Origin of the sequence: Pseudonocardia halophobica (assembly GCF_027922425.1) — a bacterium.
GTDB lineage: Bacteria > Actinomycetota > Actinomycetes > Mycobacteriales > Pseudonocardiaceae > Pseudonocardia > Pseudonocardia halophobica.
In genome coordinates this window covers 55,994-169,304 of record NZ_BSFQ01000006.1, presented here as the reverse complement: position 1 = coordinate 169,304, position 113,311 = coordinate 55,994, and the positions used below count along the sequence as shown (strand labels likewise).

Annotated in this window: 104 protein-coding genes and 3 tRNA genes (2 of these 107 cut by a window edge); 53 read left to right on the top strand and 54 right to left on the bottom strand. The window is 73.7% G+C overall.

The window, feature by feature from the left end; all coding sequences use genetic code 11:
- Both PKE99_RS10360 and PKE99_RS10355 read left to right on the top strand, forming a co-directional pair.
- Positions 1-751: the 3' portion of a TIR domain-containing protein gene (locus PKE99_RS10360; protein WP_037044932.1), read on the top strand. Its footprint begins 2,285 nt before the window's first position; the window shows 751 of its 3,036 coding nt (coding positions 2,286-3,036); its start codon lies beyond the left edge, outside the window; its stop codon occupies positions 749-751.
- Positions 752-916: 165 nt separating this feature from the next.
- A complete protein-coding gene (locus PKE99_RS10355; RefSeq protein WP_231498180.1) occupies positions 917-1,474 on the top strand; it encodes a class I SAM-dependent methyltransferase in 558 nt (185 codons plus the stop codon).
- Between the two features lie 4 nt (positions 1,475-1,478).
- Here the strand turns inward: PKE99_RS10355 and PKE99_RS10350 are convergent, their stop codons facing one another.
- Positions 1,479-2,828: an NAD-dependent epimerase/dehydratase family protein gene (locus tag PKE99_RS10350; protein ID WP_037044928.1), complete on the bottom strand. Its 1,350-nt coding sequence runs from the start codon at positions 2,826-2,828 to the stop codon at positions 1,479-1,481.
- A gap of 430 nt (positions 2,829-3,258) precedes the next feature.
- Here PKE99_RS10350 and PKE99_RS10345 point away from each other — a divergent pair, with 430 nt between their 5' ends.
- The 5 genes from PKE99_RS10345 (at position 3,259) to PKE99_RS10325 (ending at position 9,932) form a co-directional block, all read left to right on the top strand.
- The gene (locus tag PKE99_RS10345) at positions 3,259-4,308 is read left to right on the top strand and encodes a UDP-glucuronic acid decarboxylase family protein (RefSeq protein ID WP_081924064.1); all 1,050 of its coding nucleotides are present in this window, start codon (positions 3,259-3,261) and stop codon (positions 4,306-4,308) included.
- A 184-nt stretch (positions 4,309-4,492) separates the two neighbouring features.
- A complete protein-coding gene (locus PKE99_RS10340; RefSeq protein ID WP_197040588.1) occupies positions 4,493-6,328 on the top strand; it encodes a glycosyltransferase family 2 protein in 1,836 nt (611 codons plus the stop codon).
- 21 nt (positions 6,329-6,349) lie between these two features.
- Entirely contained in the window at positions 6,350-7,372 is a 1,023-nt protein-coding gene (galE, locus tag PKE99_RS10335; RefSeq protein WP_037044925.1) for a UDP-glucose 4-epimerase GalE, read from the top strand.
- A 16-nt stretch (positions 7,373-7,388) separates the two neighbouring features.
- A complete protein-coding gene (locus PKE99_RS10330; RefSeq protein WP_037044922.1) occupies positions 7,389-8,705 on the top strand; it encodes a UDP-glucose dehydrogenase family protein in 1,317 nt (438 codons plus the stop codon).
- A gap of 90 nt (positions 8,706-8,795) precedes the next feature.
- Entirely contained in the window at positions 8,796-9,932 is a 1,137-nt protein-coding gene (locus tag PKE99_RS10325) for a glycoside hydrolase family 53 protein (protein WP_037044920.1), read from the top strand.
- Positions 9,933-10,113: 181 nt separating this feature from the next.
- On the opposite strand, the gene PKE99_RS10320 is transcribed toward PKE99_RS10325, so the two are convergent.
- Positions 10,114-10,611: an HNH endonuclease gene (locus PKE99_RS10320; RefSeq protein WP_037044917.1), complete on the bottom strand. Its 498-nt coding sequence runs from the start codon at positions 10,609-10,611 to the stop codon at positions 10,114-10,116.
- A gap of 257 nt (positions 10,612-10,868) precedes the next feature.
- On the opposite strand from PKE99_RS10320, the gene PKE99_RS10315 reads away from it, so the two are divergent.
- The 4 genes from PKE99_RS10315 to PKE99_RS10300 all read left to right on the top strand — a co-directional run bounded on the left by PKE99_RS10315 (position 10,869) and on the right by PKE99_RS10300 (position 12,312).
- Entirely contained in the window at positions 10,869-11,126 is a 258-nt protein-coding gene (locus PKE99_RS10315; RefSeq protein WP_051737308.1) for a hypothetical protein, read from the top strand.
- Positions 11,127-11,203: 77 nt separating this feature from the next.
- Positions 11,204-11,434, top strand: coding sequence for a hypothetical protein (locus PKE99_RS10310; RefSeq protein ID WP_037044913.1), 231 nt, complete (start codon positions 11,204-11,206; stop codon positions 11,432-11,434).
- A 34-nt stretch (positions 11,435-11,468) separates the two neighbouring features.
- Positions 11,469-11,798: a DMT family transporter gene (locus PKE99_RS10305; RefSeq protein WP_037044911.1), complete on the top strand. Its 330-nt coding sequence runs from the start codon at positions 11,469-11,471 to the stop codon at positions 11,796-11,798.
- Positions 11,788-12,312 (top strand): TetR/AcrR family transcriptional regulator, encoded by a 525-nt coding sequence (locus PKE99_RS10300; protein WP_037044910.1) that lies wholly within the window; start codon positions 11,788-11,790, stop codon positions 12,310-12,312. Before PKE99_RS10305 ends, PKE99_RS10300 begins: the two co-directional genes overlap by 11 nt.
- 173 nt (positions 12,313-12,485) lie before the next feature.
- Here the strand turns inward: PKE99_RS10300 and PKE99_RS10295 are convergent, their stop codons facing one another.
- From PKE99_RS10295 to PKE99_RS10280, 4 genes are all read right to left on the bottom strand, one after another.
- On the bottom strand, positions 12,486-13,043 hold the full coding sequence (locus PKE99_RS10295; RefSeq protein WP_037044908.1) for a YdeI/OmpD-associated family protein: 558 nt from the start codon (positions 13,041-13,043) through the stop codon (positions 12,486-12,488).
- Between the two features lie 3 nt (positions 13,044-13,046).
- Positions 13,047-14,153 (bottom strand): cystathionine gamma-lyase, encoded by a 1,107-nt coding sequence (locus PKE99_RS10290; RefSeq protein ID WP_037044906.1) that lies wholly within the window; start codon positions 14,151-14,153, stop codon positions 13,047-13,049.
- Between the two features lie 68 nt (positions 14,154-14,221).
- Complete coding sequence (locus PKE99_RS10285; RefSeq protein ID WP_037044903.1) at positions 14,222-15,229, bottom strand: NAD(P)H-dependent glycerol-3-phosphate dehydrogenase; 1,008 nt, start codon at positions 15,227-15,229, stop codon at positions 14,222-14,224.
- Positions 15,226-15,984: a lysophospholipid acyltransferase family protein gene (locus PKE99_RS10280; protein ID WP_051737307.1), complete on the bottom strand. Its 759-nt coding sequence runs from the start codon at positions 15,982-15,984 to the stop codon at positions 15,226-15,228. The genes PKE99_RS10285 and PKE99_RS10280 overlap by 4 nt, the downstream gene beginning before the upstream one ends.
- A 94-nt stretch (positions 15,985-16,078) precedes the next feature.
- Between PKE99_RS10280 and cofC the strand changes: the two genes are divergently transcribed.
- From cofC to PKE99_RS10265, 3 genes are all read left to right on the top strand, one after another.
- A complete protein-coding gene (gene cofC / locus PKE99_RS10275) occupies positions 16,079-16,708 on the top strand; it encodes a 2-phospho-L-lactate guanylyltransferase (RefSeq protein ID WP_197040585.1) in 630 nt (209 codons plus the stop codon).
- 56 nt (positions 16,709-16,764) lie between these two features.
- Positions 16,765-17,802: a slipin family protein gene (locus tag PKE99_RS10270; RefSeq protein ID WP_231498178.1), complete on the top strand. Its 1,038-nt coding sequence runs from the start codon at positions 16,765-16,767 to the stop codon at positions 17,800-17,802.
- A 160-nt stretch (positions 17,803-17,962) separates the two neighbouring features.
- Entirely contained in the window at positions 17,963-19,219 is a 1,257-nt protein-coding gene (locus PKE99_RS10265) for a GNAT family N-acetyltransferase (RefSeq protein WP_081924060.1), read from the top strand.
- On the opposite strand, the gene PKE99_RS10260 is transcribed toward PKE99_RS10265, so the two are convergent.
- Positions 19,161-20,375 (bottom strand): FAD-dependent monooxygenase, encoded by a 1,215-nt coding sequence (locus PKE99_RS10260; protein ID WP_081924059.1) that lies wholly within the window; start codon positions 20,373-20,375, stop codon positions 19,161-19,163. The two genes, PKE99_RS10265 and PKE99_RS10260, sit on opposite strands and share 59 nt — an antisense overlap.
- Before the next feature lie 163 nt (positions 20,376-20,538).
- Here PKE99_RS10260 and PKE99_RS10255 point away from each other — a divergent pair, with 163 nt between their 5' ends.
- A complete protein-coding gene (locus PKE99_RS10255) occupies positions 20,539-22,938 on the top strand; it encodes an RNA degradosome polyphosphate kinase (RefSeq protein WP_425566535.1) in 2,400 nt (799 codons plus the stop codon).
- A gap of 15 nt (positions 22,939-22,953) precedes the next feature.
- Positions 22,954-23,874, top strand: a complete 921-nt coding sequence (locus PKE99_RS10250; RefSeq protein ID WP_037044896.1) for an NUDIX hydrolase — start codon at positions 22,954-22,956, stop codon at positions 23,872-23,874.
- 118 nt (positions 23,875-23,992) lie between these two features.
- Here the strand turns inward: PKE99_RS10250 and PKE99_RS10245 are convergent, their stop codons facing one another.
- From PKE99_RS10245 to leuC, 3 genes are all read right to left on the bottom strand, one after another.
- The gene (locus PKE99_RS10245) at positions 23,993-24,568 is read right to left on the bottom strand and encodes an HU family DNA-binding protein (RefSeq protein WP_037044894.1); all 576 of its coding nucleotides are present in this window, start codon (positions 24,566-24,568) and stop codon (positions 23,993-23,995) included.
- A gap of 149 nt (positions 24,569-24,717) precedes the next feature.
- Positions 24,718-25,308, bottom strand: coding sequence for a 3-isopropylmalate dehydratase small subunit (gene leuD, locus PKE99_RS10240; RefSeq protein ID WP_037044892.1), 591 nt, complete (start codon positions 25,306-25,308; stop codon positions 24,718-24,720).
- Positions 25,308-26,732 (bottom strand): 3-isopropylmalate dehydratase large subunit, encoded by a 1,425-nt coding sequence (leuC, locus tag PKE99_RS10235; RefSeq protein WP_037044888.1) that lies wholly within the window; start codon positions 26,730-26,732, stop codon positions 25,308-25,310. Before leuC ends, leuD begins: the two co-directional genes overlap by 1 nt.
- 77 nt (positions 26,733-26,809) lie before the next feature.
- Here leuC and PKE99_RS10230 point away from each other — a divergent pair, with 77 nt between their 5' ends.
- The gene (locus PKE99_RS10230) at positions 26,810-27,511 is read left to right on the top strand and encodes an IclR family transcriptional regulator (protein ID WP_197040584.1); all 702 of its coding nucleotides are present in this window, start codon (positions 26,810-26,812) and stop codon (positions 27,509-27,511) included.
- A gap of 156 nt (positions 27,512-27,667) precedes the next feature.
- Entirely contained in the window at positions 27,668-29,563 is a 1,896-nt protein-coding gene (locus PKE99_RS10225; protein ID WP_063739741.1) for an Hsp70 family protein, read from the top strand.
- Positions 29,564-29,993: 430 nt separating this feature from the next.
- On the opposite strand, the gene PKE99_RS10220 is transcribed toward PKE99_RS10225, so the two are convergent.
- The 4 genes from PKE99_RS10220 to gltX all read right to left on the bottom strand — a co-directional run bounded on the left by PKE99_RS10220 (position 29,994) and on the right by gltX (position 31,852).
- Positions 29,994-30,066 (bottom strand) — tRNA-Glu (locus PKE99_RS10220).
- Between the two features lie 65 nt (positions 30,067-30,131).
- Positions 30,132-30,204: transfer RNA gene (locus tag PKE99_RS10215), tRNA-Glu, on the bottom strand.
- Positions 30,205-30,241: 37 nt separating this feature from the next.
- Positions 30,242-30,313: transfer RNA gene (locus PKE99_RS10210), tRNA-Gln, on the bottom strand.
- Positions 30,314-30,379: 66 nt separating this feature from the next.
- Positions 30,380-31,852 carry a glutamate--tRNA ligase gene (gltX, locus tag PKE99_RS10205; protein ID WP_051737304.1) on the bottom strand — a complete coding sequence of 491 codons (1,473 nt, stop codon included), beginning with the start codon at positions 31,850-31,852 and terminating at the stop codon, positions 30,380-30,382.
- A gap of 55 nt (positions 31,853-31,907) precedes the next feature.
- Here gltX and PKE99_RS10200 point away from each other — a divergent pair, with 55 nt between their 5' ends.
- On the top strand, positions 31,908-33,185 hold the full coding sequence (locus tag PKE99_RS10200) for an FAD-dependent oxidoreductase (protein WP_037044884.1): 1,278 nt from the start codon (positions 31,908-31,910) through the stop codon (positions 33,183-33,185).
- 20 nt (positions 33,186-33,205) lie between these two features.
- Here the strand turns inward: PKE99_RS10200 and cimA are convergent, their stop codons facing one another.
- On the bottom strand, positions 33,206-34,831 hold the full coding sequence (gene cimA, locus PKE99_RS10195) for a citramalate synthase (RefSeq protein ID WP_037044883.1): 1,626 nt from the start codon (positions 34,829-34,831) through the stop codon (positions 33,206-33,208).
- 284 nt (positions 34,832-35,115) lie between these two features.
- Here cimA and PKE99_RS10190 point away from each other — a divergent pair, with 284 nt between their 5' ends.
- Positions 35,116-35,430, top strand: coding sequence for an EthD family reductase (locus PKE99_RS10190; RefSeq protein ID WP_037044880.1), 315 nt, complete (start codon positions 35,116-35,118; stop codon positions 35,428-35,430).
- A 63-nt stretch (positions 35,431-35,493) separates the two neighbouring features.
- On the opposite strand, the gene PKE99_RS10185 is transcribed toward PKE99_RS10190, so the two are convergent.
- From PKE99_RS10185 to PKE99_RS10155, 7 genes are all read right to left on the bottom strand, one after another.
- The gene (locus tag PKE99_RS10185; protein ID WP_037044877.1) at positions 35,494-36,546 is read right to left on the bottom strand and encodes a 3-isopropylmalate dehydrogenase; all 1,053 of its coding nucleotides are present in this window, start codon (positions 36,544-36,546) and stop codon (positions 35,494-35,496) included.
- A 236-nt stretch (positions 36,547-36,782) separates the two neighbouring features.
- Positions 36,783-39,938, bottom strand: coding sequence for a S8 family peptidase (locus PKE99_RS10180; protein ID WP_051737303.1), 3,156 nt, complete (start codon positions 39,936-39,938; stop codon positions 36,783-36,785).
- A 290-nt stretch (positions 39,939-40,228) separates the two neighbouring features.
- Positions 40,229-41,836: a phosphoglycerate dehydrogenase gene (gene serA, locus PKE99_RS10175; RefSeq protein WP_037045120.1), complete on the bottom strand. Its 1,608-nt coding sequence runs from the start codon at positions 41,834-41,836 to the stop codon at positions 40,229-40,231.
- A gap of 151 nt (positions 41,837-41,987) precedes the next feature.
- Complete coding sequence (locus tag PKE99_RS10170; protein ID WP_037045119.1) at positions 41,988-42,974, bottom strand: LLM class flavin-dependent oxidoreductase; 987 nt, start codon at positions 42,972-42,974, stop codon at positions 41,988-41,990.
- A 194-nt stretch (positions 42,975-43,168) separates the two neighbouring features.
- On the bottom strand, positions 43,169-44,173 hold the full coding sequence (gene ilvC, locus PKE99_RS10165; RefSeq protein ID WP_037044875.1) for a ketol-acid reductoisomerase: 1,005 nt from the start codon (positions 44,171-44,173) through the stop codon (positions 43,169-43,171).
- Positions 44,174-44,249: 76 nt separating this feature from the next.
- Positions 44,250-44,759, bottom strand: a complete 510-nt coding sequence (ilvN, locus tag PKE99_RS10160) for an acetolactate synthase small subunit (RefSeq protein ID WP_037044872.1) — start codon at positions 44,757-44,759, stop codon at positions 44,250-44,252.
- Positions 44,752-46,701 carry an acetolactate synthase large subunit gene (locus PKE99_RS10155; protein WP_051737301.1) on the bottom strand — a complete coding sequence of 650 codons (1,950 nt, stop codon included), beginning with the start codon at positions 46,699-46,701 and terminating at the stop codon, positions 44,752-44,754. The genes ilvN and PKE99_RS10155 overlap by 8 nt, the downstream gene beginning before the upstream one ends.
- Positions 46,702-47,029: 328 nt before the next feature.
- Here PKE99_RS10155 and PKE99_RS10150 point away from each other — a divergent pair, with 328 nt between their 5' ends.
- From PKE99_RS10150 to PKE99_RS10140, 3 genes are all read left to right on the top strand, one after another.
- Positions 47,030-47,524 (top strand): PH domain-containing protein, encoded by a 495-nt coding sequence (locus PKE99_RS10150; protein WP_197040583.1) that lies wholly within the window; start codon positions 47,030-47,032, stop codon positions 47,522-47,524.
- A 5-nt stretch (positions 47,525-47,529) separates the two neighbouring features.
- Positions 47,530-49,371 carry a dihydroxy-acid dehydratase gene (gene ilvD / locus PKE99_RS10145; RefSeq protein ID WP_037044871.1) on the top strand — a complete coding sequence of 614 codons (1,842 nt, stop codon included), beginning with the start codon at positions 47,530-47,532 and terminating at the stop codon, positions 49,369-49,371.
- A gap of 133 nt (positions 49,372-49,504) precedes the next feature.
- Complete coding sequence (locus PKE99_RS10140; protein ID WP_037044870.1) at positions 49,505-50,482, top strand: aldo/keto reductase; 978 nt, start codon at positions 49,505-49,507, stop codon at positions 50,480-50,482.
- Between the two features lie 79 nt (positions 50,483-50,561).
- Here the strand turns inward: PKE99_RS10140 and PKE99_RS10135 are convergent, their stop codons facing one another.
- Together PKE99_RS10135 and PKE99_RS10130 are read right to left on the bottom strand one after the other, a co-directional pair.
- Positions 50,562-51,434 carry an aminoglycoside phosphotransferase family protein gene (locus PKE99_RS10135; RefSeq protein ID WP_037044868.1) on the bottom strand — a complete coding sequence of 291 codons (873 nt, stop codon included), beginning with the start codon at positions 51,432-51,434 and terminating at the stop codon, positions 50,562-50,564.
- The gene (locus PKE99_RS10130) at positions 51,431-52,012 is read right to left on the bottom strand and encodes a DoxX family protein (RefSeq protein WP_037045111.1); all 582 of its coding nucleotides are present in this window, start codon (positions 52,010-52,012) and stop codon (positions 51,431-51,433) included. Before PKE99_RS10130 ends, PKE99_RS10135 begins: the two co-directional genes overlap by 4 nt.
- A 95-nt stretch (positions 52,013-52,107) precedes the next feature.
- On the opposite strand from PKE99_RS10130, the gene PKE99_RS10125 reads away from it, so the two are divergent.
- Positions 52,108-52,548, top strand: a complete 441-nt coding sequence (locus PKE99_RS10125; protein ID WP_037044865.1) for a PPOX class F420-dependent oxidoreductase — start codon at positions 52,108-52,110, stop codon at positions 52,546-52,548.
- Here the strand turns inward: PKE99_RS10125 and PKE99_RS10120 are convergent, their stop codons facing one another.
- Positions 52,549-53,460, bottom strand: coding sequence for a 2-hydroxyacid dehydrogenase (locus PKE99_RS10120; protein ID WP_037044863.1), 912 nt, complete (start codon positions 53,458-53,460; stop codon positions 52,549-52,551).
- A 52-nt stretch (positions 53,461-53,512) separates the two neighbouring features.
- Between PKE99_RS10120 and PKE99_RS10115 the strand changes: the two genes are divergently transcribed.
- From PKE99_RS10115 to hepT, 3 genes are read left to right on the top strand one after another with little or no spacing between them, the layout of a single operon-like run.
- Positions 53,513-54,676 carry a PQQ-dependent sugar dehydrogenase gene (locus PKE99_RS10115; protein WP_063739734.1) on the top strand — a complete coding sequence of 388 codons (1,164 nt, stop codon included), beginning with the start codon at positions 53,513-53,515 and terminating at the stop codon, positions 54,674-54,676.
- Positions 54,677-54,722: 46 nt separating this feature from the next.
- A complete protein-coding gene (gene mntA, locus PKE99_RS10110) occupies positions 54,723-55,127 on the top strand; it encodes a type VII toxin-antitoxin system MntA family adenylyltransferase antitoxin (RefSeq protein ID WP_051737299.1) in 405 nt (134 codons plus the stop codon).
- Entirely contained in the window at positions 55,124-55,534 is a 411-nt protein-coding gene (hepT, locus tag PKE99_RS10105) for a type VII toxin-antitoxin system HepT family RNase toxin (RefSeq protein ID WP_051737298.1), read from the top strand. The genes mntA and hepT overlap by 4 nt, the downstream gene beginning before the upstream one ends.
- Before the next feature lie 74 nt (positions 55,535-55,608).
- On the opposite strand, the gene gatB is transcribed toward hepT, so the two are convergent.
- Genes gatB through gatC form a run of 3 tightly spaced genes read right to left on the bottom strand, consistent with a single transcriptional unit; the run spans position 55,609 to position 58,924 of the window.
- Positions 55,609-57,114, bottom strand: a complete 1,506-nt coding sequence (gene gatB / locus PKE99_RS10100) for an Asp-tRNA(Asn)/Glu-tRNA(Gln) amidotransferase subunit GatB (RefSeq protein ID WP_081924057.1) — start codon at positions 57,112-57,114, stop codon at positions 55,609-55,611.
- Positions 57,111-58,616 carry an Asp-tRNA(Asn)/Glu-tRNA(Gln) amidotransferase subunit GatA gene (gene gatA, locus PKE99_RS10095; RefSeq protein WP_037044862.1) on the bottom strand — a complete coding sequence of 502 codons (1,506 nt, stop codon included), beginning with the start codon at positions 58,614-58,616 and terminating at the stop codon, positions 57,111-57,113. Before gatA ends, gatB begins: the two co-directional genes overlap by 4 nt.
- Positions 58,613-58,924, bottom strand: a complete 312-nt coding sequence (gene gatC / locus PKE99_RS10090) for an Asp-tRNA(Asn)/Glu-tRNA(Gln) amidotransferase subunit GatC (RefSeq protein ID WP_037044859.1) — start codon at positions 58,922-58,924, stop codon at positions 58,613-58,615. The genes gatA and gatC overlap by 4 nt, the downstream gene beginning before the upstream one ends.
- A 255-nt stretch (positions 58,925-59,179) precedes the next feature.
- Between gatC and PKE99_RS10085 the strand changes: the two genes are divergently transcribed.
- On the top strand, positions 59,180-59,839 hold the full coding sequence (locus tag PKE99_RS10085; protein ID WP_037044857.1) for an ACT domain-containing protein: 660 nt from the start codon (positions 59,180-59,182) through the stop codon (positions 59,837-59,839).
- A gap of 5 nt (positions 59,840-59,844) precedes the next feature.
- Positions 59,845-61,002, top strand: coding sequence for a PucR family transcriptional regulator (locus PKE99_RS10080; protein WP_051737297.1), 1,158 nt, complete (start codon positions 59,845-59,847; stop codon positions 61,000-61,002).
- A 107-nt stretch (positions 61,003-61,109) separates the two neighbouring features.
- Here the strand turns inward: PKE99_RS10080 and PKE99_RS10075 are convergent, their stop codons facing one another.
- From PKE99_RS10075 to PKE99_RS10045, 7 genes are all read right to left on the bottom strand, one after another.
- Positions 61,110-62,303, bottom strand: a complete 1,194-nt coding sequence (locus PKE99_RS10075; protein WP_051737331.1) for a fatty acid desaturase family protein — start codon at positions 62,301-62,303, stop codon at positions 61,110-61,112.
- A 64-nt stretch (positions 62,304-62,367) separates the two neighbouring features.
- Positions 62,368-63,456 (bottom strand): ferredoxin reductase, encoded by a 1,089-nt coding sequence (locus PKE99_RS10070; protein WP_051737296.1) that lies wholly within the window; start codon positions 63,454-63,456, stop codon positions 62,368-62,370.
- Between the two features lie 165 nt (positions 63,457-63,621).
- A complete protein-coding gene (locus PKE99_RS10065) occupies positions 63,622-64,344 on the bottom strand; it encodes a 3-keto-5-aminohexanoate cleavage protein (protein WP_037044851.1) in 723 nt (240 codons plus the stop codon).
- 166 nt (positions 64,345-64,510) lie between these two features.
- Positions 64,511-66,841: an NAD-dependent DNA ligase LigA gene (gene ligA, locus PKE99_RS10060; RefSeq protein ID WP_051737295.1), complete on the bottom strand. Its 2,331-nt coding sequence runs from the start codon at positions 66,839-66,841 to the stop codon at positions 64,511-64,513.
- Between the two features lie 51 nt (positions 66,842-66,892).
- Complete coding sequence (locus tag PKE99_RS10055; RefSeq protein WP_081924056.1) at positions 66,893-68,578, bottom strand: AMP-binding protein; 1,686 nt, start codon at positions 68,576-68,578, stop codon at positions 66,893-66,895.
- Positions 68,575-69,396, bottom strand: coding sequence for an alpha/beta fold hydrolase (locus PKE99_RS10050; protein WP_037044848.1), 822 nt, complete (start codon positions 69,394-69,396; stop codon positions 68,575-68,577). Before PKE99_RS10050 ends, PKE99_RS10055 begins: the two co-directional genes overlap by 4 nt.
- A complete protein-coding gene (locus PKE99_RS10045) occupies positions 69,393-70,223 on the bottom strand; it encodes a MaoC/PaaZ C-terminal domain-containing protein (RefSeq protein WP_051737294.1) in 831 nt (276 codons plus the stop codon). Before PKE99_RS10045 ends, PKE99_RS10050 begins: the two co-directional genes overlap by 4 nt.
- A 109-nt stretch (positions 70,224-70,332) precedes the next feature.
- Between PKE99_RS10045 and PKE99_RS10040 the strand changes: the two genes are divergently transcribed.
- Together PKE99_RS10040 and PKE99_RS10035 are read left to right on the top strand one after the other, a co-directional pair.
- The gene (locus PKE99_RS10040; protein ID WP_051737293.1) at positions 70,333-70,956 is read left to right on the top strand and encodes a TetR/AcrR family transcriptional regulator; all 624 of its coding nucleotides are present in this window, start codon (positions 70,333-70,335) and stop codon (positions 70,954-70,956) included.
- A gap of 110 nt (positions 70,957-71,066) precedes the next feature.
- On the top strand, positions 71,067-72,431 hold the full coding sequence (locus PKE99_RS10035; RefSeq protein ID WP_037044846.1) for an MFS transporter: 1,365 nt from the start codon (positions 71,067-71,069) through the stop codon (positions 72,429-72,431).
- 64 nt (positions 72,432-72,495) lie between these two features.
- Here PKE99_RS10035 and PKE99_RS10030 read toward each other — a convergent pair whose 3' ends face one another.
- Positions 72,496-73,743, bottom strand: a complete 1,248-nt coding sequence (locus PKE99_RS10030) for a uroporphyrinogen decarboxylase/cobalamine-independent methonine synthase family protein (protein ID WP_425566536.1) — start codon at positions 73,741-73,743, stop codon at positions 72,496-72,498.
- A 164-nt stretch (positions 73,744-73,907) separates the two neighbouring features.
- Here PKE99_RS10030 and PKE99_RS10025 point away from each other — a divergent pair, with 164 nt between their 5' ends.
- The gene (locus PKE99_RS10025; RefSeq protein ID WP_037044844.1) at positions 73,908-74,702 is read left to right on the top strand and encodes a cupredoxin domain-containing protein; all 795 of its coding nucleotides are present in this window, start codon (positions 73,908-73,910) and stop codon (positions 74,700-74,702) included.
- Between the two features lie 3 nt (positions 74,703-74,705).
- On the opposite strand, the gene mnmA is transcribed toward PKE99_RS10025, so the two are convergent.
- From mnmA to PKE99_RS09995, 6 genes are all read right to left on the bottom strand, one after another.
- Positions 74,706-75,782 carry a tRNA 2-thiouridine(34) synthase MnmA gene (gene mnmA, locus PKE99_RS10020; RefSeq protein ID WP_037044843.1) on the bottom strand — a complete coding sequence of 359 codons (1,077 nt, stop codon included), beginning with the start codon at positions 75,780-75,782 and terminating at the stop codon, positions 74,706-74,708.
- Between the two features lie 10 nt (positions 75,783-75,792).
- Entirely contained in the window at positions 75,793-77,004 is a 1,212-nt protein-coding gene (locus PKE99_RS10015) for a cysteine desulfurase family protein (RefSeq protein ID WP_425566538.1), read from the bottom strand.
- Between the two features lie 119 nt (positions 77,005-77,123).
- The gene (locus tag PKE99_RS10010; RefSeq protein ID WP_231498177.1) at positions 77,124-78,062 is read right to left on the bottom strand and encodes a lysophospholipid acyltransferase family protein; all 939 of its coding nucleotides are present in this window, start codon (positions 78,060-78,062) and stop codon (positions 77,124-77,126) included.
- Positions 78,059-78,820 (bottom strand): GNAT family N-acetyltransferase, encoded by a 762-nt coding sequence (locus PKE99_RS10005; protein ID WP_037044839.1) that lies wholly within the window; start codon positions 78,818-78,820, stop codon positions 78,059-78,061. The genes PKE99_RS10010 and PKE99_RS10005 overlap by 4 nt, the downstream gene beginning before the upstream one ends.
- 613 nt (positions 78,821-79,433) lie before the next feature.
- Positions 79,434-80,381 (bottom strand): electron transfer flavoprotein subunit alpha/FixB family protein, encoded by a 948-nt coding sequence (locus PKE99_RS10000; RefSeq protein ID WP_037044836.1) that lies wholly within the window; start codon positions 80,379-80,381, stop codon positions 79,434-79,436.
- A gap of 40 nt (positions 80,382-80,421) precedes the next feature.
- A complete protein-coding gene (locus tag PKE99_RS09995) occupies positions 80,422-81,207 on the bottom strand; it encodes an electron transfer flavoprotein subunit beta/FixA family protein (protein WP_037044833.1) in 786 nt (261 codons plus the stop codon).
- A 472-nt stretch (positions 81,208-81,679) separates the two neighbouring features.
- Between PKE99_RS09995 and PKE99_RS09990 the strand changes: the two genes are divergently transcribed.
- From PKE99_RS09990 to PKE99_RS09980, 3 genes are all read left to right on the top strand, one after another.
- Positions 81,680-81,994, top strand: coding sequence for a hypothetical protein (locus PKE99_RS09990; protein WP_037044830.1), 315 nt, complete (start codon positions 81,680-81,682; stop codon positions 81,992-81,994).
- 85 nt (positions 81,995-82,079) lie between these two features.
- The gene (locus PKE99_RS09985; RefSeq protein ID WP_037044829.1) at positions 82,080-82,826 is read left to right on the top strand and encodes a class I SAM-dependent methyltransferase; all 747 of its coding nucleotides are present in this window, start codon (positions 82,080-82,082) and stop codon (positions 82,824-82,826) included.
- On the top strand, positions 82,823-84,295 hold the full coding sequence (locus tag PKE99_RS09980; RefSeq protein ID WP_037044827.1) for a 1,4-alpha-glucan branching protein domain-containing protein: 1,473 nt from the start codon (positions 82,823-82,825) through the stop codon (positions 84,293-84,295). Before PKE99_RS09985 ends, PKE99_RS09980 begins: the two co-directional genes overlap by 4 nt.
- Before the next feature lie 37 nt (positions 84,296-84,332).
- On the opposite strand, the gene PKE99_RS09975 is transcribed toward PKE99_RS09980, so the two are convergent.
- The gene (locus PKE99_RS09975) at positions 84,333-85,097 is read right to left on the bottom strand and encodes a trypsin-like serine peptidase (RefSeq protein ID WP_063739733.1); all 765 of its coding nucleotides are present in this window, start codon (positions 85,095-85,097) and stop codon (positions 84,333-84,335) included.
- A gap of 124 nt (positions 85,098-85,221) precedes the next feature.
- On the opposite strand from PKE99_RS09975, the gene PKE99_RS09970 reads away from it, so the two are divergent.
- Positions 85,222-86,478, top strand: a complete 1,257-nt coding sequence (locus PKE99_RS09970) for a glycosyltransferase family 4 protein (RefSeq protein WP_037044824.1) — start codon at positions 85,222-85,224, stop codon at positions 86,476-86,478.
- Here the strand turns inward: PKE99_RS09970 and PKE99_RS09965 are convergent.
- Positions 86,465-87,211: an acyltransferase gene (locus tag PKE99_RS09965; protein ID WP_037044821.1), complete on the bottom strand. Its 747-nt coding sequence runs from the start codon at positions 87,209-87,211 to the stop codon at positions 86,465-86,467. The two genes, PKE99_RS09970 and PKE99_RS09965, sit on opposite strands and share 14 nt — an antisense overlap.
- 96 nt (positions 87,212-87,307) lie before the next feature.
- Here PKE99_RS09965 and PKE99_RS09960 point away from each other — a divergent pair, with 96 nt between their 5' ends.
- The 3 genes from PKE99_RS09960 (at position 87,308) to PKE99_RS09950 (ending at position 89,131) form a co-directional block, all read left to right on the top strand.
- Positions 87,308-87,511, top strand: a complete 204-nt coding sequence (locus tag PKE99_RS09960) for a hypothetical protein (protein ID WP_037044818.1) — start codon at positions 87,308-87,310, stop codon at positions 87,509-87,511.
- Positions 87,512-87,524: 13 nt separating this feature from the next.
- The gene (locus PKE99_RS09955) at positions 87,525-88,454 is read left to right on the top strand and encodes a nucleoside hydrolase (protein ID WP_037044815.1); all 930 of its coding nucleotides are present in this window, start codon (positions 87,525-87,527) and stop codon (positions 88,452-88,454) included.
- A 71-nt stretch (positions 88,455-88,525) separates the two neighbouring features.
- Complete coding sequence (locus PKE99_RS09950; protein WP_081924079.1) at positions 88,526-89,131, top strand: helix-turn-helix transcriptional regulator; 606 nt, start codon at positions 88,526-88,528, stop codon at positions 89,129-89,131.
- Here PKE99_RS09950 and PKE99_RS09945 read toward each other — a convergent pair.
- The 4 genes from PKE99_RS09945 to PKE99_RS09930 all read right to left on the bottom strand — a co-directional run bounded on the left by PKE99_RS09945 (position 89,128) and on the right by PKE99_RS09930 (position 92,963).
- On the bottom strand, positions 89,128-89,760 hold the full coding sequence (locus tag PKE99_RS09945) for a response regulator (RefSeq protein ID WP_197040597.1): 633 nt from the start codon (positions 89,758-89,760) through the stop codon (positions 89,128-89,130). The genes PKE99_RS09950 and PKE99_RS09945 overlap by 4 nt on opposite strands.
- An 11-nt stretch (positions 89,761-89,771) precedes the next feature.
- The gene (macS, locus tag PKE99_RS09940; RefSeq protein WP_051737328.1) at positions 89,772-90,908 is read right to left on the bottom strand and encodes a MacS family sensor histidine kinase; all 1,137 of its coding nucleotides are present in this window, start codon (positions 90,906-90,908) and stop codon (positions 89,772-89,774) included.
- 83 nt (positions 90,909-90,991) lie between these two features.
- Positions 90,992-91,945: a class I SAM-dependent methyltransferase gene (locus PKE99_RS09935; protein WP_037044813.1), complete on the bottom strand. Its 954-nt coding sequence runs from the start codon at positions 91,943-91,945 to the stop codon at positions 90,992-90,994.
- Between the two features lie 55 nt (positions 91,946-92,000).
- Positions 92,001-92,963: an alpha/beta hydrolase gene (locus PKE99_RS09930; protein ID WP_037044809.1), complete on the bottom strand. Its 963-nt coding sequence runs from the start codon at positions 92,961-92,963 to the stop codon at positions 92,001-92,003.
- Positions 92,964-93,087: 124 nt separating this feature from the next.
- On the opposite strand from PKE99_RS09930, the gene PKE99_RS09925 reads away from it, so the two are divergent.
- A complete protein-coding gene (locus tag PKE99_RS09925) occupies positions 93,088-93,528 on the top strand; it encodes a MarR family winged helix-turn-helix transcriptional regulator (RefSeq protein WP_037044806.1) in 441 nt (146 codons plus the stop codon).
- Here the strand turns inward: PKE99_RS09925 and PKE99_RS09920 are convergent.
- The 3 genes from PKE99_RS09920 to PKE99_RS09910 form a co-directional block, all read right to left on the bottom strand.
- Positions 93,525-94,445, bottom strand: a complete 921-nt coding sequence (locus tag PKE99_RS09920; RefSeq protein ID WP_037044803.1) for a ribonuclease Z — start codon at positions 94,443-94,445, stop codon at positions 93,525-93,527. The genes PKE99_RS09925 and PKE99_RS09920 overlap by 4 nt on opposite strands.
- 62 nt (positions 94,446-94,507) lie before the next feature.
- Positions 94,508-95,287: an enoyl-CoA hydratase/isomerase family protein gene (locus PKE99_RS09915; protein ID WP_037044800.1), complete on the bottom strand. Its 780-nt coding sequence runs from the start codon at positions 95,285-95,287 to the stop codon at positions 94,508-94,510.
- 76 nt (positions 95,288-95,363) lie between these two features.
- Positions 95,364-96,128 (bottom strand): ABC transporter ATP-binding protein, encoded by a 765-nt coding sequence (locus tag PKE99_RS09910; RefSeq protein ID WP_051737327.1) that lies wholly within the window; start codon positions 96,126-96,128, stop codon positions 95,364-95,366.
- 100 nt (positions 96,129-96,228) lie between these two features.
- Between PKE99_RS09910 and glgX the strand changes: the two genes are divergently transcribed.
- The 6 genes from glgX to PKE99_RS09880 all read left to right on the top strand — a co-directional run bounded on the left by glgX (position 96,229) and on the right by PKE99_RS09880 (position 102,239).
- Positions 96,229-98,256, top strand: a complete 2,028-nt coding sequence (glgX, locus tag PKE99_RS09905; RefSeq protein WP_051737290.1) for a glycogen debranching protein GlgX — start codon at positions 96,229-96,231, stop codon at positions 98,254-98,256.
- Positions 98,257-98,413: 157 nt separating this feature from the next.
- Entirely contained in the window at positions 98,414-98,611 is a 198-nt protein-coding gene (locus PKE99_RS09900) for a hypothetical protein (protein WP_156067480.1), read from the top strand.
- Positions 98,604-100,004 carry an ATPase gene (locus PKE99_RS09895; RefSeq protein WP_156067478.1) on the top strand — a complete coding sequence of 467 codons (1,401 nt, stop codon included), beginning with the start codon at positions 98,604-98,606 and terminating at the stop codon, positions 100,002-100,004. Before PKE99_RS09900 ends, PKE99_RS09895 begins: the two co-directional genes overlap by 8 nt.
- A 180-nt stretch (positions 100,005-100,184) precedes the next feature.
- Positions 100,185-101,135, top strand: coding sequence for a ParA family protein (locus PKE99_RS09890; RefSeq protein WP_037044795.1), 951 nt, complete (start codon positions 100,185-100,187; stop codon positions 101,133-101,135).
- Positions 101,132-101,905, top strand: coding sequence for a PadR family transcriptional regulator (locus PKE99_RS09885; RefSeq protein ID WP_037044794.1), 774 nt, complete (start codon positions 101,132-101,134; stop codon positions 101,903-101,905). Before PKE99_RS09890 ends, PKE99_RS09885 begins: the two co-directional genes overlap by 4 nt.
- Positions 101,906-102,014: 109 nt before the next feature.
- Positions 102,015-102,239: a zinc ribbon domain-containing protein gene (locus tag PKE99_RS09880; RefSeq protein WP_037044793.1), complete on the top strand. Its 225-nt coding sequence runs from the start codon at positions 102,015-102,017 to the stop codon at positions 102,237-102,239.
- A gap of 40 nt (positions 102,240-102,279) precedes the next feature.
- Here PKE99_RS09880 and PKE99_RS09875 read toward each other — a convergent pair whose 3' ends face one another.
- From PKE99_RS09875 to fepB, 3 genes are all read right to left on the bottom strand, one after another.
- Positions 102,280-102,717, bottom strand: coding sequence for an SgcJ/EcaC family oxidoreductase (locus PKE99_RS09875; RefSeq protein WP_037044791.1), 438 nt, complete (start codon positions 102,715-102,717; stop codon positions 102,280-102,282).
- A 101-nt stretch (positions 102,718-102,818) separates the two neighbouring features.
- Positions 102,819-105,329 carry an alpha-glucan family phosphorylase gene (gene glgP, locus PKE99_RS09870; RefSeq protein ID WP_037044789.1) on the bottom strand — a complete coding sequence of 837 codons (2,511 nt, stop codon included), beginning with the start codon at positions 105,327-105,329 and terminating at the stop codon, positions 102,819-102,821.
- A gap of 49 nt (positions 105,330-105,378) precedes the next feature.
- Positions 105,379-106,365 (bottom strand): Fe2+-enterobactin ABC transporter substrate-binding protein, encoded by a 987-nt coding sequence (fepB, locus tag PKE99_RS09865; protein ID WP_063739732.1) that lies wholly within the window; start codon positions 106,363-106,365, stop codon positions 105,379-105,381.
- Between the two features lie 29 nt (positions 106,366-106,394).
- On the opposite strand from fepB, the gene PKE99_RS09860 reads away from it, so the two are divergent.
- The 7 genes from PKE99_RS09860 to treS form a co-directional block, all read left to right on the top strand.
- Positions 106,395-107,684 (top strand): alpha/beta hydrolase-fold protein, encoded by a 1,290-nt coding sequence (locus PKE99_RS09860; protein ID WP_051737288.1) that lies wholly within the window; start codon positions 106,395-106,397, stop codon positions 107,682-107,684.
- On the top strand, positions 107,681-108,211 hold the full coding sequence (locus PKE99_RS09855) for a MarR family winged helix-turn-helix transcriptional regulator (protein ID WP_051737287.1): 531 nt from the start codon (positions 107,681-107,683) through the stop codon (positions 108,209-108,211). Before PKE99_RS09860 ends, PKE99_RS09855 begins: the two co-directional genes overlap by 4 nt.
- Positions 108,212-108,333: 122 nt before the next feature.
- On the top strand, positions 108,334-110,307 hold the full coding sequence (locus PKE99_RS09850; RefSeq protein ID WP_037045069.1) for an alpha-1,4-glucan--maltose-1-phosphate maltosyltransferase: 1,974 nt from the start codon (positions 108,334-108,336) through the stop codon (positions 110,305-110,307).
- A 149-nt stretch (positions 110,308-110,456) separates the two neighbouring features.
- Positions 110,457-111,389, top strand: a complete 933-nt coding sequence (locus PKE99_RS09845; RefSeq protein WP_156067474.1) for an SPFH domain-containing protein — start codon at positions 110,457-110,459, stop codon at positions 111,387-111,389.
- Between the two features lie 4 nt (positions 111,390-111,393).
- The gene (locus PKE99_RS09840) at positions 111,394-111,627 is read left to right on the top strand and encodes a type II toxin-antitoxin system antitoxin (protein ID WP_037044785.1); all 234 of its coding nucleotides are present in this window, start codon (positions 111,394-111,396) and stop codon (positions 111,625-111,627) included.
- 26 nt (positions 111,628-111,653) lie between these two features.
- Entirely contained in the window at positions 111,654-112,313 is a 660-nt protein-coding gene (locus PKE99_RS09835; protein WP_037044782.1) for a GOLPH3/VPS74 family protein, read from the top strand.
- 60 nt (positions 112,314-112,373) lie between these two features.
- Positions 112,374-113,311 carry the 5' portion of a maltose alpha-D-glucosyltransferase gene (gene treS / locus PKE99_RS09830; RefSeq protein ID WP_037044780.1) on the top strand. Its footprint extends 802 nt past the window's final position, so only the first 938 of its 1,740 coding nucleotides appear in the window; its start codon is at positions 112,374-112,376; the stop codon falls past the right edge of the window.

The window sequence follows — 113,311 nt, the reverse complement described above, 5'->3', positions numbered from 1 at the left end:
CGCTGGCGGAGTGACCATCCCGGTCACGGGCGGCGAGGTCCGCGCCCTCTCGGTCTCCCTGGACGGGTCACAGGTGTTCGCGAGCCTCGGCGGCGCCGTACCGGCCGTCGTCGTGCTCGATCCCGTGGCACGGTCAGAGGTCGGCCGCTTTCAGCTCCCCGCTGCCGCTGCCTCCGTCCGGCCGGTCCCGGGACGACCGGAACTGGTCGCCGCCCTTCCCGGGCGCCGGGCGGTCGCGCTCGTCGACACGAGCACGGGCACCGTCACGACTCCGCCATCGCCCCTCGCGGCGGACTGGCTACGGGTCGGGCTCGACGGCCGGGCCTGGTTCCTCGCGAACGCCGACACGGCGGCCCTCGGAGTGACACTCGCGGACAGCGCCGTGGGGACCACCATTCCCCTGCCCGGTCCTCCCGCGGTCATCGCGATCAGGGAGACCGGCGTCCGGCAGCAGCTGGCCGTGGCGACCGGGGCGACCGTCGCCGTGCTCGAGTGGCCGGGCGGCGCCGCCACCGCGTCGGTGCAGGTCCCGACCGGGCCACGAGCACTCGCCTGGGCACCGGAGGGCGCCATCCTCTACGTCGCGGACGCTGCGGGCTCGCTCCTGGTCGTCGACACGGCACGGGCGATCGTCACCAGGACGATCCCCGTGGGAGCGGTGGCGGCGGAGCTCGTCGTGAGTCCCGACGGGCGCTACGGCTACCAGTACAACGCGGACGGGTCCGTGACGAAGGTGGATCTTGCCGGCTGACACGCGGCAGGTCGTTCCCGGGGCTGCCCTCCCCGGAGGCACCTGCGCGTGTCGCGCACGAAAGGATCCGGCGCGGACGAGGGAGGTGGGCGGATGGTCACGGACAGGCAGAGGGCGCGATGGGCGCGGTGCTGGGACGGGAGCGTCGACGCGACGGACCGGTCGATGCGCCGACTGGACAAGGTGCTCTTCCGCGACTGCCGAGCCTGGGTCTGCGCGCAGGCGGCGGGCACGGTCCTCGAGGTCGGTGTGGGAACCGGGTTGAACCTGCCCCACTACTCGTCCGACGTCCGGCTGACCGGCATCGACCTGAGCCCGGCGATGATCCAGGCGACGCAGGAACGTGCCGCGGGGCTGGGCCTCGACGCCGACCTCCGGGTGGGCGACGCCGAGCACCTCGACCTCCCCGACGCGTCCGTCGACACCGTCGTGTGCACCTTCGTGCTCTGCAGCATCCCCGATGATCGGCGAGCGGTCGACGAGATGGTGCGCGTGCTGCGCCCGGGCGGCCGGCTCCTCCTCGCCGACCACGTCGCGTCGTCCGTGGCGGTCGTCCGGCTCGTGCAGCGCATGACGGAATGGATCTCGATCCCCGTCGGCGGTGAGCACTTCCGGCGACGTCCGCTGGACCACGTCCTCGCGGCCGGACTGCAGGTCGAGCGACGCGAGCGGTTCGCCCTCGGCGTGGTCGAGCGGCTGGTCGCACGCAAACCAGGAACCTGAGCCTTCAGACTCCCGCGGCCAGACCGCTCGGCCGGACCGCCTCGGCGATGACGTCGTCGACCAGGAGGTGGTCGGGATGGGCTGCCCGACCCGGGTGGGCCGACGCGGCGAAGCGCCCGAGACGCTGCAGATCGTCGGCCGGAGCCGAGTGGAGGCAGGCCCGAAGGGCGGACCACGTCGCCTCCGCCAGCACCACACGAAGCCGGGCGTCGGACGCGCCGTCGCCACACGCCGACACGAGTTCCGCAATGCGCACCTTCACCGCCTCGGACTGCCGTCCCCGCAGGCCGATCCGGTTCGCCTGATCAGAAAGAATCGAGTCGCACGAGTACGACTCGAGCGCATTGATCAGAGGGCCGGCGTCGCCCGCCGTCCCCGGGTCATAGGACGCAGGGTGTACGCCGGCCTCGTAGCCCGCCTCGTACCCGCAGAAGTAGATCGGGGCACTGCTGCTCGCCTCACGGCGAACGCCCAGGGCGAGGTCGAGCAACGAGAAGGGCCACTGCAGGTTCCGCAGCGTCACCAAGCCGGACCGCTCGGCCGCCGCCGCCATCAGCTGCGCGGACTCGAGGGCCGACTGGCCGTAGAAGGCGATGTCGGGTGAGTGCAGCCGGATCGTGCCGCCCTCGCACCATTGGCGCAGCTTGCCCAGGATGAGGCTGTTGTCCACGACGTGTGTGAACCGCACGGCCGAGGTCACCGGGAGAGTCACCCCCGACAGCAGAGCCTCGCCGATCTTCTTCGTGGCGGCGTAGACGTCGCGGGTGAAGTAGCGCACCGCCTTGCCGGTCGAGGCGAACACGAGCCGGCCCGCTCGCACCTCCTCGGCCGCCCGGAACACGTTCCGGCTGCCCAGGACATTCGTCTCCACGGTCCGGCGCACCTCGCGCTCCGCCGCACCCGGGTCGCGGACGGCCGCCAGGTGGAAGACGGCGTCGGGCCGGATCCGGCGGAACGCGGCACCGACGTCGTCGGCCGACCGGACGTCGACCTGCTGGTACTCGACTCCGGGCACGAGGTGTCGAGGACGAGTCATACCGCGGTTGAGGCTGACGATCCGGCGGTGTGGTGTCGCGGCGAGCTGCTCGAGGAGCGCGGTACCGATGCACCCCGTTCCGCCGGTGACGAGAACCGTCTCCCCGGCGAGATCGAGGGGCCGCAGACCGGCTACGCCCCGTCGGACGACTGCTCGGAACCGGTCGTGCTCGGCGGTCCCTCCGGAGATCCGTTCGAGCTCGTCGGTCGAGCTGGAGAGCAGGCCGGCGGACTTCTCGTCCAGGACGGACAGTCCTGGAGGGACCGAGTCGAGCATCCGGCGGACGATCTCGGCGCGGGTGCCCGTGGGCGGGGCCATGCGGGTCTCCTCCGGGGCGGACGAGGGGAACGGATGTTTCCTCGACGTTTCCCACTGCCTGAGAACCGTGCATCACGGGGTGCTCGCAATGGGAGACGTCCGCGGACGACTGACCCGCGAATACGCTCATATTCGCCGGTCCGGCGGAGATCGTTACCGATCCCCACCCTTCCATCCACTGTTCTGATGATCTCGACGGTCGCGCACGGTCGGCCCCGACAGGACTGCGACGACATTAACACGCAGCGTCAACGCCTCTGTAACAATCCAGGCGCCGTGCGCTGCGAAGACACGGGTTGAGTGTGATCGACACCACCCGACGTAACGACTGAGCGTGGCGCACCGAGCCATGCCGCAACGCGACGACGCCGTCCGCGTCCGCTCCCCGAATCAGCACGCTCACGCCCATTCCCCCTGCCCTGGAGAAGTCATGCGAATTGTGGTGACCGGCGGCGCCGGATTCCTCGGATCGCACCTCTGTGACGCCCTGATTGCACGCGGTGACACCGTCGTCTGCGTCGACGACCTGTCGACCGGCCGTGCCGGGAACGTCCAGCATCTGACAGTGAATTCCCGTTTTTCGCTCGTCGTCGCAGACGTGTCGGCGGAGCTCACCGTCCCCGGTCCGGTCGACGCCGTGGCCCACCTCGCGAGCCCGGCCTCGCCGCCGGACTACCACCGCCGTCCATTGGAGACGATGGCGGTCGGCAGCCGCGGGACCGAGAACGCGCTGCGCCTGGCCGAGGCCAACGGCGCCCGCTTCGTGCTCGCGTCGACCAGCGAGATCTACGGCGACCCCCTCGTGCACCCGCAGCCGGAGTCGTACTGGGGCAACGCCAACCCCATCGGCCCGCGCAGCATCTACGACGAGGCCAAGCGCTTCGCCGAGGCGCTGACCTCGGCGTACCGGCGGACGCTCGGGGTCGACACCGGGATCGTCCGCATCTTCAACACCTACGGTCCCCGCATGCGGCCGCACGACGGACGCGTGGTGACCAGCTTCATCGCCCAGGCGCTCAACGGGGACCCGCTGACCATCTACGGCGACGGCACCCAGACCCGCAGCTTCTGCTACGTCGACGACCTCGTGGCCGGTCTCGTCGCGATGATCGAATCCACCGACGCGGGTCCGGTCAACCTGGGCAACCCGGTAGAGCGGACCGTCGGCGAGCTCGCGGAGCTCGTCCTGGGGATCACCGGTTCGGACTCGCCCATCGAGTACCACCCCCTGCCGATCGACGACCCGACCCGCCGCAGGCCCGTCATCACCCGGGCGCAGGAGGTCCTCGACTGGAACCCGGAGATCCCGGCCGAGGTGGGCCTACAGCTCACCGTCGACTACTTCCGTCAGAACCTGGACGAGGTCGTGGCCGCCCGGCCGGCCATCGCCGGTGGCCAGATGGACGGCGCCCCCACCGTCGAGGTTCCCGCGCAGGTCGGTCCGGCTGCCGTCGGGACGACACGGGCGGCAGTGGCCTGACCCGGCCGCACCGCCCGTCATCGGCACCATGACCAGCGCATTCCCCGACCCCGGCCGCGGTCGTCCCGCAGTCCCGTCCTTCCCGACCCGAGAGGGCCATCCGATGCACGGAGCCGCGCGCCGACAGTCGGCCGCACAGGCTCGAGACGACCTGTCCACCGCGGTCACGACCCGCCTCCGGATCGTGCCGCCCGTCACGACCGCTCCGGCGCCGCCGACCGATCCCTACGAGGCCGTGACCGAGCTGTCGCAGGGACAGATCACGCGGATCGATCGGGACGGCCCGGCCTTCGACCGCCGCCGCAACCGGCGCCGCAGAGTGGACCCGAGGTCGTTCGTGCCGGTCCTGTCGACGCGTGACCGCGTGGTCGTCGCCCTGCTGTCGGCGGGCTGGGTCGCCTGCCTGGTCTACTTCTGGGTCTGGTGGTTCCAGCCGAGCCACCGCGTGACCTGGGTGGGTCTCGCGATCAACAGCTGCCTGCTCGTCTACCTGTCCTGCCTGCCGATCTACTTCATGGTGGGGGTCAACAGGCTCAAGCGGATCTCGCCCCGGATCGGGGTGCCGCCGTTGCGGGTGGCCTTCGTCGTCACGCGGGCGCCGTCGGAACCGTTCGAGGTCGCGAAGGCCACCCTGCAGGCGATGCTCACGCAGGACTACCCCCATCCCTACGACGTCTGGCTCTGTGACGAGGCGCCGACCGACGAGATCTGGCGGTGGTGCGCCGAGCACGGCGTGCGGATCTCGACCCGCCAGGGCGTCACGTCGTACCACCGTGACTCCTGGCCGCGTCGGACGAAGGTCAAGGAGGGCAACCTCGCCTACTTCTACGACCACTACGGGTACGAGCACTACGACGTGGTGTCCCAGCTCGACTGCGACCACAAGCCGGAACCCGGCTACCTCGCGGAGATGGTGCGCCCGTTCGCCGACGACGCCATCGGCTACGTATCCGCCCCCAGCGTCTGTGACACCAATGTGGACCGGTCGTGGTCCGCGATGGGTCGGTTGCACCGCGAGGCGACCTTCCACGGGCCGGCACAGCTCGGGCACAGCGCGGGGCTCGCGCCGGTGTGCATCGGCTCGCACTACGCGGTGCGTACGCAGGCTCTACGGCAGATCGGCGGCCTCGGCCCGGAACTGGCCGAGGACTTCTCCACCACCTTCCTGCTCAACTCGGCGGGTTGGCAGGGCGCGTTCGCCATCGACGCCCACGCGCACGGCGACGGGCCGCTGACCTTCTCCGCGATGTTGGTCCAGGAGTTCCAGTGGTCCCGGAGCCTGACCGTCGTGATGCTGGGCCTGGTCCCCCGCCACCTGCCCCGGCTGCCCTGGCGGCTGCGGATCCGGTTCGTCTACGCGCTCATCTTCTACTCGCTGCTGGCCCTCACGACCGTCGGCGGACTCACGTTGGCTCCGATCGCCGCCGTCCTCGGAGTGCCGTGGATCAACGTCGACTACGTGGGCTTCCTGCTGCACTGGTGGTCGATCTCGATCTGGGTCCTGGTGCTGGCGATGCTCCTCAAGCGACGAGGCCTCCTCCGGCCGGCCGATGCGCCGCTGATCAGCTGGCAGAACTACCTGTACTGCCTGACCCGGTGGCCGTACATCGCGCGGGGCGTCGCCGTCGGGATCCTGTACAAGATCCGGCCCCGGCCGACGACCTTCAAGGTCACGCCCAAGGGTGCAGGCGGGCTCGAACCGCTGCCGCTCCGGCTGATCTTGCCGTACGTGCTGGTCACGCTCGTCATGTCGGGCGCCTCGCTCTACGCCGAGAGTTTCACCCAGGCTGCGGGCTACGTCTTCCTCTGTCTGCTCGCCGGGGTGACCTACGCCGGCGTCGGCATCGCCGTCCCGCTGCTCCATGCGCAGGAGGCGGCCCGCATCGCGGGGCGACGGTTCGCCTCCGCCGTTCGCCAGACCGCGGCGGTGCCGCTGATCGTGGCCTGCCTCGCCGTCGCCCCGGTCGCCGTCGCCGTCGCCCGGTACCCCGCCTACTTCGTGTCCGTCTTCGGCTGGTAGCCGGGACCGGAAGGAACCACTATGCCCGAGACCGTTCTGGTAACCGGCGGCGCCGGTTTCATCGGCAGCCACACCTGCGTCGAACTGCTCGACCACGGCCACGAGGTCGTCGTGGTCGACGACTTCTCGAACAGCTCGCCCGGCGCGGTCGACGCGGTGATGAAGCTCGCCGGCCGCCCGCTGACCCTGCACCACGCGGACCTGCGCGATCGCGCGGCGCTCGACGCCGTCTTCGTCGACCACGACATCAATGCCGTGATCCACTTCGCCGCCAAGAAGGCCGTCGGCGAGTCGGTGCGGATCCCGCTGGACTACTTCGACATCAACATCGGCGGCACCACGGCCCTGCTACGCACGATGAACGACCACGGCGTGCACCGGCTCGTGTTCTCGTCGTCGTGCTCGATCTACGGCGACACCAGCAAGGTCCCGCTCGACGAGGACGACCCGGCCGGGCCCACAAACCCCTACGCCCGCACCAAGTACATCTGCGAGCAGCTGCTGGGCGACGCATGCGTGCGGTACCCCGAGATGTCGGTGATCGCGCTGCGGTACTTCAACCCGATCGGCGCGCACCCCAGCGGCATGCTCGGGGAGGATCCGACCGGCGTCCCGAACAACGTCCTGCCCTACATGGCCCAGGTCGCCGTCGGACGGCTCGACGAGCTGCCCGTCTTCGGTAACGACTACCCGACCCCGGACGGGACCTGCATCCGGGACTACATCCACGTCGTCGACGTCGCCGACGGACACCGGGTCGCGCTCGACCACCTCGACGACGAGCCGGGTCTGCGCGTGTTCAACCTCGGCGCCGGGCGGGGCGCCTCCGTCCTGGAGCTGATCGCCGAGTTCGGCCGCGCCGTCGGGCGACCGATCCCCTACCGCATGGAGGGCCGCCGCTCCGGCGACGTCCCGATGCTCATCGCCGATCCCGGCCGCGTCGAGCGGGCGTGGGGCTGGCGGACCACCCGCGACCTCACCGCGATGTGCGAGGACGCGTGGCGCTTCCAGCGACTCAACCCCTCGGGCTACCCCGCCACCTGACCACCAGGGACACACCATGCGCATCACCGTCATCGGCACCGGCTACCTCGGCGCCGTCCACGCCGCCTGCATGGCCGACTCCGGCCACGAGGTGCTCGGCGTGGACGTCGACCCCCGCAAGCTCGCCGCCCTGTCCGAGGGCCGGCCGCCGTTCTTCGAGCCGGGCCTGCCCGAACTCCTGCGCCGGACCGTCGACGCGGGGTCCCTCCGCTTCACGGACTCGCTGCAGGAGGCCGGGGAGTTCGGCGAGGTCCACTTCGTCTGTGTCGGCACCCCGCAGCAGCCGGGTTCCTACGCGGCCGACATGAAGTACGTCGACGCGGTCGTCGACGGGCTGGCGCCGCACCTGCGCGACGGCAGCCTCGTCGTCGGCAAGTCGACGGTCCCGGTCGGCACGGCGGCCCGGCTCGCCGGGCGCATCGCCGAGCTGAACCCGGCGGTCGACGCCGAGCTCGCCTGGAACCCCGAGTTCCTGAGGGAGGGCTTCGCGGTCCAGGACACCCTCCGCCCGGACCGGCTCGTGGTCGGCGTGACCTCCGAACGGGCCGACGCGATGCTGCGCGAGGTCTACGCGCCGATGCTGACGGCCGGCTGCCCGTACATCAGCACCGACCTCGCGACGGCCGAGCTGGTCAAGGTCGCGGCGAACTCGTTCCTCGCCACGAAGATCTCGTTCGTCAATGCGATGGCCGAGGTCTGCGACGCCGCGGGTGGCGACGTCGTCACCCTGGCCGACGCGATCGGGCACGACACCCGCATCGGGCGGCGGTTCCTCTCGGCCGGCGTCGGGTTCGGCGGCGGCTGCCTGCCGAAGGACATCCGCGCGTTCATGGCCCGCGCCGGCGAGCTCGGCGTCGGCGAGGCGCTCTCCTTCCTCAAGGCGGTCGACGAGGTCAACATGCGGCGTCGCCAGCGCACCGTCGACCTGGCCCGCGAGCTGGTGGGAGGGTCGTTCCTCGGTAAGAACGTCGCGATCCTCGGCGCCGCCTTCAAGCCCGACAGCGACGACGTGCGGGACTCGCCCGCGCTGAACATCGCGGCCGCGATCCAGCTGCAGGGCGGTCAGGTCCGGGTACACGACCCCGAGGCGATCGACAACGCCCGCGCCCAGTTCCCGACGCTCGACTACGCGCTGGACATCGAGAAGGCGTGCGAGCGGGCCGACCTCGTCCTGCACCTCACCGAGTGGACGCAGTACCGGGAGCTCGACGCCGGCCGCCTGCTGAAGGTGGTCCGCGAGCCGGTGCTGATCGACGGGCGGAACACCCTCGACATGGCCGCGTGGCGATCGGCGGGATGGACGGTGCGTGCGCTCGGCCGTTCGCAGCACTGACCGCAGTACCGTGACCTGGCCGGCGGCCCGACCCGGGCCGCCGGCCAGGCGCCTTTCCGTCCCGCAGCCCGACCGTTCCGGAGGATCTCCGTGCCCACCCGACGGCAACTGCTGTCCGCCGCCGGACTTCTGGTGGGTGCGGCCGTGACTGGATGCAGCGCTCCCGAGGTCGGAGCTGTCTCCGGCCCGATCCCCCGCGAGCGGATCCGGGGTGCCGACCTCTCCTTCACTCTGCAGATGGAGGCGATCGGCGCACGGTACGACGACGGCGGCGTGACGGCACCGGTCGAGCGGCTCCTGGCGGCCCGCGGTGCGAACCTCGTTCGCCTGCGGGCGTGGGTCGACCCGCCCCCCGGATACAGCACACTCCAGTCCGCGCTCACGCTCGGTCGACGGGCTCACGACGCCGGTTGCGACATCCTGCTCGACCTGCACTACTCGGACTTCTGGGCCGACCAGTACAGCCAGTCCGAGCCCGGGGCCTGGGCCGACCAGGACCTGGGGCGCCTGAGCGAGACCGTCCGGGGCTACACGCGCGACGCCGTCGCGGCGTTCGCGCGGCAGGGCACGCCGTTGGCGATGATCCAGGTCGGCAACGAGATCACGACGGGGATGCTGTGGCCCGTCGGCAAGGTCTACGAGCGGGGCCACGAGCACTGGGACGCATTCGTCCAGCTCCTGAAGGCCGGTCTCGCGGGAGCGCTCGACGGGGCCACCGCACCTCTGGAGACGATGGTCCACATCGACCGAGGCGGCGACAACGGCGGAGCCCGCTACTTCTACGACGCGGTCACCTCCCGCGGAGTGGAGTTCGATCTGATCGGCCTGTCCTACTACCCGTTCTGGCACGGCTCGTTGGACACACTCGCCGCGAACCTCGGTGATCTTGCGCGCCGGTACGGCAAGGATGTCGTGGTCGTCGAGACCTCGTACCCGTGGACGCTCGAGAGGGCCGACGGCACGGAGTACTACGCGGCGCGCCTCGACGAACTGCCCGATGCAGCCCGGTTCCCGGCGACACCCGAGGGCCAGGCCGCCTACTTCGAGGGGCTGCGGACGGTGGTGAACGGGGTGCCCGACGGCCGCGGCCGCGGTTTCGTCGTGTGGGAACCCGCCTGGCTCCCCGGGGTGGGCTGGGACCACGGCGAGGGCAACCCCTACGCCAACCTCACGATGTTCGACTGGAACGGGGCTGCGCTGCCGTCGCTCGCGGCCTTCCGGCCATGACCCCGCATCCTCATCAAAGCTGAGTATCTCCAGCACCGAGGGTTAACGAACGGGCACTCCTCGGCGACCATCGGGGCAGAGACTCCCGCCGCGCCCTGCGGCGGGTCGTACTGATCGGCCCACCGCCCCGATCAGTGCGCGAACGGCCCGTCCCCGCGCTCGGGGGCGGGCCGTTTGAGTATCAGGCGGCCTGGGCCAACCACGGCTCCCAGGCCGGATGCGGCTCGACGGCCAGTACCAGCACTCCCCCCGCTGCTCGACTCGGCGGCTTCGGCGTGATTCGCAGGGCCCAGCCGATCTCGTCGATCAGCTTGTCGGCCTTCTTCGAGTTGCAGGCTCTGCAGGCGGCGACGCAGTTCTCCCAGCTGTGCGCGCCGCCCCGGCTGCGCGGGATCACGTGGTCGATCGTGTCGGCCTTCTTGCCGCAGTAGCCACAACGCCGAAGGTCGCGGCGCAGGACGCCGGCCCGGGTCATGGGCACCGCGCGGCGGTAGGGCACCCGCACGTACCGGGAGAGCCGCATGACGGACGGTGCGGGGACAGTCAGGTTCTCCGAATGGAAGGCCGCCCCTTCGAGGGCGGCCTGCACACACTCGGCTTTACCGGAGAGCATCAGGACGATCGCGCGTTTGGCCGTGACGACGGCGAGGGGCTCGAAACTCGCGTTGAGCAGCAGCACCCGTGAACCCGGCGGGAGAGCCGTCACCCCGGCACTCCCTGCCCCCGTCTCCCCCTCCCCGGGTTCGGGGACGGCGACGAGGGGTTGGGGTTGTCGATCCGGCACGCGACCACCTCCGCTCGGATGAGGTAAGTCGACCATACGAGAGCCGGGTTACGCACGTGTGATATTGAGGCGGACACGCGGTGCTGGTGAGCGGCCATGATCGGCCGCCGAGTGGCCTCGGTCTCCACCGGCCGGTCGGGGACACTTTGTAGATGCTCGCCGCCGTCGTCCTCGTCCTCCTCGTGGTCCTGGCGGGGTTCAGCAGCGAGACGGGGCTCGTGGGCGCCGCCCTCCTCGCTCTCGTCTCCGTTGCCTGGCTGCTGGTCAACAAGCCGATGGAAGGCGTCGTGCTCGTCGCCGTCTCCGAGAGCAAGGGCTTGACCGGCGGCGATCTCGCGGGCATAGCAGGTCTGGTGGTTGCCGGAATCCGCACTTGGCAGGTTCTTCGCGCGCGGCGTCGTCAGAGATGACGATGTCGGCGGCTTCCTGTCACGCGGGGGCTCCGGCCGGCGATGAGCCTGTCGAGTCCCGCCGAGAGAGGAACGCCGTGTCCAGCCCCCGCCGCCCGCTCGTCCTGCCCGACATCGAGCCCGCCACCCAGCTCCTGCCCGTGGTGCCGCAGCACGGCGTGCCCGAGCCCCGGGTCAAGTTCGACGACTACCTGGCCGAGCTGCCCGAGCCCGTCGAGGTCAGCCGGCGTCGGGACCCGCTGGTGTGGGCTGCCGCGGCCCTGCCGGTGCTGGCGCTGCTCGCGATCCTGCTGATGATGTTCCTCTGACTTCTGGAGCGATCGCTCAAGTAGCCTGGCGGGCATGTGGTTCTGGCTCGCCGGTGCGATCGTGGCCGAGGTGACCGGCACGGTCGCCCTCCGCTTCTCGGACGGCTTCAGCAAGCTCTGGCCGTCGGTGATCGTGGTGCTGGGCTACGGCATCGCCTTCTACTCGCTCTCCCGGGCGCTCTCCGGCGGGATGCCGATCGGCGTCGCGTACGGGGTGTGGGCGGCCGTGGGGGTCGCGCTCATCGCCCTCATCGGTGCGTTCTTCCTCGGCGAGTCGCTGAGCTGGGTGCAGGTCGGCGGGATCGTGCTGGTCATCGCCGGGGTGCTCGCGTTGGAGCTGGGCCGGACCTCGCATGCCGCCTGAGATCGCCGACGGACGGCTCCGCAAGGGGGCGATCCGGCGTCGGGCGTTGCTCGACGCCACGCTCCGGCTCGTCGGCCGGAGCGGCGTGGCGGCGGTGACGCAGCGGGCGGTCGCCGCGGAGGCGGAGCTGCCGCCCAGTGCGGTGCTGTACTACTTCGCGAGCGTTGACGAGCTGCTGATCACGGCGCTGCGGGAGGTCAACGACCGGTACGTCGACGACCTGAGCACGGTCGAGTCACTCGAGGGCCTAGCCGACCTCATCGCCGACTATGCGGCACAGGACCGTGAGCGCACGATCGCCGAGTACGACCTTTACCTGCTCGCCGCGCGCCGCCCCGACCTCCGCGGCGAGTTGGAGCGGTGGGACCGGGCGTTGGATGAGCTGGCCCAACGCCTGGCTCCTGACCGCGCCGAACTCGTCGCCGCCGCCGTCAACGGCCTCTATCTCCGCGCCGCCACAAGCGGGATTGACCGGTCCACGGCGGCACGGATTCTCGGCGCTCGAAACACGTGATCACAGCGGGGAACGTGCGGCCACGCTGCGGCGGGGGGATGACCGCAGCGTGGCCGCACCGGCTGACGAGTGCCGTGTGAGGGGGACACCCGCCGCCGTCCTACGCGTTGCCGAGTGGTTCGTCGGCCGCCCGGGATCCGTTATCAGCTCGTGATCTCCGAATCCAGCGTGATTCAGCTGGCCTCGTCGCGCGCTGCCGCCACGGTGGCGGCGATGCGGCGAAGCCGCGTCTCCGGCTTCTTCGCCCGGGCGAGGGCCTCGAGGTGGGCTCGACGGGTGGAGGGTGTCATCGCCTCCCACCCCGCGGCGGCTTCCGGGTCGTCGTCGAGAGCGGCACGCAGGTCGGGAGGCACGATCCCTGCCTGGGCGTCGGCCAACAGCATCCACATCCCGTTGGCCTTGGCGACGTCGATCGCCGCCTGACCCGCCGGCGTCATCTGGCCCTCCGCGATCAGCTGTGCGACGAGCTCGCGGTTGATGGTGCTCCACGCGCTCTGCGCGCTGCGCGGACTGAACCGCTGCTTGCGGGACGACGCGTCGTGCTTGCGGGAGAGGCCGTCGATCCAGCCGAAGCAGAGCGCCTCCTCGAGGGCCTGCCGGTGTGTGAGCCCGGGCCGGCCGGAGCGGGCGTGCGGGATGACGACCCAGGCCTCCTGTGCGGTCTCACCGTGCTTGGCGAGCCACGCGCGCCACTCCGCCGGGGTGGTCGCGTCGAGCGGCTCGGCCTCCACGGCTCAGCTCCGCACCGCGTCCAACGCCCCGAGCACGTCGGCGACGAGGTCGTCGGTGTCCTCGCAGCCCGCCGACAGCCGGAGGAGCCCGGGTGGGACGGCGTCGCCCCAGCGCGCCCGCCGGTCGGCGGAGGTCTGGAGCCCGCCGAAGCTGGTCGACGACGACACCAGCCGAGATGCGGCGAGGAACTCCCCCACCGCCTCGGCCGAGGGCAACGTGAAGCGCAGGATCCCGTTCCAGCGCCGCATCTGCCGCGACGCCACCGCGTGGGAGGGGTCGGAGGGCAGGCCGGGCCACCGGACATTCGACGCGGCGGGGTGCCCGAGCAGCGCCTGGACCAGCGCGTGCGCGTTCTTCGCCTGCCGCTCCAGCCGCAGGTCGAGCGTGCCGAGGCCCCGGTGCGCCAGCCAGGTCTCCATCGGGCCGGGGATCGCGCCGCTGCGGGTGCGGGCGGCCCGGACGCGTCCAGCGAGGATCGGGTCGGCGCACGTCACATGCCCCAGGACGACATCCCCGTGCCCGGCCAGCGCCTTGGTGTCACTGGCGATGACGAAGTCGGCCCCCAGCGGCAGCGGCTTCTGCCCCAGTGGCGTGGCGGTGGTGTTGTCGACGGCCACCAGCGCGCCGGCGGCGTGCGCGGCCTCGGCGATGGCTCGGATGTCGCACACCTCGAGCCCCGGGTTCGACGGTGTCTCCAGCAGCACGAGGGAGGCGCCGTTGAGCGGTTCCCACGCCCCCGCCGTCCCGAACTCCCGCACCTCGACGTCCATTGGCGCGAGCTCCTCGGAGGCGACGAGCCGGGCGATGTAGTACCCGTCGCTCGGCAGGACGACGGCGGTGCCGGGGCGGGCGCACAGCCGCATCACCGTGGACAGTGCGGCCATGCCGGAGGCGAACGCGACGCACTCCCCGCCCTCGAGGTCGCCGACCGCGGCCTCGTAGGCGCTCCACGTCGGGTTGCCGGCGCGGCCGTAGAAGTACTCGGGCTGCGGGTCGTGCGGGAGCCCGAGGTCGAAGGTCGCCGACAGCACCGGGCCGGGGTGCACGGCGTCGCCCACCGCGCCCGGAGGATGCCCGCCCCAGACGCAGCGCGTCCCGTCCCCGCTCATCGTCCTCCCAGGTCAGCGGTGGTCGTGAGTGCCGACTGCCGCTCTAGGGGCAGTTGCCACTCACGGGGTCACTCGGGCTTCGGCGCCCGCGAGATCAGTTCCTTCGCCATGGCGGTGGCCGAGTAGCCCTCGTGGCACACCCGCCGCACGGCGTCGGCGATCGGTAGTTCCACCCCGTGCCGTTCCCCGAGCTCGCAGATCGACACACAGGATTTCACGCCCTCGGCGACCTGCCCGTGGTTGGCCGCCTCGGCCTGGGCGAGGGTCTCGCCGCGGCCCAGGTGCTCGCCGAAGGTGCGGTTGCGGGAGAGCGGCGACGAGCACGTCGCCACCAGGTCGCCGAGCCCGGCGAGCCCGGCGAAGGTCAACGGGTCCGCGCCCAGCTCCGCGCCCAGGCGGGCGGTCTCGGCCAGGCCGCGGGTGATGAGCGAGGCGCGGCTGTTGTCGCCCAGCCCCATCCCCGCCGCGATCCCGACGGCCAGCGCGATCACGTTCTTGCCCGCGCCGCCCAGCTCGCAGCCCACGACGTCCGTGTTGGTGTACGAGCGGAAGTAGTCGTTCGAGGTGGCGGCCTGCAGTTCCACTGCCCGCTCGTGGTCCGCACACGCGATCACCGTGGCCGTCGGCTCGCCCTGTGCGATCTCCCGCGCCAGGTTCGGTCCGGAGACGACGGCGATCTGCTCCGCCGGCACCGCCGCCACCTCGGCGATCACCTCGCTCATCCGCTTGAGCGTCCCCAGCTCGACGCCCTTCGCCAGGCTCACCAGCGTCCGCCCCGGCGGGAGCAGCGGCTTCCAGTCCGCCAGGTTCGCCCGCAGCGTCTGCGACGGCACGGCGAGGACGACGGCGTCCGCACCGTCGAGCGCCGCCGCGGCGTTCGACGTCGCGGAGAGGTTCTCGGGGAGGGCGACACCGGGCAGGTAGTCGGCGTTCTCGTGGCGGTCGCGGATCGCAGCGGCCACCTCGGGCCGCCGCGCCCAGAGCACGACCTCGCGCCCGGCGTCGGCGACGACCTTGGCGAACGCCGTCCCCCACGACCCGGCACCGAGGACCGCGATCTTGGCGAGGCCCCTCACGCCGGCCCGCCGTCCCGCTCGGCCTCCGGGGTCGCCGCCTCGGCGGTCCGGCCCCCGGCGGCCCGGCGGTAGAAGCCCGGCGGCGGCGTCTCGTCCCGGACCTCGGCGAGCAGCTCCTTGCAGCGGGTCATGAACAGCTCGGTCACCTCGCGGAGGATCGTCGCGTCGATCGGCCTGCCGCGGTACGCGGACAGGTCGATCGGCGCGCCGGCCTTCACCGTGATCTGCGTCCGCGGCAGTGGCCGGAACTTCTTGTTGTAGTGGTCGTACACCTCACGGGTTCCCCAGTGCACCATCGGCAACACCGGCACCTCCGACGACAGCGCCAGCCGCGCCGCCCCCGTGCGCGAGTGCATGGGCCAGCCCTCGGGGTCCCGCGTGATCGTGCCCTCCGGGTAGATCACCACGACCTTGCCCTCGGTCAGTCCCTCGACGCCCGCGCGGAGGCTCTGCTGGGCGTCGGCGGAGTCGCGGTAGACCGGGATCTGCCCGGAGCCGGCCAGCACCTTCCCGAAGACCGGGATCTTCCACAGGCTCGCCTTGGCCAGGAAGCGCGGCACGCGGCGGGCGGTGTGCACCCACAGCGCCGTGTACACGGGGTCCAGGTAGGAGATGTGGTTCGCGACGACCAGCGCCCCGCCCTCCGCGGGCAGGTGCTCACGACCCTCGTAGTGCGGGCTCCCCGTCAGGTACGACAGCGGATAGAAGACCGCGGCCGCCACCCCGACCCAGAACCCGCCCTTCTCGCGCGCCACCGGTGCCCCTCTCCTGTCGTCGATCGACGCCGATCCTTCCCTGCCCGCCCGGGCGCGGTCCACCGACACGCTCCCCGAGTGGAACGATGGGGTGGTGAGCAGCCGCGAAGTGGGTCTGGTCGTGCCCGTCAAGGGGCTCGACGCGGCCAAGTCCCGGCTGCGCGGGGCGGCCGACGGCGGGGTGGGCGACCCGGCCCGGCACGCCGAGCTCGCCCTCGCGCTCGCCCTGGACACCCTCGACGCCGTGCTGGCCGCCGGGCGCGTGGCCGCCGTCGTCGTCGTGACGAGTGACGCGACCGTCGGGCGGGAGCTGGCCGGGACGGGTGTGCGGATCGTGCGCGACGAGCCGGCGGCGGGCCTCAACGCCGCTCTCGTCCACGGGGCCGCGCTGCTGCCACGCGACCTCGCCCGCGGCGCCCTGCAGGCCGACCTCCCGGCCCTGAAGCCCGAGGAGCTCGACGAGGCGATCGCGCAAGCCGCCACCCGCGCCTTCTGCACCGACGCCCAGGGCGACGGCACCACGCTCCTCCTCGCCCCCGCGGGTGCCCCCCTCGATCCCCGCTTCGGCCCCGGCTCCGCCGTCGCACACAAGGAGTCGGGCGCCGTCCCGCTGACCGGTGAGCTGCCCGGCCTGCGCCGGGACGTCGACACCGAGGCCGACCTCCGCGAGGCCTGCACCCTGGGCGTCGGGCCCCGCACGGCCGGGCTCTTCGTCTGCCGGTAAGGCCTGGTCAACGGCCGGGAGCGGGTCGATAATCCAGGCTTGCGGGGAGGCGCGTGATGACCGTTCTCTGGATGGTTCTCGTGGTCGTCGGCTTCATGATGCTGGTGAGCGCCGCGACCAGTGTCCGCGTGGTGCAGCAGTTCGAGCGGGGGGTGGTCTTCCGGTTCGGCCGGCTGCAGCCGCAGACGAGAGGGCCCGGGCTCGCGACGCTCATCCCGATCGCGGACCGCATGCAGAAGGTCAGCATGCAGGTCGTGACCCTGCCGATCCCGGCCCAGGACGGGATCACCAGCGACAACGTCACCGTCCGGGTCGACGCCGTCGTCTACTACCGCGTGGTCGACCCGGTGCGGGTGGCCGTCGACGTCCAGGACTACGGCTCGGCGATCCTGCAGGTCGCGCAGGCCTCGCTGCGCTCGATCATCGGCAAGAGCGAGCTCGACGACCTGCTCTCCAACCGCGAGCGGCTCAACCAGGGCCTCGAGCTGATGATCGACAACCCCGCGGTCGGCTGGGGCGTGCACATCGACCGCGTGGAGATCAAGGACGTGGTGCTGCCGGAGTCGATGAAGCGCTCGATGTCGCGGCAGGCCGAGGCCGAGCGCGAGCGCCGCTCCCGGGTGATCACGGCCGAGGGCGAGCTGCAGGCGTCGAAGCAGCTCGCCGAGGCGGCCCAGGTGATGGCCGCCAATCCCGCCGCGCTGCAGCTGCGGCTGCTGCAGACCGTCGTCGAGGTGGCGGCGGAGAAGAACTCCACCCTGGTCCTGCCCTTCCCTGTCGAGCTGCTGCGGTTCCTGGAGCGCTCGACCCCCTCAGGCGGCGCGTCGACGACGCAGGACCGCGGCGGCGCGCCACCCGGCGATCACCAGGGCGGCGATGCCGGCGAGATCGCCGCCGGTGAGCCCGTGGGTCGGGGCGACGATCAGGAGGGTCGGCCCCTCCATCCGCCCGTTGACCAGGAACCACAGCACCGCGACGGCGGCGAGCGCGACCGCCCCGCCCAGCCCGGTCTCCCCGCTGACGGCGGCGAGCACGACGAGGGCGACCAGCACGAGGGAGGCGACCATCGCGTCAGCCTGCCCTGGTCGGTGTGAGGCGAGGAGGAAGCTCGCCGAAGACAATTCGGGCGCTCCGGCCCGAATCGCGGCACCCGCGGCGCTGCTTTAGGCTCAATTCTCCCGGCAGCCGGATCGGTGGAGAAGACGCCACGGCCGCCCGTGAATCGCGCCGTCCCGACGTCGGAGTTCCCCAGGCATGGATTCCTTCATTCGCCCTGCCGTCGAGGTGGTGCGATCAACGGCCGAACTCGACGCGCTCGAGAGCGGGTGGGGCGAACTGCTCGACGCGGTTCCCGATCATTCGCTGAGCCGGACGTTTCTCTACAACCGCGTCGCGTGGACGCATCTGGCCGAGCCCCGCGGCGCCGAGCTGGCGGTGATCACCGTGCGGCGCGGCGCCGAGCTCCTCCTGATCTGGCCCCTGCACGTCGAACGCCGACGCGGCCACACGACGGCCGCCCACCTCGGCAACCGGAGCACACAGGAGTACGCCGCTCCCCTGGTCCGGCCGGGCGAGCACGCCGCGGAGGCCCTCGAGCTCGCGACCGCGCACGCGACCCGGCTCGCCGACGTGCTCGCCGTGTACCACCAGCCCGAGGCACCGCTCCCGGTCGGCGGTCGTCTCGGTTCGCTCGCATTCGCCTCGACGACCTCCTCGCCCCTCGCCGTCCGGCCCGCGGACGGGTTCGACGCCTGGCTGGCCACCCGGCCCCAGAAGCTGCGGTGGGAGATGCGGCGCAACCGCCGTCGTCTGCAGAAGGCCGGCACCGTCGCCTTCCGCAGCTCCGACGGCGATCCCGCCTTCGGGCACCGGGCGGTCGACTGGATCTTCGCGCGCAAACGCGAGTGGCTGGTCCGCCGGCACAAGACCACGCCGTGGATCAGCGACGGGTCGGGCGAGGTGTTCTTCCACGAGTTGCTCGACGGGACCCCCGCCGGTGCGGCGGTTCGCCCGCTCGTCGTCGGCGTGACGCTCGACGACGAGCTGATCTCCGCCTCGGTCTGCTACCGCTCCGGGCGCGCGCTCGAGGGCTTCGTCATGGCGTTCGACGAGTCCCGCGCCTCGCTGGGCGCCGGCAACGTCCTCATCGAGGAGTGCGTGCGGCTGGCCTTCGACCTCGGCCTCGACTTCGACTTCCGCATCGACGCCTTCGACTACAAGCTCCGCTGGGCCGACCGCGGGACGACCCACCACACCCGGTTCGTCCCGTGCACCGTCCGCGGCCTCGCCCCGGTCGCCGCGCGGCACGCGACCCGCGCCTACGCCGAGCTCAAGCGGGCGTCGACGCCCCTGCTCACCCGGTACGTCCCCGGCGTGCTCTCCGCGCGGGCCCGGCACGAGCCGCCCCGACGGGTCGCCGCCGCGCTCGTGCAGGACGTGCGCGCCCGCCTGCTCAGCCCGCGAAGCGGCGACGCAGCGGCCCCACCACCCGCGGCAAAACCGTCCGGGTGACCGCGAGCGTCCGGTTGATCGCCGCGCCGAGCACCGGCACGGTGGTCAGCCGGTGCAGCGCCAGGTAGAGCCCCGGCGTCCGGCGCGCGACGAAGCGCCGTCGCTCGACCAGCAGCCGGGCGAAGTCCCGGGCCGGGCGCTCGACGTACCGTGGGACGGCCTCGAACCAGGCCGCGCTCGACCGGGCCTGCCGCGCCGTGACCTCCAGGGCCTCGGCGCGCTCGCGCCCGTACCCGGCGAGGGCCTCCGCGAGGGTCGGCGCCTGCTCCAGGTGCCGGGCCAGGGCGATCGCGTCCTCCAGCGCCAGCCGGGTGCCCGAACCGACGCTGAAGTGGGTCGTGTGCGCGGCGTCGCCCACCAGCGCGAGGGTCCCGTCCGTCCACGCCGAGTTGCGGACCGTGGCGAACCGCCGCCAGGGGGCAGTTCCGCGCGCCTCCTCCTGCAGGACGAGCTTGTGCCCGTCGAGCTGCTCGGCGAAGGTCGACTCGAGCAGGCGCAGCGTCTCGTCCGGACCGAGCGTGTCGAGGCCGAGGGCCCGCCAGGTCTCCTCGGTCGTCTCCACGATGAAGGTGCTGCCGGCCTCGCCGAAGGCGTACGCGTGCGCCCACAGCCAGCCCGCCGGGCTCTTCACGAAAGGGAAGCTGAACGAGGAGAACTGCTTCTCCGTGCCCAGCCAGATGTAGCGGTTGCGGCCCTCGACGACCTCCGTACGGATGGCGGAGGCCTGGTCCCGCAGGACGCTGCGCACTCCGTCGGCCGCGACGACCAGGTCGTACCCCTCGAGGTCGGCCGCGCGCCCGATCGGCCGCTCGAACTCGACGCGCACCCCGACCTCGCGCGCCCGGTCGACGAGCAGCTTCTGCATGAGGTGGCGCCCCATGGCGTAACCCGACGCGGTGAACCGCACGTCGGATCCGTCGAGCTCGACGACCTGGTCGTGCCAGGTGTAGCGGAATTCCCGCAACGACTCGGCGAAAGGCGGGTCGACGGCCTCGACCTGTGCCACGAGGTCCGGCCAGAAGACGACGCCCCATCCGCGCGGCGCGCCTTCCGCGGCCCGTTCGAACACGGTGACATCGGTGACGCCGGGGATTCTCGTCGCGAGAACGGCGAAGAAGAGCCCGCCGGGGCCGGCGCCGACGCACGCGATCCGCATGGGAGTCATCGTGCCAGTGACGCATTCTCCGGCCGGCTTCGCCCGTGGATCATCGGGATCCGCCCGGCGGACCGCGGCACGGTTGCGATTTCCGGCACAAGCGACCCCGCCGTCGCAGGTCAACCGCCATTCGTGATCCGCTCGTGACCGAGAGTTCACCCGGATGTCGGTCGCTCCGACGAGTCGGAGGGGCGGCCGGTGCGGAAGAATCCCGGCGGTGAGCACGGGCCCCGAGAACACCGAGACCGGCGCCGCCGGGACCAACGGCCGCCGCCGGTCGACCGCGAAGAAGGCCGCCCCGCGCCGCCGGGCCACCCCGGTGCGCGCCTCGCGGGCCGGCGCCCAGGTCGAGGCGGCCGCGCCCGGGCCGGCGCCCGTTCCCACGAGCGCGAGCACCGCCACCGCCCCGACCACCGCGAACGGGGCGGGCGCCGCCCCGATCGGACCGCCCGCGCCGACCACCCTGGCCGCGCCGAGCGGGCTGCCCGACGACCGCTACCTCAACCGCGAGCTCTCCTGGCTGGACTTCAACGCCCGGGTGCTCGCGCTGGCCGAGGACACCAGCCAGCCGCTGCTGGAGCGCGCGAAGTTCCTCGCGATCTTCGCCAGCAACCTCGACGAGTTCTACATGGTCCGCGTGGCCGGGCTGAAGCGTCGGGACGAGACCGGCCTCGCCGTGCGCAGCGCCGACGGGCTGTCCCCGCGCGAGCAGCTCGCGCGGATCGCCGAGCGCAGCCAGCAGCTCTCCGAGGCGCACGCCCGCGTGTTCCTCGACGAGGTGCGCCCCGAGCTCGACGAGAACGGCATCCACATCCGCCGCTGGAGCGACCTGTCCGACGCCCAGCGTCTGCGCCTGTCGGACTACTTCGCCGCGCAGGTCTTCCCGGTGCTCACGCCGCTGGCCGTCGACCCCGCACACCCCTTCCCGTACATCTCCGGGCTCTCCCTGAACCTGGCCGTCACGGTGCGGGACACCGACAGCCGCACCGAGCGCTTCGCCCGGGTCAAGGTGCCCAACAACGTCCCGCGCCTGGTCCGGGTGCAGGACGACGAGGGCAAGCCGGGCCGGGACGTCACGTTCCTGCCGATCGAGGACCTCATCAGCGCCCACCTCGGCGAGCTGTTCCCCGGCCTGGAGGTCGCGGAGGTGCACGCCTTCCGCGTGACCCGCAACGCCGACCTCGAGGTCGAGGAGGACCGCGACGAGGACCTCCTGCAGGCCCTCGAGCGCGAGCTCGCCCGCCGCCGCTTCGGCCCGCCCGTGCGGCTCGAGGTCGTCGACACCATGAGCGAGCACGTGCTGGAGCTGCTGCTGCGCGAGCTCGACGTCGACCCGGGCGACGTCGTGACCGTGCCCGGGCTGCTCGACCTCACCTGCCTCTGGGAGGTCTACGGCGCCGACCGCCCCGACCTGAAGGACGAGCCCTTCCGCCCGGCCACGCACCCGGCCTTCGGCGAGCGGGAGATGCCGCGCAGCGTGTTCGCCACGCTCCGCGAGGGCGACGTCATGGTCCACCACCCGTACGACTCCTTCTCGACGAGCGTGCAGCGCTTCATCGAGCAGGCCGCGGCGGACCCGAACGTGCTGGCGATCAAGCAGACGCTCTACCGGACGTCGGGCGACTCGCCGATCGTCGACGCCCTGATCGACGCGGCGGCGGCCGGCAAGCAGGTCGTCGCGCTGGTGGAGATCAAGGCGCGGTTCGACGAGCAGGCCAACATCCGCTGGGCGCGCGAGCTGGAGAAGTCCGGCGTGCACGTGGTCTACGGGCTGGTCGGCCTGAAGACGCACTGCAAGACCTCGCTGGTCGTGCGCCAGGAGGGCTCGACGATCCGGCGCTACTGCCACATCGGCACCGGCAACTACAACCCCAAGACCGCGAGGCTCTACGAGGACATCGGCGTGCTCACCGCCGACCCCACGATCGGCGCCGACCTCACCGACCTGTTCAACTCGCTGACCGGCTACTCGCGGCAGACGTCGTACCGCAGCCTGCTCGTGGCGCCCTACGGCGTGCGGCGCGGGATCGTCCGCCGCATCGAGGACGAGATCGAGTCGCACCGCTCCGGGGACCCCACCGCGCGCGTCCGGATCAAGGTCAACTCCCTGGTCGACGAGCAGGTGATCGACGCGCTGTACCGGGCCTCGCAGGCCGGGGTGCCGGTCGACATCGTGGTCCGCGGGATCTGCGCGATCCGGCCGGGCGTGCCGGGGCTCAGCGAGAACATCCAGGTGCGCTCGATCCTCGGGCGCTTCCTGGAGCACTCCCGGATCTTCCATTTCGGGGCGGCCGACGAGTACTGGCTCGGCAGCGCCGACATGATGCACCGCAACCTCGACCGCCGCGTCGAGGTGCTGCTGCGGGTCGCCGACCCGAAGCTCGCCCGGCAGCTCGGCGACGTCTTCGACTCCTGCCTCGACCCCGCCACCCGCTGCTGGGTCCTGGAGGGCGACGGCACGTGGGAGCCCTCCCCGCCGAAGGGCACAGACCTGGAGAAGGTGCGGGACCACCAGGCGGAGCTGATGATCGCGCACGCCTCGCGGTCGCAGGTCGACGAGTGAGGGCCGGCCACCCGGATGTCTGACCTGTACGCGGCGCTCGGGGCCGACGTCCTGGCCGCGGGCACGGTCCTGTGGCGCTCGACCAACGCCGGGCCACAGGTCGCACTGGTGCACCGGCACAAGTACGACGACTGGGGCTTCGCGAAGGGCAAGCTCGACAACGGCGAGTCGCTGGCCGCCTGCGCACTGCGCGAGACCTGGGAGGAGACCGGGGTGCGGGCGCGGCTCGGCGCCCGGCTCGGCGACGTGCGCTACCGCGTGCCCGAGGGCAGCAAGCTCGTCCGGTACTGGTCGGCCGAGGCGCGGGAGTCCACGGGGTTCCTGGCCAACGACGAGATCGACGAGCTGGTCTGGCTCCCGCCCGCCGAGGCGGGCGTGCAGCTGAGCTACGCCCACGACGTCGAGGTCCTCGAGCGGTTCACCGCGCCGACCTCGGTGTTGCTCCTGGTCCGGCACGCGAAGGCGGGCAGCCGCAAGGACTGGGAGGGCGACGACGACCTTCGCCCGCTCTCCGGCGTCGGGCGCACGCAGGCCGAGCACCTGGTCGACTTCCTCGGCCGGTTCGCCCCGGAGCGCTTCCACTCCGCGGTGCCGGTGCGCTGCGTCGACACGATCTCCCCGTACGCCGACGCGCACGGCGCGAAGATCGAGCGCGAGCCGCTGCTCGGCGAGGAGGGCTACTGGCAGGACCCGGCCGCGGGGCTCGCCCGCTTCCGCGAGCTGCTCGCCCGCCCCGGCCTGACCGTGCTCTGCAGCCAGGGCGGGGTGATCCCCGACGTCGTCGAGACCCTGCTCGACGAGTACGACCCGCTGGTCACGGGCGTGCCGGACCCTGAGAAGACCCCCGTGCCCTCCCGCAAGGGCAGCACGTGGGTGCTCACGACCGACCCCACCGGCGCCCTGAGGACCGCCGACTACTACCCCAGCCCCACCTGAACCAACGCACTATGGAGCCATAACGCCGTCAGGCCGGGCTCTCTGGCGCGTTATGGAACCATAATGCGCTGGTCCGCGGCCCTCGGAGCGCGTTGTGGAACCATGATGCGGCTCGGGATTACTTCTTCGCCTTCGCCTTCTTGGCCGGCTTGTCCTTGACGACCTTGGCCGCCGCTTCCTTGACCGCCTCCTTGGCCGTCGTCTTCTTCGCGGCCGGTTTGGCGGCGGCCTTCACCGGCGCCTTCTCGGTGGCCTTGGCCTTCGTCGCGGTCGCCTTCGCGGCCGTGGAGCGGGCCGTCTTCTTCGGCGCCGGGGCCGCGACGGCCTCCTCCGCGGCGAACGAGCCCGACGAGCGGGCCGCGCGGGTCGCGGGGCGCGGGCTGCGCGCCGGGGCCTTCTTCGCGGTCGCGGCGGCGCCGTCGTTGCCGGCCACCGTGGTCCGGAAGGCGGTGCCCGGGCGGAAGGCCGGGACCGTGGTCGGCGGCACCGGGACCGTCTCGCCGGTGCGCGGGTTGCGGGCCACGCGCGCCGCCCGCGCCCGCGCCTCGAACACGCCGAACCCGGTGAGGGTCACCGACCCGCCGGAACCGACCGTGTCCACGATGATGTCCAGGACTCCGTCCACTGCGGACGCCGCGGTGCGCCGGTCACCGAGGCGCGCCGCCAGCGCGTCCACCAGCTGGGTCTTGTTCATGGCCCCGCACGGTAGAGCCTCCTGCGCCGTTCGCCAAGGGTCTTCCCGCCGAAGAGCCGTTGCGGCACAACGAAAACCGCCGCCGGTACGGTGCGTGACCACTGTGGTCACGCGCAGTACCGACGACGGTCCGCCGACGGAGGCCCGGATCAGGCCGTGGTGACCGGCTTGTGCGCGGGCCGGGAGCGCTCGAACGCGTCGATCGCGTCCTCGTGGCGCAGGGTCAGGCCGATGTCGTCGAGCCCCTCGAGCAGGCGCCAGCGGATGTAGTCGTCGATCTCGAAGGGCACGGTCAGGTCCTTGGCCTGCACCGTCTTCTCCTGCAGGTCGACGGTCACCTCGGTGCCCGGCTCGTTCTCCAGCAGCTTCCACAACAGCTCGACGTCGGGCTGCTCGACCTGCGCCGCGACGAGCCCGGCCTTGGCCGAGTTGCCGCGGAAGATGTCGGCGAAGCGCGCCGAGATCACGACCCGGAAGCCGTAGTCCATCAGGGCCCAGACGGCGTGCTCGCGCGAGGAGCCGGTGCCGAAGTCCGGGCCCGCGACCAGCACCGATCCACGGGAGAAGGGCTCCTGGTTGAGGATGAACGACTCGTCGTTGCGCCAGGCCGAGAACAGCCCGTCCTCGAACCCCGTGCGCGTGACGCGCTTGAGGTAGACGGCCGGGATGATCTGGTCGGTGTCCACGTTGGAGCGGCGCAGCGGCACGCCGATGCCGGTGTGGGTGCTGAACTTCTCCATCAGACCAGGTCCTCCGGGCTGCTCAGGGTGCCGCGCACCGCCGTCGCCGCGGCGACCAGCGGGGACACCAGGTGGGTGCGGCCGCCCTTGCCCTGGCGGCCCTCGAAGTTGCGGTTGGAGGTCGACGCGCTGCGCTCCCCCGGCGCGAGCTGGTCGGGGTTCATGCCCAGGCACATCGAGCAGCCCGCGGAGCGCCACTCGGCACCGGCCGCGGTGAAGACCTTGTCCAGGCCCTCCTCCTCGGCCTGGAAGCGCACCCGCATCGAGCCGGGCACGACCAGCATCCGGACGCCGTCGGCGATCTGCTTGCCGTCGAGGATCTCGGCGGCGGCCCGCAGGTCCTCGATCCGGCCGTTGGTGCAGGAGCCGACGAACACGGTGTCGACCTTGATCGACCGCAGCGGCTGGCCCGCCTCGAGGCCCATGTAGGAGAGCGCCTTCTCGGCGGCGACGCGCTCGTTCTCGTCCACGATGGCGGCCGGGTCCGGCACGGTCTCGCCCAGCGGCAGGCCCTGGCCGGGGTTGGTGCCCCAGGTGACGAACGGGGTCAGCGCGTCCGCGTCGATGTCCACCTCGGCGTCGAACACCGCGTCGGCATCCGTGCGCAGCTCGCGCCAGGCCTCCACGGCCTCGTCCCACTGGGCGCCCTTCGGCGCGTGGTCGCGGCCCTTCAGGTAGGCGAAGGTGGTCTCGTCCGGGGCGATCATGCCCGCGCGGGCGCCCGCCTCGATCGACATGTTGCAGATCGTCATCCGCGCCTCCATCGACAGGTTGTCGATGACGTTGCCGCGGTACTCGAGCACGTAGCCCTGGCCGCCGCCGGTGCCGATCTGCGCGATGATCGCGAGCACGACGTCCTTGCTCGTGACGCCCGGCCGCAGCCGCCCGTCCGCCGAGTGGACGTTGATCGCCATGGTCTTGAACGGCTTCAACGGCAGCGTCTGGGTGGCCAGCACGTGCTCCACCTCGGAGGTGCCGATGCCGAACGCCATCGCGCCGAACGCGCCGTGCGTGGAGGTGTGCGAGTCGCCGCAGACGACCGTGGTGCCCGGCTGGGTCAGTCCCAGCTGCGGCCCGACGACGTGCACGATGCCCTGCTCGGCGTGGTTCATCGGGTAGAGCCGGACGCCGAACTCCTCGCAGTTGCGCCGCAGGGTCTCCACCTGCGTGCGCGAGACGGGGTCGGCGATCGGGGCGAGGACGTCGAGCGTCGGGACGTTGTGGTCCTCGGTGGCGAGCGTGAGGTCGGGGCGGCGGACCGGGCGGCCGGCGAGCCGGAGCCCGTCGAACGCCTGCGGGCTCGTCACCTCGTGCACGAGGTGCAGGTCGATGTAGAGCAGGTCGGGCTCCTGCCCTGCACCGTTCTCCGCGCCCTTGCGGACCAGGTGCTGGTCCCAGACCTTCTCGGCCAGCGTGCGTCCCACCGCTGCCGCCTCCTTCGTCGGTTGTGCGCTGCGCCCCGGTGGTGGATTCCCAGATCGTGGGAAGTTAGTATCGAGACGTGAGACAGTCTAGCGGCATCGGCGTGCTCGACAAGGCCGTGGGGGTGCTGCGTGCAGCAGCGGACGAGCCGATGGGGCTCTCCGAGCTCTGTGAGGCCACCGGTCTGCCCCGCGCCACCGCGCACCGCCTGGCCGTCGGGCTGGAGGTGCACGGCCTGCTGCAGCGGGGTTCCGACGGCCGGTGGCGGCCCGGACCCACCCTCGCCGAGCTCGCGGGCGGGCACTCCGACCCGCTGCTCGAGGCCGCCGGCGCGGTGCTGCCGCGGCTGCGCGACATCACCGGCGAGAGCGTGCAGCTCTACCGGCGGGACGGCATCCACCGGGTCTGCATCGCCGCGGCCGAGCCCGCGTCCGGACTGCGGGACACCGTGCCCGTCGGCACCCGGTTGCCGATGACCGCCGGCTCGGGGGCGAAGGTCCTCGCCGCCTGGTCCGACCCGGCCACCCAGCGCTCCGTGCTCGCCGGCGCCACCTTCACCGAACGGCTGCTGGTCGACGTCCGGCGGCGCGGGTGGGCGCAGAGCGTCGCCGAGCGGGAGTCCGGCGTGGCCAGTGTCTCGGCGCCCGTGCGGGACGCGCAGGGCCAGGTCGTGGCGGCCGTCTCGGTGTCCGGACCGGTCGACCGGATCGGCAGGCGGCCGGGTGTGCGGTGGGCGGCGGACCTGCTGGCCGCGGCGGAGGCGCTGCAGCACCGTCTGTAGATCGGGTGGCGCCGTGTGGCGCAGCGGAGTTGCCCCGTGCCCGAATCGGGCGGTCCGTGACGCTAACGTGATCTCCCACGCTGTCGATGGACAGAGTGGACGGGCGCCCCGCTCCCCAAGCACGTCGGCGCCGAGGACCGACCGAAGACGGTGACGATGACCTACCTGCTCGGTGTCGACGTGGGCACGACGAGGACCGCCGCGGCGGTCTCGCGTGCCGACCGGCCCGGGTCGCCCGAGATGGTGTCGCTCGGCGACCGCTCCACCGACGTCCCCTCCGTGCTCTTCCTGGGCCCCGACGGCGAGGTGCTCGTCGGCGAGGCCGCCGAACGTCGCGCGGTGACCGACCCCGACCGCGTCGTGCGCGAGTTCAAGCGGCGCGTGGGCGACCCGACCCCGATCGTCGTCGGCGGCCGCGCCTGGGCCCCCGAGGAGCTGTGCGCGCGGCTGCTGCGCTGGGTCGTGGACAAGGTCGCGGTGCAGGAGGGCGGGCCGGCCGACCGGATCGCCGTCACGCACCCGGCCTCCTGGGGCACCCACAAGCGGGACCTGATGGCGGCCGCGGCGCACGCGCAGGGGCTCACCGTCACGTTCCTGGCCGAGCCGCAGGCCGCCGCGCTGCACTACGCCGCCGGCGAGCGCGTCCCCACCGGCTCCACGATCGCCGTGTACGACCTCGGCGGCGGCACGTTCGACGCCGCGGTCGTGCGCAAGGACGGCGGCTTCGGCCTGCTCGGACGGCCCGAGGGCCTCGAGCACCTCGGCGGCGTCGACTTCGACCAGGTCGTGTTCGACCACGTGGCCGAAGGTGCGCCCGAGGCGTTCACGGGGATCGACGAGGCCGACCCGGCCGTGCTGGCCGCCGTCGCCCGGCTCCGGCGCGAGTGCACCGAGGCCAAGGAGGCGCTGTCGGCGGACACCGAGGTCACCATCCCGGTGCTCATGCCGGCGTACCGCGGGTCGGTGCGGCTGCACCGCAGCGAGTTCGAGGAGGCCATCCGGCCCTCGATCGCCGAGACGGTCGACGCGCTGCGCCGGGCCGTCGAGTCCGCCGGCACCGACCCGGAGACGCTCACCGCGGTCCTGCTGGTGGGCGGCTCGTCGCGGATCCCGCTCGTCGCGCAGCTGGTGTCCGAGCAGCTCGGGCGGCCGGTCGCGGTCGACACCGACCCGAAGAACGCCATCGCCAAGGGCGCCGTGCTGGCCTTCCTCCCGCAGGCGCTCCTGGGCGCCACGGGCGCGCACCCGGCGGTGGGCGGCGCGCTGGGTGGCGCGCTGGGCGGTGCGGCGGTCTTCGGCGGTGCCGGCATCCAGGGCGCGGTCGGCCCCGACGGCGGGCCGGCCACCCAGATCGCGGGCACCGGGGCCTGGGCACCCCCCGCGGCGACGGGCCAGTGGGCGCCGGGCGCCACGGAGGCGTGGGGCCCGCCCGGGCCGCCGCAGGGCGGGGCCCCGTACACCGATCCCGCCTACGGCGTCTGGTCCGGTCCCGACTCCGAGGCGCCCACCGAGGCGCTGCCGACCAGCGCCGACGCCACCCGGTTCGGCGGCCCGCCGGCGCGTCCGGCGGTCGGCGGCGGGCTCTTCGACTCCTACGCGGAATACGACGACACCCCGCCCAGCAAGGGCCGCTCCCCCTTCCTTATGATCGGGGCGGGCGGGCTGGTCGCGGCGGTGGCGCTGGTCGCCACGGTGGCGCTGTGGCCGGACAACAACCCGGTCAACGCCACCAGCCGGATCGACACCAGCCAGATCGCGCCGGTCCCCACCCCCGAGCCGGCCACGGACGCCCCCACCGCCACCGTCGAGCCCTCCCCCGAGGAGACGGCACCAGAGCAGGCGAACCGGGCCACGCCGCGCACGCAGGCACCGGCGCAGAACCCCCAGCCGGTCAATCCTCCGCCGCCGGTGGTGCCCACAACCACCACCACACCTCCGCCGCCGCCGACGACCACCACCACAACCCCGCCGCCGCCGACGACGACCACCACCACCACCACTACGACGACCACAGCGCCTCCGGCGGACGGCGGGCAGAAGCCGCCGGCGTAAGAGGGACTGCCGGGCCCAGGCGCTGGCTAGCAGCGCACTGGGCCGACGCAGCGCAGTCCTCCTCGTCGCGCCTTCGCGCAGGTTGGTGCGCTGGCGGCAGACGACAAGAAGTGGTGCCTCGACCACCCCAACCGTCGAGATGAACGTCAGGGCTGATCCGGCCGCGTCCGACAGCCCTGAGGTTCATCTCGACCCGGTGCCCCACTGCAGCCTGGCGAGCATCTCCGTGAGATGAGCACCACTGCAATCCCGCGCCTCCGGAACTGCGCCGGTGCTCGTCACGAAGCGCGCGAGAAGCGAGGAGCCGCGCCCCTCCGCTGAGTTCCGCCTCACAGCGGGAAAGCATTGTGGGCCGGGCCTCGTCATCGCCCGCGAAATGACCCGGAAATACGAAGATCCCCATCCCGCGAACGGGATGGGGATCTTCGAGTAGCCCCGACGGGATTTGAACCCGCGCTACCGCCTTGAGAGGGCGGCGTCCTAGGCCGCTAGACGACGGGGCCAGGACCAACACACGTACCACCAGCGAAGATACCCACCCCGGCGAACCGGGATGAGGAACTTCGAGTAGCCCCGACGGGATTTGAACCCGCGCTACCGCCTTGAGAGGGCGGCGTCCTAGGCCGCTAGACGACGGGGCCGCGGCTGGCCGTACAACCGAGGAAACGTGTGTTTCCGCTGGGGTACCAGGACTCGAACCTAGACTAACTGAACCAGAATCAGTCGTGCTGCCAATTACACCATACCCCAAGGAGACACGATCACCGGCGGGCTGCCGGAGCAGTTCCGGTGTCCGCGTCCCTTGCAGAGAAGACTCTAGACCACGCCCTCCGAGCCCTGCACGGCACCCCCCAGCCTCCGCATGGAGCGGTCGCGCCCGAGCAGCTCCATGGACTCGTAGAGGGGCGGCGACACGGTCCGCCCGCTGATCGCGACGCGCACCGGGCCGAAGGCCTTCCGGGGCTTGAGGCCCAGGCCGTCGACCAGGGATGCCTTGAGCGACTCCTCGATGGCCGCCGTGGTCCACACCTCGAGCTGCTCCAGACCCTTCACGGCCGCGGTGAGGACCGGGTCGGCGTCGGGACCCAGGGTCTTGGCCGCGGCGTCGGCGTCGAGCTCGAAGTCCTCCTCGGCGACGAAGAGGAACTTGAGCATGCGCGCGGCGTCGGAGAGCACCTGGCTGCGCTCCTGGACCAGCGGCGCGGCGGCGGTGAGGACCGGGTCGTCCGCGGAGACGGTCACGCCCTCGGCCGCCAGGTACGGGACCAGGCGCCGGGCGAAGTCGGCCGGCTCGAGCGCCCGCAGGTGCGCGGCGTTGATGGCCTCGGCCTTCTTGAGGTCGAAGCGGGCCGTGTTCGACGACACGCGGGAGACGTCGAAGGCGGCGACCATCTCGTCGAGCGAGAAGACGTCCCGGTCGTCGGCGATCGACCAGCCGAGCAGGGCGAGGTAGTTGAGCAGGCCCTCGGGGACGAAGCCCCGGTCGCGGTAGTGGAAGAGGTTCGACTCGGGGTCGCGCTTCGACAACTTGCGGTTGCCCTCGCCGGTCACCAGTGGCAGGTGCGCGTACACGAACGGCCCGTTGCCGATCCCGACCCGCTGCAGCGCCTCCAGCAGCGCGATCTGCCGCGGGGTGGACGAGAGGAGGTCCTCGCCGCGCAGGACGTGCGTGATGTCCATGAGGGCGTCGTCGAGCGGGTTGGTGAGCGGGTAGAGCGGGGTGCCGTCGCCGCGCGCGAGCACGAAGTCCGGGACCTGGCCCTGCTTGAACGTGATCTCGCCGCGGATCAGGTCCGTGAAGGTGATGTCGCGGTCCGGCATCCGCAGCCGGTAGACCGGCTTGCGGCCCTCGGCGCGGAAGGCCTGCTTCTGCTCCTCGGTGAGGTCGCGGTCGGCGTTGTCGTAGCCGAGCTTGGGGTCCCGGCCGGCCGCGCGGTGCCGCGCCTCGATCTCCTCGGCGCTGGAGTACGACTCGTAGACCTCGCCGGCCTGCACGAGCCGGCCGAGGGCGTCGCGGTAGAGGTCGCGCCGCTCGCTCTGCCGGTACGGGCCGTGCGGGCCGCCCTTCTCGGGGCCCTCGTCCCAGTCGAGGCCGAGCCAGCGCAGCGCGTCGAGGATCGCCTCGTACGACTCGAGGCTGTCCCGCTGCGCGTCCGTGTCCTCGATCCGGAAGACGAAGTCGCCCTGGTGGTGGCGGGCGTGCGCCCAGTTGAACAGGGCGGTGCGGATGAGTCCCACGTGGGGGGTGCCGGTGGGCGACGGGCAGAAGCGGACGCGAACTGTACTCATGGTGGGGCCAGGGTAGCCCTGGCGCCCGAAGGCTTTCCGGCGTACATTTCAACACATGATGAATAACGACCGCACCACCGCCTGCGTCGTCGGTGGCGGTCCCGCGGGGATGGTCCTCGGGCTGTTGCTGGCCCGGGCGGGCGTCGAGGTCACCGTGCTGGAGAAGCACGCGGACTTCCTGCGGGACTTCCGCGGCGACACCGTTCATCCCTCGACCCTCGAACTGCTCGACGAGCTGGGCCTCGGCGCGCGGTTCGACGCGATGCCGCACCGCCGGGTCGACAGCATCCGGGCGATGCTCGACGGCGGCACCGTGCAGATCGGGAACTTCTCACTGCTCCACCACCCGCGGCCCTACGTCGCACTCACACCGCAGTGGGACTTCCTGAACCTGCTCGCCGCGGCCGGCGAGGAGGAGCCGACCTTCACACTGGTCCGCGACGCCGAGGTCACCGGCCTGCTCACCGACGAGGACCGGGTCACCGGCGTGCGCTGGCGGGACCGGGTCACCGGCGAGGAGCACACCCTGCAGGCCACGCTCACCATCGGCTGCGACGGGCGCGGCTCCACGGTGCGCGAGGCGTCGGGGCTGCGCAGCCGGGCGTTCGGCGTGCCGCTCGACGTCGAGTGGTTCCGGCTGCCCCGCCTCGAGGGCGACCCCGAGGGCGGCGTCGGGCGGTTCACCCGCGGGCACTTCGCGGTGATGATCGACCGCGGCGACTACTGGCAGTGCGGGTACCTGATCCGCAAGGGCGGCGACGCGGAGCTGCGCGCGAAGGGCATCGACACCCTGCGGACCCGGTTGTCGCGGCTGATCCCGTGGACCACCGACCGCGTCGGCGCGCTGCAGAGCTGGGACGACGTGTCGCTGCTCGACGTCCGGCTCGACCGGCTCCGCCGCTGGTCGAAGCCGGGACTGCTGCTCATCGGGGACGCCGCGCACGCTATGTCCCCCGTCGGCGGGGTCGGCATCAACCTCGCGGTGGCCGACGCCGTCGCGGCGGCCCGGATCGTCGGCCCGGCCCTGCGTTCGGGCCCGATCTCGCCGGTGCGGCTGGCCGGGGTGCAGGCGCGGCGGTGGCTGCCGGCGGCGGTGATCCAGGGCGTGCAGCGCGGGCTGCACCGGGTGATCCTGGGCGCGGCGCTCGACGTCGACCCCGACGCCCCGGTGCCGCCGGCGACCGAGCTGCCGCGGGTGGTGAGGTTCGCCCAGCGCCACCCGAAGCTGCAGCTCGTACCGGCGCGGCTGTTCGGGCTGGGCCTGCTGCCCGAACACGCCCCCGCCTGGGCCCGGCGCCCGCAGGCCCCGGTGCAGGAGCCTGCGGAGGTGTGAGAGCGGAGGTGTGAGACCGGTCAGACCGCCACGGGCATGCGGGTGCGGAGGGCGGCGAAGGCGAGGGCGTCGACCAGCGCCAGCCAGCTGGCCTCGACGACGTTGGAGTGCACCCCGACCGTCGTCCACTCCCCGTGGTGGTCGCTGGTCCCCACCAGCACCCGGGTGACCGCGTGCGTGCCCGCCGAGCCGCCGGGCGTGAGGATGCGGACCTTGTAGTCCGACAGCTCGACGTCGGCCAGCCACGGGCAGGACGGTTCCAGGGCGGCGCGGAGGGCGGCGTCGAGGGCGTGGACCGGGCCGTTGCCCTCCCGCGTGGCGATCCGCCGCTCGCCGTCGACCAGCAGCTTGACCGTGGCCTCGGCGACCGCGTCGGCCCCGGCGCGCTTCTCGATGATCACGCGGTAGGACTCGAGCGCGAACGGCACCGGCGACTCCTCGCCCAGCGCCCCGCGCATCAGCAGCTCGAGCGAGGCGTCGGCGGCCTCGAACGACCAGCCCTGGGCCTCGCGCTCCTTCACCGTCCCGACGACCGCGGAGACGGCCTCGGGGCTGCCCGCCATGTCCAGCCCCAGCTCCGCGCCCTTGAGCTCCACGGACGCGCGCCCGGCCATCTCGGTGACCAGCACCCGCTGCGTGTTGCCGACCTCGGCGGGGTCCATGTGGTTGTACAGCTCCGGGTCGACCTTGATCGCGCTGGCGTGCAGCCCCGCCTTGTGCGCGAACGCCGACGCCCCGACGTAGGGCTGATGCGTGTCCGGGGCGAGGTTGGCGATCTCGGCGAGGGCGTGCGAGGTCCGGGTCAGGTCGACGAGGCCACCGGCCGGCAGCACCGGCATGTCCAGCTTCGTCACCAGGTTCCCGACGACGGCGAACAGGTCGGCGTTGCCCGTCCGCTCGCCGTAGCCGTTGGCCGTGCACTGCACGTGCGTCGCCCCGGCCTGCACCGCGGCGACGGAGTTGGCGACCGCGCAGCCGGTGTCGTCCTGGCAGTGGATGCCCAGCCGGAAGCCGGTGCGCTCGGCGACCTCGCGCACCACCTCGGCGAGCCCGAGCGGCAGCATCCCGCCGTTGGTGTCGCACAGGACGGCGACGTCCGCACCCGCGGTCATGGCCGCGTCGAGCACCCGCAGCGAGGTGTCGGGGTCGAACCGGTAGCCGTCGAAGAAGTGCTCGGCGTCGACGAACACCCGGCGGCCCTCGCGGCGCAGGAAGGACACGGTGTCGGCGACCATCGCGCAGTTCTCCGCGACGTCCGTGCGCAGCGCGCGCTCGACGTGCCGGCGGTCCGACTTCGCCACCAGCGTCACGACGGGTGCCTGGGAATCGAGCAGCGCGCGGACCTGCGGGTCCGCCTCGGCCCGCACCCCCGCCTTGCGCGTCGAGCCGAAGGCGACGAGCACGGCGTGGCGCAGCTGCAGCTCCCCCGCCGCGGCGCGGGCGAAGAACTCGGTGTCCTTGGGCAGCGCCCCGGGCCACCCGCCCTCGACGAACCCGACGCCGAGTGCGTCGAGGTGCCGGGCGACGGCGAGCTTGTCGGCGACGGAGTAGGAGATGCCCTCGCGCTGGGCCCCGTCCCGCAGCGTGGTGTCGTAGACGTGGAAGGCGTCGCCGAGCGGCGTGCCGGCGGGCGTGGTGCGGGACATCCGGGTTCTCCGTGTGTGGTGGGGGTCGGGCGGGGGCGGGCAACAAAAAAGACCCCCCGCGGATGCGAGAGGTCTGCGCGTCGGCTCGAGGAGCTGCCGACGCGCTAGCAGATAATGATCACGCTGGTGGGGCGCACGCTGGCAGTCTGCCCGGCGCGTCCCGCGATGTCACACAGGCTTCCCACATCGTGAGAGACCCTGTTGTCCTGATGCAGTCGCCTCGAAGATGGGGGACGACGTCGTGGACGCCGGTGTCCGCGACCCGTACCCCCGGAGGACCGTTCGTGTCGATCTCCCTGACCGTCCTGTACAACCCGCCCGCGGACGCGGCCGCGTTCGACAAGCACTACGACGAGGTGCACGCCCCGCTCGCGGCGAAGCTGCCGAACCTGGAGTCGTTCACGATCGTCCGGCCGGGCCCCGGCCCCGACGGCTCGGCCCCGCAGTACCACCTCATCGCGACCCTCACCTTCAGCTCGGCCGAGGTCATGCAGGAGGCGATGGGGACCCCGGAGGGCAAGGCCGCCAACGACGATTTGGCGAACTTCGCGCAGGCCGGCGCCACGATGCTGATCGGTGAGCTCCAGCGGGTCGTCTGACCCGGACGCACGACGGCCGGGCACCCCGCGTGGGGTGCCGGGCCGTCGTCGTGCCGGAGTGGCTCAGGCCTCGGTGGAGGCCGGCTCCGCGGTGCGGCTGGACACCAGCGCGGCGAGCCGGTCGCCGATCGCCTGGGTGTGCCCGGTCGCGCTGTGGTCGCGGGTCGCGAGGTCGAACGCGACGGCGGCCTCGACGCGGCGGGCCGCGTCCTGCTGGCCGACGTGGTCGAGGAGCAGCGCGACCGACAGCACCGCGGCGGTCGGGTCGGCGATGCCCTGGCCGGCGATGTCCGGCGCCGAGCCGTGGACCGGCTCGAACATGCTCGGGTTGCGGCCGCTGGCGTCGAGGTTGCCGCTGGCCGCGAGGCCGATGCCGCCGGTCACGGCCGCCGCGAGGTCGGTGAGGATGTCGCCGAACAGGTTGTCCGTGACGATCACGTCGAACCGGCTCGGGTCGGTGACCAGGTGGATCGTGGTGGCGTCGACGTGCTGGTAGGCGACCGAGACGTCCGGGTGCTCCAGCGACACCTCCTCCACGATCCGCGACCACAGCGCGCCGGCGAAGGTCAGCACGTTGGTCTTGTGCACCAGGGTCAGGTGCTTGCGGGGGCGGCGCTCGGCGCGGGCGAACGCGTCCCGCACCACGCGCTCGATGCCGAACGCGGTGTTGGTGCTGACCTCGGTCGCGACCTCGTGCGGGGTGTCCTTGCGGAGCAGGCCGCCGGTGCCGACGTACGGGCCCTCGGTACCCTCGCGCACCACGACCATGTCGATCTCGGGGTTGCCGGCGAGCGGGCCGCGGACCCCGGGGTAGAGCCGCGCCGGGCGCAGGTTCACGTGGTGGTCGAGCTCGAAGCGCAGGCGCAGGAGCAGGCCGCGCTCGAGGATGCCGCTCGGCACCGACGGGTCGCCGACCGCGCCGAGGAGGATGGCGTCGTGCTGCTGCAGCTCGGTGAGGACGGACTCGGGCAGCAGCTCGCCGGTGGAGTGCCACCGGGCCGCACCGAGGTCGTAGGTGGTCGTCTGGACGTCCGGGGTGACCTCGGTCAAGACCTTCAGGGCCTCGTCGATGACCTCCGGCCCGATGCCGTCGCCGGGAATGACCGCAAGGCGCATGCTGCGAAATGTCCTCTCTCGATACGCCCCACCACGGCGTGCGATCGGGCGGCTATCGAACGCTACCCGCTGGTGCGGCGGTGACCGGCCACCGTCCACTCCATCGGGGTCACCCGGGGCGGTGAAGTCGTGCCAGCCGGCACGCCGATCCGGCCCGACACACCCCCGAGCGGGTCAGATTGTGCGCCTGCGGCTCGGAGCGGCCGACGGCGGGGTCCCGCCCGCTGTGCGGCCCGTCACCCGGATGGAGCAGCAGCCGGGGCGAGCGGGGCGGTGACGAACCCGCGCGCGGGACCGGGGGCGGGAGCGGCGAGGGGGACGGCGTGCCCGCCGGTGGCGTTCTGCGGCAGCACGACGAGCAGCTCACCGTCCGGGGCGGGGATGCGGGTGCCGACGTCGGCGGGCCGCAGCAACGGCTCCGCGGACGGCCGCTCGGCGAGCGGGTCCCACGCCTCCGGGACGTCGACGACGTCGACCGGCGCGGTGGGCTCGGCGCCGGGGTTCGTCACGTCCGTCGGGCCGTAGTCGCCCTCGACGACGACCTGCATCCGCAGCGGCGCCGAGCCGGCGGCGGGGTCGATGCCGAGCGCGGACAGCCGCACCGGCAGCACCCACGTGTCGGTGTCGAAGACGTTCGTGTCGGTGTCGCCCTCGAACCCGTTGACCGGTTGCGCGTCGACCTCCGCGGGCCCCTCCGGGGTCTGTCGCTGCAGGTCCAGGACCTGCGCGACGAGCACGTCCGTCCCGCCCTCCTTCACCAGCCCGACGGCGCGGTCGACGGACCCGTCGCCGTCGACGTCGAACCCGACGGTCGGCACGGTGGTCGCGCCGACGTCGGGCAGGGTGCCCCACATGGACACGGCGATCCCGATCGTGTCGCCGGCCCGCGCCACGCCGACCCACCGGACGTCGCCGCCCTGGCCGGTGTCGTTGGCGACGCAGCCGGTCGACAGACCGGCCCGGCAGCGCGGCAGCTCGGGGCTGGTCGCGAGCAGCCGGAACACCCCGGCGCGGGAGCGGTAGGCCTGCGCGCCGCTCCCCTGGTCCAGGGCGGTGCCGGCCAGCACGACGTCGCCGCCGTCGAGGGTCGCGGTCTGGCTCGCGACGGGCTTGGGCGCGGAGGTGACCGGGACGCGCACCTCGCGCCCGCCGGCAGTGAGCACGATCCGGCCCGACGCGTCGGCGACGAACTGCCGCGCCCGGCCGCCCTGGGTCGCGGCCATGGTCGGGTCGAGGGTCTTCCGGAGGGCGTCGGCCTGCGCGGTGAGCCGCACGGTGACGTTCGCGGGGCCGTCGACCTGCGCCGGCTCCACCGAGATCGTGACGCCCGGCATCGTGGTGATCGGCTCGTACCGCAGCTCGGCGGCGCCGCTGACGTGCAGCGTCCTCGTCACCGAGACGGTGCGGCCGGCCGGCACCTCGACCACGCCGAACCCGACGCCCACCGCACCCGGCTCCTCGGCGTCGGCGGCCAGGACGGACGGGTCCTGCGCGGCGCGCGCGTCCACCCGGCCCGCTCCGACCCGCATCGGCGCCATCAGGTCCCCGGCCGGGCTGCGGACGTCGGCGGCGGTGGTGACGATCGCGGCCTTCACCTCCGCCGGCGTCCACTCCGGGTGCGCCTCCCGCACCAGCGCCGCCACTCCCGCGACGAACGGGCTGGCCATCGAGGTGCCGGTCTTGCTCGACCGCCCGGCCCCGCTGCCCACGGCCGCGGAGACGATCGACTCCCCCGGCGCCGCGACGTCCGGCTTCACGCCCGGGCCGCGCCCGCCGCGGGCCGAGCTCTCACTGATCGTGTCCGCGATGCCGGGGACCTGCACGGACGCGGTCTGCGCGAGCGTCCCGTCGAGGTGGACCCGCAGCGTGCCGGCCTGCAGGGCCGGGCGCAGCGCCGCCGTCGAGGGGCCGTCGAGCTGGAACATCGGGACGGCCGCGTTGCCCGCGATGCCCACGCCGCCCGGTTCCGGGGCCTCCGACGTCAGCAGCACCCCGGCCGCCCCGGCGGCCTGCGCGTGGTCGGCGCGGACCGCGGAGCCGCAGCCGCGGGCGCCGTCGCCCTCCGGCCACTCGAGCCAGACGATCTTCCCCGCGACCCCCGAGAAGGGCGCGCAGCCCTCGGCGTTCGCGGCGGGCAGCGCGACCACGTCGCCGGTCGCGTCGGGCGTCCCGGAGAAGTCGACGCTGTACTGGCCGGTGACCCGCCGCGGTTCGGGCGCGACGACCTCGGCGCCGTCGAGCAGCACTCCGGCGTCCCGGACGTTCGCCACGGCGATCGCTCCGGGGGCGGTGGCCGGGGCGCCGGCGGCGTCGGTGACGTCGCCGCCGTTGCCGGCCGCGGCGACCACGGTGACCCCGTTGTCGATCAGCTCCTGCACGAAGTCGTTGACCGGGTCGTCGGCCGGCGCGAAGTCCGAGCCCAGCGAGAGGTTGACCACGTCGAGGCGGTCGGAGAAGTCGCCGTCGCCGTCCGGGTCGAGGGCCCGGTCGAGGGCGAGCGGCGTCAGCGCGGTCGCGCCCGAGCAGCCGAACACGCGGATCGCGTACAGCTCGGCCTGCGGCGCGGCGCCCGGGCCGATCCGCATCGCGTTCAGCGCGTCCGGGGTGAGCCCGGAGTAGTCGCCGCGGAAAGGGGTGCCGTCGGCGTTCACGCCGAAGCCCGCCGCGGTGCCGGCGACGTGGGTGCCGTGGCCCTCGCAGTCGAGCGGGTCGTCGTCGGGCTTCGGGACGGTCTGTACGGGGTCGGTGGCCGCGGAGTCGTAGGCGTCGCCGGCCAGGTCGATCCCGCCGACGACCTTGTTCGTAGGGAAGGTGCCGCGCCCGGCGCGGGCCGCGTCGAAGGCGGCGACGGTGCCGGGGCCGCCGAAGTCGGCGTGGGTGTGGTCGATGCCGGTGTCGACGATGCCGATGCGGACGCCCTGCCCGAGGCGGCCGGTGTCCTGCCAGGTCTGCAGGGCGCGGCCGAGCTGGTCGGCGGAGGCGTTGCTCGGCCGGGCGTCGGTGATCCGGCGGACCGAGCGCACGCCCGGACGGGTCGCGAGGCGGGCGGCGGTGTCGGCGTCGGCGCGGATCGCGACGCCCGGGACCGCGTTCATGGTGCGGTAGAGCTCGCGCTCGCCCTCGGTGCCACCGAGCCCGCCGAGCAGGCCGGCGACCTTGGAGTCGATGCGGGCCCGGGTCTCGGCCGCGACCTGCGTGGCGACGTCCCGGCCCCGCGGCAGGGCCGAGGTGTAGTCGGCGACGGCGGAGGTGTCGTCGAACTCGACGAAGACGGTGTGCAGGGTCGACGTGCCTTCCTGCGCTCTCTCCTGCGCACTCTCCTGCGCCGCGGCCGGGCCGGCGGTGAGCAGGAGCAGCGAGGCCGTCAGCCCCGCGACGCCGAGACAGGTCACCCTCCGCCACCGCGCGCCGTGCACCGACCACCCCTCCCACCGACCGGCGGACGCGGTGCGGCGGAGCAGAACCTAGATCTGCCGACGCTGGGTGATCGCGGATCCGACAGGTGCGCACCGCATCGGGTGAGCGCTTCGTACACGGGCGGGTGTGATCAAGAGCGGCCCGCTTGACGGTCCCCGGACGCAGGAACGGCGGACCCTCTCACGAGGAGTGAGCGGGTCCGCATACACGAACGGCACTCTCGCTCGTTCCTCGTGAGCGAGAGTGCCGTCCGTTCAGGTGTGGGTCAGTCCTCGAAGCTGATCAGGCGCGTGGTGCGGGCACCGACCGAGGCGCCGATCGGCTCGAGCACGCCCGGGTCGACCGCGCGGTCGACGCGGAGCAGCATGATCGCGTCCGTCCCGTCGGTGGTCTGGCTGATCTGCGCGGCCTCGATGTTGACCGCGGCCTCGCCGAGCAGCGAGCCGACGCGGCCCATCACGCCCGGGCGGTCGGCGTACTCGAGGAGCAGGACCTCGCCCTCGGCGCGCAGGTCGAAGTGCCGGCCGTTGACCTCGACCAGCTTCTCGACCTGGGCGCGGCCGGTGAGCGTGCCGGAGACGGTGATGGCCTCGCCGTCGGGCATCGCGGCGCGCAGCTGCACGACCGAGCGGTGGTTCTCGCTCTCCGGGGCCGTGGTCAGCTCGACCGAGACGCCGCGGTCCGCGGCCAGCGCCGGGACGTTGACGAACGTGACCTGGTCCTCGACGACGTGGGTGAACACGCCACGCAGGGCGGCCAGCGAGAGCACCGAGACGTCCTCGGAGGCGAGCTCGCCGGCGACGTCGACCGTGACCGAGGTGGGCAGCCGACCGGCGACGGCGTAGAGCACGGTGCCCAGCTTCTGCACCAGCGGCAGCCAGGGCCGGACCTCCTCGCCGACCGCCCCGTTGATCTGCACGTTCACGGCGTCGGGTACGAACTCGCCGGCCAGGGCGAGCTGCACCGACTTCGCGACGTCCGTGCCCGCGCGGTCCTGCGCCTCGGCCGTCGACGCCCCGAGGTGCGGGGTGACGGTGATGTTCTCCAGCTCGAACAGCGGGCTGGACGTGGTGGGCTCGGAGACGTAGACGTCGATCCCCGCGCCGCCGACCTGCCCGGAGCGGACCGCCTCGGCCAGCGCGTCCTCGTCGATCAGGCCGCCGCGCGCGGCGTTGACGATGATGACGCCCGGCTTGGTCAGCGCGAGCTGGTCCTTGCCGATCAGGCCCAGGGTCTCGGGGGTCTTCGGCAGGTGGATCGTGATGAAGTCCGACACGCGCAGCACGTCCTCGAGCGACAGCAGCTCGATGCCCAGCTGGGCGGCGCGCGCCGGGGCGACGTACGGGTCGTAGGCGACGAGCCGGACGTCGAACGCCGCGAGGCGCTGCGCCACGAGCTGGCCGATCTTGCCGAGGCCGACCACGCCGACGGTCTTGCCCTGCAGCTCGACGCCGCCGAACTGGCTGCGCTTCCACTGGCCCTGGCGCAGACTGGCGTCGGCCGGCGGGATGTGCCGCGCGGTGGCGAGCAGCAGCGCGATGGCGTGCTCGGCGGCGGAGACGATGTTGGAGGTCGGCGCGTTGACGACCATGACGCCGCGCGCGGTGGCGGCGGGCACGTCGACGTTGTCCAGGCCGACCCCGGCGCGCGCGACGACCTTCAGCCGGGTCGACGCGGCCAGCGCCTCCGCGTCCACCTTGGTGGCGGAGCGGACGAGCAGGGCGTCGGCGTCGGCGATCGCCTCGAGCAGGGCGGGGCGGTCCGTGCCGTCGACATGACGGATCTCGACGTCCGTTCCCAGCATCTCGACCGCGGAGGGCGCGAGCTTCTCCGCGAGCAGGACGACGGGACGGGTGGCGGCTGCGGTACTCACGGCGACGCGATGCTCCACGGATCAAGGGGCGGGCAGGACTCGGACCGACGTCGATTCTAGGTGGACGGTCCGACAGGACGACCCCCGGCGTAGGTCCGCTGATACCACTTCCGGGTCACGAGCCGGTGAAAAGTGCCGAACCGGACACGGCTCAGGCGCCCTGGACCTTGTCGGCGAGCAGCTCCCAGCTGCGCCACCAGCTCTCGCGGTCGGCGGCGGGGCCGGCCACGATGAGCTCGTCGGCGTCCGCCGTGGCGGCGAAGTCCTCGAGGTACTTCGCGACGACGTCCGGCGTGCCGACGGCGGTGTAGCGGGTCATCGACCGGATCTGCTCGCCCGCGTGGGTGTCGAGCACGGCCTCGGCCTCCTCGTCGGTGAGCTTCCGGCCGCCGCGGCTGTAGAAGAGCCGCACGCGCTGGCGCTGCACGGCCCGGCGCAGGGTCTCCGCCTCCTCCGTCGAGTCCGCGGCGATGACGTTCACGCCGGCCATCACGTGCGGCTCGGCGAGCTGCGCCGACGGGCGGAACTCCTGCCGGTAGAGCGCGACCGCCTGCTGAAGCGCCTCGGGCGCGAAGTGCGAGGCGAACACGTAGGGCAGCCCGAGCAGCGCGGCGACCTGCGCGCCGTAGAGGGAAGAGCCGAGGATCGACAGCGGGACGCCGGTGCCGCGGCCCGGGTAGGCGTTCACGTTCGGGACCAGGCTGGTGTCGCCGAGGAAGGCCTGCAGCTCCTGGACGTCCTGCGGGAAGCGCTCCGACGCCGTCGGGTCCCGGCGCAGGGCGCGGAAGGTCTCCTGGTCGGTGCCGGGCGCGCGGCCCAGGCCCAGCTCGATGCGACCGGGGTGGAGCTCGGCGAGGGTGCCGAACTGCTCGGCGACCTGCAGCGGCGAGTGGTTGGGCAGCATCACGCCGCCGGCGCCGAGGGTGATCCGCTCGGTGTGCGCGGCGACGTGGGCGATGAGCACGCTGGTCGCCGACGAGGCGATCGAGCGCATGTTGTGGTGCTCGGCGTACCAGATGCGCCGGAAGCCCCACTGCTCCGCGCGCTGCGCCAGCCTGGTGCTCGCGTCCAGGCCCTCCCGGACGGACTCGCCCTCGGAGACGGTGGCGAGGTCGAGGATCGACAGCGGCAGGGGCAGGGACACGGCGGGCACCTCTCGTCCGGCGGGCACAGACCCACGTGTCAACGCCGCCGGGGCCCGTCCTCTTCCGCGAGCGAGCGCCGACACACGACGGCGGCGCCCCCGCTCACGCGAGGACGCCGCCGGAACCGCAGGTCAGGTGGGGTAGTGAGCGGCAGGTGCCCCTCTAGGGGCAGTTGCCGCTCACGGGGTCACTTGGCCTTCTCGCCCACCCAGCTCATGAGGCCGCGGAGCTTCTCGCCGACCTGCTCGATCGGGTGCTCGGCACCCTCCTTCTGCAGGCGGGTGAAGTTCGGGCGGCCGTTCTCGTCCTCGGCCACCCACTCGCGGGCGAAGCTGCCGTCCTGGATCTCGCCCAGGATCTTCTTCATCTCCTCCTTGGTCGCGGCGTTGACCACGCGCGGGCCGCGGGTGAGGTCGCCGTACTCGGCGGTGTCGGAGATGGAGAAGCGCTCGTTGGCGATGCCGCCCTCGTACATGAGGTCGACGATCAGCTTGAGCTCGTGCAGGCACTCGAAGTAGGCGATCTCCGGGGCGTAGCCCGCCTCGGTGAGCACCTCGAAACCGGTCTGCACCAGCGCGGCCGCGCCGCCGCAGAGCACCGCCTGCTCGCCGAACAGGTCGGTCTCGGTCTCCTCCTTGAAGGTGGTCTCGATGACGCCCGCGCGGGCGCCGCCGATCCCGGCCGCGTAGGAGAGCGCGATGGCCTTGGCGTTGCCGGAGGCGTCCTGCTCGACGGCGATCAGGGCCGGAACACCCTTGCCGTCGACGTACTGGCGGCGGACCAGGTGGCCGGGGCCCTTGGGCGCGATCATGACGACGTCGACGTCCGCCGGGGCCTTGATCAGGTCGTAGCGGATGTTGAAGCCGTGGCCGAAGGCCAGCACGTCGCCGCTCTTCAGGTTCGGCGCGATGTCGTCGGCGTAGATGAAGCGCTGCTTCGTGTCCGGCGCCAGGATCATGATCAGGTCGGCCCACGCGGACGCCTCGGCCGGGGTGAGCACCTCCAGACCCTCGTCCTGCGCCTTCTGCCGGCTCTTCGAGCCCTCCGGGAGGCCGATCTTCACCTCGACGCCGGAGTCACGCAGCGACAGCGCGTGCGCGTGCCCCTGGGAGCCGTAGCCGATCACGGCGACCTTGCGGCCCTGGATGATCGACAGGTCGGCGTCGTCGTCGTAGTAGATGTTGACACTCATGACGGGTGGTGAATCCTCTCCGAAGGGGTCTTGCGCAAGTATCGGTATCGACGCTCGGACCCTGACAAGCAGGTCCTCAGCGGGCGGAAGTCGCGGTGATGGACCGGGGTCCGCGGCCGACGGCCACCATCCCGGACTGCACCATCTCGCGGATCCCGTAGGGCTCCAGCATCCGGAGCAGCGCGTTCAGCTTGTCCATCGTGCCGGTGGCCTCGACGGTCAGGGCCTCGGGGGCCACGTCGACCACCTTCGCCCGGAACAGCTGCACGGTCTCCAGGACCTGGCTGCGCACGCTCGCGTCGGCGCGCACCTTGACGAGCAGGAGCTCACGCTGCACCGAGGCGGTGGGCTCCAGCTCGACGATCTTGATCACGTTGATCAGCTTGTTCAGCTGCTTGGTGACCTGCTCGAGGGGGAAGTCCTCGACGGAGACGACGATCGTCATCCGCGAGATCCCCGGTGTCTCGGTCTGCCCCACCGCGAGCGAGATGATGTTGAAGCCGCGGCGCGAGAACAGGCCCGACACCCGGGCCAGGACACCGGGCTTGTCCTCGACGAGGACCGACAGCGTGTGGGTCTCAGTCATCGGACGCCCCGTCCTCCAGAGCCCGCTCGGTGACCTCGCTGACCTCGTCGACGCCGGCGGACAGCTCGTCGCCCTCGAACAGCGGGCGGATGTTGCGGGCCGCCATGACCTCGTCGTTGCCGGTGCCGGCTGCGACCATCGGCCAGACCTGCGCGTCCGCACCGACCGTGAAGTCGATGACGACGGGCTGGTCGTTGATCTCCATCGCCTGCCGGATGACCCGGTCGACGTCGTCCTTCGACTCGGCGCGCAGCCCGACGCAGCCCATCGCCTCGGCGAGGAGCGTGAAGTCGGGGATGCGGTGCTTGTGCGTGCCGAGGTCGGTGTTGGAGTAGCGCTCCGAGTAGAAGAGCGTCTGCCACTGCCGGACCATGCCGAGGTTGCCGTTGTTGATCACGGCGACCTTGATCGGGATGCCCTCGATCGCACAGGTGGCGAGCTCCTGGTTGGTCATCTGGAAGCAGCCGTCGCCGTCGATGGCCCACACGACCTTGTCCGGCGCGCCGGTCTTGGCGCCCATGGCCGCGGGGACCGCGTAGCCCATGGTCCCGAGGCCGCCGGAGTTGAGCCAGGTGCGCGGGTTCTCGTACTTGACGAACTGCGCCGCCCACATCTGGTGCTGGCCGACGCCCGCGGCGTACAGCGCCTCCGGGCCGGCGATCGCGCCGATCCGCTCGATGACGTACTGCGGCGACAGCGAGCCGTCGTCCGGCCAGTCGTAGCCGAGCGGGAAGGTGGTGCGCCAGTGGTCGAGCTGCCCCCACCAGGCCGACAGGTCGGCCACGTGGTTCTCGCGCTCGGCCCGCACGGCCTCGATCAGCTCGGTGAGGATCTCCTTGCAGTCGCCGACGATCGGGACGTCCGCCCGCCGGTTCTTGCTGATCTCGGCCGGGTCGATGTCCGCGTGGACGATCTTCGCGTCGGGGGCGAAGCTCGCCAGCTGGCCGGTGACCCGGTCGTCGAACCGGGCGCCGAGGGCGACGAGCAGGTCCGACTTCTGCATCGCGCCGACCGCCGAGACCGTGCCGTGCATGCCGGGCATGCCGACGTGCTGCGGGTGGCTGTCCGGGAACGCCCCGCGCGCCATCAGCGTGGTGACGACCGGGATGTTCGTCAGCTCGGCGAGCTCGCGCAGCTCGGCCGAGGCCTCGGCCTTGAGCACGCCGCCGCCGACGTAGAGCACCGGCTTGCGGGCGGCCGCGATGAGCCGGGCCGCCTCCCGGATCTGCTTGCCGTGCGGCCGGGTGGTCGGCCGGTAGCCCGGCAGCTTGAGCTCCGGCGGCCACGAGAAGGTCGTCCGGGCCTGCAGCGCGTCCTTGGAGATGTCCACCAGCACCGGGCCGGGTCGGCCCGTGGCGGCCAGGTGGAACGCCTCGGCGATCGCCCGCGGGATCTCCGCGGCGTCGGTCACCAGCATGTTGTGCTTGGTCACCGGCATGGTGATGCCGGTGATGTCGGCCTCCTGGAACGCGTCCGTACCGATCAGCGGCCGGGCCACCTGGCCCGTGATGGCCACGACGGGGACGGAGTCCATGTGCGCGTCGGCGAGCGGGGTGATCAGGTTGGTCGCACCGGGGCCCGACGTCGCCATGCAGACCCCGACCTTGCCGGTGGCCTGCGCGTACCCGGTGGCCGCGTGTCCCGCGCCCTGCTCGTGCCGGACGAGGACGTGCCGCACGCTCGTCGAGTCGAGCAGCGGGTCGTAGGCCGGCAGGATCGCCCCGCCGGGGATGCCGAAGACCGTGTCGCACCCGATCGACTCGAGCGAACGCACGAGGGACTGGGCTCCGGTCACCTGCTCCGGGCCGGATCGCGGCCCGGGCACGACGTCGGGACGCTGGCCGGGGGCGCCGTTCTGGCGGCCCGCGGGCACTCCTGCGCGTCCCGGCGGCGGTGCCGGTTTGGGTCCCGGGGTGCCGGGACGGGGCGTGGCGGTGGTCATCTGCGCTGCCTCGCTGCTGTCGGTGCCGATGATCTCGGTGGTGTCGGGTGCGCCCTGGACATGAAAAAACCCCCGCCGCCTGGGCCAGGCGTGACGAGGGTGGCGCGTCGTGGTCCGAGTACTCGGGAGCTACTCAGGCGTGGACGCGCCTGGGAAGTACGAGAATTCGGAGGGCGGACATGGCGACGACGTTAACACGCGCGCGGGAGAGGGCGTCAACCGGCTGGGACGCGGGGTCCCGGATCGTGGGACCGACAGCAGGACCGGCACCGGCAGCGGCTTCGGGACGGCGCGTGGAGTGTCGGTGCGAGGTGCGACCATGGGGGACGTGAGCGCAGAGCACACCAGCAGACCCGGCATCGCGGAGGGGCACGTCGCCTCGACCGACAGGCTGCCCCCGCGGGCGGTCCCGACGCGGCTGTCCTTCCGTCGCTCGCCGCTCGCGCTCGCCGGCGCCGCCTTCTTCCTGGTGGCCGCGATCCCGTTCGCGTTCGGGGCGCCCTGGCTGTGGCTGGTCTACGTGCTGCCGCTCGCGTTCTCGTACTGGATCGTGCGGGTGCGCACGGTCGTCGACGCCGAGTCCGTCACCGCTCGTCGTCCGTTCTCGTCGCGGCGCGTACCGTGGACGGAGATCAGCTCGCTGCGACTGGGCAAGAAATCCCGGGTCAGCGCGGTGCTGACGGACGGGACCGAGCTACCGCTGCCGACCGTCCACGTCCGCGACCTCCCCGTACTGGCCGCCGTCTCCGGCGGCAGGCTGCCCGATCCGGCACAGGCGGGGGCTCCGACGCCGGAGCCCCCGTCGACCCCCGAAAGGACCTGACCCCGATGCCGGCCCTCCGTTCGAGAGTCACCACGCACGGCCGCAACGCCGCCGGTGCCCGCTCCCTGTGGCGCGCCACCGGCATGGGCGACGACGACTTCGGCAAGCCGATCGTCGCGATCGCCAACTCCTACACCCAGTTCGTGCCGGGGCACGTGCACCTCAAGGACCTCGGCGACCTCGTCGCCTCGGCCATCCGCGAGGCCGGGGGCGTGCCGCGCGAGTTCAACACCATCGCGGTCGACGACGGCATCGCGATGGGGCACGGCGGCATGCTCTACTCGCTGCCCTCCCGCGAGATCATCTCCGACGCCGTCGAGTACATGGTCAACGGGCACGCGGCCGACGCGCTCGTCTGCATCTCGAACTGCGACAAGATCACCCCGGGCATGCTCAACGCCGCCATGCGGCTGAACATCCCCACGGTGTTCGTGTCCGGCGGGCCGATGGAGGCCGGCAAGGCCGTCGTCGTCGACGGGGTGGCGCACGCGCCCACCGACCTGATCACGGCGATCTCGGCGTCGGCGTCGTCGGCGGTCGACGAGGACGGGCTGTCCATCGTCGAGCGCTCCGCCTGTCCGACCTGCGGTTCCTGCTCCGGCATGTTCACCGCGAACTCCATGAACTGCCTCACCGAGGCCCTCGGCCTCTCGCTGCCCGGCAACGGGTCGACCCTGGCCACCCACGCCGCCCGCCGCGAGCTGTTCCTCGAGGCCGGCCGAACCGTGATGGCCCTGGCGAAGCGTTGGTACGAGCAGGACGACTCCTCCGCGCTCCCGCGCAACATCGCCACCCGCGAGGCGTTCGAGAACGCCATGGCGCTCGACGTCGCGATGGGCGGCTCCACCAACACGGTGCTGCACATCCTCGCGGCGGCGCAGGAGGGCGAGATCGACTTCTCGCTCGCCGACATCGACGCGATCTCCCGCCGGGTGCCCTGCCTGGCCAAGGTCTCGCCGAACTCGGACTACCACATGGAGGACGTCCACCGGGCCGGCGGCATCCCCGCCATCCTGGGCGAGCTGTGGCGGGCCGGGCTGCTCAACGAGGGCGTGCACTCCGTCCACTCCCCCTCGCTGGCGCGGTGGCTGTCCGAGTGGGACATCCGCGCGGAGTCGCCCTCGGAGACCGCGGTCGAGCTGTACCACGCCGCGCCCGGCGGGGTCCGGACCACCGAGGCGTTCTCCACGGAGAACCGCTGGTCGTCGCTGGACACGGACGCGGCCGGCGGCTGCATCCGCGACAAGGCGCACGCCTACACCGCGGACGGCGGGCTGGCCGTGCTGCGCGGAAACCTCTCGGAGCGCGGCGCGGTGATCAAGACCGCCGGGATCCCCGAGGACATCTGGCGGTTCGAGGGCCCGGCGCGGGTCGTCGAGAGCCAGGAGGAGGCCGTGTCGGTCATCCTCACCAAGCAGATCCAGCCGGGCGACGTCCTGGTCGTCCGCTACGAGGGCCCCGCCGGCGGGCCGGGCATGCAGGAGATGCTGCACCCGACCGCGTTCCTCAAGGGCGCGGGCCTGGGCGCGAAGTGCGCGCTGGTCACGGACGGGCGGTTCTCCGGCGGCTCCAGCGGCATCTCGGTCGGGCACGTCGCGCCCGAGGCCGCGGCCGGCGGCGCGATCGGTCTGGTCGAGGACGGCGACCGGATCCTCATCGACGTCCGCGAGCGGACGCTGCAGGTCCTGGTCGACGACGAGGTGCTCGCCGAGCGCCGCGCCAAGATGGACGCGAGCGAGCGGCCGTGGACCCCGAAGGACCGCGACCGGGTGGTCTCGAAGGCCCTCCGCGCCTACGCCGCCATGGCCACCAGCGCCGACACGGGTGCCGTCCGGCACGTCCCGTAACCCTCTCCCGTTCGCATTGTGGAACCATAATGCGCATTCCGACCGCCCCTGAGCGCGTTATGGAACCATAATGCGCTCGGAGCGGGGGGAATTCGCGCATTATGGTTCCATAATGCTGGCGTAGGTTGGGGCCATGACGCTTCCAACGCGGACCCTCGGCGCCCTCACCGTCTCGGCCCAGGGGCTGGGCTGCATGGGCATGTCCCAGAGCTACGGCACCGGGGACGAGACCGAGTCGATCGCGACGATCCACCGGGCGCTCGACCTGGGCGTCACGCTGCTCGACACGGCGAACGTCTACGGCGCCGGGGCCAACGAGGAGCTCGTCGGCCGGGCGATCGCCGGGCGCCGGGACGAGGTCGTGCTCGCCACCAAGTTCGGGATCGTCCGGGACGCCGACGGCGGCCAGGCCGCCCGCGGGGACGTCGCCTTCGTCAAGCAGTGCTGCGACGAGTCGTTGGCCCGCCTCGGCGTGGACCACATCGACCTCTACTACCAGCACCGCGTCGACCCGGACACGCCGATCGAGGAGACGTGGGGCGCGCTCGCCGAGCTCGTCGCGGCGGGCAAGATCCGGTACGCCGGCATCTCGGAGGCGGGCGCGGCGACGATCCGGGCCGCGCACGCCGTGCACCCGGTCACCGCGTTGCAGAGCGAGTGGTCGCTGTGGACCCGCGACATCGAGGCGGAGATCGCGCCCACCTGCGCGGAGCTGGGCATCGGCATCGTGCCCTTCTCCCCGCTCGGCCGCGGCTTCCTGACCGGCTCGATCACCTCCGCGGCCCAGCTCGGCGAGAAGGACATGCGCAGCGGGCTGCCGCGGTTCTCCGCCGAGAACCTGTCCGCCAACCTCGCGATCGTCGACACCGTGAAGGCGCTGGCGGAGAAGCGCGGCGTCACGGCCGGGCAGCTCGCGCTGGCCTGGGTGCAGGCGAAGGGCGAGCACGTCGTGCCGATCCCGGGCACCAAGCGCCGCACCTACCTGGAGCAGAACGTCGAGGCGGCGACCCTGGACCTCACGCCCGAGGAGATCACCGAGCTCGACGCCGTCGGCGCCGGTGTCGCGGGCGATCGCTACCCCGAGCACCTGCAGCGCACCGTCGGCCGCTGACCCCTGTGAGTGGCAATAGTCGCTATAGCGACTATTGCCACTCACGGGGTCTGACCCGCACGAACGGCACTCTCCTGCGCTAGGGCTGCACGACGGGGCCGTTCGTGCACTCGGTGAGGGCGGGGCCGAGGCGCGAGAGGGACTCGGCGGCCGTCTCGATCATCTCGACGACCCGGGCGGCGCCGAGGTGGTCGGCGGCGAAGCCCAGGTACTGCACGTGCACGTGGGCCCGCGCCCACTCCCGCTCGACGGCGGCGAGCGGGCCGGACAGGGCGGGTGCCTCGGCGTGGTAGGCCGCGTCGTCCGAGGTGCCCTGGGCCTCGAGGACGGCGAGGTCCAGGCCCGCCGGGGCCATCCGGGCGTTGCCCCAGTCGATCAACGCGGTCCCGAGCAGGTTGCCGCGGTGCGGGTCGCCGTGGCAGAGCGTCCGGGGCAGGAGGGTGAGCGCGGCACGGATCCGCGGGTCCGTCGCCCACTCCGCCACCAGCCCCGCCGCCCGCTCGTACTCCGCCTCGCCGGTGCGCCGGGCCGCGCCGCGCACCGCCACGAGGGTCCGCTCGCAGAGCGCGGCCCACCACGCGGCGTCGACCACCGGGATGCCGCGCGCCCGCTTGCGGAACCAGTGCCGGTGCACCCGGGCGAGGGTCCGCCACACTTCCGCGGGCACCGGGTCCCCCTCGGCCGCAGGTTCGCCGTCGACCCAGGTCAGCACGAGCGGATCGGGGTGAAGCATCCGCGGCGCGACGACGCCCTCGACCACGGCGACCGCGCGCATCGCGGCGACCTCGACGGGATCGGCGGGCTTGACCACGACCGACAGCGGCCGGTCGCCGACCCGCAGGTCCACGCGCTCGACGCCCTCCGCGACGTACCCCCCGGCCAGCGGGCTCCGGCCGACGACCTCGGGGGTGCCGCCCAGCCGTCGGGCGACCGCGGTGAGCCAGTCCGTCACCGCAGGCCGAACAGCACGCCCGCCGCGACGGCGACCCCGACGACCAGGAAGAGGATCGACCACGGCACCGGCCGGCGCTGCCAGGTCCGGCCGCTGTCCAGCGAGATCCGCCCGGCCCCGACGAACAGCAGCGCGGCGACTCCGGCGCCGAGCGCGACGTCGAGCTCCAGGGCGTTCGGGGAGACCGCGACGAAGAACGGGCTGCCCCACTTGACCACGACCGCGCAGATCTTGACGGCGAGCAGGCCCGCCGCCGCGAGCGGCGTGAACAGCCCGAGCACCAGCAGCGCGCCGAGGATCAGCTCGCCGAAGCCGAGCGCCCACGCCAGCGTCGAGGCCTGCCGGAAGCCGAGGCCGGCCAGGATCGTGGTCGTCTCGCCGATCCCCCGGCCGCCCCACATCGAGAAGACCTTCTGCAGGCCGTGGGCCACGAATATCCCGCCGACGCCGAGGCGCAGCAGCAGCATGCCGATGTCGGCCCCGCCGCTCCACGCGACCGGCCGCCGGTCCGTCTCCGGCTCCGGGGGCCGGGTCCCGCCGAGCGTGCCGATGTCGAACTGCCTGGTGGGGTCGGTCATGGCGCCGAGGGTATCCGCGCCCGGCCCGCCGTAGGCGTCGCCGACCAGCGTGTTCACCAGGTTTCGCCCGGTGGCGCGGGGGCACCCCGACGACCATGGCCGACACTCTCGACGGACCCGAGCTGCACCACGACACGCGCAAGCTGGCCGAGGGGGCCAACTTCGCCGCGGTGGCGACCGTCTTCCCGAGCGGGCTGATCCAGAACCACATGATCTGGTGCGGGATCAAGGACGGCAGGCTCGTGCTCAACACCGAGACCCACCGCGCGAAGGCGCGCAACGTCGGGCGGGACTCCCGGATCACCGTGCTCATCCGGGACGAGGACAACCCGTACCGGTACGCCGAGGTCCGCGGGCGCGTCACCGACACGACGACCGGCGACGAGGCCCGCACCCACATCGACGAGCTGTCCCGGAAGTACAACGACCAGGACTACCCGCCCGACATGATCAAGTCCGAGCGGGTGATCCTCTGGGTCACGCCCGAGCGGCAGACGATCGTCGACCAGAGCAACGACGTCGGCACCGAGGACTAGTCAGTAGCCGTTGCGCACCACGTTCGGCGGCTCCTCACCGCGTGCGAAGTAGCCGAGCTGCTCGCGCATCACGCGGAAGGCGCGGCTCATCGCGGCGGGGACGCTGCCGCCCACGTGCGGGGTCAGCAGCAGCCCCGGCGCCTCCCACAGCGGGTGGCCGGCCGGCAGCGGCTCCGGGTCGGTGACGTCGAGGGCCGCGCGGAGGCGCCCGCTGCGGAGCTCCGCGAGCAGCGCGTCCGTGTCGGCGACGGGCCCGCGCGCGCCGTTGACCAGCACCGCGCCGTCGGGCATCGCGGCCAGGAAGTCCTTGTCGATCAGGCCGCGGGTCTCGTCCGTCAGCGGGACGATCACCACGCAGACGTCGTGCTGCGGCAGCAGGTCGTGCACCTCGTCGATGCCGTGCACGCCCTCGCGCTTCCGCCGGCCGACCAGCGTGATCGTGACCTCGAACGGCGCGAGGCGGCGCACGAGGTTCTCCGCGACGTCGCCCGCCCCGACGATCAGCACCCGCTTGCCGCCGAGCTCGTCGGTGATGTGCTGGGTCCACTCGCCGCGCTCCTGCGCCTGCACGAACCCCGGCAGCTCCCGGTAGACCGCGAGGAGCACCGCGACGACCCACTCGGCCGTCGCGCCGCCGTGCGCGCCCTTGCCGTCCGAGAGCAGCACGCCGTCGCGCAGCTTCCCGATCCACGCCTCCGCGCCCGCCGTGAGCAGCTGCACCAGCTTGAGGTTCGGCAGCTGCTCGGCGAGCTCCACGACCCTGCCGGTCGCGAGGAAGGGCGGGACGAGGACCTCGGCCTCCTCGGCGCCCGCGGGGAGCGGCTTCGCCGGGTCGTAGACCAGCGGGCGGAGGTTTGGCAGGTCGGCGAGGGCGTCGGCACCGCGCGGGTGCGGGACCAGGACCACGGTCATGCCGCCGACGCTACTCACCGGCCGCTCACCTCACCGCGCCTAGCCTGATCACGTGCGCCACCGCCCTCCCCGCCTGCGGCTCGCGCTGGTCGCCCTGATCGGCCTGCTCGCGCTGCTCGCGGGCTGCGCGACCTTCCCGGACCAGGGCCCGCGGGACTGGCAGGAGAAGACCGAGGGACAGGGCGAGCTGGGCGGGCCGCCGTCCGTGCAGGAGGCGCCCGGGGGCGAGCAGGGCGACGAGAACGGGGACTCGGCCGATCCCGGCGCCCCGCAGACGCCCGCGGGCTGCGACGACCCGGACCCCCAGGTCGTCGCCACCTGCCTGGACCCCGTCGGGGCGCTCGCGGTGCTGCCCAACGGCGTGTCGGCCCTGGTGGGCGAGCGCGCGACCGGGCGGGTGCTGCGGGTCGAGCGCGGGAAGGACCCGGTGCTGATCACCACCGTCCCGGTCGACGCGGCCGGCGGCGGCGGGCTGACCGGGCTGGTGCTCTCCCCCACCTACCAGGAGGACCAGCTCGTCTACGCCTACGCGACCACGCCGGAGGACAACCGGGTGCTCCGGCTCGCGCCGAACGAGCCGCCCAAGCCGGTGCTGACCGGGATCCCGAAGGGGCCGTCGGGCAACGGCGGCGCGCTCGGCACGGACGCCGGCAACACGCTGCTCGTCGCCACCGGCAACGCCGGCGACCCGGCGCCGGCCCCCGCCGCGCTCAACGGCAAGGTGCTGCGGATCGACACCCTCGGCCGCCCGGCCGCGGCCAACCCGAACCCGGGCTCGCCGGTCCTGAGCACGGGTCTGAGCCAGCCGGGTGGGATCTGCACGGACTCCTCCAACGAGTCGGTGTGGGTCACCGACCGGGCGGCGTCGCGCGACGTGCTCTACCGGGTCGCGCCCGGCCCGCTCGGTCCCGCCGCGTGGACCTGGCCGGACCGCCCGGGAGTCGCGGGCTGCATGGCGCAGCCGGGGGTCGTCGCCGTCGCGCTGACCGGCGGCGCGGCGCTCTCGGTGCTCCGCCCCGCCGACGACGGCAGCTTCTCCGGCGCCCCCGAGACCCTCCTCGCCAACGTCTACGGCCGCCTCGCCGCCGCCACGCTCGGCACCGACGGCCTGCTCTGGCTGGGCACGGTCAACAAGTCGGGCGGCAGGCCGGTGGCCAGCGACGACCGCGTCATCCGCATCCAGCCCCCCAGCGGCGGCGGGGCCTCCCGCGCCTGACCGCGCGAAGATCCGGCGCGGACGGATCGTCGGTACGCTGCGCACCATGAGCCCGGAGGAGCTGGCGGGGGCGGTGCGAGGAGCCGTGCTGCGCGACTTCCCCGCTGTGGATGCGCTCGTCCTGCACGGCTCGCGGGCGCGCAGCGACCACCGCCAGGACTCCGACTGGGACCTCGGCGTCCTCTCGTCGGACGGCGCCGATCTCGCGTCGCTGGTCACCCTGCTCGTCGACACGCTCGGGACCGAGGCGGTGGACGTCGTGGACCTGGGTCGTGCGAGCGCGCTGCTCCGCTACCGCGCGGCTCGGGACGGAATCACCCTGGTCGAGCGCACCCCGGGGGTCGTCGAGCGGTTCCGTGTCGACGCCACGATCTACTGGTGCGACGCGGGCCCGGTCATCCGCGCAGCCCAGGCGGGGCTCCTCGCCGACCTGCGGGCCGGCGCCCGGTGACGGACGACGAGCAGCTACTCGCCGAGCGCTCGGCCGCGGTCGTCCGTCACCTGGACCGGGTCGCCGCGCACCTGCCCGCCGACCCCGACGCCCTCACCCCGATGTCGTCCGCGACCGACACGGTGGTGCTGCACCTGTGGCAGGCCGTGCAGGTCGTGATCGATCTGGCGGTGGCGACCTGTGTGCGGCGGGGCCTCGGGAATCCCGAGACGTACGCGGCCGCCTTCAGGATCCTCCGCGACGCCGGGACGATCGATGCGGAGCTCGCGGACCGGCTCGCCAGGGCGGCGGGCTTCCGGAACCTCCTGGTGCACGCCTACGCCGCGCTCGACCTCCGTCGCGTCCACGCGATCGCGACGCAGGGGCCGGCGGACCTGAGGGCCTTCCTCGTCGCACTGCAGGGCTGACGGGACTTCCCTACACCGCGGCGCCCGCGTCCCGAGCGGGGACGCGGGCGCCGTGGTGGACCCGGTGTGCGGGCTCAGCTGCAGCGTTCGATGATCAGCTCGCGCACGCGCTTGGCGTCGGCCTGGCCCTTGGTGGCCTTCATGACCGCGCCGACGATCGCGCCGGCGGCCTGGACCTTGCCGCCCTTGATCTTCTCGACGACGTCCGGCTGGGCCGCGAGGGCCTCGTCGACGGCGGCGATGAGGGCGCCGTCGTCCGACACGACCTTGAGGCCGCGCGACTCCACGACCTCGTCCGGCTCGCCCTCACCGGCCAGCACGCCGTCGACCACCTGGCGGGCCAGCTTGTTGTTGAGGTCGCCGGCACCGACCAGCGCGATCACGCGGGCGACCTGGGCCGGAGTGATCGGCAGCTCGGCCAGCTCGACGCCGCGGGTGTTGGCCTGCTGCGCCAGGTACGCGACCCACCACGAGCGGGCCTCGCCGGCGGGCGCGCCCGCGGCGACGGTGGCCTCGATGAGCTCGAGCGCCCCGGCGTTGACCAGGTCCCGCAGCTCCTCGTCCGACAGGCCCCAGGCCTCCTGGATGCGCTTGCGGTGCTCCCAGGGCAGCTCGGGCAGCGTGCCGCGCAGCTCCTCGACCCACTCGGCGCTCGGCGCGATCGGCACGAGGTCGGGCTCCGGGAAGTACCGGTAGTCCTCCGAGGTCTCCTTGCGGCGGCCCGGCCGGGTGGTGCCGGACTGCTCCTCGAAGTGCCGGGTCTCCTGGACGATCGCGCCGCCGCCGTCGAGCACGCCGGCCTGCCGCTGCATCTCGTGCCGGACGGCCCGCTCGACCGACCGCAGCGAGTTGACGTTCTTGGTCTCGGTGCGGGTGCCGAGCACGCCGGAGCCCGTGGGCGAGAGCGACAGGTTCACGTCGCACCGCATGGAGCCCTGGTCCATCCGGACGTCCGAGACGCCGAGGGACTTGATCAGGTCCCGCAGCTGCGTGACGTACGCGCGCGCCACCTCCGGCGCCCGCTCGCCCGTGCCCGGGATCATCTTCGTGACGATCTCGATCAGCGGCACACCGGCCCGGTTGTAGTCGAGCAGCGAGTACTCCGCGCCGTGGATCCGGCCCGCCGCGCCGCCGACGTGCAGCGACTTGCCGGTGTCCTCCTCCATGTGCGCGCGCTCGATGCCCACGCGCACGACCTCGCCGTCCTCCAGCGTGACGTCCATCCAGCCGTCGACCGCGATCGGCTCGTCGTACTGCGAGGTCTGGAAGTTCTTGGGCATGTCCGGGTAGAAGTAGTTCTTCCGCGCGAACCGGCCCCACGGCGCGATCGAGCAGTTGAGCGCCAGCCCGATCCGGATCGCGGCCTCGACCGCCGCCTGGTTGACCACGGGCAGCGAGCCGGGCAGGCCCAGGCAGGTCGGGCAGACCTGGGTGTTGGGCTCGGCGCCGAAGTCGGTCGGGCAGCCGCAGAACATCTTCGTGCTGGTGGACAGCTCGACGTGCACCTCGAGCCCGAGCGTGGGCTCGTAGCGGGCCACGACGTCGTCGTAGTCGACCAGCGCGGGAGCGGTGGTTGTCACTTCGCGACCTCCGGCACGCGGGCGATCAGCGGCCCGCCCTCGTCGGCGTCGCGCGCGGCCTCGAAGGCGGCGCCGACGCGGTACATCACGGCCTCGCCCAGCGCGGGCGCCATGATCTGCAGGCCGACCGGCAGGCCGTCCTCCTCCGCCAGGCCCGACGGCACCGACATGCCGGCGACACCGGCGAGGTTGGTCGGGATGGTGGCGAGGTCGTTGAGGTACATCGCCAGCGGGTCGTCGACCTTCTCGCCGATCGGGAAGGCCGTGGTCGGCGCGGTGGGGCTGACCAGCACGTCCGCCTGCTCGAACGCGGCAGCGAAGTCCCGGCTGATCAGCGTGCGGACCTTCTGCGCCTGCCCGTAGTAGGCGTCGTAGTAGCCCGACGACAGCGCGTACGTGCCCAGGATGATCCGGCGCTTGACCTCGGGGCCGAACCCGGCCTCGCGGGTCGCGGCCATGACCTCCTCGGCGGAGGCGCCCTTGTCGACGCGCAGGCCGTAGCGCATGGCGTCGAACCGGGCGAGGTTCGACGACACCTCGCTCGGCAGGATCAGGTAGTACGCCGCCAGCCCGTACTCGAAGTGCGGGCAGGACACCTCGACGACCTCGGCGCCGAGCTTCTCCAACCGGCGCAGCGCCGCGTCGAACGACGCCCGCACGCCGGGCTGGTAGCCCTCGCCGCCCAGCTCGCGGACCACGCCGACCCGCACGCCGGACAGGTCGCCCTGCGCGCCGATCCGCGCGGCCTCGACGACGGCCGGGACCGGCGCGTCGATCGAGGTGGAGTCGAGCGGGTCGTGGCCCGCGACGACCTCGTGCAGCAACGCGGCGTCGAGCACCGTGCGGGCGCACGGGCCGCCCTGGTCGAGCGAGGACGCGCAGGCCACGAGGCCGTAGCGGGACACGCCGCCGTAGGTCGGCTTGACGCCCACGGTGCCGGTGACGGCGGCGGGCTGGCGGATCGAGCCGCCGGTGTCGGTGCCGATCGCGAGCGGCGCCTCGAACGCGGCCAGCGCGGCCGCGGACCCGCCGCCGGACCCGCCGGGGATCCGGGAGAGGTCCCACGGGTTGCGGGTGGGCCCGTACGCCGAGTGCTCGGTGGACGAGCCCATCGCGAACTCGTCCATGTTGGTCTTGCCCAGGATCGTGATCCCGGCGGCGCGCAGCCTCGCGGTGAGGGTGGCGTCGTACGGCGGGCGCCAGCCCTCGAGGATCCGCGAGCCGCAGGTCGTGGGCATGTCCGTGGTGGTGAACACGTCCTTGAGCGCCAGCGGCACGCCGGCCAGCGGGGACGCGGGCGCGGTGCCGGCCTGCACCGCCTCGTCGACCAGCGCGGCGTTGGCCAGCGCGGCCTCGGCCCCGACGTGCAGGAACGCGTGGACCTCGCCGTCGACCTCGGCGATCCGGTCCAGATGGGCCTGCGCGGCCTCGACGGCCGAGACCTCCCCGGAGTGGATCTTCGACGCCAGCTCGGACGCCGTCAGCCGGATGAGCTCGCTCACTGCTCCTCCCCCAGGATCCGGGGCACGCGGAAGCGGCCCTCCTCGGCGGCGGGGGCGCCCGCGAGCGCCTGCTCCTGGCTCAGCCCGGGGCGCCGGACGTCCGGCCGGAAGACGTTCTGCAGCGGCACGGCGTGCGACGTCGGCGGGATGTCGTCCGCCGCCACCTCGCCCACGCGGGCGACGGCGCCGAGGATGACGTCGAGCTGGCCGGCGAAGACGTCGAGCTCGGCGTCCGTGACGGCCAGCCGGGCCAGCCGGGCGAGGTGCGCGACCTCGTCCCGGGAGATGGCCCCGGAGTCGGGGGACATGAGGGTTCCTTCGGCGTTGGGCTCTGGGGGTGGACGCGACCTGGTCACTCGCGCCCGCGGGCTCGGGCGGCCCGGCCCGTCCGAGTCTATTCGCGCCCACCGACGGTCCGCCGACGGGTTTCGCCCGCGCTGTCAACCCCCTGCGCCTGTCCCCGGCCGCCGCGGGTTTGGCAGGATCGACCCACGGCGACGCCCCCGGCCGCGGCGGGTGGGCGCCGCCGTGTCGTGCGGTCGGTCAGAGGGAGGCGTGGCGGAGTGTCGTTCCTGCTCCGGGTGGTCCTGCCGGACAAACCGGGCATCCTGGGCGCCGTCGCCACGGCCCTCGGCGACGCCGGGGCGGACATCCTGGGCGTCGACGTCGTCGAGCGGACGGACGGGCAGGCGGTCGACGACCTGGCCGTCGAGCTGCCGTCGGGGCGCCCGCCGGACGTCCTGATCACCGCGGCCGAGTCGGTGCCCGGGGTGCAGGTGGAGTCCGTGCGGCCCTACAGCGGGCGCCTGGACACCCACCGCGAGCTCGAGCTGGTCGACGCGATCGCGTCCGACCCCGAGCACGGGCTGGCCCGGCTCGCGGAGGAGGTCCCGCGGCTGTTCCGCGCGGGCTGGGCGATCGTCGCCGTGCGCGAGGAGGGCCGCTCCTACCGGCTGGCCGACTCCTCGGCCGCGCCGGAGACGCGGGCGGGCGACCTGCCGTGGCTGCCGCTGGACAAGGCGATGATCGTCGACCCCGAGGTGCACTGGGTGCCCGAGCCGTGGAGCGCGCTCGACACCGAGCTGGCCGCCGCGCCGTTCGGCAGCTCGCTGCCCGCGAAGGCGCTGGTCGTCGGGCGTCCGGGCGGGCCGGCGTTCCGGCCGTCGGAGCTGGCGCGGCTGACCCACCTCGCCGGCATCGTCGCGACGGTCCTCGGGTCCTGACCGCCGTGGACCGGCCCTGGGCGCGCGTCCCGTCGACGGCCGGGAAGGCGCTGCGCCCGTACGTCGTGGGCGCCACGGACGAGATCATCGCGGAGGTCCGGGCGCAGGTCGCGGAGTACGCGCGGCCGCTGAAGGGCAACTTCGGCAACCGGATCACCCAGGGCGTCTCGGTGGCGCTGGACCAGTTCGTCGGGCTGCTGGGCTCGGACACGGAGCTGCCGGACACCCGGATCTACGCCGAGCTGGGGCGCGTCGAGCACCGCGAGGGCCGCACGCTGGCCGCGCTGCAGAGCGCCTACCAGGTCGGCACGCGCACGGTCTGGCGGGCGGTCGGCGAGAGCCCGGTCGCCCGGGCCCTGCCGCCCGACGTCATCTTCGCGCTGGCCGAGGCGCTGTTCTCGTACGTCGAGCAGATCTCGGCGGCGTCGGTCGCCGGGTGGGCGCAGGAGGAGGCCATGCAGGCCGGCTCCCTGCAGACCCGGCGCAACGTCCTGGTCGAGGCCCTGGTCGCGCGGCCGCCGGTCGAGCCGGCGGAGATCGAGAAGCTGGCGACCGCGGCGGGCTGGACCGTGCCCGCCCGGCTGGCGGCGCTCGTCGTCGACGACGCCGTGGAGGTCGCCGCCCGGATACCGGGCGCGGTGGCCGCGGACCTCGACCCGGCCGGGATCGCGTTCGTGCCCGCGGTGCGGGACGGGCTCGACGAGGTGGTGCGCGCCGCCCTGCGGGACCGGTCCGCGGTGCTGGGCCCGGTGGTGCCGGCGGCCGAGGCGCACCGCTCGGCGGCGCGGGCGCGCTCCGCGTGGCCGGCGCACGCGGCGGGGCTGCTCGCCCGGGACGGCGACCCGCTCCTGCGGGCCGACACGCACCTCGTCGAGCTGCTGCTCGTCGGCGCTCCCGATCTCGCCGCCGACCTGCGGGACCGGGTCACCGGGCCGCTGCAGGACATGCCCTCGGGCGCGGCGGCGCGGGCGCTGGAGACGCTGCGGGCGTGGCTCGACGCCCACGGGGACGTCAGCACCGCGGCCGCGGCCCTGCACGTGCACCCGCAGACGGTGCGCTACCGCCTCACCAGCCTGCGGGAGATCTACGGCGAGGCGCTGGACGATCCCGCCCAGCGCCTCGAGCTCACAGTCGGCCTGCGCGCCCTCGACGCGAAACCCTGACGCATTATGGAACCATAACGCGCCAATTCCGGCCTCCGATCCGCGTTATGGAACCATAATGCGTGAGATCGGGGCCGGAAATCGCGTTATGGCTCCTCAGTGCGAAGTCAGGCGGCGAGGCGGGCCGGGGCGGCGCGGCGGACGGCGCGGCCGATGCGGCTGCGGGGCGTGGGCTTCGGGGCGCCGTAGCGCTCGTGCCCGCCGGGGAAGGCCAGCCGGATGATCTTGCGCCAGACCTTCGCGTACTGCGTCGGCAGTGGCCCCGCGTTGTACGGCAGGCCGTAGCGCTCGCAGATCTCGCGGACCTTCGGCGCGATCTCGGCGTAGCGGTTGCTGGGCAGGTCGGGGAAGAGGTGGTGCTCGATCTGGTGCGACAGGTTGCCGGTCATGAGGTGCATCGCCTTGCTGCCGGTCAGGTTCGCCGAGCCGAGCATCTGGCGGATGTACCACTGGCCCTGGGTCTCGCCCTCGAGCCGCTCCTCCTCGAACGTCTCGGTGCCGTCCGGGAAGTGCCCGCAGAAGATCACCGCGTGGGACCAGACGTTGCGCACGGTGTTGGCGGTGAAGTTCGCGACGAGCGTCGACAGCGCCGACGGCCCGGACAGCAGCGGGAACAGCACGTAGTCCTTCGCCGCCTGCTTGCCGATCTTCCGCAGGGTCGCGGCGATCTGCGGCCGCGCCTCGGCCCAGGTCTTCTCGCCGCTCTTGATCTTGTCGGTCTCGATGTCGTACAGCGCGATGCCGTACTCGAAGATCAGCGACAGGCCGACGTTCGTGAGCGGCTGCAACAGGTGCTGCGGCCGCCACTCCTCCTCCGGCGTGATCCGCATGACCGTGTAGCCGAGGTCGCGGTCCTTGCCGCGGATGTTGGTGAAGGTGTGGTGCTCGTAGTTGTGCGAGCGCTTCCAGAACTCGGCCGGGTCGACGTGGTCCCAGTCCCAGGTCGTCGAGTGGATCTTCGGGTCCCGCATCCAGTCCCACTGGCCGTGCAGGATGTTGTGCCCGAGCTCCATGTTCTCGAGGATCTTCGCGACGGACAGCGCCGCGGTCCCGGCGATCCAGGCCGGCGGGAACTTCGAGAAGAGCAGCAGGCCGCGGCCCCCGAACTCCAGCCCGCGCTGGGCGCGGATCACGGCGTGGATGTAGCGGGCGTCGCGTTCGCCGCGGGAGGCCACGACCTCCTCGCGGATCGCGTCGAGCTCCGCGCCGAGCGCCTCGACCTGCTCGTCGGTGAGGTGCGCGGCGGCGGAGACGTTCTCGGTGGCGGTCCCGGCGGTGGCGCGGGGGTCGCGACGAAACATGCGGTGTCTCTCCAGCTCGGTGAGGGTGGTGCGGCCGCTCCGGGGGCGGTCGGCGCGCACGGGTCTACAGGTCGAGGGTGATGTCGCCGGTGGGAGCGGAGACGCAGGTGCGGACGGGGCGGCCGGGCTGGTCGGCGGAGTCGATCAGCTCGCCGGACTGCAGGTCGCGGACCGCGCCGGCCTGCAGCTTCCCGACGCAGGTGTGGCAGATGCCCATGCGGCAGCCGTTGGGCAGCAGGGCGCCGGCGGCCTCGCCGGCCAGCAGGACGGGGGTGTCGGGCTCGGCGTCGGCCACGAGACCGCTGGTGGCGAACGTGATCCGGCCACCGGTACCGTCCGCGCTCCCGACGCGCCTGGGTGCGAACCGCTCGACGTGCAGCAGCTCGGGGTCGCCCGCCCGCTCCCAGTGCTCGGCGAGGGTGTCCAGCAGACCGGCGGGCCCGCAGGCCCAGGTCTCGCGGACGGCCCAGTCCGGCACCTCGTCGGCGAGGGAGTCCGGAGTGAGCCGGCCCTCCCCAGCGGTGTGCCGCTCGACGAGCCGCAGCCCGGTGCGCGCGGCCAGCGCGCGCAGCTCCGGGCCGAACACGACGTCGCCGGGCGTGCGGTCGCAGTGCACCAGGACCGCGCCGGACAGCGCGGCCGGGTCGAGCGAGCGCAGCATCCCCATCACCGGCGTGATGCCGCTGCCCGCGGTGACGAACAGCAGCTTCTCCGGGGTGGGCTCCGGGAGCGTGAACTCCCCCGCCGCCGGGCCCAGCCCGACGACGCTGCCCACCGGCGTGCCGTGCGCGAGCCGGCCGGACAGGACCCCGCCGGGCACCGCGGTGACGGCGACGGACAGCAGCGGGTCGCCGGGTCGCGAGGTGACCGAGTAGGTCCGCCAGTGCCAGACGCCGTCGATCCGCAGTCCGATCCCGAGGTACTGACCGGGCAGGTGCCGCGCGAACGGCGTGCCCGGGCGCAGCACGAGCGTGGTGGTGTCGGGGGTCTCGCGGACCACCCGCACCACGCGGGCGCGCGGTGCGGACCGCGACCACATCGGGTTCAGCGTGCCCAACACGTCGTCGGGCACCAGGGGCGTGATCAGCAGCCCGGCGGCGGCCCGGACACGCCGGGCCACGCGGCTGTCCCGAAACCGGCTTGCGGAGCTCATGACGTCAACGGTAGGGATCACGGATCGGTCACGACCACGACCACAACCACGGCGTGCGGCCGTTTTCTGTTGCCCAACCAACAAGCTCGACGGGCGGGCGTGACGATCGCTCCGAGCGGGAACTCCCGGGATTTCCCCGTCGTTCGTGCGTCGCTCGGACGGACCTCAGACGCGGATGGCGAGGGCGGCGCGGACGAGGTCGTCGTTGCCCGTGGCGAGCCAGCCGTCCGGCCGGACCAGGACGTCCTCGAAGCCGATGCGGGTGTCGACGCCCATCCGCAGCGCGTACTCCAGCACCGGCCAGGCGCCGTCCTCCTCGCCGTGCAGCAGCACCGGCACGGGCAGCTGGCCGAGCGCGCGCACGATCCGGACGGCCTCGGCGACCGCGGTCTCCGGGTCCGACACCACGGTCGACTCGGCGAGCACGCGCACGGTGCGCGGCGGGACCCCGCTCTGCCGCAGCGTGACGGCGTCGCCGCTGGTCCACACGCCGAGCTCGACGCCGATGCCCACCGACGCCGCCGCCTTGCAGACCTCGACCCAGCCCTTCTCGTGCACGTTGACCGAGCAGACGTCCGGCTTGCCGAGGCCGAGCCGGCCCCAGCTCAGGACGGCCTCGATGCGCAGGTTCGGGTCCGGCTGGATCCACCGGCCGGTGGTCACGCCGATCTCGACGCCGGGCGCCTCCTGGCGGATGAGCGCGACCGCGTCGCCCACGTGCACCGGGTCGATCGTCTCGTGGCCGAGCGGGTCGCGCGGGTGGACGTGCACGGAGCCGACGCCGAGGCGGGCGACCGCGCGGGCGTCCCGCGCGAGGTGCCGGGCGAGGACGGGCAGCGCCGGGTGCGCGTCCTCCGGACGCGAACCGTTCAGAACCGCCTGCAGCACCCTGCCTCCTCCGTCTCCGCAACGATTCCGCGCCGCACCCACGGAGGCACCGGACGGCGCGACGACCGGTCAGGCCCGTGCGGGGAGCGGAAGCCGCGAGCCTAGTGGGCCCCTCGCGCGGGTCCGCGCGACCGGGCCGGGAGATCCCTCCAAGTGCTGACGCGTGTCACGATCCCGATGCGGCTGCGGCGTGTCGGGTGGCCTCGTCCGGGCCGCGGTCCAGCAGGATGCGGAAGCCCTCCTCGTCGAGCACCGGGACGCCGAGCTCGACGGCCTTGTCGTACTTGGAGCCGGGGGCGTCCCCCGCCACGAGGAACGCCGTCTTCTTCGACACCGACCCGGCGGCCCGGCCACCGCGGGCCATGATCGCCTCCTTGGCCTCGTCCCGGGAGAAGTTCTCCATCGAGCCGGTGATGACGATCGACAGGCCCTCCAGGGTGCGCGGGACGGTCTCGTCGACCTCGTCGACCATCTGCACGCCCGCGGCCCGCCACTTCGCGACGACCTCGCGGTGCCAGTCGACGGTGAACCAGTCCCGCACCGCGGCGGCGATCGTGGGGCCCACGCCCTCGACGCCCGCGATCGGCGCCAGCGCGGCCGCGACCGCCTTCGCCTGGGCGCGCGTGGCGGCCTTCTGCGCCCGCTCCGCCTCGGCGGCGAGCGCCTCGGGGTCGCTGTCCTCCGCCGACGCGTCGGTTGCCCCGGTGTTCGGGGCGGCCTCGGCGTCCGGGGCCGCCTCACCGTCCGGCTCCTCGGCCGCGGACCCGTCCGAGGTGATCTCCACCCCGGCCTTCTCGGTCTCCTCCCAGGCCGTGGCCGCGGCCTGCTCGATCGCGTCCATCGAGTGGAACTCGCGGGCCAGCGCCTGCGCGGCGGTGGGCCCGACGTGCCGGATCGACAGGCCGACGAGCACCCGCCACAGCGGCCGGTCCTTGGCCGCCTCCAGGTTCTGCAGCAGCTTGCGACCGTTCGCCGACAGCGCACCCGCCTTGGTGCGGAAGAGGTCGACCTGCAGCAGGTCCTCCTCGGTGAGGGCGAACACGTCCCCTTCGTCGTGCACCACGCCGGACTTCAGCAGCGCCGTGGCGGCCTCGTAGCCCAGGCCCTCGATGTCGAACGACCCGCGGCCGGCCACGTGGAACAGCCGCTCGCGCAGCTGCGCGGGACAGGACCGGGCGTTGGGGCAGCGCTGGTCGACGTCCCCCGCCTTCTGCCGCACCAGCTCGGTCCCGCACTCCGGGCAGTGCGTGGGCATGACGAACGCCCGCTCCTCGCCGGTGCGCACGTCCGTGACCGGGCCCAGCACCTCGGGGATCACGTCGCCCGCCTTGCGGATGACCACGCGGTCGCCGATCAGCACGCCCTTGCGGCGCACCTCGTCCTCGTTGTGCAGCGTGGCCATCGAGACCGTGGACCCCGCGACCAGCACCGGCTCCATGACCGCGAACGGGGTGACCCGCCCGGTGCGCCCGACGTTGACCTGGATGTCGAGGAGCCTGGTGAAGGCCTCCTCCGGCGGGTACTTGTAGGCGATCGCCCAGCGCGGCGCGCGGGAGGTGGCGCCGAGGCGGCGCTGCAGGGCCACCTCGTCGACCTTCACGACCACGCCGTCGATCTCGTGCTCGATGTCGTGCCGGTGCTCGCCCCAGTACGCGACGTGCGCCACCACCTCGTCGATCGAGGTGAAGACGGTGGTGCGGGTGGAGACCGGCAGCCCCCACGCCTGCAGCGCCTCGTAGGAGTGCGACTGCGTGACCGGGGTGAAGCCCGTGCGCTTGCCCAGCCCGTGGCAGATCAGCCGGAGGTTGCGCGACGCGGTGACCCGCGGGTCCTTCTGCCGCAGCGAGCCGGCCGCGGTGTTGCGCGGGTTCGCGAAGGGCGGCTTGCCCGCCTCGACCAGCGCGGCGTTGAGCCGCTGGAAGTCCTCGAGCCGGAAGTACACCTCGCCGCGCACCTCGACGAGCTCGGGCACCGGGAACTCCTCGGTGCCGGTGAGCTTCTCGGGCACCTCCTCGAGGGTGCGCATGTTGAGCGTGATGTCCTCGCCCGTGCGCCCGTCCCCCCGGGTGAGCGCGCGCGTGAGCACCCCGTTCTCGTACAGCAGGTTCACCGCGAGCCCGTCGATCTTCAGCTCGCACAGGTAGTGCAGGTCCGACCCGACCTCGCGGACGGTGCGCTCCGCCCAGGAGCGCAGGTCCTCCTCGCTGAACGCGTTGTCCAGGCTGAGCATGCGCTCGAGGTGGTCGTACGCCGTGAACTCGGTGGAGAACCTCCCGCCGACCTTCTGGGTGGGCGAGTCCGGCGTGCGGAGCTCGGGGAACTCCTCCTCCAGCGCGATCAGCGCGCGCCACAGCTCGTCGAACTGGCCGTCCGAGACCACGGGCGCATCGAGCACGTAGTACCGGAACTGGTGGTCCGCGACCTCGGTGGCCAGGGCGGCGTGCCGCTCCCGCGCGTCGTCGGGAACGGTGCTGGTGGGTGGGCTGTCCGGGCTCACGGGTGGCAGGTTAGTAGGCCCCACCGACACTTCCCGGGTGAGCGGGCGCGCTCACCGTGCGGCGGCGGCCCACTCCCGCAGCGCGGCGGCGCGGATCTTGGTGCCGTTGGTGCCCGAGGTGGTCGGCATCGCCTCGATGACGTGCACCGTCTCGGGCACCTTGAACTTGGCCAGCCCCTCGGCGCACCAGGCCCGGAGCGCGGTCGGGTCCGGCGCGCGGTCCTCCTCGGGCACCACGAAGCCGATCGCGACCGTGGCCCCGGACGCGTCCGGCACCCCGACGACCTTCGCGGTGTGCACGTCCGGGTGCGCGGCCAGCCGCACCTCGATCTCCGCGGGGTCGACCAGGAAACCGTGCAGGCGCAGGGCGTCGCCCATCCGGCAGACGTAGGCGAACACCCCGTCGTCGACGATCGTGCCGAGGTCCCCGGAGTGGAACCAGCCGTCCCGGGTGAACGCGTCGGGGACCTCGGCGCCCAGGTAGGCGTCGACCACGTTGGGCCCGCGGAACTGCAGCTCGCCCTCGTGCCCGGGGGCGAGCACCTCCTCGGTGACCGGGTCGGCCACCCGCACCTCGATCCCGGGGTGGACGACGCGGCCGCCGCCGACCCAGCGGGCCGGCTCCGGCTCGTCGTGCGGCCAGTGGGAGGTGAGCGCGAACAGCTCCGACGAGCCGTAGACGCCCGAGGTCAGCGTGCCGAACTCGTCCCGCGCCCACACGGCGAGCTCGCGGGAGCGGCCCTGGAAGTCCGCCACGCCCCACCAGCGCCAGGCCGACAGGTCCCGCCGGCCCTTCCGCCAGGCGTCGGCGAGCCGCAGCACCAGGTCGTCGCCGCCGACGACGTGGGTGACGCGCAGGGACTCCATGTCGTCGAGCACCGCGTCGGCCGAGAAGACCGGGGCGAAGACACAGACCCCGCCGGCGGCCAGCGCGGCCATCGCGGTCTGGTAGCCGAACACACCGGACAGCGGGAGCGCGCAGAGCACGTGCTCGCCCTCGGTGATCCCGATCGTGGCGGCGTCGGCGGCCGCGTGGGTGAGCACGCCGGTCGCCGAGTGCGCGGCGAGCTTCGGCATGCCCGTCGAGCCGGAGGTCGTGAACGCCACGGCGAGGTCCGCCGGGTCCGACCCGGGCACCGTGCCGTCGATCGAGCCGTCCGCCAGGGTGGGCACCCACGCGCCCCCGCCGACGTCGGCGACCGCCGGGTCCGGCGCCTCCCGGCCCGGTCCGGCGACGACGGCGACCGGCGGGGCGGGCCCGTCGCCGATCGCCTCCTTCAGCCGGGCGAGCAGGTCGAGGCCGTGGAAGTCGTGGGCCAGGGCGACGAGCTTCGGGCGGGCGCGGTCGAGGACGTGCCGGACCTCCTCGACGTTGTACCGGGTGTTGATCCCGATGACGTGCGCCCCGCGCGCGGCGACGGCGAACTGCCAGGCCAGCGCGTCGCTCCAGTTGGGCATCCACACGGCGACGCAGTCGCCGGCGCCGATCCCGCGGGTGCGCAGCTCCTCGGCGAGCGCGCCGGTGCGGCGCCACAGCTCGCCGCGGGTGACCGGGATCCGCTCGCCCGCCGGGCCCTTGTCCAGCACGACGACCGCGTCCGGGTCCCGCGCGGCGATGCGGCCGAGCAGGTCGGGGAGGTCCCGCGGCACCGGGCCGGGCGCCGGGAGGGCGGACACGTGATGCGGCGCGACGAGCGGCTCGCGCTCCTCGTCCGTCCCGCTCGCGACCTCGCTCATGCCGCCACCTCGCTCCCGAGCTCCGCCAGCCAGCCCGCGAGCACGCCGTCGAAGCCCTCGATCTCCTCCATCGGATAGTGCCCGATCCCGTCGAGCACCGTGCACCGCGCGCCGGGGATCAGCGCGGCCGCCGCGGCCGTGCCGGCGGCCGGGACCCACAGGTCGTCGGCGCCGACGACCAGGTGCGCCGGGCAGCTCACCCCGCCGAGGCGCTCGCGCAGGTCGTGCGTGGTCCAGCCGATCAGGTCCGAGTTCGAGACCGCCGGGTCCTCGCGGCGGTGCATGGTCGCGATCAGCTCGGCCCGCTCGGCCGGCACCGACCGCCCGACGACGGCGAGCGTCCCCAGGTGGGTCCGGTCCGTCCGGCTCGGGGCGGCGACGTCGGCCAGCTCGCGGCGCAGCCCCCGCTCCGAGGGCGTGCCGCCGGTCCAGGCGTTCGCCGCCATCGCCACCACGCCCGCGAGCCGGTCCGACGCGCGCGCGGCCAGGTCGAGGGTGATCTTCCCGCCGATCGAGCAGCCGACGACGTACGGGCGCTCCAGCCCCAGCGCGTCGATCAGCTCGAGGCACCAGGCGGCGTAGTCGCCGAGGTCGGTGACCGGGCCACCCGGCGCGGGCTCGGACCGGCCGTGGCCGGGCAGGTCCGGCACCACGACCCGGAAACCGCGGGCGGCCAGCGCCGGCGCGACGTGGCGCCACTGCACCCCGCTCTGCCCCGCGGTGTGCAGGCAGAGCACCGGCGTGCCGGCCCCGTCCTGCCCGCCCGCCCCGTGCTCCTCGACGAACGCCAGCGCGCCGCCGATCCCGATGTACCTCATGCGATCCCCCGGGCCGCGTCGACGATCAGGTGCAGGGCCTTCGTCAGGCGCAGGTACTCGTAGCCATTGCCCCGCATCCCGAACCGGCCGGACATGGCGAAGCGGGTGAACTCGTTGGCCGGGGCGGTGACCAGCTCGGTCCAGGTGAGCTCGTCCGCCTCGACGGTGAACGTGGGGCCCAGCGCCGCGCGGGAGGCCACCTCGATGACCCTGCCGCGGTAGACCCGCAGGCAGACCTCGTGCTCGCCGGCGCGCAGCCCGATCGCCCCGTCCCAGGTGGCCAGCGACTCGGCGAACTCCGGCGCCAGCGCCGCGACGAGCGCCTCGCCCCACGCGACGGTGCCGAAGGCGCGGCCGACCGGCTCGGGGCCCGGGCCCGCGGCGTCGACCAACGCGGAGGTGGTCCCCTCCTGCACGGTGCGCCCCTGCTCGTCGACCAACCGCATGTGCCGGGTGACCACTCCGCGGTCGCCCTTGCGGGTGCGCCGGCAGCGCACGACCGTCATCTCCAGGTGCACCGTGTCGCCGACGCGCAGCGGGAGCCGGTAGCTCCAGTGCGTGTCGAGCAGCCCGCGGATCGCCGAGCCGTGCAGACCGAGGGACTGCAGCAGGCCCATCGCGACGGCGAGGCCGAACGGGCCCTGCAGGATGCCGTCCGGGCCCGCGTGCAGCGGGTGGTCGTCACCGGAGAGCCGGGTGAAGTCCGCGAGGTCCTCGGCCGTGACGGTCCGGGGCGCACTCGTGAAGCGCTCCCCGACCGTGAACTCCTCGAACCGGCGGCCGGGCCCGGTCCGGGTGTCGGGTCGCAGGACCTGCTCGGTCGGCACGCGGCCCCCTCTCGTCGACGGCGGTGTACGAACGAACGTTCTTACGCATTCGACGAAACCACCCTGCCGCACCCGTCGTCAAGCGCCGGGGCTGCATTAGCCTGGCGACATGAACGATCGTTCCCCGGCGCTGCTGGTCGCCGACACTGGGCGCGGGAACGAGGCCGCGATCCTCAACGCCGCACTGGCCGCGTTCGGCGCGCAGGGGTTCAACGGGGCCTCGATGCGCGAGGTCGCGAAGGGCGCCGCCACCAGCCTGTCGAACCTCTACAACTACTTCCCCTCGAAGTCGCGCCTGCTCGCCGAGGTGCTGCGGCACGCCAACGCCGAGCTCGAGGCGCGGGTCCGCCGTGCGGTCGCCGACGCGGGCGACGACGCCACGTCCCGCATGCGCGAGGCGGTGCGCGCATACGTCGGGTTCGTGGTGGACCAGCAGCTCGCGATGCTGGTCTCCACCGCCGAGGTGCGTTACCTGCAGGGCGAGGACCGGGCGCGGCTGGTCGCCGACCGCGACCGCACGCAGGCGATCTTCGCCGACATCGTGGAGCAGGGCGTGGCCGGTGGGGAGTTCCGCACGCCGCACGCCGCCGACGCAGCCCGCGCGATCCTGTCGATGGTCAACGCCGTCGCCACCTGGTACCGGCCGGACGGCCGGCTCTCCCGCGGCCAGCTCGCCGAGCAGCACGCCCGGTACGCGTTGGCCCTGCTCGAGGCCCCGCTCCCCCGGGCCTGACCCCCACCCCTTGTCGACAGGGGACACCGCGGTTACGGTAAGAACGATCGTTCGTACCGCCGTCCGCACCCCGCGGGCGACGCAGCCGCACCGTGGCGGAGGTTGCCGACATGTCCCCCGACAAGCTCGACCGGACGGAGCACACCGCTCCCCCGCGCATGGGAAGGCTCGCCGCGGCCGCGGTCTTCGCCACCACGCTCGAGTGGTTCGACTTCCTGATCTACGCGACGGCCGCCGCGCTCGTGCTCGGCCACCAGTTCTTCCCCTCGGTCAGCCCGGTCGCCGGCACGCTCGCCTCGTTCGCGACCTTCGCCGTCGGCTTCGTGGCGCGGCCGCTCGGCGGCATCATCGCCGGGCACGTGGGCGACCGGTTCGGCCGCAAGCCCCCGCTCGTCGTCGCGATGCTGGTCATGGGCATCGCGACCACGGCGATCGGCGTGCTGCCCGGCTACGCGACCATCGGCGTGTGGGCGCCGGTCCTGCTCGTCGTCGCGCGCCTGGTGCAGGGCCTGGGCGTCGGCGCCCAGTGGGGCGGCGCCGCGCTGCTGCTCACCGAGCACGCTCCGGTGGAGCGCCGCGGCTTCTACGGCAGCCTCGTGCAGACCGGCGCGATCTTCGGCGCCGTCGCCGGCAACGTCTTCTTCCTCATCCTCACCGCGGTCCTCACCCCCGAGCAGTTCGACGCCTGGGGCTGGCGGGTCCCGTTCCTGTCCGGCCTGCTGCTGGTGCTGATCGGCATCTACGTGCAGCTGAAGATCGAGGACACCCCCGTCTTCCGCGAGCTGCAGCACCGCTCGGCGGAGTCGAAGCGCGAGGCCGGGCTGCGCAAGGCGCCGCTGGTCCAGGCGGTCCGCCGGTACTGGCGGGAGATCCTGCAGGCCGCGGGCGCGTTCTTCGTGGTCAACGCGACCTTCTACATCCTCATCAGCGGCATGCTCGACTACGCGACCAAGACCGTCGGCATGTCCCGCACCGCGATCCTGTGGTGCGTGATGGCCGCCGGGCTGACCCAGGTCGTCACGATGCCCTTCTTCGGCGCGCTCACCGACCGCATGGGCACCCGCAAGAAGCTGTACCTGACCGGCACCGTGCTGATGGCGCTGTTCGCCTTCCCGATGTTCTGGCTGGTGAACACCGGCTCCGTGCCGCTGGTCTTCCTGGCCCTGCTGATCGGCTTCACGATCCACGCCACCATGTACGGCCCGCAGGCCACGCTGTACGCCGAGATGTTCCCGGCCGACGTCCGGTACTCGGGCGCCTCGCTCGGCTACCAGTTCGCGTCGGTGTTCGCGGGCGGGCTCGCCCCGTTCATCATGGCGGCGCTGCTGGCCGCGACCGGCGCCTCGTGGTCGGTGTCGCTCTACATCATCGCGGGTGCGGCGGTCACGTTCGTCGCCGTCGCGACGATCAAGGAGCGGTTCCGCCGGGACCTCTACGAGACCTCCGACGCCCCGGTCGCCGCGCACGCGTCCTGACCCCGACGAGACGAACGGCGCTCTCGCTCACCAGGAATGAGCGGGAGCGCCGTTCGTTCGGGGGTCAGCGGCCGGTCTGCTCGGTGCTCGGCAGTTCGTCGGGGTCCGCGAACGCCTTGCCGAGGTCCCGGCTGAGCTCCATCGCCCGGCGGGCCCAGGCCGGGGTCGCGCGGGCCAGGCCGGCGGCCGGGGTCGGGACGGCCAGCTCGGCCAGCCGCGCCCGGTCGAAGCCGAGCCGGTCGGCCAGGTCGAAGGCCCGGCGGGCCAGGGTGGCGGTCTCCAGCGGCTCGCCCGGGTCGCGCACCGGGACCAGGCCGAGGAAGAGCGGCAGGCCGGCGTCCCACACCTCGCCGACGGCGTCGAGCGCCGCGGGCACCGCGGTGTCGCCGGAGATCGACGGCCGGGTGCCGTCGATGGCGAGCCCCGCGGCGCCGATGTCGCGCAGCAGCCGCAGCGGCGGGCGGTCACCGGGCACCCGCACCGTGACCGGCACCCGCAGTGCGGAGATCATGTCCCGCAGGGTGTCCTGGGCGTCCGGCTCGGCTACCGCGCGCACCGTGCCGTAGCCCGACGCCGTGGGCAGCGACCCGGCGAGGACCGCGGCGAGCCGCGGCTCGTCGAGCTGCACGACGACGTGGGCGCCGGTCCGCGCCACCACCTCCGCGACGTGCGCGCGCAGCCCCTCGGTGAGGCTCACCGCGAACTCCCGCACGGCCCCGTGATCGGTGAGCACCCGGTGCCCGCTCGCCAGCTCGACCGCCGCCGCGAGCGTCCACGGGCCCACGACCTGCACCTTCACCCAGTCCGGCCGGGTCCGGTCGCAGGCCTCGTCGAGGGCGTCGAGGTCCGAGCGCAGCAGGTCGACGGCGCGGCGGTGGTCCTTGCCCGGGCGCGCGGTGACCCGCCACGCCGTCGGGACGACCTCCACCGCCAGGTCGACGAGCAGCCCCGCCGCCCGGCCGACGGGATCCGCGCCGACACCGCGCGCGGGCAGCTCGGGCAGGTGCGGGAGCAGTGGCAACTCGCCCGCGACGAGCTCGGCGGCCTCGCGCGGGTCGGTGCCCGGCAGGGAGCCGACGCCGCTCGCCGCGCCCGCGGGCCAGCGTTCCTTCGGGCCCTCCTCCTCGGGCTCCTCCGGGGCCGCGCTCACCTGGATGCGCGGCTCGGGGGCCACCGTGTCCCCGGGCTCGACGTCGCCCAGGCCGGCCGCGGCGAGGGCCGCGGCCAACGGGTCGTCCTCGGGTTCGGGCTTCTCCTCGCCCAGGCCGGCGGCGGCGAGGAGGGCGGCCAGCGGATCGTCGGGCGTGCTCACGGGTCCGAGTCTCACACTGCGGCTGGCGACGTGCCGCGCCGGGCCCGGTTGCGCGGGCCGTGCCGGAACTGCGTACGGACCGGGGTCCTCAGGCCCTGCCCGGGCACCCCGCCGCGCGCCCATGCTCGCCACCGCACGAGCGCCGCTCAGGGTTGGGGGACCGCATGGGCTCATGGACGGGCATCCGGACGAGACGGCTGCTGGGGGCGGCGGCGGCCGCCGTCGCCCTGGTCGGTGGGGCGGCCGCCTGCGCGACCGGTCCGGCCCCGGCCGCGGGCGCCGCGGAGGCCGCCGCGGCCGCCCCCGCACCCCTCGACACGACCTGCACCAACCTGCTGAAGATCGACGCCGTCCCGCCGCCCGCGGGTGATCCGGGGACCTCGGACCCGGCCGCCGTGCGGGCGTGGGCCGGTCAGATCCTGCCGTTGCTGGACTCCGCCGTCGCGACGGCGCCCCCGGACCTGCGCCCGACGCTCACCGCGCTGCAGGGTGTCCTGCAGTCGGCCGCGACCACCGGGACGGCGGCCCCGGCGGACGCTCCCGTCGTCGCGCAGAGCGTCAACGAGTACGAGACGTGGGCCTACGAGCACTGCGGCTACCAGCAGGTGCAGGTCACGGCCACGGAGTACCGCCTCGACGGCGTCCCGGCGACGCTGCGTCCCGGGCCGACGGCGGTCCGGCTGGTGAACCGGTCGACGGCGAACCTCTACCACGCGGTGCTGATCGTGCGGCCGAAGGACCAGGCGGTGACCGTGGCGCAGGTCCTCACCACGCCACCGGAGCTGCTGGCGCAGCAGGTCGACGTGGTCCCCGGCGCCGCGACGGCGGGCCCGGGCGAGCAGGGCGGGATGCTGGTCGACCTGCCCGCGGGGCGCTACCTCGTCCTCTGCCCGCTCGGCAACGGCGAGGGGCCACCGCACCTCATGCGGGGCATGGTCGCGGAGGTGTCGGTGAGCTGAGCGCTATGCGGCGGCGGTGATGGTGGCGGAACCGAGCACGACCGCGCCCGCCGGGTCGTCCCGGTAGAAGGCGATGGCCTGTCCGGGCGCGACCCCGCGCAGCGGTTCGCCGAGCTCGACCCGCACGCCGTCGCCGACCGGGGTGGCCTCGGCGGACGCGGTGCCGCCGTGCGCGCGGACCTGGACGGTGCAGGCGAACGGGCCGCCGGGTGCGGTGCCCGAGCACCACACCGGACGCCGGGCCTCCACGGTCCGGACGCTCAGCGCCGCCTCCGGCCCGACGGTCACGGTGCCGCTGACCGGCTCGATCCCGAGGACGTACCGGGGGCGGCCGTCGGCGGCGGGCCGGTCGACGCCGAGGCCCTTGCGCTGCCCGACGGTGAAGCCGTGCACGCCCGCGTGCGCGCCGAGGACCTCGCCGGTCGCCGCGTCGACGATCTCGCCGGGCCGCTCGCCGAGGCGCTCGCGCAGGAAGCCGCGGGTGTCGCCGTCCGGGATGAAGCAGATGTCGTGGCTGTCCGGCTTCGCCGCGGTGCGCAGCCCGAGCCGCGCGGCCTCCTCGCGGATCGCGGGCTTCGCGGTGTCGCCGACCGGGAACATCGCGTGCGCGAGCTGGTCGGCGCGCAGGACGGCGAGCACGTAGGACTGGTCCTTGCCCGCGTCGGTCGCCCGGCGCAGGACACCGCCCTCGAGGCGCGCGTAGTGGCCGGTGCACACGGCGTCGAACCCCAGCGCGAGCGCCCGGTCCAGCACCGCCGCGAACTTGATCTTCTCGTTGCAGCGCAGGCAGGGGTTGGGCGTCTCGCCGGCGGCGTAGCTCGCCACGAAGTCCTCGACGACGTCCTCGGCGAACTCCTCGGACAGGTCCCAGACGTAGTACGGGATGCCGAGCACGTCGGCGACCCGCGCGGCGTCGGCGGCGTCCTCGCGCGAGCAACAGCCGCGGGAGCCGGAGCGCAGCGCGTCCCGGGTGCGGGAGAGCGCGAGGTGGACGCCGACGACCTCGTGCCCGGCGGCGACCGCCCGCGCCGCGGCGACCGAGGAGTCGACGCCGCCGGAGAGCGCGGCCAGGACCCTCATCGGAACCGCCTCACGAGCTGCCGGCGGCTTCCCGCCGGCGGGTGCCGCCCGCGCTGGCCCGGCGGGCCCGCTCGACGACGGGACCGATGACGTCGACGACCGCGGCGACGTCCGCCTCGGTCGTGGTGTGCCCCATCGAGAACCGCAGCGAGCCGCGGGCCACCGCCTCGCTCGCGCCCATGGCCAGCAGCACGTGGCTGGGCTGGGCGACGCCCGAGGTGCAGGCCGAGCCGGTGGAGCACTCGATGCCGTGCGCGTCGAGCAGCATGAGCAGGCTGTCGCCCTCGCAGCCGGGGAAGCTGAGGTGCGCGTTGCCGGGCAGGCGGGAGGGGCCGCCGTCGATCACGGCGGTGCCCGGGTCGCCGTTGAGCGTGGCGTCGGGGACGACCGCGCGGATCCGGTTCACCAGCTCGTCCCGCAGGCCGGTGAGCACGGCGGCGCGGCGCGGGGCGTCGGCGACCGCCTTCTGCACGGCGGTGGCCAGGCCGAGGACGGCGGGGGTGTCGAGGGTGCCGGAGCGGACGTCGCGCTCCTGGCCGCCGCCGTGCAGCAGCGGGACCGCGCCGACCTCGCGCCCGAGCAGCAGCGCGCCGGCGCCGTAGGGTCCGCCGAGCTTGTGTCCGGTCAGGGTCAGCGCGTCCACGCCGCTCGCCCCGAAGTCGATGGGCAGGATGCCGACGGCCTGCACCGCGTCCGTGTGCATCGGTACGCCGTACCCGTGCGCGACCGAGGCGAGCTCACGGATCGGGTTGACCGTGCCGACCTCGTTGTTCGCCCACATCACGGAGACCAGCGCGGTGGCCTCGGGCGCCTCCTCGATCGCGGCGCGCAGCACCTCCGGGCGGACGCGGCCGGCGGCGTCGACCGGGAGGAGGACCAGCTCGGCGCCCTCGTGCTCGACGAGCCACTCGGCCGACTCGAGGACCGCGTGGTGCTCGATGGCCGAGACCAGCACCCGCGTGCGGCGGGGATCGGCGGCACGACGGGCCCAGAAGATCCCCTTGACGGCCAGGTTGTCGCTCTCGGTCCCGCCGGTGGTGAACACGACCTCCGACGGCCGGGCGCCGACCGCCGCGGCGATGCCCTCGCGGGACTCCTCGACCTCCCGCCGGGCGCGGCGGCCGGCGGAGTGCAGCGACGACGCGTTCCCGGTGCGCGCCATGGCCTCCGCCATCACGGCGACGGCCTCGGGCACCATCGGGGTGGTGGCCGCGTGGTCCAGGTACGTCACGGCCGGGACCCCGCTCGGCGTCGGGCTCCCCTGGTGGGCGCGGTCTCCTGGTCGTTCATCGCCGTTCAGGGTAGACGCCGGACCGCGGTACGGCCCTTCCACCCGGGTGGCTACCGGGCCGTCGTGACCGCCCGTTCGGCCCGCGCGGCGAGCGTGCGCCGGTCCCCCTCGGGAGGCAGCGGGGGCAGCAGGGTGAGCGTGCAGTCCAGGCGCTCGAGCCGCAGGACCCGCCGCAGCGAGTCCCAGAGGGTCTCGTCGCCCACGAACGCGCCCGCGGTGGTGGGCCTGCCGTCGGGCAGGGCGAGGTCGATGCGGACGGGCCGGACCGGGCGTCCGGCGTCGAGCGCGGCCTGGAACGGGGCCCGCCGGAAGGGCCCCGACGCCGAGCCGCACCAGGTCGTGCCCTCGGGGAAGACGCCGACCACCGCACCGCCGCGCAGTGCGGTCGCGGTCCCGGCGACGACGTCCGGCAGCCCGCGGAGGCCGCCCCGGTCGACGAACAGCGCGCCGGTGCGGCGGGCGATCGCGCCGACCAGCGGCCAGTCGGCCACCTCCCGCTTCGCGATCATCCGGACCGGGGCGACGGCGCCGAGGGCCACGACGTCGATCCACGACAGGTGGTTGGCGACGACGAGCACCCCGCCGCGCCCGTAGGTGGTGCCCCGGACCCGGAGGCGGACGCCGGCGGCGCGCAGCACGGCCCGGAACAGCCGCGGGTTCGGCCCGACGAGAAGGACCGGCAGGGCGACGAGCAGGAGTGCGACCAGCGCGGCGAGCCGGCGTGCGACGCGGAGGGCGGCCCTCGGATCGGCCCGGCGCCCGGCGGCGGGGAGGCAGTCGGGGCCGCAGGGCGAGCAGGGCGCCCAGGCCGGTCGGTCCGCGACGGGCGGGAGGCCGGGGTGGGTGGGGTGGAGGGTGCGGAGGGCTGCGGGCGGAAGGTGCTCCGGGGGTGCGGGAACCGCGCGCCGGAGGCGCAGGGCTGTGGTGAGCGAGTCCGCGGTCCGCTCGCTTACTGCTCGCCCGGCGAGGCGCGCGGTCGGTTCGCTCACTGCTCGCCCAGGAAGAAGCGGAGGTAGCGCTGGTCGGCGTGGTCGAGGCCGAGGAGGACCAGGAAGTCGGCGCAGCCGAAGGCCGGGTCGTGGGCCGGCTCCCCGCACACCCAGGCGCCGAGCCGCAGGTAGCCGCGCAGCAGCGGCGGCAGCGCGGTGCGGCGGTGCCGGGTCGCGGCCTCCGCGTCCCACGGCTGGTGCGGCGTCACGCGGTACTCGGCCGGGGAGAGGTGTGAGGCGAAGACGGTGTCGCGGACCCCGGCGGCCAGCGCGCCGCCGTCGTCGAGCGGGACGCTCGCGCAGCCCGTGAGCCAGCGATTGCCGGTGAGCAGCATGTACCGGGCGATCCCGGCCCACACCAGCCCGACGACCGCGCCCGCCCGGTGGTCGGGGTGCACGCAGGAGCGGCCCGTCTCGACCAGCCCCGACCGGATCGGGTCGAGGGCCGTCAGGTCGAACTCGCCGTCGGAGTAGAGGCCGCCCGCGGCGCGCGCCCGGCGCGGCGGGAGCATGCGGTAGGTGCCGACGACCTCGCCCGTCGCGTCCTCGCGCACCACGAGGTGGTCGCAGAACTCGTCGAAGCGGTCGGCGTCGAGGCCCGGGCGCAGGGAGTCGAGCCGCGCACCGAGCTCCTCGGCGAACACCCGGTGGCGGAGCCGCTGGGCGGCCTCGACGTCCTCGGAGTCGGTGGTCAGCAGCAGCGAGTAGCGCGTGGCCGCCGCCTCGGGCGTCCGGACCAGAACCTGGGATGAGGTCACGGGTGCTTGGTATCGGCCGGGTCCGAACAGGCGCGCCACCGGCGGCGACCCGGGCGTGAAGGCCCGGTGAACCTCCCCGCGCCGTCACCCCGACGAGTGAGGTGGGGCTGAGCGAGGGCGACCAAGATCGGGGTTCGGGTGCAGTGGGGGCGGCGCTGGGAGCCTTGGACGCACCGAACCGCCGATCTTGAGGCGGCCGCGCGACCTGGTGCAGCGGCGCGCAGTGGGGTTGGCGGCGGCCGGCAGGCGCTGGCGCAGCATTCCGAGGCCGCGAGTCCTGCCCGCTCATGATCGTCGTCCGTGTGCGGTAGTGGCGACGCACAGCACCCTCAGCGCACCGAACCGCCGATCTTGAGGGCGGCGAGGCCTGGTGCAGCGGCACTCGGCTGGTCGGCGGCGGTCGGTAGGCGGCCGGCGCAGCACTTGGAGGCGCGACGACGCTCGGCCCGCCTCATGATCGTCGTGTGGGGGCGGCAGGGGCGGCGCGAAGCGCCTTGACCACACCGTTTCGCCGATCTTGGAAGCGAGCCCTGCAGGTGGCCCGGGGCGAGAACGGCGGCGGCCCCGCCCCCGGAGTGACGGGGGCGGGGCCGCGCGACGACCTCTGCGCAGGTCAGTTCTTGCGCTTGGTGACTTCCTCCTGCAGCTGCGGCGCGACCTTGAACAGGTCGCCCACCACGCCGAAGTCGGCGATCTCGAAGATCGGCGCCTCGGGGTCCTTGTTGACCGCGATGATCGTCTTCGAGGTCTGCATCCCGGCCCGGTGCTGGATCGCACCCGAGATCCCCAGCGCGATGTAGAGCTGCGGGGACACCGTCTTGCCGGTCTGCCCGACCTGGAACTGGTGCGGGTAGAACCCCGAGTCCACCGCGGCACGCGACGCACCGACAGCGGCGCCGAGCGAGTCGGCCAGGCCCTCGACCACGGAGAACTGCTCCGCCGACCCGACACCACGCCCACCGGACACGATCACCGAGGCCTCGGTCAGCTCCGGGCGGTCCCCGCCGGTCACCGGCTCCCGCGACTGCACCGTGGCAGACCGACCCGACGCGGCCGGGACCTCGACGGTCTCCTCGGCACCCGCGCCGTCGGCCTGCTCGACCTCGACCGAGCCCGGGCGCAGGGTGAACACCGGGTGGCCGGTGTTGGCCTTGGCCTCGGCGATGAACGCCCCACCGAACACCGAGTGCGTGCCGCCCTCCGGGGACACCCCCACGACGTCGCCGAGCAGCGCGGAGTTGGTCTTGATGGCCAGCCGGCCGGCGATCTCCTTGCCGTCCGCCGACACGCCGATCAGCACCGCGGCCGGGTCCTTGGACTCGACCAGCGAGGCCAGCACCGACACCTGCGGGGTCAGGAAGTCGCTGGAGTCGGTCTCCGCGATGTAGATCTTCGCCGCGCCGTGGGCCTTCAGGCCCTCGGACAGCTTCCCGGCCGACCCGGCCGGGCCGACTACCACCGCGGACGGCTCGCCCAGCGCGCGGGCCGCGGTCAGCAGCTCGAACGTGCTCTTCTTGATCTCCCCGTCGAGATGGTCGACGAGGACCAGAACCTCAGCCATGCCTGTGTGCCTCTTCTCGAAAAGTCTCGTCCGGGGTGGGTCAGATCAGCTTCTGGCCGACCAGGAACTGCGCGATCTTCGCGCCGCCGTCGCCCTCGTCCTCGACCTTCTCGCCACCGGACTTCGGCGGCTTGGGCTGCGAGGAGGTCACCGTGGTCAGCGCGGAGGCCAGCCCGACCTCGGAGGCGTCGATCCCGGCGTCGGCCAACGTCAGCGTGGTGACCGGCTTCTTCTTCGCCGCCATGATCCCCTTGAACGACGGGTACCGCGGCTCGTTGATCTTCTCGTTCACCGACACCACGGCGGGCAGCTCGGTGGACAGCACCGTGACCCCGTCGTCGGTCTCCCGGCGCACCGTCACCGTGGAGCCGTCCACGGTCAGCTCGCGGGCGTGGGTCAGCGACGGCAGCCCCAGCACGTCGGCCACCATCGCTGGGATCGCGCCGATCCGCCCGTCCGAGGCCTCGTTCCCGGCCAGGATCAGGTCCACCTCACCCAGGGTGCCGATCACCTTGGCCAGCGCCTTGGTCGTCTGCACCGCGCACGAGCCGTGCAGCGCCTCGTCCGACAGGTGCACCGCCTTGTCCGCACCCATCGACAGCGCCTTGCGGATCGCGTCCGTGGCCCGGTCCGGGCCCATCGCCACGACGGTCACCTCGGACCCGTCGTTGGCCTCCTTGAGCTGCAGCGCGGACTCCACCGCACGCTCGTCGATCTCGTCCAGCACCGCGTCCGTGGCGTCCCGGTCCAGGGTGTGGTCGCCCGAGGACAGTTTCCGCTCGGAGTAGGTGTCCGGCACCTGCTTGACCAGCACGACGATGTTCATCGGACCTCTTCGACCTCCTGCCGGTTGCGCGGCGGCCGCCCCCGCTCCTGCGAGGGGGTGCCACGGCTTCTCGCCTGCCAAAACCTGCGTGCGAACCTAGCGTCGATCCCGGCTGCGTGCGCCGTCGCGACGCGGGCGGGTGACGCCGGGTTCGCCGGCCCCGTCCGCGGCCGGCACGACACCGCCCGGACCACCGGTCCGCCGGCCCCGCGCCGCCCGCGGAGCCCCGTGGATCGGGGCCCTCAGGGGCCGCGGCATGCCGTCTGACCTGGGCCCGATTGTTACCGTGCGGTATCCGAACAGCAAACGGCGCCCGGGGTGAGCCTGCTCACCAGCCCCCTCACCAGCAGGGGTTCGGCCCCCGCGGAGTGACATTCCCCGCGTCGGGGCAGGGGCGGTGTCCGGCTCCGCAGCGGGCCGTCCGCCCTAGGATCCCCGTGCCGGCGCCGCGCCGGCGGACGGGGGTGCGCGCGTGCTGGTGACGGGCTACGACGACCGCACGGGTCAGGGGTACGTCGTGCGGACCGGCTCCGATCTGGCCGCAGGCGACCCCGAGGAGGGCACCCGCGAGATCACGCACGAGGGCGTGACCGTCCTGCTGACCGACGGCCTCGCCCTCCTCCTCGACGACGCCCTCGCCCACCGCCCCGTCACCCGGCTCGGCTGGGGCGGCCCCGAGGTCCCCCTCACGCTCGACGACCACACGCTCCTGGCCTGGCTGAACGAGTCGGTCGGCGGCGTGGTCACCGTGTCGAACGACCCCGGCCCCGACCCCCGCACCACCTGACGCGTGTGCCGGGCCCGGCGGCCGGCCGCCGCCGCCCACGTGGTTTCGTCGTCGGGACCGTCCGCCCCGACCGACCGGAGGCCCCGTGAGCACCTCGTCCCTCCCGCTGACCGGCGAGCGGACCGTGCCCGGGATCCCGGAGGAGAACTACTGGTTCCGCCGGCACGAGGTCGTCTACGCGGCGCTGCTCCCGCTGTGCGAGGGCGCGGTGGTGCTGGAGGCGGGCTGCGGCGAGGGCTACGGCGCGGACCTGCTCGCGGGCGTCGCCGAGCGGGTCGTCGGGCTCGACTACGACGCACCCACCGCCGCGCACGTCGCCCGGCGCTATCCCCGCGTCGGGATCGCGCGGGCCAACCTGGTCGCCCTGCCCGTGCCCGACGCCCGGCTCGACGCCGTGGTCTCGCTGCAGGTCATCGAGCACCTCTGGGACCAGGGGCTGTTCCTGCGCGAGTGCCTCCGCGTGCTGCGGCCCGGCGGGCGGATCACGGTGTCCACGCCGAACCGGCTCACCTTCTCCCCCGGCCGGGACACCCCGCTCAACCCCTTCCACACCCGCGAGCTGGCCCCTGCCGAGCTGGCCGGGCTGGTCGCGGAGGCCGGGTTCACGGACGTCGAGCTGCTCGGCCTGCACCACGGGCCGCGGCTGCGCGAGCTCGACGCGCGGCACGGCGGCTCGCTGGTCGACGCCCAGGTGGCCGTCGCGGTCGCCGGCGGGGCCTGGCCGGCGGACCTGCTCGCCGACGTCGCGTCCGTGACCGTCGACGACTTCCTCCTCACCCCGGACGACCTCGACGCGAGCCTCGACCTGCTGGTGACGGCGAGCCGACCGTGAGGGGCACCTTCTGCCTGGTCCTGCACAGCCACCTGCCCTGGGTCGCGCACCACGGCCGGTGGCCGGTGGGCGAGGAGTGGCTCTACCAGGCTTGGGCGCAGGCCTACCTCCCGCTGCTCGACGTGCTGCGCCGGCTCGCCGCGGAGGGCCGGCGCGACCTGCTGACCCTCGGTGTCACGCCCGTCCTCGCCGCCCAGCTCGACGACCCGCACTGCCTGCGGGGCGTGCACACCTGGCTGGCCACCTGGCAGCTTCGGGCGCACGAGGCCGCGCCCCGGCTGCCGGACCTGGCCGCCTACGAGCACCGGCGCGCGGCGGCGGCCCTGACCGAGTTCGAGACGCACTGGCAGCACGGCGGCTCGCCCGTGTTCCGGTCCCTCGAGGGCGTCGTCGAGCTGCTGGGCGGGCCGGCCACGCACCCGTTCGGCCCGTTGCTCGATCCGCGCGTCCGCGGGTTCGCCCTCGAGGCGGGCCTGTCCGACGCCCGGTGGCGGACCGGCGCCCCACCCGCCGGGATCTGGGCGCCGGAGTGCGGCTTCGCGCCCGGGATGGAGCAGGAGTACGCCGCCGCGGGGGTGACCCACTTCCTCGTCGACGGGCCCGCGCTGCACGGCGGGACGGGCTTCGCCCGCCCGGTCGGGACGTCCGACGTCGTCTGCGTCGGCCGCGACCTCGAGGTCACCTACCGCGTCTGGTCGCCGCGCAAGGGCTACCCGGGGCACCGCGACCACCGCGACTTCCACACCTACGACCACGCGTCGGGCCTCAAGCCCGCCCGGGTCACCGGCCCCGACGTGCCGCCGCACGAGAAGGCGCCGTACTCCCCCGCGCGCGCCGCGGCGCAGGTGGAGCGGGACGCGGCGGACTTCGTCGCGACCGTCGGCGCCCGGCTCGACGCGTTGCGGGCGAAGCACGGCAGGCCCGCGCTGACCGTGGCCGCGTTCGACACCGAGCTGTTCGGGCACTGGTGGCACGAGGGCCCGGCGTGGCTGGAGGCGGTGCTGCGGGCCCTGCCCGAGGCCGGGGTGCGGGTGACGACGGTGCGCGGCGCGCTGGCCGACCCGGGCCTGATCGGGGAGCCGGTGGACCTGCCGCCGTCGTCGTGGGGCTCGGGCAAGGACTGGCGGGTGTGGGCCGGCGCGGCGGTCACCGACCTGGTCGAGTTGAACGCCCGCGTGCAGGACGCGCTGCTCACGGCCGTCGGCAAGGGGCGGTCGTTCGCCCGCGACCCGCTGCTCGACGCGCTCGCCGAGCAGGCCCTGCTCGCCCTCTCCAGCGACTGGGCCTTCATGGTCACCACCGGCTCCACGGTCGACTACGCCCGCGAGCGCGCCCACCGGCACGCGGACCGGGCGTTCGCCCTCGCCCACCTGCTCGACGAGGGCCGGCGGGAGGAGGCCGCCGCACTCGTCGCCGGCTGGGAGCCGGCGCCGTTCGGGCACGTCGACGCCCGGCGGCTGCGGGTGTGAGCCAGGGTCCGAGTCCGGGTGCGGGTCGGGGTTCGGGTCAGCCCGGAGCCTGCGCCGCCTGGTCCCGCAGCGCCACGAAGGACCCCGCCAAGTAGGTCGAGTACGAGGTGTCGAAGGAGTAGCCGCCCTGCTCGTACCCGCCGGTCAGCCCGACGATCTCGGGCCCGGCCGCGCCCGCGCGCAGCCAGGGCCCGCCGCTGGTCCCGTCCTCCAGCCCGGGCGCGGGCAGCACCAGCTGGGTCGGCGAGAACTGCTGCGTGACACCGGAGCGGACGGTCGGGCCGTCGTCCTCGTCCGGGTAGCCGATCGCCCGGACGGCGTCGCCCGCGCCGGGGTCGAAGGCGATCGGGAAGCCGCCGGTGACGTCCTCGACCGGCCCGGCGCCGTCGGCGGGCTGCACGGTCAGGAAGGCGACGTCGAAGTCCGGATCGCCGTCGGCGAGGAACTGCGGGTCCACGGCGGCGCTCGCCACGGTCCACACGCCGTGGGGCCGGACGCCGTCGTGGTAGCCGGGGACGAACGACATGCCGGTGCGTGCGGGCGTGCCGTCGCCGGCCGCCACGCAGTGCGCCGCGGTGAGCACGAGGTCGCCGGCCGGGCTGTCGACCACGGACCCGCTGCAGTAGTGGTCGCCGAGGTCGGTCGCGGGCCCCTCGAACAACGCCCCGACGGCGGCGGGCTCGGTCGGGGTGGGCCGGGCGGGCGGATCGGGCGGCGGAGGCGAGGTGGCACAGGCGGAGCCACAACCGAGGACGAGGAGCACCGCGGCCAGCAGCGCCGGCGCTCCTCCGCGTCCTCGCATCCACCCCTCCGGTCCGTCCGGCGTGCGAGGGGCCACCGTAGCCGTGACCGGCGGGCGACCGGCGGGCCACGCGATCCCTACCCGACGGTAACCATCAGGCGACGGCCTGCCAGGATCAGCCGCGATGCGCGTGCTGCTGGTGTCGTGGGAGTACCCGCCGGTCGTGGTCGGCGGGCTGGGCCGGCACGTGCACGCGCTGGCCCGCGAGCTCGCGGCGGCCGGGCACGAGGTCGTCGTCCTCACCCGGCAGCCGGCCGGGACGGACGCGGGCACCCACCCCACCACCGACCGGCGCACCCGCGGCATCCGTGTGCTGCGCGCCGCCGAGGACCCGGCGCACCTGGAGTTCGCGCGCGACATGGTGGCCTGGACGCTCGCGATGGGCCACACCCTCGTCCGCACCGCGCTGACCCGGCTCGGCGACTGGCGGCCGGACGTCGTGCACGCGCACGACTGGCTCGTCGCCCACCCCGCCACCACGCTGGCCGACGTCCTGGGCGTGCCCCTGGTCGCCACCGTGCACGCCACGGAGGCGGGCCGGCACGCGGGCTGGCTGTCCGCCCCGCTCAACCGGCAGGTGCACTCGGTGGAGTGGGCGCTGGCGAACCGGGCGGACGCCGTCGTCACCTGCTCCGGGGCGATGCGGGCCGAGGCCGCCCAGCTCTTCGACCTCGACCCGGACGCGATCCACGTGGTCCACAACGGCATCGACGCCCGGGGCTGGCGGGTCGGCCGCGAGCGCGCCGCGGCCGTGCGGGACCGGTACGCGCCCGGGGATGCACCGTTGCTGCTGTTCGTCGGGCGCCTGGAGTACGAGAAGGGCGTGCAGGACCTGCTCGCCGCGCTGCCGCGCATCCGGCGCCGGCACCCCGGCGCCCGGCTGCTCGTAGCGGGCACCGGCACCCAGCGGGACTTCCTGCGGTCCGAGGCGCGGCGGCACCGGGTCGGCCGGGCGGCGACCTTCACCGGGCACCTGCCCGACGGCGACCTGGCCGCCCTGCTCGCCGCCGCCGACGCCGTCGTGCTGCCCAGCCGCTACGAGCCGTTCGGCATCGTGGCGCTGGAGGCCGCGGCCGCGGGCGCCACGCTGGTGGCGTCGACCGCGGGCGGGCTCGGTGAGCTGGTCGTGGAGGGCGAGACCGGCTGGTCCTTCCCGCCGGGCGACATCCCGGCCCTCGCCGCCGCCGTCGACCGGGCGCTCGCCGACCCCCGGGCCGCGGCCGGGCGGGCCCGCGCGGCGCGGTCGCGGCTGCGCACCGACTTCTCCTGGCGCGGCATCGCCGCCCGCACGGCCGAGGTCTACGCGGTGGCGCCCCACGGCGGCCCACAGGAGCTCCCCCGCCCGAAGATCCCGTCGGGCAACGTCCTCACGCCCGGTTGAGCCGCCGCTCCACCGCCGCGCGCTGCTTGCGGGCCATGTCCGCGACCGCGGCCCGCTCGGCCGCCGCGGCCTCGTAGTCCTCGACCCGGTTCCGGACGACCCGCGCGGGCGTGCCCACCGCGATCGAGTACTCCGGGATGTCCCCGCGGACCACCGCGTGCGCGCCGAGCACGCTGCCGCGGCCGATCCGCGAGCCCCGCAGCACCGAGACCTTCACCCCGATCCAGGTGTCCGGCCCGATCCGGACCGGCGCCTTGACGATGCCCTGGTCCTTGATCGGGACGTGCACGTCGGAGGTCCGGTGGTCGAAGTCGGTCACGTAGACCCAGTCCGCCACGATCGAGGCGGCCCCGATCTCGACGTCGAGGTAGCAGTTGACCGTGTTGTTCCGGCCGAGGACCACCTTGTCCCCGATCCGCATCGAGCCCTCGTGGCAGCGCAGCGAGTTGCCGTCGCCGATGTGCACCCAGCGGCCGATCTCCAGCCGCCCGTACCCGGGCCGGGCGACGATCTCGACGTCGCGCCCGAGGAACACCATGCCGCGCAGCACGACGTGCGGGTTGGCGGCGCGGAAGCGCAGCAGCCGCCAGTAGCGGATCAGGTACCAGGGCGTCCAGGCGCGGTGCCGCAGCACCCAGCGCAGCGAGGCGACGGTGAGGAAGCGGACCTGCTCCGGGTCGCGGCGCCGACGCGCCCAGCGCTCCCGGATCGGGGCGCCCCACATCGAGGTCATGGCCGACCCTAAACCGGGGCCCGCGTTTGCCCGGCGACCGGTCCGGGGAAGCAGACCCACCGACACCGATCACGGACACGAGCAGACGGAGGTCCCATGACCGAGCGCACCGGCGACGCCCCCGGCGACGAGGGCGCGGAGTCCGCGCTGACCGGCGACGGCGCGGGCACCGCCCGCGGCGACTACGACCACGAGGGCAACCCGCGCACGACGAGCGACCGGAACGACTCCGGTGCCACCGACGACGCCGCCCGTGAGCTCGACCGCGAGAACGAGAGCGAGCCGACCCGCAGCGAGTGAGTAGGTTCGTGCGGTGCCGACGCCGCTGATCCTCGACACCGACCCGGGCGTGGACGACGCCGTGGCCCTCGTCCTCGCGCTGCGCAGCCCGGAGCTCGACGTCCGCGCGGTCACGGCCACGTTCGGCAACGTCGGGCTCGAGCACACCCTGCCCAACGCGCAGCGGCTCGTCGCGCTGGCCGGGCGGCCGGACGTCCCGGTCGCCCGCGGCGCGGCGCGCCCGCTGGTGCACCCGCAGCTCGAGCGGGCCGCCCGCTGGCACGGCGCGGACGGGCTCGGCGGGCGCGCGGGCACGCTGCCGGACGGTGTCCCGCTGGACCCGCGCCCGGCTGTCGAGCTCATGGCCGACGTGCTGCGCGCCGCCACCGAGCCGGTCACGATCGCCGCGATCGGGCCGCTCACCAACTGCGCCGTGCTGCTCGCCGCCCATCCCGAGCTGGCCGACCGGGTCGGCCGGTTCGTGATCATGGGCGGCTCGCTGCGCGGCGGCAACACCGCGGCCGCCGCGGAGTTCAACGTCTACGCCGACCCGGAGGCCGCCCACCGCGTCCTCACCCAGCCCGAGGTGCCCGTCACGCTGGTGCCGCTGGATCTCACGCTGCGCTGCGCCGCGGGCGCGGACTGGGTCGCGGGGCTCGCTGCGGGCGGTCCCACCGGGGCGGTGCTCGCCGACGTGATCGCGGCCTACCGGGCCGCCTTCCGCGAGCACTACGGCCGCGACGTCGTCGCCCTGCACGATGCCGTCGCGCTGATGGAGGCGATCCGCCCCGACATCCTGCACACCACGCCGATGCCGCTGCTCGTGGCGTGCGATCTCGGGCCGGCGCGCGGAGTCGTCGTGCCCGACGGCCAGCCGGACGCCCCCGGGCCGCCGGTCGCGGTGGCCCTGGACGCCGACGTCGAGGCCGTGCTCGCCGACATCGCGGCGCGGCTCAAGGACTGATCACCCGGCGGTCGTGCTCCGAAACGGTGATTCCGGACCTCCGGCACTCCCCGGGCCGGAATCCGCTCGGCATGATCCTCTTCTCAGGGAAGGGGGCCGGGGTGGAGCTGGCGGTACTCGTCGTCGGGGACCTGCCGGTCCCCGGGGTCGCGGTGTGCGCCGCCGTCCCGCCCGCCGACGCCCCCGCCGCGGCCCGGGCGCACCGGCCGCAGGTCGTGCTGGTCGACGCCGATGCCGGACCCGCCGCCCTGCACGCCGTCGAGACGCTCGCCGCGGAGCTGCCCGATCTTCCCGTCGTCGGGACGGGCACGGGGCCGGAGCTCGTGCTCGACGTCGTCCGGGCGGGGGCGACCGGTTATGTCCTGCGCGACGACCCGGCCCTCGCCGAGGTCCTGCGGGCGGCGGCCGCCGGCGGGCCGGCCTTCGGCGAGGGACTGGCCGAGCGGGCCCTGGACGCGGCCGCCACGGCGGTGGACGCCGCGACACCCCGGCTCACCGAGCGGGAGTCCGAGGTGCTGCGGCTCGTGGTCGCGGGGCTCACGGCCCGACAGATCGCGACCCGGCTCGTGCTCTCGCCGCGGACGGTGGAGAACCACATCCAGCGAACCCTGCGGAAGTTCGACGTCCCGGGCCGGGCCGCGCTGGTCCGGTACGCGATCGAGCACGGACTCGCCTAATCGTCGGCCAGCCCCTGCTCGAGGGCGTAGCGGACGAGCTGCGAGCGGTTGTGCAGCTGCAGCTTGCGCAGCGTGTTCTGCACGTGGCTCTCCACGGTCCGGTGCGAGACCACCAGCCGCTCCCCGATCTGCTTCGCGGTGAGGCCCTTCGCGACCAGCCGCAGCACCTCGGTCTCGCGGTCGGTGAGCGCCGGCACCGCGGGCTCCCCGGCCGGCCGCTGGGCGAGGCGGCGGTACTCGCCGAGCACCAGCCCCGCGAGCCCGGGCGTGAACACCGGGACGCCCTCGGCGGTGCGGCACACCGCGTCGACCAGCTCCTCGGCGCTCGCCGACTTGACCAGGTAGCCGGTGGCGCCGGCCTTGAGCGCCTCCAGCACGTCGGCGTGCTCCCCGCTGGCCGAGAGCACCAGCACCTTGGTGTCCGGGAGCGTCTCGACGATCCCGGCGATCGCGTCGACCCCGGACGTCTCGCCGAGGTTGAGGTCCATGAGCACGACCTGCGGCCGGACGGCGGGGGCGATCCGGACGGCGGCGCCGGCGTCGGGCGCGGTGGCCACCACCTCGAGGCCGCGTTCGCCGAGGTCGCGGGCCACGCCTTCGCGCCAGATGGGGTGGTCGTCGACCACCATGACGGTCACGGTCACACGCTCTCCCTGCACTTCTCCGCCCTGGCGGGGATCCGGATCGTCCACTCGGTGCCGCGGCCGGGCCCGGTGTCGAGGCCGAGGGTGCCGCCGAGCTCCTCGACGCGGCCGCGCATCGAGCGCGCCACCCCGAGCCGGCCCTGCTCCTCCGCCTCCGCGAGGCGGCCTGCGGGGATGCCGGGGCCGTCGTCGCGCACGCTGATCTCGATCGCCCCGTCGAGCTCCTCGACGAGGACCCAGGCCGGGGCGTCGGCGCCGACGTGCCGCTCGACGTTGGCCAGCGCGGCGCGGACCACGGCGTCGAGCTCCCCGACCGTCGCGGCCGGCAGGTCGATCGGGTGCGCGGGCGCGGACACGGTCACCCGGCCCGACGCCAGCGCCCGCAGCGTGGCGGCGAGGTCGCGCCGCCCCTCGGCGTCGACCTGCGCGTTGCCGCTGGTCAGCAGGGTCCGCAGGGCGACCTCCTGCTCCCCCGCGAGCGTGCCGAGCTCGGCCGCGGCGCCGCCGAGCTCCGCCCCGCGCCGCCCGACGTGCGCGAGGACCTGCAGCACGCCGTCGTGCACCGCGCGGGCCAGCCGCTCCCGTTCCGCCGCGGCCGCCTCCTCGGCGACGGCCCGGCGCACGCGTTCGGCGGCCCGGCGCAGCACCGACGAGGCGTACCCGACGGTGAGGCCGGCGAGCACGAGGATCTGGATGTCGTTGAGCTCGGTCAGGGTGGCCCGGGACTTGGCGAGCACCAGCGCAGCGGAGATCACCGCCGCCGCGACCACGCCCCCGGGGATCCGGTACGCGACCGCGCAGGCGAGCACCGCGCCGGAGGTCCAGATCGAGCCCATGCCCGGCGCCGAGGCGTCGAGCTGGGCATCGGTGACGATCAGCGGCGTCGTGAGCATGATCCCCGCGCTGACGGCGAGGTCGGCGAGCGCGAGCGGACCGCGCCGCTCGTCCGCGCCGACCAGCCAGCCGCGGGCGAGGACCGCGGTCCACACCGTCATCACCGCGAGCACCAGCCCCGCGCCCAGCGGCGAGGCGTAGTCGCTCATGTGGAAGGCGGACACCCCGATCACCGTGACCAGCGTGAGCACGCGGTAGACGACGACGCCGCGCCACAGCGGCTCGAGCGGGCGTTCCACGTCGATCAGTGTGGCGGGAACGGGAGCGGGGCGGAACACACGGCCCAGCTTGCAGTTCCGGGCGCGGCCCCGGATCCGTAGTCCTACCGGGGCTTGGTGCCGGAGATCAGCGCGTTGTAGAACCAGGCCCGCGGGACCACCCTGCCGAGCACGGCGTCGAGCTTCGAGAGCCGCTGCCAGGAGTGGTAGGCGAACATCGCCCAGTTCCAGCCCAGCTTGCCCGCGGGCACGGCCGCCTCGAAGGTCCGCACCGGCCAGCCGAGCATCGCGGCGGTGAGCTCCTCGGTGACGGCGCGGACCTCGCGCGCGCCGGCGCGCTCGGCCATGCGCTCCAGCTCGGCCGGGTCGAAGGTGTGGATGTCGACGACCGCCTCGAGGGCGGCGGCCCGGCTGGACTCGTCGAGCTCGGCCTGCGGGCGTCGCCACCCCTGCAGCGGGCCCAGCCTGGTGACCGTGGTCGCGGCCCTCCACGTCCATTGCGAGAGCTTGCGGGCGTAGGCGTCGCCGATCGTGGTGGGCTCGCCGGCGAACACGAACCGCCCGCCCGGCTTCAGCACCCGCAGCACCTCGCGCAACGCCTGCTCGACGTCCGGGATGTGGTGCAGCACCGCGTGCCCGACGACCAGGTCGAACGTGTCGTCCGGGTACGGGACGGTCTCGGCGTCGGCCACCTTCCCGTCGACCGGGAGGCCGAGGTGCTCGGCGTTGCGCAGTGCGGCCTGCACCATGCCCGGCGAGAGGTCGGTGACCGAGCCCTTCTCCGCGACGCCGGCCTGCATCAGGTTGAGCAGGAAGAACCCGGTCCCGCAGCCCAGCTCCAGCGCGTGCCCGTAGGGGCGGCCGTCCCAGCCGGTGGCCAGGCGGAAGCGGCCGGCGGCGTAGTCGATGCAGCGCTCGTCGTAGCTGATCGACCACTTCTCGTCGTACGTGCCCGCTTCCCAGTCGTGGTAGAGCACGTTGGCCAGCTTGGGATCGCGCCAGGCGGCCTCGACCTGCTCGGCCGTGGCGTGCGGGTTCGGAGCCTGGTCCGTACTCATGGGTAGGGACCCTAGGCCGTCCGCGACCCCGAGGGCGCGTCCGGGCCGACACCGCTCAGCCGTGCAGCGCGGCCTTCAGGGTGGCGACGGCCTGGGCGATCGCGGAGGTCGCCGCGCCGCTGCCCCGCAAGGTGTTCAGCATCATGAAGTCGTGGACCATGCCGAGGTAGCGGGTCGAGGTGACCGCGACGCCCGCGGCGCGGAGCTTGTCCGCGTAGGCCTCGCCCTCGTCGCGGAGGACGTCCGCCTCGTCGGTGATCACCAGCGCGGGCGGGAGCCCGGCGAGCTGCTCCGTGGTCGCCCGCAGCGGTGAGGCGGTGATCTGCGCGCGCTCGGCCTCGTCCGTCGTGTACTGGTCCCAGAACCACTTCATGCCCTCGCGGTGCAGGAAGTAGCCGGTCTCGAACCGCCGGTAGGACTCGGTGTCGAAGTTCGCGTCGGTCACCGGGTAGAAGAGCAGCTGCGCGGTGAACGTGACGTCTCCGCGCTCCTTGGCCATCAGCGTGAGGGCGGCGGTCATGTTGCCGCCCACCGAGTCGCCCGCCACGGCCAGCCGGCTCGCGTCGAGCCCGTGCGCGGCGCCGTCCGTGCCGATCCACTGCGCGGCGCGGTAGCCCTGCTCGATCGCGACGGGGTAGCGGGCCTCGGGCGACGGCGTGTACTCGACGAAGACCACGGCGGCGTCCGCGCCCACGGCGAGCTCGCGGACCAGCCGGTCGTGGGTGTGGGCGTTGCCGAACACCCAGCCGCCGCCGTGCATGTAGAGGACCACCGGCAGCGGCCCGGAGGCGCCCTGCGGCTTCACGATCCGCACGTTCACCGGACCGGTCGGTCCACCCTCGACGGCGACCCACTCCTCGTCGATCGCGGGCTTCGCGATCTCTCCGGACTGGACCTCGTCCACGACCTTGCGACCCTCGACGGGGTCGAGCTGGTAGAGGAACGGCGGGGTCGCCGTGGCCTCGACGAATGCCTGCGCCGCCGGCTCCAGCACCGGCCGGTCGATCTTCTCGCTCATCGTGTTCTCCGTTCTGCTCGGGCCCCTCGCGGGCCGATGCCGAGAAAGCTAGTCCTCAATTAACTTGTGCACAAGTTACTGTGGCGCGCGTGATACAGTCGGCGAGGTGGAACGGACCGAGTCGATGCTGCTCGAGGACCAGTTGTGCTTCGCGATCTACGCGGCATCCCGCGCGGTCACGGCGGCCTACCGGCCCCTGCTGGACGAGCTGGGCCTGACCTACCCGCAGTACCTGGTGATGCTCCTGCTCTGGAAGCACGGGAGCCTCACGGTCAAGGAGGTCGCCACCGCCCTGCACCTCGACTACGGCACGGTCACACCGCTGCTCAAGCGGCTCCAGGGGGCGGGGCTGATCGCGCGCCGCCGGCGGACGGACGACGAGCGCGGCGTGGAGGCCGTGCTCACCGACGAGGGCCGGGACCTGCAGGCCCGGGCGCTCGGGGTGCCCGTCGGGATGGCCGAGGCGTTCGGTCTCGAGGCCGACGAGCGCGACGCGCTCCGGGACCGGCTGCACGCGCTGGTCGAGTCGATGGACGCCTACGCCGGCGCGGGGCGGAGCTCCTAGGTCGGCTGCCCGACGACCCCCCGCGGCGGCACGGGCACCCGCATCAGGTCCTCGGCGACGACGAGCTCGCCGCCGAACACCTCCCGCGCCTCCGCGGCGAACCGCCCCGGCTCGGTGTAGCGCTGGGAGAAGTGCGTGAGCACGAGCGTGCGCACGCCGCACTCGGCCGCGACGGCCGCGGCCTGCCGTGCGGTGAGGTGGCCGTAGGCGTGGGCGAGGTCGCGGTCCCCGTCGAGGAAGGTCGCCTCGATGACCAGCATGTCCGCCCTGTCGGCCAGGGCGTACACGCCGTCGCACAGCCGGGTGTCCATGACGAACGCGAACACCTGACCCGGCCGCGGCGCGCTGACCTCCTCCAGCCGCACGCCGTCGAGCTCCCCGCGGGCCTGCAGCTCGCGGACCCGCGGGCCGGTGATCCCGGCGCGGGCCAGGGCCTCGGGGAGCATGCGGCGGCCGTCGGGCTCCACGAGCCGGTAGCCGAAGGCCTCGACGGGGTGCTCCAGCCGCCGGACCTCGAGGCTGCCGGCCTCGTCCCGGGCGACCACGCCGTCCCGGTCGTGCGGGTGTTCGCGCAGGTCCCCGCGCTCCCGGTAGGAGGTGGCGTACCGGAGCCGGGTGAAGTGCTCCTGGCCCGACGCCGGGAAGTGCGCGTGCACGGGGTGCGGGACCTCGTCGAGGGAGAGCCGCTGCACCACGCCGGGCACGCCGAGGCAGTGGTCGCCGTGCATGTGGGTCAGGCAGATCCGGGTGACCGCGCTCGCCGCGATGCCGGCGAACAGCATCTGCCGCTGGGTGCCCTCGCCCGGGTCGAAGAGGAGCCCGGCCCGGTCCCAGCGGAGCAGGTAGCCGTTGTGGTTGCGGGTCCGCGTGGGTGCCTGGCTCGCGGTCCCCAGCACCACCAGCTCCCGTGCGCTCACCCGGCCTCCGATCGGTCGTGAGTGGCGATAGTCGCTATGGCGACTATCGCCACTCACAGGGGTCAGCGGCCGGTGAAGCTCGCCTTGCCCGGGCCGTTCTCGACGAACGACTTCATGCCGATCGCGGCGTCGTCGCTGGCGAACACGCCCGCGAACAGCTCCGACTCGATGTCCAGGCCGGTGCGCAGGTCGGTGTCCAGGCCGCCGTCGATCGCCTTCTTCGCGGCGGCGTACGCCAGAGCGGGGCCCGAGGTGAACTGCGAGACGTACTCGACGGAGCGGGTGTACACCTCGTCGGCGGGGACGACCTCGTCGACCAGCCCGATCGCCAGCGCCTCCTGGGCGTCGACGAACCGGCCGGTGTAGATCAGGTCCTTCGCGCGCGACGGGCCGATCAGCCGGGCGAGCCGCTGGGTGCCGCCGCCGCCCGGGAAGATGCCGAGCAGGATCTCCGGGAAGCCGAGCTTGGCGTTGTCGCCGACGATGCGCCGGTCGGCGCCGAGGGCGACCTCGAGGCCGCCGCCGAGCGCGTAGCCGGTGACCGCGGCGACCGTCGGCTTCGGGATGATCGAGAGCGCGCCGAGGCCGGCCGAGAGCGCGCGGGCCCGCGGGGCCATGTCCGAGTAGGACATGGTCGCCATCTCCTTGACGTCGGCGCCCGCCGCCAGCGTCTTCTCGCCGCCGTAGACGATCACTGCGCGGACGTCCGCCCTGGTCGCGGCCTCCTGCGCGATCTGCAGCAGCTCCGCCTGGACCTGCCGGTTGAGCGCGTTCATGGGCGGCCGGTCCAGCCGGATCGTGCCCACCCCGTTGTCGACCTCGAGCCTCACGAATTCCGTCACGCCCGGACCCTAACCCGCCGTCCGGGCAGCGGGCCCCGCCCGCTCACCCGACGGGGAGGCCCGGATCAGCTCCCGGTCAGCGCAGCCAGGCCGTGTACCGCCCGCGCCGGCGCTGCACGGCGAGCGGCAGGCCGAAGGTGGCGGAGAGGTTCTCGTCGGTGAGGACGTCGTCGAGCAGCCCCGCGGCCACGACCTTCCCGCCGCGCAGGAGCAGGCCGTGCGAGTAGCCGGGCGGGATCTCCTCGACGTGGTGGGTGACCAGCACCGACGCCGGGGCCTCGGCGTCGAGCGCCAGCGTGGAGAGCCGGGAGACGAGGTCCTCCCGGCCGCCGAGGTCGAGGCCGGCGGCGGGCTCGTCGAGCAGCAGGAGCTCCGGGTCGGTCATCAGTGCGCGGGCGATCAGCACCCGCTTGCGCTCGCCCTCGGACAGCGTCCGGTACTCGCGGTCGGCGAACCCGGCCATGCCGAGCTGCTCGAGCAGGTGCTCGGCCCGGTCGGTGTCCAGCGAGTCGTACCGCTCCCGCCAGCGGCCGAGCACGCCGTACCCGGCGCTGACGACGACGTCGGACACGACCTCGTCGCCCGGGATCCGGATGCCGAGGTTCGCCGAGGTCAGGCCGATGCGCGGGCGCAGCTCGAACACCGCGACCCGGCCCATCCGCTCGCCGAGGACGTCGACGGTGCCGGCCGTCGGGTGCATCTCGGCCGCGGCGAGGCGCAGCAGGGTGGTCTTGCCGGCGCCGTTGGGCCCGAGGACGACCCAGCGCTCGTCGAGCTCGACCTGCCAGTCGACCGAGTCGAGCAGCACGGTCTTCCCGCGGCGGACGCTGACCCCGTCCATGTGGATCACGAGATCGGACAGATCGGGTGTGACGCTCTGCACTGAGGTTTCTGCGCCGGCGGGCGATCCGGGGGAACTCACCCCCTTATCCTCGCCGATCGTGCCTGTCTTCCCGTTGGGTGCCCACGTCGACGACACCGGGGCGCGCTTCGCCGTCGCCTCGACCAGCGCGGACGCCGTCGAGGTGTGCCTGGTGGACGGTGCGCCCGGCGAGCTCGTCGAGCGGCGGGTGGAGCTGACCGAGCGGACCTTCGGGGTGTGGCACGGGCACGTGCCGGACGTCCGGCCGGGACAGCGCTACGGCTTCCGCGTGCACGGCCCCTACCGCCCCTGGGAGGGCCACCGCTACAACCCGCACAAGATCCTGGTCGACCCGTACGCGCGGCGGATCGACGGCCGCGTCACCGACCTCGACGCCGCCCGGGGCTGGGTCGACGACCCGATGACCGGCCCGCCGAGCACGGTCGACTCGCTCGGCGCCGTGCCGTTGTCCGTGGTCGAGGCGCCCGACGGCACACCGCTGCCGCCGCGCCCGGACGTCCCGTGGTCCGAGACCGTGATCACCGAGCTGCACGTGAAGGGCTACACCGCGCGGCACCCCGAGGTCCCGCCGGAGCTGCGCGGCACGTACCTCGGACTGGCGCACCCGGCCGTCGTCGAGCACCTCCAGCGGATCGGGGTCACCGCCGTCGAACTCCTGCCGGTGTGCGCGAGCGCCTCCGAGCCCTCACTGCTCGAGCGCGGCGCCCGCAACTACTGGGGCTACTCCACGCTCGGCTTCCTCGCCCCGCACAGCGGGTACGCGAGCAGCCCGGGCGCCGAGACCACCGAGTTCCGGTCCATGGTGGACGCCCTGCACGCGGCCGGCATCGAGGTGATCCTCGACTTCGTCCCCAACCACACGTGCGAGGGCGGGGTCGGCGGCGTCACGCTCTCCTACCGCGGTCTCGACGCCCGCGCCTACTACTCGCTGGGCGGGCTCGGCCACGACGCCGACATCACGGGCACCGGCAACACCCTCGACGCCGGCTCCCCCACCGTGATCCGCCTGGTGTGCGACGCGCTGCGGCACTGGGTCACCCGCTACGGCGTCGACGGCTTCCGCATCGACCTCGCGTCGGTGCTCGGCCGGCCGCACTCCGGCCCGTTCGACCCGAACTCCGCGCTGCTCACGGCGATCGCGCAGGACCCCGTGCTGTCCACGTGCAAGCTCATCGCCGAGCCCTGGGACGCCACCGGCGAGGGCTACCGGGTGGGCGGCTTCGGCGTCGCATGGTCGGAGTGGAACGGCCGCTACCGCGACGCGGTACGGGACTTCTTCCGCGGCCACGGCCACATCGCCGAGCTGGCCTCGCGGGTGACCGGCAGCTCCGACCTGTACGCCCTGTCCGGGCGGCGGCCGTGGGCGTCGGTCAACTTCGTGACCGCGCACGACGGCTTCACCCTGCGCGATCTCGTCTCCTACGAGCGCAAGCACAACGAGGCCAACGGCGAGCAGAACCGGGACGGCACGGACGACAACCGCTCGCAGAACTTCGGGGTGGAGGGCGAGTCGTCGTCGCCGGTCGTCCGGGCGCGGCGGCGGGCGACCGCGCGGGCCATGCTCGGCACCCTGCTGCTGTCGATCGGGACGCCGATGATCCTCGGCGGCGACGAGCGCTGGCGGACCCAGCACGGCAACAACAACGCCTACTGCCTCGACGACGAGACCACCTGGGTCGACTGGTCGCCCGACGGGCTCGACCCCGGGGCGGCCGAGGCGATGACCCGCTTCACCGCGCGGGTCGCCGCCATCCGCCGCTCCTCCCCCGCCCTCCACCGCGACCGCTTCCTCCGCGACGAGGAGGTGCGCTGGTGGCACCCCTCCGGCCGGGCGCTCACCCACGAGGACTGGCACGACGCCCACGCCCGCTCCCTCGGCCTGCTCGCCGGGGAGTGGCTGTTCCTGCTGCACGCCGGCGGCTCGGGCGCGGCGTGCGTGCTGCCGGGCGGTGGTTCGCCGCTGCTCCCGGTGCTCGACAGCACGAAGGAGGACGGCTGCCCGGTCGCGGAGCGGCCGCTGCGCCCGCGCAGCACCATCACGCTCCCGCCGCACTCGCTCCTGCTGTTTCGGCGCATCCCGGGCTGAGCGCGGCCGGTCGGCCGCACCCGTCGGGCGAACGGCCGAACTTCGACCCCCTCCCGTTTGCCCCTCCGGATCCCTCGGGCACCCGCGCCCACGCCGCCCGGGTGGGCGGCGCGCGGCGGCGACCGGTCCGCCGCGCGAGACGGAGGAGGACCGCGTGGTGACGACGGGACGACACCTCGGCCGCGGGCTCGCGGTCGGGGCGCTGGTCGGCGGTGCGGGCAGGCTCTTGTTCGCGCACCGGCGGCCCGGTCCGGTGTGGTTGACGCCGGTCGCGGGGGCGAGCGCGGCCCTGCTGGGGATGGTGGCGGCGGCGCGGGCCTCCCGCACGACCGGTGGGGAGCGGCGCGATGGCTGACCCGACGCAGTCTTCGGACCTGGCCGACATCAGCGGCTACATCATGCTCGGCAGCAAGAAGCTGACGCTGCGCATCCGGGTCGAGGAGACGGGTGAGGCGCAGGTCGACGCCGACCTCGAGGGCGAGGAGGGGGCCCCTGCCTCCGGGGCCGAGGCCGGCCCGGACGAGCTGGAGGACGAGGTCACCCCCGAGGACCTCATGGACGAGGACGCGGAGTCGGAGGAGCCGGAGGAGGAGTACGAGGACTCCGACGACGCCTACGACGACTCCGACGAGGAGTCTTACGATGCCGAGTCCGACGAGGTCGAGTCCGACGAGGACCAGCCCGCCGAGGACCAGCCCGCCGAGGACGAGTCCGACGAGGAGCGGGACGAGGTCGACGACGAGGCGGGCGACGAGGCCGACGACGGAGCCGAAGCCGAGGCCGACGACGAGGCCGACGACGAGCTCGACGAGGACGAGGAGGAAGCCGGGTACGACGACTCCGACGACCTCGACGAGCCCGAGGACGACGCCGACGAGGTGGCCGACGAGGACTCCGCCGCCGACTCGGAGGAGACCGACGAGGTCGCCGAGGATGACGAGGACGCCGAGTACGACGACCAGGACGACGCAGAGTACGAGGCCGACGAGGACGACGAACCCGCCGAGGACGAGGACGACGAGGACTACGTCGACGGGCCCGCCGCCCACTCCGACGCCGAGGCCGGCCCGGACGACACCGAGGAGGACGACGACGTCGACGAGGACGGACCGGTCGACGAGGACGAGCGCGCCGACGACGACGAGCTCGCCGAGGAGGACGACGACTCCGGGGAAGACGAGCTCGTCGACGACGAAGCCGCCGACGAGGACGAACTCGCCGATGAAGACGAGCCCGTCGACGAAGACGAACTCGTCGACGAGGACGAGCCCGCCGACGACGAAGAGCTCGCTGACGAAGACGAACTCGTCGATGAGGACGAGCCCGCCGACGAGGACGAACTCGTCGACGAGGACGAGCCCGCCGACGAGGACGAGGACGAGCCCGCCGACGAGGACGAGTCCGCCGACGAGGAGGACTACGCGGCGGAGGACGAGGTCGAGGACGATTCCGACGACGAAGCCGACGAGGAGGCTGACGACGGCAGGGACGAGGAAGCCGCCGCGGAAGCCGACGGCAGCCCCGAGGACGAGGCCGAGGAACCCGAGCGCCTCGTCGACCACGACACCCCCTCCGAGGACGAGTTGCGCGACCTCCTGACCCCGCGTACGCGCCCGTCGCGCGTGACGAGCCAACGGGGTCTGGCGAGCCGCGGGGGCCGGGCGCAGCGCAGCGGCGGCGGGTCGTCCGGACGCGGCGGGAAGGAGCGCACCGCCCGCCGGCGCGGCCGGGGGCCGGACCCGGACTGAGCAGCGCTGCGCCGCCCGGCCGAGCCTTCCTTGCGACGATCGCGCGCTTCCGCTGACCAGGGTGGACGCCGTCGTCGTAAGGGGGTGTGTCGGTCCGCGCGGTCGGGTACGAGCGCAGCACGCTGCACCGAGGGCGGTGCGTTCCCGGCCGCCCGTCGTCGACGACTGCGGAGGTGGCCCGTGGCCAGACGCACGAGCAACCGTGAGCGCGAGTTCGCGCTCGCCCGCGTGATCGCGATCGTCAACGACAAGGGCGGGGTCGGGAAGACCTCGATCGCGGCGAACCTGGGCGGGCAGTTCGCCGGGGCGGGCTACCGGTGCCTGCTCGTCGACCTCAACCGGCAGGCCAACCTCGCCGACGACCTCGGCTACCGCGGCTCGGAGATCGACGACGAGGGCGCCGGGCTGCTCGGCTCGATCATCGCCCGGACCCCCCTGCGCCCGGTGCCGGACATCCGGCCGCAGCTCGACGTGGTGTGCGGTGGCGCCCGTCTCGAGGACCTGACCCCGGTGATGGTCTCCCGGCTCCAGAACCACGGGCGCGACGCCTTCCGGGTGCTGGGCGACGTCCTCGCGCCCGTCGCGCGCGACTACGAAGTGGTGTTCGTGGACTGCCCGCCGGAGTCGACGATCCTCACCGACCTCGCGCTGGCGTCGGCGCGCTGGGTCCTGATGCCCACGAAGTCCGACCTCGGCGGGCTGCTCGGCATGACGCTCGTCGCCGAGCGGTTCACCCTCGCCCGCGAGATCAACGCCCGGCTCGGGCTGCTCGGCGTGGTGCTGTTCGCGACGGGCAGTCGCGCGCGGGCGGTGCAGGGTGAGGCCCTCGCCGCGATCGACGAGGCCTTCGGCGGCTCCTCGCCCCGGTTCGAGACCAGCATCCGGCACGCCGAGCGCACCGCCCAGGACGCGCGACGCCTTGGCAAGCTCGCCCACGAGCTCGAGGTGGAGGCGGCCGCCCAGCCCGCCTGGTGGGAGGAGCTGCGCTCGGGCACCCGGACGAAGCGGATCTCGGCGACGGCCGCGAGCGTCGCCGGCGACTACCGGGCCCTCGGCGTCGAGGTGCTGTCGGCACTGCAGGCGGCGGAGGAGGCCGAGCGTCCGCGCACCCGTCGGAAGGCGCGGGCATGAGCAGGTCGACCCGGGACCTCTCCTCGGCCTTCGGCTCCGCGGCGGCCGCGTTGCGTCCCGTGCGACGACGGCGCCGCCCGGCCCCCGACAACGCCGAGGGCACCGTGACCCACACCGACGACGAGATTGCGACCGACACGGGCACCGCCACGGCCCCCGTCACCGACACAGGGACCGGCACGGAGACGGACACCGAGTCCGACACGGAAGCCGGCACCGACAGCGAGCCGGACACGGACACCGAGCCGGACACGGACGCCGCAGACCGGAGGAGCGATCCCATCGCCACCGACGACAGCACCGACCACCGCACACGCACCGAGGACGGCTCGATGAACGGCCGCTCCCCCTCGCGAACGGGCACGACCCGTCGTCACGAGCGGAACGGCCTCCCGGAGCCACGCCGCACCCGGCGGAGCACCGAGCCGACCGCACGCCGGGCCCGCCACGGCGAGGTGCGGCTGCGCGACGGCCGGCAGCTGGACCTGCTGATCCTCGCGATCGTCGAGGAGCGGCCGGAGAACGGCCGCGTGGTGCACGACCTGCTCCGCGAACGCAGCGACGGGGTGTTCCAGCCCTCCCTGCAGGGCACCTACCACCGCCTGCACCGGCTGAAGAACGACCGGCTGATCACGCTCGGCCCCGCCCGGCGGAACTACCGGCTCACCCCGCTCGGCGAGCGGATCCTGGCCGCGCGCCGCCGCGAGTGGGCCGCGTTCCGGCACGGCTTCGACAAGGTTCTGGGGAGCCCGGACGACATGTCCCGCTGATCCCCGTTCCGGCAGCGGAACGTCCGGAGACCGAGCGTTCCGCTGCCCGCCCGTGGATCACCGCCTCGGCCGGTGACCACGGCGCACCTCGCGACGTATCCTCTCGACCATGCCGCGCTACGAGTTCCGCTGCCACGAGTGCACCACGACCTTCGAGGTCGACCGCCCCATGGCCGCGGCCTCGGACCCGGCCGACTGCCCGCACGGCCACAGCGACACCGTCAAGCTCCTCTCCACCGTCTCGCTCGGCGGCCGCGCCGGCGGCGCCCCCGCGATGGCCCCCTCGGGCGGCGGCGGAGGCGGCTGCTGCGGCGGGGCGTGCGGCTGCGGCTGACCCACCCCGGGAGATCAGCGCCGGGCAATCAGCGCCGGGATCAGCGCGGGATCAGCGTGTTCTGCCGCGCCACGATCCACCACCGCCCCTGCTCCCGCACGAGCACGTAGAGCGCCGACATGGTGTGGTCGAGGTCGACCGGCGTGCCCTCGGCGTCGACGGCGCGGGCCAGCTTGCGCACGAGCGCGACGTCGGGCCGCACGAAGGTGACTTCGTCGATCTCGTAGCGGGCGTACTGGTCCTTCAGGAAGCCCGTCACCGCCTGCGCGTGCACCTCGCGCAGCGCGTCGAGGCCGGCGGTCGCGCGCCCGTTCACACCCACCGCCACGGCGTTCGCGGCGAAGTGCCGGGTCATCAGCTCGGCGTCGTTGGTGTTCAGCCCGGTCTCGACGTCGGCGATCACCCGCCGGAGGGCGGCCAGGTCGGCGGCGTGGTCGGCGTCGTCGGACACGGTCGGGGCGCTCGTCACGGAGGTCATGCCAACACCCTCGGACCTCGACCCGACTCGAGGTCAACCCCCGATCCCCGCCGGTCGTGAGTGGCGATAGCTGCTATAGCGACTATCGCCACTCACGGGGTTCAGGCCAGCACGACCTTGCCCAGCTCGGCGGGCGAGGCCAGGAGCGGGTGCTGCGGGAGGACCCGGACCGTGTAGCCCGCGAGCCCCGCGTGCGGCAGCGGGACCACGGCCTCGAACCGGTCCGCGCCGTCCGTGGCGCCGACGTGCTTCATCGCGACGCGCACCGTGTCGTCGAGCTCGTCCGCCTCGTCGACCCGGCCGACGATCGCCTCGACGATCACGTCCTCGGGTGAGAGGCCGCCGAGGTCGACCGCCGCGCGCACGGTCATCGGGGCACCGACGACCGGGGTGTCCGGCAGGCCGGACGCGTCGACCCCGGTGACCTGCACCTTCGTCCACGCGGTGTTCAGCTTCTCCCGGTAGGAGGCGATCTCCTTCGCCCCGGCGTAGTCCGAGGCGGTGACGGTCCGGGCGGCCTCGGCGGCGGGCGCGTACCAGTTCTCGACGTACTCGCGGACCATCCGGGTGGCCTGCACCTGCGGGCGCAGCGTCTCCCAGGTGTGCCGGACCAGCCCGGTCCACTTCGGCGGCACCCCCGAGTCGCGCTCGTAGAACGCCGGCGCGACCTGGGTGGCGAGCAGCTCGTAGAGCGCCTGGGCCTCGAGGTCGTCCCGCTTGTGCGGGTCGTCGATGCCGTCGGCGGTGGGGATGGCCCAGCCGTTGCCGCCGTCGTAGAGCTCGTCCCACCAGCCGTCGCGGATGGAGAGGTTGAGCCCGCCGTTGAGCGCCGACTTCATCCCGGACGTCCCGCACGCCTCGAGCGGGCGCAGCGGGTTGTTCAGCCAGACGTCGCAGCCCCAGTACAGGTAGCGGGCCATCGACATGTCGTAGTCCGGCAGGAACACGATGCGGTGCCGCACGGCCGGGTCGTCGGCGAACCGGACGATCTGCTGGATCAGCGCCTTGCCGCCGTCGTCGGCCGGGTGGGACTTGCCGGCGACGATCAGCTGCACCGGGCGGTGCGGGTCGAGCAGCAGGTCGCGCAGCCGGGCCGGGTCGCGCAGCATCAGCGTGAGCCGCTTGTAGGTCGGCACGCGGCGGGCGAACCCGACGGTGAGCACGTCCGGGTCGAAGACGTGGTCGGTCCAGCCGAGCTCCGGCGTCGACGCGCCGCGCTCCAGCCAGGCCGCCCGGACGCGGCGGCGGACCTCGTCGACCAGCCGGGCGCGCAGGGCGTTGCGCAGACCCCACAGCTCGGCGTCGCCGACGTGGTCGAGCGACGCCCCTGGCTCGCCGATCAGGCCGGAGACCTCGGCGGCCTCCCAGGTGTGCCCGTGCACACCGTTGGTGACCGAGCCGATCGGCACCTCGTCGGCGTCGAACCCGCGCCAGAGGCCGCCGAACATGCCGCGCGAGACCTCGCCGTGCAGCTTCGAGACGCCGTTGGCCCGCTGCGCGAGCCGCATTCCCATGTGCGCCATGTTGAACATGGCCGGGTCGTCCTCGGCGCCCATCGCGAGCAGCCGGTCGGTCGGGAGGCCGGGCAGCAGCGCGTCGGTGAGGTAGCGGCGGACCAGGTCGACCGGGAAGCGGTCGATGCCCGCCGGGACCGGGGTGTGCGTGGTGAACACGGTGCCGGAGCGGACCGCGGACAGCGCCTGGTCGAAGTCGAGGCGCTTCGACGACTGCAGCTCGCGGATGCGCTCGAGGCCGAGGAAGCCGGCGTGGCCCTCGTTGGTGTGGAAGACCTCGGGCTCCGGGTGGCCGGTCGCGGCGCAGTACGCCCGGACCGCCCGGACGCCGCCGACGCCGATGAGGATCTCCTGCTTGATGCGGTGGTCCTGGTCGCCGCCGTAGAGCCGGTCGGTGACGGTCCGCAGGTCGGCGTCGTTGGCCTCGATGTCCGCGTCGAGCAGCAGCAGCGGCACCCGCCCGACGGCGGCCTGCCACACCCGCGCGGCCAGCGTGCGGCCCTCGGGCATGGCGACCTCGACGATCGCCGGCGCCCCGTCGGCCCCGGTGAGCAGCTGCAGCGGCAGGCCCTGTGGGTCGAGGACGGGGTAGTGCTCGAGCTGCCAGCCGTCGAGCGAGAGCGACTGGCGGAAGTACCCGGACTGGTAGAGCAGCCCGACGCCGATCAGCGGCACCCCGAGGTCCGACGCGGCCTTCAGGTGGTCGCCGGCCAGCACGCCGAGGCCGCCCGAGTAGTTCGGCAGCACCTCGGACACGCCGAACTCCATGGAGAAGTAGGCGATGCCCGCGGGCAGGCCCTCCTCGCCCTGGTACCAGCGGTCCTCGGTGAGGTACCGCTCCAGGTCGGCGGCCAGGCCGGCGACGGTCTGGACCAGCTCGGTGTCCTCGGCCAGCTCGGTCAGCCGCGCGGTCGGGATCTCGCCGAGCAGCCGCACCGGGTCCTCCCCCGAGCGCTCCCACGCGGCGGGGTCGAGCGTGGCGAACAGCTCGCGGGTGGCCGGGTGCCAGCTCCACCGCAGGTTGGTCGCCAGGGTCTGCAGCGGGGCCAGCCGTTCGGGCAACTGTGCGCGGACGGTGAAGCGGCGGAGGGCTCTCACGGGGGCGGAGACTAGTACGGGATCGGTACGGTGACCGATCCAGCGGGTGTCACGAGCCCTGCTGCTCCAGGCGGTCCAGCACCGCGGCGGCGCTGAAGCGGTCGAGCCGGAAGGACTCCGGGCCGAGCGCGTGGACCCGGTTCTCGGCGAAGGCCGGCAACGACCCGAGCACCGGCTGGGCGGTCCGGTAGCCGGCCACGTCCTCGTCCGTCGCGTTGACGAAGAACAGGGAGGCGTCGCCGAAGATGCCCGCGTTCTCCCCCGCCACCGGCACGACGTCCCGGCGCACCTCCGACCCGCCCAGGCCCGACGCCCCGCTCGGCGCGACCGCCTTGAGCCGCAGCCCCAGCCCGGTCAGCAGCCTGCCCTGGGCCGACTCCGCCGTGAACACGTTGAACCCGTTGTCGGTGACGGTCATGGCCACCGCCTCGCGGCTCGTGTCCAGCCCGGCGCCGACCGCGGAGGCCCGGGCGGTGTACTCCTGCTCGGCCGCGGTCGCCTGGGCCTCCCGCCCGAGGTCCCGGCCCAGCTGCGCGGACAGCTCCTGCCAGGAGAGCCGGCTGTGGTCGAGGACGATCGTCGGCGCGATCGCGCTGAGCTGCGCGTAGATCTCGGGCGTGACGGCGTCCGCACCCACGGCACTGCCGACGATCACGTCGGGCTGCTGGGCGGCCACCGACTCGACGCGCACGGTCGGGCCGCCGAGGCCCGCGACACCGCGGTCGACGGCCTGGCCGGCCCACTGCAGGAAGAAGCCGTTGGGGTCGGCGACCCCGCCCGGCCGGGTCGTCCCGGTCCCGACCACGGGCACGTCGAGCCCGAGCAGCGGGCCGGTCATCGTGACGCTCGCCGAGACCACGCGGGCCGGGGAGGCCGGGATCCCGGTGGTCCCGAGCGCGTGGGTGACCGTCCTTGTGGCCGGGGCGTCGGTCGTCGCGGGGGCCGCCGACGGTGCCTGCGCGGGCGAGGAGCACGCGGCCACCAGGGCCAGGGCCGCGACCAGGACCGCGACCACCGCGCGGGGTACTTGCTGCATTGCCAGGACTATTAGGTAAACCTAGCCTTGTGTCAATCCCGTCGCCGCCGCCCGGCCCGCTCGCCCTGACGGTCCCGCCGCAGGCCGCCCGGCCCGCGCCGCCCGGACGCCTCGACCCGGCGTGCTCGCCCCTGGTCGCCGGGCTGCTGCGCACCGGGGACCGGGCCGCGTTCCTGGCGGCGGTCCGCGCGACCGGCACCCCGCTCGTCGACGACCTGGGCGACGGCACCTGCGCCGTCACGTTCGTGGTGCCCGACGCCCCGGGCCTCACCGACGTCCTGGTGCTGCCCAACAAGATCGCCGATCCCGCCCACCCCGACGCGAGCCGCGCCGAGCGGCTGCCCGGCGCCTGGGTGCTCACCCACCGGATGCCGCGCGACTGGCGGGCCTCGTACGCGATCGCGGCAGGCGGCACGCCCGATCCCGCGCAGGCCGCGACCGTCGAGCAGCGGCGGGCCCGCGCACTGGCCGCGGCGCCCGATGCCGACCACGACGCGCTGCACCGCTTCTTCGACGGGCTCGCCCGTGCCCGGCCCGATCCGCTCGCGCGCGAGCACCTGCCCGACGGCACCTCGGTGGTCTCCCTCCCCGGCGCGCCGCCGCTCCCGCCCCTCGACGGCCCGGCCGGCCGGGTCGGCACCGTGCTCGACGGCCGGCTGCCGGACGGGCGCGCCGTCTGGCTGCACGAGCCCGCCGGGACCGATCCTGCCGCGCCGCTCCCGGTCGCGGTGGTGCTCGACGGCGAGCGCTGGGCCGGGGTGGGCCTGCCCGCCGCGCTCGACGGCCTGCTCGCGCGCGGGGACCTGCCGCCGGTCCGCACGGTGGGCGTGGCGTCGGGGCCGCTCGCGCAGCGGTCGCGCGAGCTCGCCTGCGACCCTTCCTTCGTGGCCTTCCTGCGCGACGACGTCCTGGGCTGGGCCGGGGAGCAGCGTGCGCTGTCCGCGGAGCCCGGCCGCACCGCCGTCGTCGGGCAGAGCCTCGGCGGTCTCACGGCCCTGTACGCCACCCAGGTCGCGCCGGAGCGCTTCGGACTCGCGCTGTCCCAGTCCGGCTCGTTCTGGTGGCCGAACCCGGCCGGCGGCGCCGCGGCCGAGTGGCTCACCTCGGTGGTGCCCGCCGGGCCGCGCACCCACGGGGTCCACCTCGAGGTCGGGACGGAGGAGTGGGTCCTGCGCGAGCCGACCCGCCGGCTGCGGTCCGCGCTGCGGGCCCGCGGCGACCGGGTGCGGTACCGGGAGTTCCGCGGCGGTCACGACCTCGCCTGCTGGCGGGCCGGACTGGCCGACGCCCTCGCCGGGCTGCTGCGGGAAGCGCTGTGACGAGCCCTGGGACCGGCCCGGTCCCCGACCCGTCGGGCCGGCGGGCCGGCGAGGCGGTCCTCCTCGCCGCCGCCCGCCTCACCGCCCTGCTCGACGAGGCCGCCTCGGGCGAGGGCCTCACCCCGCTCCAGGCCCGGTTCCTCCGGACCCTGCGCGACCCCGTCCCCCAGGGCCGGCTGGCCGCGGCGCTCGGCATCGACCCCGCCCGGGTGTCCGCGCTGACCCGCGAGCTGGCGGAGCGCGGCCTGGTCGAACGCGTGCGGGCCGACGGGGACCGCCGGCAGCGGGTCACCCGGCCGACGCCCGAGGGCGAGGCCGTGGTCGCGCGCGTCGGCGCCCGGCTGGCGGCCGCCACGCCGCTGACCAGGGCGCTCGATCGGGTGGAGCGCGAGCGGCTCGCCGAGCTGCTCGAACGGGTGGTCTCCCACCCGGGCGCACCAGCGGCCGGTCACGCTGAGCAGCCGGACCGACCGCTCGCCGACGGCGGGTCGCCGGGCGGTCACGACGGCTCGGTGAAGAGCATGTGAACCCGTGTCGCCACGCCCGATCCCGTTACGCGCAGCGGTGGACGGGGTAGGTACGGTTGTGACGCACACGATGGCGGGGCTTCCGTGTGCGCAATCCGACGACGAACGCGGGGGTGCTGTCGATGACCGGTCGGCTCGGGATCGATGACGTCAGTCCCGCGGTGGGCGACGGCCGTCATCCCAGCAAGGCCGTGGTCGGCGAGGTGATCCCCGTCCGCGCCACGGTGTGGCGCGAGGGGCACGACGCCGTCGCCGCCAACGTGGTGTGGAAGCGGCTCGGCTCCACCGCGCAGGCCGAGCACGTGCGGATGCTGCCCGACGGGGTCGGGACGGACCGGTTCGTCGCCACCGTGGTGCCGGACGAGCCGGGGCTGTGGACCTTCCGCGTGGACGCCTGGAGCGACCCGTGGGCCACCTGGCGACACGCCGTCGAGGCCAAGCTGAGGGTCCACCAGACCGCCGACGAGCTGGCCAACGACCTGGAGACGGGCGCCCGGCTGCTGCAGCGCGTGGGCCGGCGGCCCAGCGAGCGCGCCAACCGCGACCTGCTCTTCGGCGCCGCCAACGCGCTCCGCGACACCGCCCTGCCGCTGCACGCCCGGGTCGCCCCGGCGATGTTCCCGGCCGTGCACGCGATCATGACCGAGCGACCGGTGCGCGAGCTGATCACCCGCGGCCGCACCCAGCAGGTCTACGTCGACCGCGAGCGCGCGCTGTACGGCTCCTGGTACGAGTTCTTCCCCCGCTCCACCGGCGGGCGGGACGAGACCGGCCGCGCCGTGCACGGCTCGTTCGTCACCGCGGCCAAGGAGCTCGACCGGATCGCCGGCATGGGCTTCGACGTCGTGTACCTCCCGCCGATCCACCCGGTCGGCACGGTGCACCGCAAGGGCCGCAACAACTCCGTGCACGCCGAGCCCGGCGACGTCGGCTCCCCGTGGGCCATCGGCAGCGCCGACGGCGGGCACGACGCGATCGACCCCGAGCTCGGCACGATCGACGACTTCGACTCGTTCGTCGCCCGCGCCAAGGACCTCGGCATGGAGGTCGCGCTCGACTTCGCGCTGCAGTGCGCGCCCGACCACCCGTGGGTCGAGGCCCACCCGGAGTGGTTCACGGTGCGGCCGGACGGCTCGATCGCCTACGCGGAGAACCCGCCGAAGAAGTACCAGGACATCTACCCGATCAACTTCGACAACGACCCGGCCGGGCTCTACGCCGAGGCGCTGCGGGTCGTGCTGCACTGGGTCGAGCACGGGGTCCGGATCTTCCGGGTGGACAACCCGCACACCAAGCCGCCGAACTTCTGGCACTGGCTGATCTGGCAGGTCAAGGCGCGCTACCCCGACGTGCTGTTCCTGGCCGAGGCGTTCACCCGCCCCGCCCGGCTGTTCGGGCTCGCGCGGCTGGGCTTCACCCAGAGCTACACCTACTTCACCTGGCGCACGGAGAAGGAGGAGCTGGCCGAGTTCGCGCTCATGCATGCCGAGCGCGCCGACGAGGCCCGGCCGAACCTCTTCGTCAACACCCCGGACATCCTCCACGAGTCGCTGCAGACCGGCGGCCCGGCGATGTTCGCGATCCGCGCCGTGCTGGCCGCGACCATGTCCCCGACCTGGGGCGTGTACTCAGGCTTCGAGCTGTTCGAGGGCACCCCGGTCAAGCCGGGCAGCGAGGAGTACCTCGACTCCGAGAAGTACGAGCTGCGCCCGCGGGACTTCCAGGCCGCGCTGAACGAGGGCCGCTCGCTCGAGCCCTTCCTCGGCCGGCTGAACGAGATCCGCCGCGCCCACCCGGCGCTGCAGCAGCTGCGCGAGATCCACTTCCACGAGGTCGACAACCCCGAGCTGCTCGTCTACTCGAAGACGGACCCGGCGAGCGGCGACTCGGTGATCGTGGTCGTCACGCTCAACTCGCACGAGGTGCGCGAGGGCTTCGTCCGGCTCGACATGCCGGAGCTGGGCCTGGACTGGCAGGACCAGTTCACGGTCACCGACGAGATCACCGGGGACATCTTCCGCTGGCAGGAGCGCAACTACGTGCGGCTGCAGCCGCTGGAGAACGTCGCGCACATCCTGCGCGTGCACCGGGGCTGAGCCCCTTTCCCTTCCGACGACGCCGGTTCCGCGATCCGCGGGACCGGCGTCGTCGCGTTCCGGCCCGGACGACCCGACGGGCTCGGCGGCTCGCTGGCAAAACCTGATATCACTTTGCTATGGTGGGCATGTCACGAAAGGAGCCCGCCATGCCCGACTCCCCCGCCGCCCCGCCCGTCCTCCCCGCCCGCGACCTCCCCGACATGCCCGAGCCGCGCGTCGAGGAGCGCCCGCTGTCCGGCGCCGGCGGCTTCGGAATGCTCGCGGTGGTGCTGGTGCTCGTCCTCGGCGGCGTGGCGCTGCTCGCGCTCACGGGCGTGCTCGGGCCCGCGGCCGCCGGGGCGGGCGGGTTCGCCCTGCTCGTCGGCCTGGTGCTCGCGGCCGGACTCACCGCCGTCGCGCCCGGCGAGGCCCGCGTGGTCCAGCTGTTCGGCCGCTACCTCGGCACGATCCGCACCAGCGGGTTCCGCTGGCTCAACCCGTTCACGCAGCGACGCAAGATCTCCACGCGGATCCGGAACCACGAGACCGAGCTGGCCAAGGTCAACGACGCGGACGGCAACCCGATCGAGATCGCCGCGGTCGTCGTCTGGCAGGTCCGGGACACCGCCAAGGCGAGCTTCGAGGTCGACGACTTCGTGGAGTTCGTCGCCATCCAGTCCGAGACGGCGGTCCGGCACATCGCCACCAGCTACCCGTACGACAACCAGGGCGCGCCCGGCCTCTCCCTGCGCGACAACGCCGACGAGATCACCGGGCGGCTGTCGGCGGAGATCGCGGCGCGGGTCGAGTCGGCCGGTGTCGCGGTGATCGAGTCCCGCATCACCCGGCTCTCCTACGCCCCCGAGATCGCCCAGGCGATGCTGCGCCGCCAGCAGGCCGGCGCGGTCGTCGCGGCGCGGGAGCAGATCGTCGAGGGCGCGGTGGGCATGGTCAAGCAGGCCCTCGACCGGCTCAGCGAGCAGGACGTCGTGGACCTCGACGAGGAGCGCAAGGCGAGCATGGTCAGCAACCTGCTGGTGGTGCTCTGCGGCGACCGCGACACCCAGCCCGTCGTCAACACGGGCTCGCTCTACTCGTAACCGGATGCCCTCCGAGCGCAAGAAGATCCTGTTGCGCCTCGACCCGGCCGTGCACGACGCGCTCGTCCGGTGGGCCGACGACGAGCTGCGCAGCACCAACGCCCAGATCGAGTTCCTGCTCCGCCGGGCGCTGGCCGACGCCGGCCGGCTGCCCGGGGCGGCGGCGCCGATGCGCCGCCCCGGGCGGCCCCGGCGGGAGGAGCGGGAGCCCGATGCCGGGGACCGGCCCGACGGCTGAGCCCACACCGACCCGGAGGTGACCCCGTGCCGACCACCCCGATCTCCCTGCCCGAGCGGCTCTACCTGCTCAGCTGGGACCCGCAGCGCAAGCGGTTCACCGGCTCCGGCGAGCGCGGCCTGCTGCTGCGGGCCGCCGCGCTGACCGAGCTGCTGGCCGCCGGCGCCCTGCGCGACGAGGACGGCAAGGCCGTCGCCGTCCCCCACGTGCGGGCGCCGCAGGACCCGCTGCTCGCCCTGGTGCTCGAGGAGGTCGCCGCGAGCGGGCGGCCGCGGACCTGGCAGCACTGGGTGCGCCACCGCGCCCGGCACGCCCGGGGCCTCGTGCGCGACCGGCTGGCGGCGGCCCGGTGGGTCCGCGTACAGCCGCGCCGGGTCCTCGGGATCTTCCCGGTCGACGACGTCACGCCGCGGGACACCCGGGCCGTGCGCCGGCTGGCCGACTCCGCCCGGTCCGCCCTGCACGGCGTCCGGCCCGAGGGGATCTCCGACGAGGACGCGGCCGCCGTCGCCCTGGCCGCCGCGGCCCGCCTGCGCACCGTCGTGAGCCGCGCGGACGGCAAGCAGCGCAAGGACCGCATCGAGGCCCTCACCGCCCGCACCGGCCCCGTCCCGAAGGCCCTCCGCAAGGCCGTCGCCTCCCAGCACGCCGCCACCGTCGCGGCGTCGTCGGGCGGCGGCGGGTGAGGTCGGTCCGCGCCGCTCCGACCTGAGAAACCGGGCCGGCCCGGATAGAGTCCGCAACCGATGAGTGAGACGGTCGAGACGGACAGCGGCGAGCTCGTCGTCAACGAGCCGGATGCCGAGGACTACGGGCACGCGCGCGCCCTCGAGGTCGACCCGCAGTGGTTCAAGACGGCGGTCTTCTACGAGGTGCTCGTCCGGGCGTTCAACGACTCGAACCGGGACGGCTTCGGGGACCTGCGCGGGCTCACCGAGAAGCTGGACTACATCCAGTGGCTCGGCGTGGACTGCCTGTGGCTGCCGCCCTTCTACGACTCGCCACTGCGGGACGGCGGGTACGACATCCGCGACTTCCGCGCGGTGCTGCCGGAGTTCGGCACCGTCGAGGACTTCGTCGTGCTCATCGACGAGGCCCACAAGCGGGGGATCCGCGTGATCACCGACCTGGTCATGAACCACACGTCGGACCAGCACCCCTGGTTCGAGGCCTCCCGCCGCGACCCCGACGGCCCGTACGGGGACTTCTTCGTGTGGTCGGACGAGGACACGCGCTACCCCGAGGCGCGGATCATCTTCGTCGACACCGAGCACTCGAACTGGACCTACGACCCCGTCCGCGGCCAGTTCTACTGGCACCGCTTCTTCTCCCACCAGCCGGACCTGAACTACGACAACCCGGCCGTGCAGGAGGCGATGATCGACGTCCTGCGGTTCTGGCTGGACCTCGGGATCGACGGCTTCCGGCTCGACGCCGTGCCCTACCTCTACGAGCGGGACGGCACGAACTGCGAGAACCTCACCGAGACGCACGGCTTCCTCAAGCGCTGCCGCAAGGTGATGGACGACGAGTACCCGGGCCGGGTCATGCTCGCCGAGGCCAACCAGTGGCCGTCGGACGTCGTGGAGTACTTCGGCGACGCCGAGGTCGGCGGCGACGAGTGCCACATGGCCTTCCACTTCCCGCTCATGCCGCGCATCTTCATGGCGGTGCGCCGGGAGAA

What these genes read in the sequence shown, in the direction of transcription:
- PKE99_RS10355 (WP_231498180.1), top strand. Translation starts at nt 917, where the DNA reads ATGCGCCGACTGGACAAGGTGCTCTTCCGCGACTGCCGAGCCTGGGTC.
- PKE99_RS10350 (WP_037044928.1), bottom strand. Translation starts at nt 2,828, where the DNA reads ATGGCCCCGCCCACGGGCACCCGCGCCGAGATCGTCCGCCGGATGCTC.
- PKE99_RS10345 (WP_081924064.1), top strand. Translation starts at nt 3,259, where the DNA reads ATGCGAATTGTGGTGACCGGCGGCGCCGGATTCCTCGGATCGCACCTC.
- galE (WP_037044925.1), top strand. Translation starts at nt 6,350, where the DNA reads ATGCCCGAGACCGTTCTGGTAACCGGCGGCGCCGGTTTCATCGGCAGC.
- PKE99_RS10330 (WP_037044922.1), top strand. Translation starts at nt 7,389, where the DNA reads ATGCGCATCACCGTCATCGGCACCGGCTACCTCGGCGCCGTCCACGCC.
- PKE99_RS10315 (WP_051737308.1), top strand. Translation starts at nt 10,869, where the DNA reads ATGCTCGCCGCCGTCGTCCTCGTCCTCCTCGTGGTCCTGGCGGGGTTC.
- PKE99_RS10305 (WP_037044911.1), top strand. Translation starts at nt 11,469, where the DNA reads ATGTGGTTCTGGCTCGCCGGTGCGATCGTGGCCGAGGTGACCGGCACG.
- PKE99_RS10300 (WP_037044910.1), top strand. Translation starts at nt 11,788, where the DNA reads ATGCCGCCTGAGATCGCCGACGGACGGCTCCGCAAGGGGGCGATCCGG.
- PKE99_RS10290 (WP_037044906.1), bottom strand. Translation starts at nt 14,153, where the DNA reads ATGAGCGGGGACGGGACGCGCTGCGTCTGGGGCGGGCATCCTCCGGGC.
- PKE99_RS10270 (WP_231498178.1), top strand. Translation starts at nt 16,765, where the DNA reads ATGACCGTTCTCTGGATGGTTCTCGTGGTCGTCGGCTTCATGATGCTG.
- PKE99_RS10265 (WP_081924060.1), top strand. Translation starts at nt 17,963, where the DNA reads ATGGATTCCTTCATTCGCCCTGCCGTCGAGGTGGTGCGATCAACGGCC.
- PKE99_RS10260 (WP_081924059.1), bottom strand. Translation starts at nt 20,375, where the DNA reads ATGCGGATCGCGTGCGTCGGCGCCGGCCCCGGCGGGCTCTTCTTCGCC.
- PKE99_RS10255 (WP_425566535.1), top strand. Translation starts at nt 20,539, where the DNA reads ATGTCGGTCGCTCCGACGAGTCGGAGGGGCGGCCGGTGCGGAAGAATC.
- PKE99_RS10250 (WP_037044896.1), top strand. Translation starts at nt 22,954, where the DNA reads ATGTCTGACCTGTACGCGGCGCTCGGGGCCGACGTCCTGGCCGCGGGC.
- PKE99_RS10245 (WP_037044894.1), bottom strand. Translation starts at nt 24,568, where the DNA reads ATGAACAAGACCCAGCTGGTGGACGCGCTGGCGGCGCGCCTCGGTGAC.
- leuD (WP_037044892.1), bottom strand. Translation starts at nt 25,308, where the DNA reads ATGGAGAAGTTCAGCACCCACACCGGCATCGGCGTGCCGCTGCGCCGC.
- PKE99_RS10225 (WP_063739741.1), top strand. Translation starts at nt 27,668, where the DNA reads ATGACCTACCTGCTCGGTGTCGACGTGGGCACGACGAGGACCGCCGCG.
- gltX (WP_051737304.1), bottom strand. Translation starts at nt 31,852, where the DNA reads ATGAGTACAGTTCGCGTCCGCTTCTGCCCGTCGCCCACCGGCACCCCC.
- PKE99_RS10200 (WP_037044884.1), top strand. Translation starts at nt 31,908, where the DNA reads ATGATGAATAACGACCGCACCACCGCCTGCGTCGTCGGTGGCGGTCCC.
- cimA (WP_037044883.1), bottom strand. Translation starts at nt 34,831, where the DNA reads ATGTCCCGCACCACGCCCGCCGGCACGCCGCTCGGCGACGCCTTCCAC.
- PKE99_RS10185 (WP_037044877.1), bottom strand. Translation starts at nt 36,546, where the DNA reads ATGCGCCTTGCGGTCATTCCCGGCGACGGCATCGGGCCGGAGGTCATC.
- ilvC (WP_037044875.1), bottom strand. Translation starts at nt 44,173, where the DNA reads ATGAGTGTCAACATCTACTACGACGACGACGCCGACCTGTCGATCATC.
- ilvN (WP_037044872.1), bottom strand. Translation starts at nt 44,759, where the DNA reads ATGACTGAGACCCACACGCTGTCGGTCCTCGTCGAGGACAAGCCCGGT.
- PKE99_RS10155 (WP_051737301.1), bottom strand. Translation starts at nt 46,701, where the DNA reads ATGACCACCGCCACGCCCCGTCCCGGCACCCCGGGACCCAAACCGGCA.
- ilvD (WP_037044871.1), top strand. Translation starts at nt 47,530, where the DNA reads ATGCCGGCCCTCCGTTCGAGAGTCACCACGCACGGCCGCAACGCCGCC.
- PKE99_RS10140 (WP_037044870.1), top strand. Translation starts at nt 49,505, where the DNA reads ATGACGCTTCCAACGCGGACCCTCGGCGCCCTCACCGTCTCGGCCCAG.
- PKE99_RS10130 (WP_037045111.1), bottom strand. Translation starts at nt 52,012, where the DNA reads ATGACCGACCCCACCAGGCAGTTCGACATCGGCACGCTCGGCGGGACC.
- PKE99_RS10125 (WP_037044865.1), top strand. Translation starts at nt 52,108, where the DNA reads ATGGCCGACACTCTCGACGGACCCGAGCTGCACCACGACACGCGCAAG.
- PKE99_RS10120 (WP_037044863.1), bottom strand. Translation starts at nt 53,460, where the DNA reads ATGACCGTGGTCCTGGTCCCGCACCCGCGCGGTGCCGACGCCCTCGCC.
- mntA (WP_051737299.1), top strand. Translation starts at nt 54,723, where the DNA reads ATGAGCCCGGAGGAGCTGGCGGGGGCGGTGCGAGGAGCCGTGCTGCGC.
- gatC (WP_037044859.1), bottom strand. Translation starts at nt 58,924, where the DNA reads ATGTCCCCCGACTCCGGGGCCATCTCCCGGGACGAGGTCGCGCACCTC.
- PKE99_RS10075 (WP_051737331.1), bottom strand. Translation starts at nt 62,303, where the DNA reads ATGTTTCGTCGCGACCCCCGCGCCACCGCCGGGACCGCCACCGAGAAC.
- PKE99_RS10070 (WP_051737296.1), bottom strand. Translation starts at nt 63,456, where the DNA reads ATGAGCTCCGCAAGCCGGTTTCGGGACAGCCGCGTGGCCCGGCGTGTC.
- PKE99_RS10055 (WP_081924056.1), bottom strand. Translation starts at nt 68,578, where the DNA reads ATGAGCGAGGTCGCGAGCGGGACGGACGAGGAGCGCGAGCCGCTCGTC.
- PKE99_RS10050 (WP_037044848.1), bottom strand. Translation starts at nt 69,396, where the DNA reads ATGAGGTACATCGGGATCGGCGGCGCGCTGGCGTTCGTCGAGGAGCAC.
- PKE99_RS10040 (WP_051737293.1), top strand. Translation starts at nt 70,333, where the DNA reads ATGAACGATCGTTCCCCGGCGCTGCTGGTCGCCGACACTGGGCGCGGG.
- PKE99_RS10035 (WP_037044846.1), top strand. Translation starts at nt 71,067, where the DNA reads ATGTCCCCCGACAAGCTCGACCGGACGGAGCACACCGCTCCCCCGCGC.
- PKE99_RS10025 (WP_037044844.1), top strand. Translation starts at nt 73,908, where the DNA reads ATGGGCTCATGGACGGGCATCCGGACGAGACGGCTGCTGGGGGCGGCG.
- mnmA (WP_037044843.1), bottom strand. Translation starts at nt 75,782, where the DNA reads ATGAGGGTCCTGGCCGCGCTCTCCGGCGGCGTCGACTCCTCGGTCGCC.
- PKE99_RS10000 (WP_037044836.1), bottom strand. Translation starts at nt 80,381, where the DNA reads ATGGCTGAGGTTCTGGTCCTCGTCGACCATCTCGACGGGGAGATCAAG.
- PKE99_RS09995 (WP_037044833.1), bottom strand. Translation starts at nt 81,207, where the DNA reads ATGAACATCGTCGTGCTGGTCAAGCAGGTGCCGGACACCTACTCCGAG.
- PKE99_RS09975 (WP_063739733.1), bottom strand. Translation starts at nt 85,097, where the DNA reads ATGCGAGGACGCGGAGGAGCGCCGGCGCTGCTGGCCGCGGTGCTCCTC.
- PKE99_RS09970 (WP_037044824.1), top strand. Translation starts at nt 85,222, where the DNA reads ATGCGCGTGCTGCTGGTGTCGTGGGAGTACCCGCCGGTCGTGGTCGGC.
- PKE99_RS09965 (WP_037044821.1), bottom strand. Translation starts at nt 87,211, where the DNA reads ATGACCTCGATGTGGGGCGCCCCGATCCGGGAGCGCTGGGCGCGTCGG.
- PKE99_RS09960 (WP_037044818.1), top strand. Translation starts at nt 87,308, where the DNA reads ATGACCGAGCGCACCGGCGACGCCCCCGGCGACGAGGGCGCGGAGTCC.
- PKE99_RS09950 (WP_081924079.1), top strand. Translation starts at nt 88,526, where the DNA reads ATGATCCTCTTCTCAGGGAAGGGGGCCGGGGTGGAGCTGGCGGTACTC.
- PKE99_RS09945 (WP_197040597.1), bottom strand. Translation starts at nt 89,760, where the DNA reads ATGGTGGTCGACGACCACCCCATCTGGCGCGAAGGCGTGGCCCGCGAC.
- PKE99_RS09935 (WP_037044813.1), bottom strand. Translation starts at nt 91,945, where the DNA reads ATGAGTACGGACCAGGCTCCGAACCCGCACGCCACGGCCGAGCAGGTC.
- PKE99_RS09930 (WP_037044809.1), bottom strand. Translation starts at nt 92,963, where the DNA reads ATGAGCGAGAAGATCGACCGGCCGGTGCTGGAGCCGGCGGCGCAGGCA.
- PKE99_RS09925 (WP_037044806.1), top strand. Translation starts at nt 93,088, where the DNA reads ATGCTGCTCGAGGACCAGTTGTGCTTCGCGATCTACGCGGCATCCCGC.
- PKE99_RS09910 (WP_051737327.1), bottom strand. Translation starts at nt 96,128, where the DNA reads ATGGACGGGGTCAGCGTCCGCCGCGGGAAGACCGTGCTGCTCGACTCG.
- PKE99_RS09895 (WP_156067478.1), top strand. Translation starts at nt 98,604, where the DNA reads ATGGCTGACCCGACGCAGTCTTCGGACCTGGCCGACATCAGCGGCTAC.
- PKE99_RS09885 (WP_037044794.1), top strand. Translation starts at nt 101,132, where the DNA reads ATGAGCAGGTCGACCCGGGACCTCTCCTCGGCCTTCGGCTCCGCGGCG.
- PKE99_RS09880 (WP_037044793.1), top strand. Translation starts at nt 102,015, where the DNA reads ATGCCGCGCTACGAGTTCCGCTGCCACGAGTGCACCACGACCTTCGAG.
- PKE99_RS09875 (WP_037044791.1), bottom strand. Translation starts at nt 102,717, where the DNA reads ATGACCTCCGTGACGAGCGCCCCGACCGTGTCCGACGACGCCGACCAC.
- fepB (WP_063739732.1), bottom strand. Translation starts at nt 106,365, where the DNA reads ATGCAGCAAGTACCCCGCGCGGTGGTCGCGGTCCTGGTCGCGGCCCTG.
- PKE99_RS09850 (WP_037045069.1), top strand. Translation starts at nt 108,334, where the DNA reads ATGACCGGTCGGCTCGGGATCGATGACGTCAGTCCCGCGGTGGGCGAC.
- PKE99_RS09845 (WP_156067474.1), top strand. Translation starts at nt 110,457, where the DNA reads ATGCCCGACTCCCCCGCCGCCCCGCCCGTCCTCCCCGCCCGCGACCTC.
- PKE99_RS09840 (WP_037044785.1), top strand. Translation starts at nt 111,394, where the DNA reads ATGCCCTCCGAGCGCAAGAAGATCCTGTTGCGCCTCGACCCGGCCGTG.